Source organism: Amycolatopsis cynarae (assembly GCF_026802195.1).
In the GTDB taxonomy this organism is placed as follows: Bacteria; Actinomycetota; Actinomycetes; order Mycobacteriales; family Pseudonocardiaceae; genus Amycolatopsis_E; species Amycolatopsis_E rhizosphaerae.
Map to the genome: position 1 here is coordinate 5,485,306 of NZ_CP113836.1, position 113,916 is coordinate 5,599,221.

General features: G+C 69.6%; 113 protein-coding genes and 1 tRNA gene (2 of these 114 cut by a window edge). 44 read left to right on the plus strand and 70 right to left on the minus strand.

What is annotated here, in order from left to right:
• The 3 genes from ORV05_RS26270 to ORV05_RS26280 all read left to right on the plus strand — a co-directional run.
• On the plus strand, window positions 1-708 hold the 3' portion of the coding sequence (locus ORV05_RS26270) for a DUF2637 domain-containing protein (RefSeq protein ID WP_268754678.1). 228 nt of this gene lie to the left of the window's left edge; only the last 708 of its 936 coding nucleotides appear in the window; the start codon falls outside the window, past its left edge; the stop codon is at window positions 706-708.
• Window positions 705-2,807, plus strand: coding sequence for a cell division protein FtsK (locus ORV05_RS26275; RefSeq protein ID WP_268754679.1), 2,103 nt, complete (start codon window positions 705-707; stop codon window positions 2,805-2,807). Before ORV05_RS26270 ends, ORV05_RS26275 begins: the two co-directional genes overlap by 4 nt.
• A 261-nt stretch (window positions 2,808-3,068) precedes the next feature.
• Window positions 3,069-3,347, plus strand: a complete 279-nt coding sequence (locus ORV05_RS26280) for a hypothetical protein (RefSeq protein WP_268754680.1) — start codon at window positions 3,069-3,071, stop codon at window positions 3,345-3,347.
• Between the two features lie 55 nt (window positions 3,348-3,402).
• Here ORV05_RS26280 and ORV05_RS26285 read toward each other — a convergent pair whose 3' ends face one another.
• A complete protein-coding gene (locus ORV05_RS26285) occupies window positions 3,403-3,654 on the minus strand; it encodes a GntR family transcriptional regulator (RefSeq protein WP_268754681.1) in 252 nt (83 codons plus the stop codon).
• A 121-nt stretch (window positions 3,655-3,775) separates the two neighbouring features.
• On the opposite strand from ORV05_RS26285, the gene ORV05_RS26290 reads away from it, so the two are divergent.
• Window positions 3,776-3,997, plus strand: a complete 222-nt coding sequence (locus ORV05_RS26290; RefSeq protein ID WP_268754682.1) for a hypothetical protein — start codon at window positions 3,776-3,778, stop codon at window positions 3,995-3,997.
• 207 nt (window positions 3,998-4,204) lie between these two features.
• Here the strand turns inward: ORV05_RS26290 and ORV05_RS26295 are convergent, their stop codons facing one another.
• The 9 genes from ORV05_RS26295 to ORV05_RS26335 all read right to left on the minus strand — a co-directional run bounded on the left by ORV05_RS26295 (window position 4,205) and on the right by ORV05_RS26335 (window position 9,634).
• The gene (locus tag ORV05_RS26295; protein ID WP_268754683.1) at window positions 4,205-4,549 is read right to left on the minus strand and encodes a hypothetical protein; all 345 of its coding nucleotides are present in this window, start codon (window positions 4,547-4,549) and stop codon (window positions 4,205-4,207) included.
• Between the two features lie 13 nt (window positions 4,550-4,562).
• On the minus strand, window positions 4,563-5,270 hold the full coding sequence (locus tag ORV05_RS26300) for a hypothetical protein (protein WP_268754684.1): 708 nt from the start codon (window positions 5,268-5,270) through the stop codon (window positions 4,563-4,565).
• On the minus strand, window positions 5,267-5,887 hold the full coding sequence (locus ORV05_RS26305) for a hypothetical protein (RefSeq protein WP_268754685.1): 621 nt from the start codon (window positions 5,885-5,887) through the stop codon (window positions 5,267-5,269). The genes ORV05_RS26300 and ORV05_RS26305 overlap by 4 nt, the downstream gene beginning before the upstream one ends.
• Before the next feature lie 460 nt (window positions 5,888-6,347).
• Complete coding sequence (locus tag ORV05_RS26310) at window positions 6,348-6,599, minus strand: hypothetical protein (protein WP_268754686.1); 252 nt, start codon at window positions 6,597-6,599, stop codon at window positions 6,348-6,350.
• A 109-nt stretch (window positions 6,600-6,708) separates the two neighbouring features.
• Entirely contained in the window at window positions 6,709-8,511 is a 1,803-nt protein-coding gene (locus ORV05_RS26315; protein ID WP_268754687.1) for a DNA primase family protein, read from the minus strand.
• A gap of 160 nt (window positions 8,512-8,671) precedes the next feature.
• Window positions 8,672-9,019, minus strand: a complete 348-nt coding sequence (locus tag ORV05_RS26320) for a hypothetical protein (RefSeq protein ID WP_268754688.1) — start codon at window positions 9,017-9,019, stop codon at window positions 8,672-8,674.
• Window positions 9,016-9,231, minus strand: coding sequence for a hypothetical protein (locus ORV05_RS26325; RefSeq protein ID WP_268754689.1), 216 nt, complete (start codon window positions 9,229-9,231; stop codon window positions 9,016-9,018). The genes ORV05_RS26320 and ORV05_RS26325 overlap by 4 nt, the downstream gene beginning before the upstream one ends.
• Window positions 9,228-9,431, minus strand: a complete 204-nt coding sequence (locus ORV05_RS26330; RefSeq protein WP_268754690.1) for a helix-turn-helix transcriptional regulator — start codon at window positions 9,429-9,431, stop codon at window positions 9,228-9,230. Before ORV05_RS26330 ends, ORV05_RS26325 begins: the two co-directional genes overlap by 4 nt.
• Window positions 9,428-9,634, minus strand: a complete 207-nt coding sequence (locus tag ORV05_RS26335) for a helix-turn-helix transcriptional regulator (protein ID WP_268754691.1) — start codon at window positions 9,632-9,634, stop codon at window positions 9,428-9,430. Before ORV05_RS26335 ends, ORV05_RS26330 begins: the two co-directional genes overlap by 4 nt.
• Before the next feature lie 112 nt (window positions 9,635-9,746).
• On the opposite strand from ORV05_RS26335, the gene ORV05_RS26340 reads away from it, so the two are divergent.
• The gene (locus ORV05_RS26340; protein WP_268754692.1) at window positions 9,747-10,283 is read left to right on the plus strand and encodes a helix-turn-helix transcriptional regulator; all 537 of its coding nucleotides are present in this window, start codon (window positions 9,747-9,749) and stop codon (window positions 10,281-10,283) included.
• Window positions 10,270-11,604 carry a tyrosine-type recombinase/integrase gene (locus tag ORV05_RS26345; protein ID WP_268754693.1) on the plus strand — a complete coding sequence of 445 codons (1,335 nt, stop codon included), beginning with the start codon at window positions 10,270-10,272 and terminating at the stop codon, window positions 11,602-11,604. Before ORV05_RS26340 ends, ORV05_RS26345 begins: the two co-directional genes overlap by 14 nt.
• On the opposite strand, the gene nucS is transcribed toward ORV05_RS26345, so the two are convergent.
• Window positions 11,556-12,215: an endonuclease NucS gene (gene nucS / locus ORV05_RS26350; RefSeq protein ID WP_268754694.1), complete on the minus strand. Its 660-nt coding sequence runs from the start codon at window positions 12,213-12,215 to the stop codon at window positions 11,556-11,558. The two genes, ORV05_RS26345 and nucS, sit on opposite strands and share 49 nt — an antisense overlap.
• Before the next feature lie 74 nt (window positions 12,216-12,289).
• On the opposite strand from nucS, the gene ORV05_RS26355 reads away from it, so the two are divergent.
• Window positions 12,290-12,817, plus strand: a complete 528-nt coding sequence (locus ORV05_RS26355) for an NUDIX domain-containing protein (RefSeq protein WP_268759902.1) — start codon at window positions 12,290-12,292, stop codon at window positions 12,815-12,817.
• A gap of 104 nt (window positions 12,818-12,921) precedes the next feature.
• Here the strand turns inward: ORV05_RS26355 and ORV05_RS26360 are convergent, their stop codons facing one another.
• The 6 genes from ORV05_RS26360 to ORV05_RS26385 form a co-directional block, all read right to left on the minus strand.
• Window positions 12,922-13,692, minus strand: coding sequence for an enoyl-CoA hydratase-related protein (locus ORV05_RS26360; protein ID WP_268754695.1), 771 nt, complete (start codon window positions 13,690-13,692; stop codon window positions 12,922-12,924).
• A 54-nt stretch (window positions 13,693-13,746) separates the two neighbouring features.
• Window positions 13,747-14,511: an ectoine/hydroxyectoine ABC transporter ATP-binding protein EhuA gene (gene ehuA / locus ORV05_RS26365; RefSeq protein ID WP_268759904.1), complete on the minus strand. Its 765-nt coding sequence runs from the start codon at window positions 14,509-14,511 to the stop codon at window positions 13,747-13,749.
• Window position 14,512: 1 nt separating this feature from the next.
• A complete protein-coding gene (ehuD, locus tag ORV05_RS26370) occupies window positions 14,513-15,169 on the minus strand; it encodes an ectoine/hydroxyectoine ABC transporter permease subunit EhuD (protein WP_268754696.1) in 657 nt (218 codons plus the stop codon).
• Window positions 15,169-15,882, minus strand: coding sequence for an ectoine/hydroxyectoine ABC transporter permease subunit EhuC (gene ehuC, locus ORV05_RS26375; RefSeq protein WP_268754697.1), 714 nt, complete (start codon window positions 15,880-15,882; stop codon window positions 15,169-15,171). The genes ehuD and ehuC overlap by 1 nt, the downstream gene beginning before the upstream one ends.
• 15 nt (window positions 15,883-15,897) lie before the next feature.
• Window positions 15,898-16,791: an ectoine/hydroxyectoine ABC transporter substrate-binding protein EhuB gene (ehuB, locus tag ORV05_RS26380; protein WP_268754698.1), complete on the minus strand. Its 894-nt coding sequence runs from the start codon at window positions 16,789-16,791 to the stop codon at window positions 15,898-15,900.
• A 147-nt stretch (window positions 16,792-16,938) separates the two neighbouring features.
• Window positions 16,939-18,918 carry a protein meaA gene (locus tag ORV05_RS26385; RefSeq protein WP_268759905.1) on the minus strand — a complete coding sequence of 660 codons (1,980 nt, stop codon included), beginning with the start codon at window positions 18,916-18,918 and terminating at the stop codon, window positions 16,939-16,941.
• Between the two features lie 152 nt (window positions 18,919-19,070).
• Between ORV05_RS26385 and ORV05_RS26390 the strand changes: the two genes are divergently transcribed.
• A complete protein-coding gene (locus ORV05_RS26390) occupies window positions 19,071-19,694 on the plus strand; it encodes a LysE family translocator (protein WP_268754699.1) in 624 nt (207 codons plus the stop codon).
• Between the two features lie 22 nt (window positions 19,695-19,716).
• On the opposite strand, the gene murA is transcribed toward ORV05_RS26390, so the two are convergent.
• Window positions 19,717-20,991 carry a UDP-N-acetylglucosamine 1-carboxyvinyltransferase gene (gene murA, locus ORV05_RS26395; RefSeq protein WP_268754700.1) on the minus strand — a complete coding sequence of 425 codons (1,275 nt, stop codon included), beginning with the start codon at window positions 20,989-20,991 and terminating at the stop codon, window positions 19,717-19,719.
• A gap of 184 nt (window positions 20,992-21,175) precedes the next feature.
• Between murA and ORV05_RS26400 the strand changes: the two genes are divergently transcribed.
• The gene (locus ORV05_RS26400; RefSeq protein ID WP_268754701.1) at window positions 21,176-22,645 is read left to right on the plus strand and encodes an insulinase family protein; all 1,470 of its coding nucleotides are present in this window, start codon (window positions 21,176-21,178) and stop codon (window positions 22,643-22,645) included.
• 27 nt (window positions 22,646-22,672) lie between these two features.
• Window positions 22,673-23,242 carry a cob(I)yrinic acid a,c-diamide adenosyltransferase gene (locus ORV05_RS26405; RefSeq protein ID WP_268754702.1) on the plus strand — a complete coding sequence of 190 codons (570 nt, stop codon included), beginning with the start codon at window positions 22,673-22,675 and terminating at the stop codon, window positions 23,240-23,242.
• 67 nt (window positions 23,243-23,309) lie between these two features.
• Here the strand turns inward: ORV05_RS26405 and ORV05_RS26410 are convergent, their stop codons facing one another.
• From ORV05_RS26410 to rpmE, 16 genes are all read right to left on the minus strand, one after another.
• Window positions 23,310-23,753: a DUF2550 domain-containing protein gene (locus tag ORV05_RS26410; protein ID WP_268754703.1), complete on the minus strand. Its 444-nt coding sequence runs from the start codon at window positions 23,751-23,753 to the stop codon at window positions 23,310-23,312.
• Window positions 23,754-23,777: 24 nt separating this feature from the next.
• Window positions 23,778-24,143 (minus strand): F0F1 ATP synthase subunit epsilon, encoded by a 366-nt coding sequence (locus ORV05_RS26415; RefSeq protein ID WP_144586474.1) that lies wholly within the window; start codon window positions 24,141-24,143, stop codon window positions 23,778-23,780.
• Between the two features lie 166 nt (window positions 24,144-24,309).
• Window positions 24,310-25,734 (minus strand): F0F1 ATP synthase subunit beta, encoded by a 1,425-nt coding sequence (gene atpD, locus ORV05_RS26420; protein WP_268754704.1) that lies wholly within the window; start codon window positions 25,732-25,734, stop codon window positions 24,310-24,312.
• 3 nt (window positions 25,735-25,737) lie between these two features.
• Window positions 25,738-26,652 carry a F0F1 ATP synthase subunit gamma gene (locus ORV05_RS26425; protein ID WP_268759906.1) on the minus strand — a complete coding sequence of 305 codons (915 nt, stop codon included), beginning with the start codon at window positions 26,650-26,652 and terminating at the stop codon, window positions 25,738-25,740.
• Window positions 26,653-26,660: 8 nt separating this feature from the next.
• A complete protein-coding gene (gene atpA, locus ORV05_RS26430; protein WP_144586468.1) occupies window positions 26,661-28,304 on the minus strand; it encodes a F0F1 ATP synthase subunit alpha in 1,644 nt (547 codons plus the stop codon).
• A gap of 108 nt (window positions 28,305-28,412) precedes the next feature.
• A complete protein-coding gene (locus ORV05_RS26435) occupies window positions 28,413-29,258 on the minus strand; it encodes a F0F1 ATP synthase subunit delta (RefSeq protein WP_407652563.1) in 846 nt (281 codons plus the stop codon).
• Between the two features lie 6 nt (window positions 29,259-29,264).
• Window positions 29,265-29,816 (minus strand): F0F1 ATP synthase subunit B, encoded by a 552-nt coding sequence (locus ORV05_RS26440; protein WP_144586467.1) that lies wholly within the window; start codon window positions 29,814-29,816, stop codon window positions 29,265-29,267.
• 29 nt (window positions 29,817-29,845) lie between these two features.
• Window positions 29,846-30,100 carry an ATP synthase subunit c family protein gene (locus tag ORV05_RS26445; protein WP_144586465.1) on the minus strand — a complete coding sequence of 85 codons (255 nt, stop codon included), beginning with the start codon at window positions 30,098-30,100 and terminating at the stop codon, window positions 29,846-29,848.
• 64 nt (window positions 30,101-30,164) lie between these two features.
• Window positions 30,165-30,947 (minus strand): F0F1 ATP synthase subunit A, encoded by a 783-nt coding sequence (gene atpB, locus ORV05_RS26450; RefSeq protein ID WP_268754705.1) that lies wholly within the window; start codon window positions 30,945-30,947, stop codon window positions 30,165-30,167.
• Between the two features lie 451 nt (window positions 30,948-31,398).
• On the minus strand, window positions 31,399-31,890 hold the full coding sequence (locus ORV05_RS26455) for a hypothetical protein (RefSeq protein ID WP_407652564.1): 492 nt from the start codon (window positions 31,888-31,890) through the stop codon (window positions 31,399-31,401).
• Window positions 31,887-33,050 (minus strand): glycosyltransferase family 4 protein, encoded by a 1,164-nt coding sequence (locus ORV05_RS26460; RefSeq protein ID WP_268754706.1) that lies wholly within the window; start codon window positions 33,048-33,050, stop codon window positions 31,887-31,889. The genes ORV05_RS26455 and ORV05_RS26460 overlap by 4 nt, the downstream gene beginning before the upstream one ends.
• On the minus strand, window positions 33,050-33,700 hold the full coding sequence (locus ORV05_RS26465; protein WP_144586461.1) for an L-threonylcarbamoyladenylate synthase: 651 nt from the start codon (window positions 33,698-33,700) through the stop codon (window positions 33,050-33,052). Before ORV05_RS26465 ends, ORV05_RS26460 begins: the two co-directional genes overlap by 1 nt.
• A 54-nt stretch (window positions 33,701-33,754) precedes the next feature.
• Entirely contained in the window at window positions 33,755-34,618 is an 864-nt protein-coding gene (prmC, locus tag ORV05_RS26470; protein ID WP_268754707.1) for a peptide chain release factor N(5)-glutamine methyltransferase, read from the minus strand.
• 125 nt (window positions 34,619-34,743) lie between these two features.
• On the minus strand, window positions 34,744-35,511 hold the full coding sequence (locus tag ORV05_RS26475; protein ID WP_268754708.1) for a hypothetical protein: 768 nt from the start codon (window positions 35,509-35,511) through the stop codon (window positions 34,744-34,746).
• 60 nt (window positions 35,512-35,571) lie between these two features.
• Window positions 35,572-36,642: a peptide chain release factor 1 gene (prfA, locus tag ORV05_RS26480; RefSeq protein ID WP_268754709.1), complete on the minus strand. Its 1,071-nt coding sequence runs from the start codon at window positions 36,640-36,642 to the stop codon at window positions 35,572-35,574.
• Window positions 36,643-36,724: 82 nt separating this feature from the next.
• Window positions 36,725-36,952 (minus strand): 50S ribosomal protein L31, encoded by a 228-nt coding sequence (rpmE, locus tag ORV05_RS26485; RefSeq protein WP_144586456.1) that lies wholly within the window; start codon window positions 36,950-36,952, stop codon window positions 36,725-36,727.
• A 226-nt stretch (window positions 36,953-37,178) separates the two neighbouring features.
• Between rpmE and ORV05_RS26490 the strand changes: the two genes are divergently transcribed.
• Window positions 37,179-37,700: a CHAP domain-containing protein gene (locus ORV05_RS26490; protein ID WP_268754710.1), complete on the plus strand. Its 522-nt coding sequence runs from the start codon at window positions 37,179-37,181 to the stop codon at window positions 37,698-37,700.
• Between the two features lie 160 nt (window positions 37,701-37,860).
• On the opposite strand, the gene rho is transcribed toward ORV05_RS26490, so the two are convergent.
• The 6 genes from rho to argS form a co-directional block, all read right to left on the minus strand.
• Window positions 37,861-39,816, minus strand: coding sequence for a transcription termination factor Rho (gene rho / locus ORV05_RS26495; RefSeq protein WP_268754711.1), 1,956 nt, complete (start codon window positions 39,814-39,816; stop codon window positions 37,861-37,863).
• Window positions 39,817-40,206: 390 nt separating this feature from the next.
• Entirely contained in the window at window positions 40,207-41,088 is an 882-nt protein-coding gene (gene thrB / locus ORV05_RS26500) for a homoserine kinase (protein WP_268754712.1), read from the minus strand.
• The gene (gene thrC, locus ORV05_RS26505) at window positions 41,085-42,149 is read right to left on the minus strand and encodes a threonine synthase (protein WP_268754713.1); all 1,065 of its coding nucleotides are present in this window, start codon (window positions 42,147-42,149) and stop codon (window positions 41,085-41,087) included. The genes thrB and thrC overlap by 4 nt, the downstream gene beginning before the upstream one ends.
• A gap of 46 nt (window positions 42,150-42,195) precedes the next feature.
• Complete coding sequence (locus tag ORV05_RS26510; RefSeq protein WP_268759909.1) at window positions 42,196-43,509, minus strand: homoserine dehydrogenase; 1,314 nt, start codon at window positions 43,507-43,509, stop codon at window positions 42,196-42,198.
• Between the two features lie 5 nt (window positions 43,510-43,514).
• Window positions 43,515-44,948 (minus strand): diaminopimelate decarboxylase, encoded by a 1,434-nt coding sequence (gene lysA, locus ORV05_RS26515; protein ID WP_268754714.1) that lies wholly within the window; start codon window positions 44,946-44,948, stop codon window positions 43,515-43,517.
• A 6-nt stretch (window positions 44,949-44,954) separates the two neighbouring features.
• On the minus strand, window positions 44,955-46,610 hold the full coding sequence (gene argS, locus ORV05_RS26520) for an arginine--tRNA ligase (RefSeq protein WP_268754715.1): 1,656 nt from the start codon (window positions 46,608-46,610) through the stop codon (window positions 44,955-44,957).
• A gap of 105 nt (window positions 46,611-46,715) precedes the next feature.
• Between argS and ORV05_RS26525 the strand changes: the two genes are divergently transcribed.
• A complete protein-coding gene (locus tag ORV05_RS26525; RefSeq protein ID WP_268754716.1) occupies window positions 46,716-47,531 on the plus strand; it encodes a DUF3105 domain-containing protein in 816 nt (271 codons plus the stop codon).
• Between the two features lie 3 nt (window positions 47,532-47,534).
• A complete protein-coding gene (locus ORV05_RS26530; protein ID WP_268754717.1) occupies window positions 47,535-48,260 on the plus strand; it encodes a DUF305 domain-containing protein in 726 nt (241 codons plus the stop codon).
• A gap of 199 nt (window positions 48,261-48,459) precedes the next feature.
• Here the strand turns inward: ORV05_RS26530 and ORV05_RS26535 are convergent, their stop codons facing one another.
• Entirely contained in the window at window positions 48,460-49,368 is a 909-nt protein-coding gene (locus ORV05_RS26535; RefSeq protein ID WP_268754718.1) for a cation diffusion facilitator family transporter, read from the minus strand.
• Window positions 49,369-49,514: 146 nt separating this feature from the next.
• On the opposite strand from ORV05_RS26535, the gene ORV05_RS26540 reads away from it, so the two are divergent.
• A tRNA-Arg gene (locus tag ORV05_RS26540) sits at window positions 49,515-49,587 on the plus strand.
• An 81-nt stretch (window positions 49,588-49,668) separates the two neighbouring features.
• A complete protein-coding gene (locus tag ORV05_RS26545) occupies window positions 49,669-51,213 on the plus strand; it encodes a tyrosine-type recombinase/integrase (RefSeq protein WP_268754719.1) in 1,545 nt (514 codons plus the stop codon).
• Window positions 51,214-51,266: 53 nt separating this feature from the next.
• On the opposite strand, the gene ORV05_RS26550 is transcribed toward ORV05_RS26545, so the two are convergent.
• The 4 genes from ORV05_RS26550 to ORV05_RS26565 form a co-directional block, all read right to left on the minus strand.
• Entirely contained in the window at window positions 51,267-51,836 is a 570-nt protein-coding gene (locus ORV05_RS26550) for a hypothetical protein (protein WP_268754720.1), read from the minus strand.
• 74 nt (window positions 51,837-51,910) lie between these two features.
• Window positions 51,911-52,264, minus strand: coding sequence for a signal peptidase I (locus ORV05_RS26555; RefSeq protein WP_268754721.1), 354 nt, complete (start codon window positions 52,262-52,264; stop codon window positions 51,911-51,913).
• Complete coding sequence (locus ORV05_RS26560) at window positions 52,261-53,859, minus strand: transcriptional regulator (RefSeq protein ID WP_268754722.1); 1,599 nt, start codon at window positions 53,857-53,859, stop codon at window positions 52,261-52,263. The genes ORV05_RS26555 and ORV05_RS26560 overlap by 4 nt, the downstream gene beginning before the upstream one ends.
• Window positions 53,859-54,272 (minus strand): helix-turn-helix domain-containing protein, encoded by a 414-nt coding sequence (locus ORV05_RS26565; protein ID WP_268754723.1) that lies wholly within the window; start codon window positions 54,270-54,272, stop codon window positions 53,859-53,861. The genes ORV05_RS26560 and ORV05_RS26565 overlap by 1 nt, the downstream gene beginning before the upstream one ends.
• Before the next feature lie 286 nt (window positions 54,273-54,558).
• Between ORV05_RS26565 and ORV05_RS26570 the strand changes: the two genes are divergently transcribed.
• The 5 genes from ORV05_RS26570 to ORV05_RS26590 all read left to right on the plus strand — a co-directional run bounded on the left by ORV05_RS26570 (window position 54,559) and on the right by ORV05_RS26590 (window position 58,319).
• Window positions 54,559-54,867: a helix-turn-helix domain-containing protein gene (locus ORV05_RS26570; protein ID WP_268754724.1), complete on the plus strand. Its 309-nt coding sequence runs from the start codon at window positions 54,559-54,561 to the stop codon at window positions 54,865-54,867.
• Window positions 54,864-55,229 carry a WhiB family transcriptional regulator gene (locus tag ORV05_RS26575; protein ID WP_268754725.1) on the plus strand — a complete coding sequence of 122 codons (366 nt, stop codon included), beginning with the start codon at window positions 54,864-54,866 and terminating at the stop codon, window positions 55,227-55,229. The genes ORV05_RS26570 and ORV05_RS26575 overlap by 4 nt, the downstream gene beginning before the upstream one ends.
• Window positions 55,226-55,552 (plus strand): hypothetical protein, encoded by a 327-nt coding sequence (locus ORV05_RS26580; protein ID WP_268754726.1) that lies wholly within the window; start codon window positions 55,226-55,228, stop codon window positions 55,550-55,552. The genes ORV05_RS26575 and ORV05_RS26580 overlap by 4 nt, the downstream gene beginning before the upstream one ends.
• The gene (locus ORV05_RS26585; protein WP_268754727.1) at window positions 55,549-56,283 is read left to right on the plus strand and encodes a hypothetical protein; all 735 of its coding nucleotides are present in this window, start codon (window positions 55,549-55,551) and stop codon (window positions 56,281-56,283) included. The genes ORV05_RS26580 and ORV05_RS26585 overlap by 4 nt, the downstream gene beginning before the upstream one ends.
• Window positions 56,284-56,621: 338 nt before the next feature.
• The gene (locus ORV05_RS26590) at window positions 56,622-58,319 is read left to right on the plus strand and encodes a hypothetical protein (protein ID WP_268754728.1); all 1,698 of its coding nucleotides are present in this window, start codon (window positions 56,622-56,624) and stop codon (window positions 58,317-58,319) included.
• A gap of 81 nt (window positions 58,320-58,400) precedes the next feature.
• Here ORV05_RS26590 and ORV05_RS26595 read toward each other — a convergent pair whose 3' ends face one another.
• The gene (locus ORV05_RS26595) at window positions 58,401-58,772 is read right to left on the minus strand and encodes a winged helix-turn-helix domain-containing protein (RefSeq protein WP_268754729.1); all 372 of its coding nucleotides are present in this window, start codon (window positions 58,770-58,772) and stop codon (window positions 58,401-58,403) included.
• Between the two features lie 562 nt (window positions 58,773-59,334).
• On the opposite strand from ORV05_RS26595, the gene ORV05_RS26600 reads away from it, so the two are divergent.
• Both ORV05_RS26600 and ORV05_RS26605 read left to right on the plus strand, forming a co-directional pair.
• Complete coding sequence (locus ORV05_RS26600) at window positions 59,335-60,786, plus strand: helix-turn-helix transcriptional regulator (RefSeq protein WP_268754730.1); 1,452 nt, start codon at window positions 59,335-59,337, stop codon at window positions 60,784-60,786.
• Between the two features lie 240 nt (window positions 60,787-61,026).
• Window positions 61,027-61,896: a hypothetical protein gene (locus ORV05_RS26605; RefSeq protein ID WP_268754731.1), complete on the plus strand. Its 870-nt coding sequence runs from the start codon at window positions 61,027-61,029 to the stop codon at window positions 61,894-61,896.
• Here ORV05_RS26605 and ORV05_RS26610 read toward each other — a convergent pair.
• Entirely contained in the window at window positions 61,893-63,371 is a 1,479-nt protein-coding gene (locus tag ORV05_RS26610; RefSeq protein ID WP_268754732.1) for a hypothetical protein, read from the minus strand. The two genes, ORV05_RS26605 and ORV05_RS26610, sit on opposite strands and share 4 nt — an antisense overlap.
• Window positions 63,372-63,730: 359 nt before the next feature.
• Between ORV05_RS26610 and ORV05_RS26615 the strand changes: the two genes are divergently transcribed.
• Window positions 63,731-64,954 carry a GNAT family N-acetyltransferase gene (locus tag ORV05_RS26615; RefSeq protein WP_268754733.1) on the plus strand — a complete coding sequence of 408 codons (1,224 nt, stop codon included), beginning with the start codon at window positions 63,731-63,733 and terminating at the stop codon, window positions 64,952-64,954.
• Window positions 64,955-65,134: 180 nt separating this feature from the next.
• On the opposite strand, the gene ORV05_RS26620 is transcribed toward ORV05_RS26615, so the two are convergent.
• The 3 genes from ORV05_RS26620 to ORV05_RS26630 are packed head-to-tail and all read right to left on the minus strand — an operon-like array spanning window position 65,135 to window position 67,003.
• The gene (locus ORV05_RS26620; RefSeq protein ID WP_268754734.1) at window positions 65,135-65,902 is read right to left on the minus strand and encodes an alpha/beta fold hydrolase; all 768 of its coding nucleotides are present in this window, start codon (window positions 65,900-65,902) and stop codon (window positions 65,135-65,137) included.
• Between the two features lie 26 nt (window positions 65,903-65,928).
• A complete protein-coding gene (locus ORV05_RS26625; RefSeq protein WP_268754735.1) occupies window positions 65,929-66,501 on the minus strand; it encodes a YbhB/YbcL family Raf kinase inhibitor-like protein in 573 nt (190 codons plus the stop codon).
• 34 nt (window positions 66,502-66,535) lie between these two features.
• The gene (locus ORV05_RS26630) at window positions 66,536-67,003 is read right to left on the minus strand and encodes a MarR family winged helix-turn-helix transcriptional regulator (protein ID WP_268754736.1); all 468 of its coding nucleotides are present in this window, start codon (window positions 67,001-67,003) and stop codon (window positions 66,536-66,538) included.
• A 205-nt stretch (window positions 67,004-67,208) separates the two neighbouring features.
• Here ORV05_RS26630 and ORV05_RS26635 point away from each other — a divergent pair, with 205 nt between their 5' ends.
• From ORV05_RS26635 to ORV05_RS26645, 3 genes are read left to right on the plus strand one after another with little or no spacing between them, the layout of a single operon-like run.
• Window positions 67,209-68,156 carry an LLM class flavin-dependent oxidoreductase gene (locus tag ORV05_RS26635; RefSeq protein WP_268754737.1) on the plus strand — a complete coding sequence of 316 codons (948 nt, stop codon included), beginning with the start codon at window positions 67,209-67,211 and terminating at the stop codon, window positions 68,154-68,156.
• Entirely contained in the window at window positions 68,153-68,851 is a 699-nt protein-coding gene (locus tag ORV05_RS26640) for an alpha/beta fold hydrolase (RefSeq protein ID WP_268754738.1), read from the plus strand. The genes ORV05_RS26635 and ORV05_RS26640 overlap by 4 nt, the downstream gene beginning before the upstream one ends.
• Window positions 68,852-68,860: 9 nt before the next feature.
• On the plus strand, window positions 68,861-69,532 hold the full coding sequence (locus ORV05_RS26645) for a winged helix-turn-helix transcriptional regulator (RefSeq protein ID WP_268754739.1): 672 nt from the start codon (window positions 68,861-68,863) through the stop codon (window positions 69,530-69,532).
• 41 nt (window positions 69,533-69,573) lie between these two features.
• Here ORV05_RS26645 and ORV05_RS26650 read toward each other — a convergent pair whose 3' ends face one another.
• Window positions 69,574-70,074, minus strand: a complete 501-nt coding sequence (locus ORV05_RS26650; protein ID WP_268754740.1) for a MarR family winged helix-turn-helix transcriptional regulator — start codon at window positions 70,072-70,074, stop codon at window positions 69,574-69,576.
• An 89-nt stretch (window positions 70,075-70,163) separates the two neighbouring features.
• Here ORV05_RS26650 and ORV05_RS26655 point away from each other — a divergent pair, with 89 nt between their 5' ends.
• A complete protein-coding gene (locus ORV05_RS26655; protein ID WP_268754741.1) occupies window positions 70,164-70,967 on the plus strand; it encodes an SDR family oxidoreductase in 804 nt (267 codons plus the stop codon).
• A gap of 25 nt (window positions 70,968-70,992) precedes the next feature.
• Here the strand turns inward: ORV05_RS26655 and ORV05_RS26660 are convergent, their stop codons facing one another.
• The 7 genes from ORV05_RS26660 to ORV05_RS26690 all read right to left on the minus strand — a co-directional run bounded on the left by ORV05_RS26660 (window position 70,993) and on the right by ORV05_RS26690 (window position 78,713).
• Window positions 70,993-73,395: a glycoside hydrolase family 65 protein gene (locus tag ORV05_RS26660; RefSeq protein WP_268754742.1), complete on the minus strand. Its 2,403-nt coding sequence runs from the start codon at window positions 73,393-73,395 to the stop codon at window positions 70,993-70,995.
• On the minus strand, window positions 73,392-74,777 hold the full coding sequence (locus ORV05_RS26665; RefSeq protein ID WP_268754743.1) for a Ni/Fe hydrogenase subunit alpha: 1,386 nt from the start codon (window positions 74,775-74,777) through the stop codon (window positions 73,392-73,394). Before ORV05_RS26665 ends, ORV05_RS26660 begins: the two co-directional genes overlap by 4 nt.
• Window positions 74,774-75,556: an NADH-quinone oxidoreductase subunit B family protein gene (locus ORV05_RS26670; RefSeq protein ID WP_268754744.1), complete on the minus strand. Its 783-nt coding sequence runs from the start codon at window positions 75,554-75,556 to the stop codon at window positions 74,774-74,776. The genes ORV05_RS26665 and ORV05_RS26670 overlap by 4 nt, the downstream gene beginning before the upstream one ends.
• Window positions 75,556-76,365, minus strand: coding sequence for an FAD/NAD(P)-binding protein (locus ORV05_RS26675; protein ID WP_268754745.1), 810 nt, complete (start codon window positions 76,363-76,365; stop codon window positions 75,556-75,558). Before ORV05_RS26675 ends, ORV05_RS26670 begins: the two co-directional genes overlap by 1 nt.
• A complete protein-coding gene (locus ORV05_RS26680; protein WP_268754746.1) occupies window positions 76,362-76,838 on the minus strand; it encodes a Crp/Fnr family transcriptional regulator in 477 nt (158 codons plus the stop codon). Before ORV05_RS26680 ends, ORV05_RS26675 begins: the two co-directional genes overlap by 4 nt.
• Window positions 76,835-77,980, minus strand: coding sequence for a 4Fe-4S dicluster domain-containing protein (locus ORV05_RS26685; RefSeq protein ID WP_268754747.1), 1,146 nt, complete (start codon window positions 77,978-77,980; stop codon window positions 76,835-76,837). Before ORV05_RS26685 ends, ORV05_RS26680 begins: the two co-directional genes overlap by 4 nt.
• Window positions 77,981-78,149: 169 nt before the next feature.
• Window positions 78,150-78,713, minus strand: coding sequence for a hypothetical protein (locus ORV05_RS26690; protein WP_268754748.1), 564 nt, complete (start codon window positions 78,711-78,713; stop codon window positions 78,150-78,152).
• A 247-nt stretch (window positions 78,714-78,960) separates the two neighbouring features.
• On the opposite strand from ORV05_RS26690, the gene ORV05_RS26695 reads away from it, so the two are divergent.
• Entirely contained in the window at window positions 78,961-79,746 is a 786-nt protein-coding gene (locus ORV05_RS26695; protein WP_268754749.1) for an alpha/beta fold hydrolase, read from the plus strand.
• Here ORV05_RS26695 and ORV05_RS26700 read toward each other — a convergent pair.
• From ORV05_RS26700 to ORV05_RS26720, 5 genes are all read right to left on the minus strand, one after another.
• Entirely contained in the window at window positions 79,733-80,578 is an 846-nt protein-coding gene (locus ORV05_RS26700) for an NAD(P)H-binding protein (protein WP_268754750.1), read from the minus strand. The genes ORV05_RS26695 and ORV05_RS26700 overlap by 14 nt on opposite strands.
• 76 nt (window positions 80,579-80,654) lie before the next feature.
• Entirely contained in the window at window positions 80,655-81,023 is a 369-nt protein-coding gene (gene crcB, locus ORV05_RS26705) for a fluoride efflux transporter CrcB (RefSeq protein ID WP_268754751.1), read from the minus strand.
• Window positions 81,020-81,361: a DUF190 domain-containing protein gene (locus ORV05_RS26710; protein ID WP_268754752.1), complete on the minus strand. Its 342-nt coding sequence runs from the start codon at window positions 81,359-81,361 to the stop codon at window positions 81,020-81,022. Before ORV05_RS26710 ends, crcB (ORV05_RS26705) begins: the two co-directional genes overlap by 4 nt.
• A 1-nt stretch (window position 81,362) precedes the next feature.
• Window positions 81,363-81,860, minus strand: a complete 498-nt coding sequence (crcB, locus tag ORV05_RS26715) for a fluoride efflux transporter CrcB (RefSeq protein WP_326938088.1) — start codon at window positions 81,858-81,860, stop codon at window positions 81,363-81,365.
• 44 nt (window positions 81,861-81,904) lie between these two features.
• Window positions 81,905-82,561 (minus strand): ArsR/SmtB family transcription factor, encoded by a 657-nt coding sequence (locus ORV05_RS26720; protein WP_268754753.1) that lies wholly within the window; start codon window positions 82,559-82,561, stop codon window positions 81,905-81,907.
• 35 nt (window positions 82,562-82,596) lie between these two features.
• On the opposite strand from ORV05_RS26720, the gene ORV05_RS26725 reads away from it, so the two are divergent.
• From ORV05_RS26725 to glgX (ORV05_RS26750), 6 genes are read left to right on the plus strand one after another with little or no spacing between them, the layout of a single operon-like run.
• The gene (locus ORV05_RS26725; protein ID WP_268754754.1) at window positions 82,597-83,868 is read left to right on the plus strand and encodes an MFS transporter; all 1,272 of its coding nucleotides are present in this window, start codon (window positions 82,597-82,599) and stop codon (window positions 83,866-83,868) included.
• A 51-nt stretch (window positions 83,869-83,919) separates the two neighbouring features.
• On the plus strand, window positions 83,920-85,908 hold the full coding sequence (malQ, locus tag ORV05_RS26730) for a 4-alpha-glucanotransferase (protein WP_268754755.1): 1,989 nt from the start codon (window positions 83,920-83,922) through the stop codon (window positions 85,906-85,908).
• 10 nt (window positions 85,909-85,918) lie between these two features.
• The gene (gene glgX / locus ORV05_RS26735; RefSeq protein ID WP_268754756.1) at window positions 85,919-88,048 is read left to right on the plus strand and encodes a glycogen debranching protein GlgX; all 2,130 of its coding nucleotides are present in this window, start codon (window positions 85,919-85,921) and stop codon (window positions 88,046-88,048) included.
• Window positions 88,045-90,372 carry a malto-oligosyltrehalose synthase gene (gene treY / locus ORV05_RS26740; protein ID WP_268754757.1) on the plus strand — a complete coding sequence of 776 codons (2,328 nt, stop codon included), beginning with the start codon at window positions 88,045-88,047 and terminating at the stop codon, window positions 90,370-90,372. Before glgX (ORV05_RS26735) ends, treY begins: the two co-directional genes overlap by 4 nt.
• Complete coding sequence (gene treZ / locus ORV05_RS26745; RefSeq protein ID WP_268754758.1) at window positions 90,369-92,093, plus strand: malto-oligosyltrehalose trehalohydrolase; 1,725 nt, start codon at window positions 90,369-90,371, stop codon at window positions 92,091-92,093. The genes treY and treZ overlap by 4 nt, the downstream gene beginning before the upstream one ends.
• Before the next feature lie 46 nt (window positions 92,094-92,139).
• Window positions 92,140-94,278 carry a glycogen debranching protein GlgX gene (gene glgX / locus ORV05_RS26750; protein WP_268754759.1) on the plus strand — a complete coding sequence of 713 codons (2,139 nt, stop codon included), beginning with the start codon at window positions 92,140-92,142 and terminating at the stop codon, window positions 94,276-94,278.
• Between the two features lie 6 nt (window positions 94,279-94,284).
• Here glgX (ORV05_RS26750) and ORV05_RS26755 read toward each other — a convergent pair whose 3' ends face one another.
• Window positions 94,285-94,866, minus strand: a complete 582-nt coding sequence (locus ORV05_RS26755; RefSeq protein WP_268754760.1) for a TetR/AcrR family transcriptional regulator — start codon at window positions 94,864-94,866, stop codon at window positions 94,285-94,287.
• 91 nt (window positions 94,867-94,957) lie between these two features.
• On the opposite strand from ORV05_RS26755, the gene ORV05_RS26760 reads away from it, so the two are divergent.
• From ORV05_RS26760 to ORV05_RS26795, 8 genes are all read left to right on the plus strand, one after another.
• Entirely contained in the window at window positions 94,958-95,530 is a 573-nt protein-coding gene (locus tag ORV05_RS26760; RefSeq protein WP_268754761.1) for a dihydrofolate reductase family protein, read from the plus strand.
• 220 nt (window positions 95,531-95,750) lie between these two features.
• A complete protein-coding gene (locus ORV05_RS26765; RefSeq protein ID WP_268754762.1) occupies window positions 95,751-97,730 on the plus strand; it encodes a maltotransferase domain-containing protein in 1,980 nt (659 codons plus the stop codon).
• A gap of 73 nt (window positions 97,731-97,803) precedes the next feature.
• Window positions 97,804-99,636 (plus strand): maltose alpha-D-glucosyltransferase, encoded by a 1,833-nt coding sequence (gene treS / locus ORV05_RS26770; protein ID WP_268754763.1) that lies wholly within the window; start codon window positions 97,804-97,806, stop codon window positions 99,634-99,636.
• A 6-nt stretch (window positions 99,637-99,642) separates the two neighbouring features.
• A complete protein-coding gene (locus ORV05_RS26775; protein ID WP_268754764.1) occupies window positions 99,643-101,034 on the plus strand; it encodes a maltokinase N-terminal cap-like domain-containing protein in 1,392 nt (463 codons plus the stop codon).
• A 3-nt stretch (window positions 101,035-101,037) separates the two neighbouring features.
• Window positions 101,038-103,209, plus strand: a complete 2,172-nt coding sequence (gene glgB, locus ORV05_RS26780) for a 1,4-alpha-glucan branching protein GlgB (RefSeq protein WP_268754765.1) — start codon at window positions 101,038-101,040, stop codon at window positions 103,207-103,209.
• Window positions 103,210-103,344: 135 nt separating this feature from the next.
• A complete protein-coding gene (locus tag ORV05_RS26785; protein ID WP_268754766.1) occupies window positions 103,345-104,082 on the plus strand; it encodes a FadR/GntR family transcriptional regulator in 738 nt (245 codons plus the stop codon).
• Entirely contained in the window at window positions 104,079-105,374 is a 1,296-nt protein-coding gene (locus ORV05_RS26790) for a hypothetical protein (RefSeq protein WP_268754767.1), read from the plus strand. Before ORV05_RS26785 ends, ORV05_RS26790 begins: the two co-directional genes overlap by 4 nt.
• Entirely contained in the window at window positions 105,367-107,184 is a 1,818-nt protein-coding gene (locus ORV05_RS26795) for a GMC family oxidoreductase (protein ID WP_268754768.1), read from the plus strand. Before ORV05_RS26790 ends, ORV05_RS26795 begins: the two co-directional genes overlap by 8 nt.
• 38 nt (window positions 107,185-107,222) lie before the next feature.
• Here the strand turns inward: ORV05_RS26795 and ORV05_RS26800 are convergent, their stop codons facing one another.
• From ORV05_RS26800 to ORV05_RS26810, 3 genes are all read right to left on the minus strand, one after another.
• Window positions 107,223-108,551: a protein kinase domain-containing protein gene (locus tag ORV05_RS26800; RefSeq protein ID WP_268754769.1), complete on the minus strand. Its 1,329-nt coding sequence runs from the start codon at window positions 108,549-108,551 to the stop codon at window positions 107,223-107,225.
• A gap of 143 nt (window positions 108,552-108,694) precedes the next feature.
• Window positions 108,695-109,084, minus strand: a complete 390-nt coding sequence (locus ORV05_RS26805; RefSeq protein ID WP_268754770.1) for a pyridoxamine 5'-phosphate oxidase family protein — start codon at window positions 109,082-109,084, stop codon at window positions 108,695-108,697.
• An 80-nt stretch (window positions 109,085-109,164) separates the two neighbouring features.
• Window positions 109,165-109,323 (minus strand): hypothetical protein, encoded by a 159-nt coding sequence (locus ORV05_RS26810; RefSeq protein ID WP_268754771.1) that lies wholly within the window; start codon window positions 109,321-109,323, stop codon window positions 109,165-109,167.
• 71 nt (window positions 109,324-109,394) lie between these two features.
• Here ORV05_RS26810 and ORV05_RS26815 point away from each other — a divergent pair, with 71 nt between their 5' ends.
• Window positions 109,395-110,348, plus strand: a complete 954-nt coding sequence (locus ORV05_RS26815) for a helix-turn-helix domain-containing protein (protein ID WP_268754772.1) — start codon at window positions 109,395-109,397, stop codon at window positions 110,346-110,348.
• 3 nt (window positions 110,349-110,351) lie between these two features.
• Here ORV05_RS26815 and ORV05_RS26820 read toward each other — a convergent pair whose 3' ends face one another.
• The 3 genes from ORV05_RS26820 to ORV05_RS26835 form a co-directional block, all read right to left on the minus strand.
• Window positions 110,352-111,119, minus strand: coding sequence for a putative hydro-lyase (locus ORV05_RS26820; RefSeq protein WP_268759911.1), 768 nt, complete (start codon window positions 111,117-111,119; stop codon window positions 110,352-110,354).
• A gap of 81 nt (window positions 111,120-111,200) precedes the next feature.
• Window positions 111,201-111,638, minus strand: a complete 438-nt coding sequence (locus ORV05_RS36385; RefSeq protein WP_326938089.1) for a MarR family winged helix-turn-helix transcriptional regulator — start codon at window positions 111,636-111,638, stop codon at window positions 111,201-111,203.
• Entirely contained in the window at window positions 111,635-113,065 is a 1,431-nt protein-coding gene (locus tag ORV05_RS26835; protein ID WP_268754773.1) for an MFS transporter, read from the minus strand. The genes ORV05_RS36385 and ORV05_RS26835 overlap by 4 nt, the downstream gene beginning before the upstream one ends.
• 177 nt (window positions 113,066-113,242) lie before the next feature.
• Between ORV05_RS26835 and ORV05_RS26840 the strand changes: the two genes are divergently transcribed.
• A protein-coding gene (locus tag ORV05_RS26840) for an IlvD/Edd family dehydratase (protein WP_268759912.1) crosses the window boundary here: on the plus strand, window positions 113,243-113,916 show its 5' end (the start). 997 nt of this gene lie beyond the right edge of the window; the window shows 674 of its 1,671 coding nt (coding positions 1-674); its start codon is at window positions 113,243-113,245; its stop codon lies off the right edge, out of view.

Below are 113,916 nucleotides of genomic sequence, written 5' to 3' on the forward strand. Positions count from 1 at the left end.
GGCATGATCGCCCTGTCAGTGGCGGGCAACGCCGCCGATCACTTCCTGGCGGGAAACGACATCCGGCCACCGTGGTGGACGGTGGTGGCGGTGGCCAGCGTGCCGCCGCTGGTGCTGGGCGCGGTGGCGCACCTGGCGGCCCTGGCCGCGAAGGGTACTCAGGATCTGAGTACCCCTGGTTTCCGTCCAGAAGGCGGAACCCTGGACGCGGAACCGGTCGGGAGCCGACTCTCCCCTCTTGGGGAGGGCAGTGGTGGACACGATGTCCAGCAGTCGCCCACTGGGTTCCTCGCAGGAACTCAGTTCGAGACCGGCGCTGCGACTCTCCGCCCGGAAGGCGGAATGACGGCGCCTGGCGATGCTGGTGCCTCTGGCGTCGAGGAGGTTCCTACCCAGGCTGTGGGTACGGACCAGCCTGGCGCGGAACCGGTCGCGCTTGGCGAGGACTCAACCCCGCCAGCGGAAACGGTTACCGAGCACCAGGAGGAGCACCAGGCACGCCAGGAGGAGCACCAGGAGCCGTTCGAGCACCTGGTGTTGCGGGCGGCGCGTCTGGTGGCCGAGGGCGAGGCCGAGGGCCGCAAAGTGGGCCGGGGCACCATCGCCGCGGCGCTGGGCATCAACGAGCACCAGGCGCGCCAGGTGCTGCGCCAGGTCGCCGAGATGTCCCCGCCGACCCTGTACGCGGTCGGGGGTGAGCACCGATGAGCCTGGAACCGATCGAGCGCGCGGAGGTCGAGGGCGAGCTGGTTGACCTCGACCACGACGGGGAGCCGGACGTGTTCCGGCCCGGCCGTGACGTGGCCAAGGGCAGCGGCGGTGAGCTGGTCGAACACACCGGCCAGCAGGTCGACCAGCCCGCCGGACGGGCACCGATCGAGTTGCGGGTGCGGCGCATCGAACGCCGTCCGCTGGTGCCGGAATGGGCCACCTCCGCCGAGGGTGTGCGCGAGGTGGTGGTGTTCGCGGCCGGCCACGCCGGGCACGTCGTCGCCTTCCACATGATCCGGCTGCCCCTGTACGGGGGGAAGGTGCTGGCGTGGTGCCCGGTCGGGCTGGCGCGCCTGGTGGCCGCTGGCGCCCGGTGGGTCCTCGACGCCGAAGGGCACGCCATGCGCCGCCAGGTGGCGAAGGGCAGCGACCCGGACACGCACCTGCGGGTGCGGGCCGAGGGCCGGGCGCTGGTGCGCCGCCGCGCCACGATGGCGGCCGTCCTGGTGGGCCTGGTGGCTACTGGCGGGGTCCTGGCGGGGCTGCTGGTGCCCCTGGTGGCCTACCTGGCGGCTGCTGGCGCCGTGGTGGCCCTCGGGCTCGCCGGGGCGCCGAAGGACAAGCCGATCGCGTCCCGGGCGGTGGTGGTGGAGCGCTACGTGCGGCTCACCTCCGAGATGGTGGAGCGTGGTTTGCGGTCGCTCGGCCTGGCTGCGATGACCGCGAAGGGTGCGCGCATCGAGTTCCCCGCGCCGATCCAGCGGGACGGGCCCGGGTGGCGGGCCGAGGTCGACCTTCCCTTCGGGATGACCGCCACCGACGTGATCGAGCGCCGGGACCGGCTCGCCGCCGGTTTGCGCCGCCCGCTGGGGTGCGTGTGGCCCGAACCGGCCAGCGACGAGCACCCCGGGCGGCTGGTGGTGTGGGTCGGGGACGTGCCCATGAACAAGGCCAAGGCCCCGGAGTGGCCGCTGCTGCGCGCGGGCAAGGTCGACATCTTCAAGCCGGTGCCGTTCATGATCGACCAGCGGATGCGGCCCGTGGGCATTGACCTGGTGTTCTGGAACATGCTCATCGGCGCGATGCCCCGCATGGGCAAGACCTTCGCGCTGCGCCTGGTCGTGCTCGCCGCCGCGCTCGACCCCTACGTGCAACTGCGGTTGTTCGAGCTCAAGGGCACCGGCGATCTGGGCATGTGTGAGCCGGTGGCGCACCACTACGCCTCCGGGGCCGGGGTCGACGCCAAGGAAGCGACCATGGCCAGCCTGCGGGACCTCTACCAGCAGTTGGAGACCCGCGCCGCCACCATCACCCGCATCGCCAAGGAGAACCCCGCGGCCTGCCCCGAGAACAAGGTCACCCCCGACCTCTCCCGTGACCCGCGCCTCGGCCTGGGGATCGTGCTCGCGATGATCGACGAGTGCCAGGAGATCTACTCCGACAAGGAGTATCGGGAGGAGGCCGAGAAGCTCACCGAAGGGATCATCAAGCGCGGCCCCGCCCTGGGCATCATCCTCGTCCTGGCCACCCAGCGACCGGACGCGAAGTCCCTGCCCACCGGGGTGTCCGCGAACGTCGGTATCCGGTTCTGCCTGCGGGTGATGGGGCAGCTCGAAAACGACATGGTGCTCGGCACCTCCAGCTACAAAGCGGGGATCAGGGCGACCACGTTCACCGCCAGCGACAAGGGCATCGGCTACCTCGCGGGCGTCGTCGACGACCCGGTCATCGGGCGCACCTACGGGGTGGACGGGCCCGCGGCCGAGAAGGTGGTCAAGCGGGCGCGGCTGCTGCGCGAGCAGGCCGGCACCCTCACCGGCCACGCCATCGGCGAAGCGCAGATCGTCGTCAACGTCGCCGAGGACGTGGCCGCCGTGTTCGGCGACGAACCGAAGCTGTGGACCACGACGATCCTCGAACGCCTCACCGGCTACCGCCCGGAGGTCTACACCGGGTGGACCCCGGAGCAGCTCGCCGCGGCGCTCAAGCCCTACGGGATCACCTCCGGGCAGGTGTGGGGCACCACCGCCGAGGGCAAGGGCGCCAACCGTCAGGGCTACGTCCTGGACGCGATCACTAGGGCCACCCGGTCCTAGACCTAGGGGCAGCCCTAGGGCCCTCTCAGGCCCTCTGACCTGCGAACTAGGGCCTAGGGCTGCCCATTGACCCCTGCAACGTCAGCGCCCGAAAGGGGGTGATCGGGATGGGTATGGAGATCGACGGTGACGACGTGGTGGTGACCGTGGACAGCGACGAGGAGGCCGAGGAGCTTCTCCGCGCTGGCTGGATCGAGAAGAAGTAGCGGAATACCGACAACGAGCAACAAGCACCAAACACCGAGAGAAGGGAACGAGATCATGGGTTGGTTCAGCAAGAAGCCGGAGCCGGCGCAGGTGTGGGCGCAGGAGCAGGAGCAGAACCGGGCGCAGCGGAAGGCCGCGAACGACCGGGTGGTCGCGAAGCAGCGGCGGGACGCGGAGGCGTTCGTCGCCAAGCACGGCCCTGTCGAGGCCAAGAAGCTCTCCAAGTCCCTCGACGACACCATCAAGCCCAGTAACACGCCCTACAACCCGGACGCGCTGTGGGACGCAGCCAACCGGGCGGATGGCGGCAGCAGCGAATGGGTGTGTCGCTGACCGCGTGAACCGAAGGCCCTCGACCTCTCGCAGGTCGGGGGCCTTTCGCTGTCCGCTAGCGCTTGGTGACGAACGTGCCCTTGACCGGCACCGTCTGCACCACGCCCCGATCACGCAACTCGGCGACGGCACGGCGCACCGTCGCCACCGATACCCCGTACTCGGCGGCCATGTCCCGCTCGTTGGGCAGGCGCGCACCGGGCGGCAGCTCGCCCGCGGCGATCCTCGCGGCCACATGCTCCGCGACCTGGGCATAGACGTAGACCGGGCTGTCCGGGTCCGGCTCGAACGCTGCCACCTTGGTCACGGCGGGAACGTAACCGCCCCCTGACCTGCGCAAACCATCCGAAAGCGTCGCAGTGCTATGCAGTGCGTTGCAGTGCTCCGTATTCTGACCAGCTATGACGGCCATGCCGGAGCACCCAACGATGACGACGCGCGAAGAGTTCGAACTGCTCGGCCACCTGGCCACGGTCAACACCGGCCTCGGGCGAGCGGTGCAACGCATCCTCCAACACCAGCAGGACCACGGGCAGCTCCCCGCCGACGAGCTCCGCGAACTCGGGTCGATCCTCGCCGAACTCGGCACCCGGCTCACCACGGCCGCCGACCGGATCGACCGGCCCGTGAGCGACACCCCCACCCTCTGACTGGGGCGCGTTCAGGGATCTCAGAAGTACTCGTTCTGAGTGCCACCGCTGGTCAGGGCATGTTTTCCGCCTTCCTGGGGCACATGCGGGGCCACTCGCCACCGAAACGAGCCGAAAAACGACGTTCCGTGACCGGAATTGTGACCGTCCGCAAACAACGAAAAGGCCCCGCACCAGCACGGCGCGGGGCCTTCATCGTCTGCCGGGTTACGGCGCGACCTCGGTCATGCCGGGCGCCTTGAGTACCTCGGCCAGGGCGGCGGCGAGCCGTTCCTCATCGTGCGGCACGGTCGCGACCTTCGCGCCGTGGGCGTCGACGTGCACCAAGGCGCTGTCGGGATGGTGGGCGAGCAGTTCGATCCGGGCGATCTGCTCGGCGTCGAGGCTGTCGATGTAGCCGTTCACCGTGTCGAGGACGGCGAGCTGCCCGGCACGAGTGAGGGTGTGTGACTGCCCGGTGCGGGGATCACGGTCGAGGACCAGGCGGCCGGGCAGAGACTCGATGCGGAAACCGCGGCCGAGGGTGTGGGCGGTGTGGTGAATGCTGCTCATGACGTGTTGCTCCTCAGGTGAAGTGCAGGTGGTGGATGGTGGGCAGGTGTCGTTCAGCGGCCTCGGCGAGCGCCTGCAACGCTTCGGTCGGTCCCTTCCGGGACAACGCGAGCACCCGGGGCTCAGCGACGACCCGCTCCGGGATGCCGGTGCGGTAGCCGTCCTGTTCGAGGATCGGCTGACCGAACGAGTAGCCGGTGACGCGCGGCTCCGGGAGACGCTGCCGGGGCTGCTCCCCCACCTGCTCGGCGAGGGACTGTTCCAGGCCCAGCAGGCGGGCAACTTCCCGTTCGTCCTCGTCGACCTCGGCCACCGCCTCGACCGCGGCACGGGCCGCGTCGACCAGGGCCGCTACGAGCCCCTCCAGCCGTTCGCCGAGGGTCTCGGCCCGGGTGTGCGCTTGGGCGGTGTGCTCGTCGAGCTGGGCGCGGACCTCGGCCAGGCGGGCGCGGGTCTCCCGCTCGGTGATCTCGGCCTGCGCGGCGTCGAGGTGGCGGCGCACCTCGACCGTGGCCCGGTCCAGATCGGCGGCCTCGTCGAGCAGTTCCCGCCGCTGTCCCGACAGGTCGGTGGTGCTCTCCCCCGCCGCGATTGCCGCGGTGAAGTGCTCCTCCAGCGCGCCCAACGCCTGCGAGATCTCCTCACAGCGCGCGTCGATGCGGGCCAACTGTGCCGACCGCTGCTCGATCCGGGCCTCCGGGGTGGCTTCAGTGGTCGTCACCGGGCACCCCCTTCGGCCTTGTACAGCATCGTCGGCGCGTCCTTCTTCAGCACGGGCGCCGGTTCCTGCGCCGCCGCAGCAGCGATCTGGCGCCGCTTTGCGGTGATCTCCCGCTCAAGCTCCCGAGCTCTGGCGTCCAGCGGTGCCGTTGCGGCCTTGACGGCGCGAGTGATCTCGCGCTGGATCTCAGCCGCCTTCGGCGTGCGGGTCAACGCCCCCGCCCGCGCCGGCCGCGGGCGAACCACCGTTGTCTGCACCTGCTGGGCGGAGTACTGCGCCAGCACTCGCCGCGCTGCCTCGATGTCCTCGGCCGACGGCTCCGTTCGCTCCTGCGCCAGCTGGCTGTAGCCCGCCCGCAGCACGGGATCGGACGTCGCGGCGCTCTTCGCCCACAAGTCCTTCTTGGTCTCCACCGACGCGGTGAGCACACGGTCCTCCAGCGCCGCCGCTCCCCGCGCGCTGACCGGATCGGGGTTGCGCAGAAACACGCCGTGCCAGCGGTGCGCAGATACACACCGCGCTGTCGCATCCAGCGCCGACAGTTGCCCGAGCACGTCGCTCGGGATCCGCTCTGCGGTCTTTCGGTACTCCGGGGGGATCTCCCGCAACGCAACCATGTCCGCCTCCTTCAGGCGACTCGTTTCGGCACCCACGTCGCAGCGTCTGATGCTGCGATCTCCCACGCACCCGCACCTCTACCGACCCGCCGTGCAGTGATGCACCCCGTGCGAGCCAGTCTTCGCGCGTAGCCCGTAGAGATCCGCATCCTCTGCGCTGCCTCGGACAAGGGAAGCCACGTTTCCTCTGACGACGGCGAGTCTGACTCGAAACGCCCACCCCGGAACCGTGTCGTACCGGAACCGTCGTGTTTCCCCAGCTCAGCCAGCGCGCGCCGTCGTTCCGCCGCGTAGCCCTCCGCGGCGCGGAGCGCAGCCTCCGCCAGCGCCCGCCGCCGAGGGGACACGTAGCCGTGCGACCGTTCCTCCGCCCGGACCTGCGCGCACAGCACGCGAGCGACCCACACCGTGTCCTCGCCGGTGTAAAGGACCGCGCACTCCGCTCCCGTGACGAACACGCTCACCGCTCGACCTCCCGCAACGCCGCCAGCAGCAACCGGCGCCGCATCAACGTCACCGCCGCATCCGACACCGCCAACTCGGCCAGGAGATCCCGCGCCAGCGCCGTCACGGCATCGACGAAGTCCCAGATCTCCACCGCGTCCCGCAACTCGTGCAACGCCGTCAACTGCGCCGCCTGGTCGCCGAGGACGGCCGCGATCAGCGCCCTGGCCGCCAGGGCATCGCCCCGGGCGATCTCCTCCGGGGTCACCGTGGAACCCCGGTCGATGGGTCGAGGGCTTCGATGGGTCGAGGGTGATCGACTGACCGGACGGCCCATGAGGTCACCGGGCGCCGCCGGCCTTCCTTGCGGTCCTCGCTCATGACGCCGCCTTCCGCTTCTTCTCACACGCCGTGTGCAGGCGCCCGCCGACGGGGCTGAAGACGACTCCCCCGCACTCTTCGCACGGGTACGGGGGCCGCTGGGCGATGGGGACGACGGTGGTGTCGTGGTCGCGTGCGCAGTCCTGGCAGAGCCACGCCCCGTCCGCAGCTTGGGTGAGCGACATCGGCCGGGCGCAACTGTTGCAGCCGTTCGGCGGCTCGCTGTGGTCACGGTCATGTGTGGCCACGGTGGCGGTGTCGCCGGTCTCCTCTGAATGTGAGGACCACAATGGGTTGGGTCGCGACTCATCGCGACTCACGCCGCTCACGGCGGGGTCCCCGCGCTGCCCTGAGTCGCGTGAGTCGCACTGAGTCGCGACATTTCCATTGTGGGTCTTACCTTCATCACCGGTGCCACGCTTGAGTCGGATACCGCGATAAGTCGGGACCTGCTTCCCGCCGTCGCCGCGGGGCCGGGCGCGGCGCACCTGGGGTACCACGGCACCGAGGTTGCGGCCGAACGCCTGCTTGTTGCCCGGTCGCTCCCGGCCGCTGTCCTCGCACCAGTCCTTCCACTCCTGGTACAGCTCATCGACCGTGACCTCATGGCCCGCGCCGACCTCGCATCGCTCACGGACGAATGCGGACGTTGGGGAGGCGTTGTCCTGCATCGTCAGCACCGCGTCCTTGGACGACTCAGGTTCAGTGAAGCGGCCTTGAGCGCTGAGGCGTTCCAAGCCGTCCAAGGCCCAGTTCAAGATCCCCGGCATCTCCGCGGTGAGTTTCTGGGTCAGGCCGGGGTCCTCCTTGCCCAGCCACGACACCTGCATGGGGAGCACGATGAACCGGTGGGCGATGGCGCCGGAGGCGTCGCCAAAGTTGGGCAGCTCGTTCGACAGGATCACGATGCGGGTGGGCAGGCGCCCGGTCCAGGGCTGCCGGTACTTCAGGTCGATGTCGATCGTGTCTTCGCCGGAGATGGTCAGGAGCCGTTCGACAACCTGCTGAGTGTCCCGGCCGCCGAGGCGGGCATCCGAGATGATCGCCAGCGGCTTCCCGAGCAGGGGCTGCAACCCGAAGTTGCTGGCGAGGCTGGCCAGGGTGGGGCCGGCCATGTTGCCCTTGCCGACGAGTTCGCTGAGGACCCGCGCGATGGTGCCCTTGCCGGAGCGAGTGGGGCCGACGATGAGCAGGATCTTGTGCAGGTCGGTGCGCCCGGAGACGACGTAGCCGAAGAACTCCTGCAACGCCTCGACCGCGGCCTGATCGTCGGGCCACAGTTCGTCCAGGAAGCGCAGCCATCGCTCGGGGCGCGGGGCCGCGGGGTCGTAGTCGAAGGGCACCGACACCAGGTTGAAGAACGCCGGGGTCAGGTCGAGCAACTTCCGCTCCGCGACCTGCAACAGCCCGTTCAGGCACGCCACCAGCGTGCTGTCCCCGGCGGGGGCCTTGCGACGGTCGATCCATTCAGGGGCGTCGACCGTGTTGGGCAGCAGCATCACCGCACCCATGGCGTCGAGCACGTCAGCGATCTTGCGCTTGGTGGGCGACCAGGGCCGCTTGGTCGACTCGCCGTCCTTCTCGATGACGAAGAGGGCGTTCTCCAGACGGCGGTACAGCACGGCGCGCACCGCCAGGTCCTCGACCTCAGCCCAGTGCGTGCCTTGCCACCGCATCCACTGCCCGCGCCAGTGCCGGAGGGTCAGGACACCGTCCTCCTGCCATGCGTCGATCAGCCTGCGGGCCACCGTGAGTGGCTGCTGGGGCGACGGGAACACCTCGCCCTTGTTCTCGCTCACGCTGCCCTCCTGGTCGGTTCGGTGGTTTCGATGTGGCGTCGGCAGGCCGGGCCGAGGCCGCGCGCGACGGAGACCCGGGCCGGCGGCTGTCGGCGGCACCGCTCGCACCGGACGTCGAGGTCGGGGCCGGCGGCAAGGTGCGGGTGGATGGACAGGGCGGTCACGCTGCCGCTCCCCGATGCTGTTCGGCGATCTCGCGCTCCACCCGACGCCAGCTGTAGTCGGCGGCCGCCTTGATCTGCTCCGGCGTCCGGGCCGGGGTGCTGTAGGCGTTGCGGCGGCGCTCGAGCTCCCGGTAGCTGGGCACGCTGGCCTCGTGGCGCCAGTCGATGGCGGCGGAGATGGCGCTGGAGGTCTCCCGGAACTCGGCGCGGTCGAGCCACCCCAGGTACTCGCCGACCAGCATCATCAGCAGGTCCGCGACGTGCGGGGACGAGCACAGCGGGGCGGCCGAGATGTACAACTCGATGGCCTCAGCGCGCGTCAAGGGCTTGGTCGGCTCGTTCACTCCGCCTCCCGGAGGATGCGGCGCAGTTCGTCGCGCACTGTCTCGCTGGTCAGGCCGAGGGCACGGAAGTGCTGCCAGGTCTGGCCGCAGGCGCGCAGCGTGCGGGCACGGCGGGCGGTACGATCGGCGCTGGTCGCGGTTGGTGAGCTGTCGATCTTGGAGGCCGGAGCGTGTGGTGCGCTCCGGTCTCGCCTATTGCGGGGCATGCTCACGCGGCCTCGCCCCCGGTCTCCTGCTGGTGCAGCCACGACTCGACGTCTGACCAGCGGTACTTCGCGAACTTCCCGACCCGGATGTACTTCGGGCCACGGCCTTGATAGGCCCACTGCGCGAGCGTGGCGGGTGAGACGCCGATGTCCTCGGCGACTTCCTTGCGGCTCATGAGCCGAGCGGTGGGGGTGGTGTTCTTCATGCCGCACCCCCGGCTGACTGGCTCGCTTGCTGGTCAAGCCACGCATCAATGTCCTTCCAACGCCAGCGCAGGTGTTTCCCCACCTTGATGGCGAGAGCGCCGACGCCCGTGCCCCTATAGCGCTGGTCGTAGATCGTTGACGGCGGGATACCGAGATGTTCGGCGATCTCGGCGATACCCGCGAGAGGTCGTGCATCGACCATCTGAACCTCCATAGACCGTTTGGTCCTTGGTCGCCACGATAACCGCCCGGGTTCATATGGTCAATTACGGTCCCTCTGGTCTTTTTTAGACCAGTGAGCTACGGTGACTGACATGGATCAGGTAGAGGCCCCGACCGAGCACATCGCGAAACGGGTGCGTGCGCTGCGGGACGCTCGCGGATGGAATGCTCAACGGCTCGCCGACGAGATGACCAAGGTCGGTGTTGAGTGGAACCGCGGCACCGTCACCAAGTTGGAAAACGGGCGGCGGGCGTCCGTATCCGTGGCTGAGCTACTCGCGCTGGGCTGGGTGTTGGATGTTCCACCCCTGGTTCTGCTGCTGCCCGATGACCCAGATGCCAACTACCCCATTACGCCGAAGGTGTCGGCGCGGACTGAACGGGTGTACCGGTGGATCGTTGGCGTTACGCCGGTACCCGTCGAGACCAGCGAAGACGAGCACCCGGGAAAGTGGGGCACCCGAATCGCGACATACGCCGCCAAACGACCGGGGTACATGGCGCGCTCACCTGAGGAAAACCCCGAGTTGACCAAGCGCGTTGAGGCGCACGAAGAGACGCTCCGACGAGTCCTCGCCCAGCTCGAACAGATCAAGGCCCAGCAGGAGGGCGACGATGGCGAGCGTTGAGGACCGGTGGATGCGCACCGTCCGCGACGAGAACGGACACGTGGTGCTCACTGCGGCCGGCAAGCCGAAGAAGGAGCGCTCCGACCGGTACGGCAAGGGCCTGCGCTGGCTGGTCCGCTGGCGCGAGCCGGACGGCACGCCGCGGAAGATGTCGTTCCGGACGCAGGACCAGGCCGAGGCTCACAAGTCGATCGTTGAGGCCGACAAGCTGCGCGGGACCTACATCGATGTCCGGGCCGGGGAGGAGACCTTCGGGGCCTATGCCACGCGGTGGCTGGCGGACCAGACCACCGACCCACTGACGCGGCAGGAGATCGGCAACCGGCTGCGCCGCTACGTCGAGCCCTACGCGCTGTGGAAGACCCAACTGCGCGCTATCAAGCCGGGCGGGGTCCAGACCTGGTTGCGCCAGGTCGCCGATGTCAGGACCTCGGCCGGTACCCCGCTCGCCGCGTCGACTCGTGGAGTGGTGTTCGCCCACGTGTCCGCGATCCTCAACTCCGCCGTCCAGGACGAGTTGATCGGGAAGAACCCCGCACGCGCATCGAGCGTCAACGCCCCCAGCGCGCAGGGACGGAAGATCGTTCCGTGGTCGCGTGAGTGGGTCTCAGGGATGCATTCCGAGCTGCCCGAGCAGTACCGCGTGTTCGTCCCCCTGGCGGCCGGTCTCGGACTGCGACAAGGTGAACTGTTCGGCCTCTCCCCGGATGACGTGGACTGGCTCCGCGGCTGGGTGAAGGTGCGGCGTCAGGTGAAGATCGTCGGCGCCCGGCTGGTGTTCGCACCCCCGAAGGGCGGTAAGGAACGCGAGGTGCCGCTGCCCGCAACCGTGCGCGATGAACTGGCGGCCTACCTGGCGGCACATCCGGCGAAGGAAGTGACGTTGCCGTGGCGCGAGGCGGACGGCAAGCCCACCACAGTCAAGCTCGCTGTGACGACGCGCGAGTCTGCGGCGTGCAACCGCAACCACTTCAACCAAAACGTGTGGAAACCGGCTCAACAGCGGGTCGGCATGCCGTCCAGCCGGGAGAACGGGATGCACGCGCTACGGCACTACTACGCCTCGGTTCTGCTCGATGCGGGCGAGAACATCAAGGCGGTGTCCGAGTACCTGGGGCACCACTCGGCCACGGTGACGCTCAACTACTACGCGCACTTGTTGCCGACCTCCGAGACCCGTACCCGCGCCGCCATTGACGCGGTGTTGGGAGTCCCAGGTGCCCCGGGTGTGCCCCGGGCCATGGCGGAAGGGGGTGTGACCAGCATGGATGGTCAGAACAGCCGGAACTCGTCGGACTCGGCGCCGCGCAGCGCGTCGTAGTCCAGGGTGACGCAGCGGATGCCGCGATCCTCGGCGAGCGTGCGGGCCTGCGGTTTGATCAGCTGCGCGGCGAACACCCCCTGGACCGGGGACAGCAGCGGGTCGCGGTTGAGCAGCTCCAGATAGCGGGTCAGCTGCTCGACGCCGTCGATCTCGCCGCGCCGCTTGATCTCCACGGCCACCGTGGCCCCGTCGGCGTCCCGGCACAGGATGTCCACCGGGCCGATCGCCGTCGGGTACTCGCGGCGGACGAGCGTGTAGCCCTCCCCGAGGGTGGTGATGTGCTCGGCGAGCAACTTCTGCAGATGCGCCTCGACGCCGTCCTTGACCAGCCCGGGTTCGGCGCCCAGCTCGTGCTTCACCTCGTCGAGCCGCTCTTCGATGCTGATCACCAGCTTCTCGCCGGCCTTGTTCTGCACCGTCCAGATGTCGCCGTCCTCGATCAGCCAGCACGGCGGGCTCATCCAGTTCAGCGGCTTGTAGGCGCGGTCGTCGGAGTGGATGGACACCGAGCCGTCGGCCTTGATGAGCAGCAGCCGGGTGGCCATCGGCAGATGGGCGGTCAACCGGCCGGCGTAGTCGACCTGGCAGCGAGCGATCACGAGACGCACCCGCAGAGGGTAGAAGATGGCGCCACCGCCCGGGCAGCTGCCCGCCGGTTCGGCAGACTGTCGGGGTGGATCCCATACGTCAGCTGAGCTCGCGGCAGGTGTACGGCAACGCGTGGATGACCGTGCGCGAGGACGACATCCGCCGTCCCGACGGCTCCCGCGGCATCTACGGCGTGGTCGACAAACCCGACTACGCGCTGGTGATCCCGGCCGACGGCGACCGCCTGCACCTGGTCGAGCAGTACCGGTACCCGCTGGGCCTGCGCCGCTGGGAGTTCCCGCAGGGCACCGCGCCGGGGCCAGAGTCGCCGGAACCCGCCGAACTCGCCGCGCGCGAGCTCCGGGAGGAGACGGGACTGATCGCGGGCCGCCTCACCGACCTCGGGCAGCTCGACGTCGCGCCCGGCCTGTCCAGTCAGCGCGGACGGGTGTTCCTCGCGACCGAACTGGTGCCGGGCCCGCACGAGCGCGAGCACGAGGAGCAGGACATGCGCACCGGCTGGTTCACCCGAGCCGAGTTCGAAAAACTCGTCACACGCGGCGAAATCACCGACGCCCAGTCGATCGCGGCCTACCTGCTCCTCCTCTTCCACGAACGCTGAGGCGGTCCCGTGAGGGGACCCCTCACAGCGCCCGTTCCCGGCCTCACAGTGGGACTCACCCGCCTCAGTCCCATGAAGGGACCCTTCACGGCCGTCGCACGGCTTCAGGACCAGTGCGGCTTGCGCTTTTCGAGGAAGGCGGCCATCCCCTCCTTGGCGTCCGGGGTCTGCGAGGCGGCGGCCATCACCTCGACGGCGAGGGCGTAGGCGTCGGCCTCCGGGCGGTCGAGCTGGGCGTACAGCGTCTGCTTGCCCAGCGCCTTGCTCGCGCGGCTGCCCCGCGTGGCCCGGCCCAGCAGTTCGGCCACGGCGTCGTCGAGTTCGGCATCCGGCACCACGCGGTTGACCAGCCCCCAGTCCAGCGCGGTGGCGGCGTCGATCGGGTCGCCGGTGAGGGCCAGTTCCATCAGGCGCTTGCGCCCGACCGCCCGCGCCACCGGCACCGCCGGGGTGTGGCAGAACCAGCCGCCCTTCCCGCCGGGAAGCGCGAACCCGGCCGACTCGGCGGCCACCGCGAGGTCGCACGAGGCGACCAGCTGGCAGCCCGCCGCGGTGGCCAGCCCGTGCACCCGGGCGATCACCACCTGGGGCACGGCCTCGATGGTGCGCATCAGCTCGGTGCACAACCGCAGCAGTTCCCGGACGCCGTCGAAGTCCCGCGCGGCCACGTCGCCGAAGTCGTGCCCGGCCGAGAACACCGGCCCGGCACCGGCCAGCACGATGCCCGTCGCATCCGTCTCCCCCGCCTCGCGGAACGCCGCGAGCAGCTCCGCGAGGTGGTCCGCGGACAGGGAGTTGCGCCGCGAAGCCCGGTTCATGGTGATGGTGACCGTGTCACCCTCGCGCTTGAGGAGGATGTGTTCGTACTCGCCCATACCCCGAACCGTAGTTCGCCGGCCCGGTTGCCGGAAGGGCGGCGGCGGCCGCGCTCAGGCCCGGTCCACGACCGCGCGCAGGAACTCCCGGGTGCGCGGGTGGGACGGCGCGGTGAACAGCTCGTCCGGCGGCGCCTGCTCGATCACCCGGCCCTGGTCGAACATCATCACGCGGTCGGAGACGTCCCGGGCGAACTGCATCTCGTGCGTGACGCACAGGAACGTGATGTCGGTGGTGGCGGCGATGTCCTTGAGCAGCTTGAGCACGCCCGCCACCAGTTCCGGGTCCAGTGCCGAGGTCACCTCGTCCAGCAGCAGCACCTCCGGCCGCATCGCCAGCGCCCGCGCGATCGCCACGCGCTGCTGCTGCCCGCCGGAGAGTGTGCTCGGATGCGCGTTCGCCTTGTCGCTCAGGCCGACCATCTCCAGCAGGTCGACCGCGCGAGCCTCGGCCTCGCCCTTGGACAGGCCCAGTGCGCGGATCGGCGCCTCGGTGAGGTTGCGCAGCACGCTCATGTTCGGGAACAGGTTGAACTGCTGGAACACCATGCCGATCCGCTTGCGCTTCTGGCGCAGGTACTTCTCTCCGGCCGGCACCCACTTGCCGTCGTGGCGCACGTGGGTCAGGCATTCGCCGCCGACGTAGATCCGGCCCGCGTCGATCCTCTCCAGGGTCATCAGCAGGCGCAGGATGGTGGTCTTGCCCGAACCGCTGGGCCCGATCAGGGTGACGAACTCCCCCGGCGCGACGGTGAAGTCCAGGTCCCGCAACACGACGTGGTCGCCGTACTTCTTCACGACCGACTCGAAGCGGATCATTTCAGCGGTCACCGACACGGCGCTCCAACCTTCTCACCAGAATCGAAGCCGGGTAGCTGATGGCCAGGAACATCAGTCCGGCCAGGGTGTAGGGCTCGATCACCCGGAACGTCTCGGCCCCCTGCTCCTTCGCGCGGTTGAGCACGTCGAGCACGCCGATGGCCAGCAACAGGGGCGTTTCCTTGAACATCGAGATCATGTAGTTGCCCAGCGCGGGCAGCACCCTGGGCACGGCCTGCGGCAGGATGACCGCGGTCCAGACCCGGCCGCGCGGCAGGCTCAGCGCGGTCGCCGCCTCCCACTGCCCGCGCGGGACGGCGTCGATGCCCGCCCGGTACACCTCCGAGGTGTAGGTGGCGTAGTGGACGCCCAGGGCGAGCACGCCGGTGGCGAACGCCGAGGGCTTGATGTGCAGCGCGGGCCACAGCAGGTAGAAGATCATGAACACCTGGATGAGCAGCGGCGTGCTGCGCACCACCTCGACGAACAGGAACACGGCCTGGCTGAGCACCGGGATCCGCCACCGGCGGATCAGCGCGAGGACCAGGCCCAGCAAGTACGCCAGCACGGAACCCAGCACGGTCAGTTCGAGGGTGACCAGCAGCCCTTCGAGCAGCAGCGGAATCGACGCCCACGCGTTGGCCCAGTCCCATTGCATCAGCCCACCCCCGCGGTGCTGGTGCGGCCGAACACGCCGGTCCGTTCGACCGGTGCCCGGCCAAGGCGCCGCGCCGCCACCCGCTCGAGCCATCGCGTGATCACCGTGATGATCACCGCCAGGATCAGGTAGCAGACCAGTTCCACCCCGTAGATGAACACCAGCCGGTCACCGTAGACGGGCCGCAGCAGTTCCCCCTTCTCCGTGATTTCCCCGGCCGAAATGAAGAAGAGCAGCGCGGTGCTCTTCAGCAACTGGATGAAAAGGTTGTTGAACGGCGGGTACATCTCCACCAGCGCCTGCGGCAGGACGACGCGGACCATGCGCTGGGCGGGCGTCAGCGACAGGGCCGTCGCGCCTTCCCGCTGCGCCCGGGGCACCGACTGGATGGACCCGCGCACGATTTCCGCACCGTAGGCGCCGTGGTTGAGCCCGAGCACGAGCACCCCGGCGAACAACGGGATCAGTTGCAGCCCGACCAGCGCGGGCAGCACGAAATACAGCCAGAACAGCTGCACCACTTCGGAAGTCCCGCGGAAACCCTCCACGTAGACGCGGGAGAGGAACCGCACGGCGATCGACGGGGACAGCATTGCCAGTCCCGCGAGGAACGACAGGACGATGGTGAGCGCTATCCCGCCCACGGTCGCGATGACGGTCGGGCCGACCCCGTCGAGAATCGAAGAAAGGATGTACCGGGTCTCTTCGGACATGATCGGGCCCGCCGATCAGGCGGCGCACAGTTTCGCGGTGGTCAGTCCCGCCGGCGGCAGGTTGGCCTCGCCGAAACCGAACGGTGAGGCCAGCCGCAGCCACTCGCCGTTGGCGTGCAGGACCTGCAACTGCTGGTTGAAAGCGTCCCTCAGCGGGGTGTCGGCCTGCCGGAACACGAAACCGCCCGCGGAGGCGACCGGCTGACCGTTCTGGACCGGCTGGAAACCGGGTGTCACCTCCACCCCGGCCCCGGAATTCTGCTTCACCAGCCATTTCAGGGAAATGTCGGTCAGCGCGGCGCAGTACACCCGGCCCGCGGTCACCGCGCGGAGCAGATTGTCCTGGGTGTCCAGCGTTTCGATATTTCCTTCGGGCACCCCGGCCGCGGTCGCGTAACCCTTTTCCACGGCGGCGGAAAGCACCGCGACCTTCAGGTTCTTCGACGCGACATCGTTGAGGTTCCGCACGCCCTGCGGATTTCCGGACGGCACCAGCAGTGCGGTCAGCGCCGAATAGTCGGGGTCGGAGAACAGCGCGGCCTTGCAGCGGACCGGGGTGATGTTCATCCCGGCCGCCACCACGTCGAACTGCTTGGCGTTCAGGGCCGGGATGAGCTGGTCGAAGGGCACCACGCTGGCCTGCAGGGAAGGAATGCCCAGCGCCGCGAAAACGGCCTTCGCCACCGCGGGCGCCTCCCCCGTGGTGTTACCGGAACTGTCGGTGAACCCGTAGGGCGCCTCGTTCGCGATACCGATCTTGATCGTCTTCGCGTTCTTCGCCGCGCTGAGCGTGTCGCCACTGTTCGTGCTTTGGCAGGCGGTGAGAACGGCGGGCCCGGCGGCCGCAGCCAGGCCCACGACCGCCGAACGCCTGAAGAAATCCCGTCGCGTCCATTCGTTGCCTGCCATGGCAGCACCCCTTTTCGCTCGGATGCCTACCGAACGTAGGTGCTGCCCACAGGCAGGTCAAAAGGTCACCGAGCGGGGACCCATCCCGTTACCGGAAAGATGTCCACGTTCAGTGATGCCGTTCACACAATTCGTCACAAAACCGGGTCAGTCCTGCGGTAATCCGTGTGCCTGGCGGATCACCGTGACGATCTCGTCCATGATCTCGGTCAGCTCGTAGTCCTTCGGCGTGAACACCCGGGCGATCCCTCGATCGATCAGCAGCCGCTCGTCCTCGGCGGGGATGATGCCGCCCACGATGACGGGGATGTCCCCGGCCCCGGCCGCCCGCAGTCCGTCCACCACCTGCGGCACCACCTCCAGGTGCGAGCCGGACAGCACGGACAGCCCGACCACGTGCACGCCCTCCTGCACCGCGGCCGCCACGATCTGGTCCGGGGTCAGCCGGATGCCCTGGTAGATCACCTCGAAACCGACGTCGCGGGCCCGCACGGCGACCTGCTCGGCACCGTTGGAATGCCCGTCGAGCCCCGGCTTGCCGACCAGGATGCGCAGCCGCTCGCCCAGTTCCTCGCCGGTGGCCCGCACCCGGTCCCGCACGCGGACCACCTCGTCGGCGGTGCCGCCCGCGGCCGCGGCGGACACGCCCGTGGGTGCCCGGTACTCGCCGAACACCTCGCGCAGCGCACCGGCCCACTCGCCCGTGGTCACCCCGGCCCGCGCGCAGGCGATGGTGGCCTCGAAGAGGTTCTCCGAGGTCTTCGCGGTTTCCCGCAGGGTGGCGAGAGCCTGTTCGACGGCCTCGCCGTCCCGGTGCGCGCGCCATTCCTCGAGCGCGGCCACGGCCTGCTTCTCCACGGCCGGATCGACCGTCTCGATCGCCTTCGCCCCCTCCGCCTGCAGCGGGCTGGGCTCGGTGGTCTCGAACCGGTTGACACCGACGATGACCCGCTCGCCGGACTCCACCGCGCGGCGGTATTCGGCCAGCGACGAGACCAGTTGCGACTTCATGTAGCCGCTTTCGACGGCGGCCACGGCCCCACCGAGTCCGGCCACGCGCGCGATCTCCTCGCGGGCGCCCTCGACGATCTCGTCGACCTTGGCCTCGACGACGTGCGAACCGGCGAAGATGTCCTCGTACTCGAGCAGATCCGTCTCGAACGCGAGCACCTGCTGCATCCGCAGCGCCCACTGCTGGTCCCACGGGCGGGGCAGGCCCAGTGCCTCGTTCCAGGCCGGCAACTGGATCGCGCGGGCACGCGCGTCACGCGAGAGGGAGACGGCGAGCATCTCCAGCACGATGCGCTGCACGTTGTTCTCCGGCTGGGCTTCGGTCAGCCCCAGCGAGTTGACCTGGACGCCGTAGCGCAGGCGGCGGGCCTTGGCGTCGGTGACGCCGTAGCGCTCGCGCGTGATCTCGTCCCACAGCCTGGTGAACGCGCGCATCTTGCACATCTCTTCGACGAAACGCACCCCGGCGTTGACGAAGAAGGAGATGCGGCCGACGACCTTGCCCATGTCGGCCTCGTCGATCTGCCCGGAGTCGCGTACCGCGTCGAGCACCGCGATCGCGGTGGACAGCGCGTAGGCGACCTCCTGCGTCGGGGTCGCCCCGGCCTCCTGCAGGTGGTAGCTGCAGATGTTGATCGGGTTCCACTTCGGCACGTGGTGCACGGTCCAGGCGATCACGTCGGTGATCAGCCGCAGGCTCGGCGCGGGCGGGAAGATGTAGGTCCCGCGGGAGAGGTATTCCTTGATGATGTCGTTCTGCGTGGTGCCGGCGAGCTTGGCCAGCACCTCGTCGACATCGCGGCCCTCGGCCTTCGCCTGTTCCTCGGCGACCGTCACGTACAGCGCGAGCAGCCACATGGCCGGCGCGTTGATGGTCATCGAGGTGTTCGCCTCGGCGAGCGGGATGCCGTCGAAGAGCTTGCGCATGTCCCCGATGTGGGCGACCGGCACCCCGACCTTGCCGACCTCGCCCTTGGCGAGAGGGTGATCGGCGTCGTACCCGGTCTGCGTGGGCAGGTCGAAGGCGACCGACAGCCCGGTCTGGCCCTTGGCCAGGTTGCGCCGGTAGAGCTCGTTGGAGGCCGCGGCCGACGAATGTCCCGCGTACGTCCGCATCACCCAGGGTCGGTCCCGCTCACGGTCCGTCGGATAGGGCACGGTGCACCTCCATGGTGAAAATGACGCCCCTAGGGTACTTGCTGGTAACTTCCCCTGGCTGTGCAGCGCGTCATACTCGCTCCCCCGCGATCCACCGTAACGTCCGGTGGGTGACCTGGCACCTGTACGGGACCTACCTGATCTTCGTCGTGCTCGTGGTACTCGCCCCCGGGCCGGACACCGCGGTCACCCTCAAGAACGCCCTCTCCGGCGGGACCCGGGGCGGCCTGATGGCCGCGTTCGGCATCACCGTCGGCAACCTGCTCCAGGGCACGGCGGTCGCGCTCGGCCTGGGCGCCCTCATCATCCGTTCCCAGCCGGTGTTCACCACCTTGCGCTGGGCGGGCGTGGCCTACCTGTGCTACCTGGGCTTCCAGGCCCTGCGCGGTGCCTGGCGCGGGGACTACGCCGCGATGGACGCGATCGGTTCACGGGCGAGCGGATTCCGGCGCTGGCGGGAGGGTTTCCTGTCCAACGTCACCAACCCCAAGGTGCTCGCGCTCTACCTCTCGGTGCTGCCGCAGTTCCTCGACCCGCACCACACCGGCCCCGGGCAGGCCCTGCTGCTCGCCTACACGGTCACCGTGCTCGGCGGGTTGTGGCTGCTGGTGCTGATGTCGCTCGCCCACCGCGTCCGTGACTGGCTGTCGCGCCGGAAGGTGCGGCGCTCGCTCGACGGCATCACCGGCACCGCACTGATCGGCTTCGGCGTGGCCCTCGCGGCGGAGAGCTGACCACCCGCCGCGAGAGACGCGCTCAGGAACGCTCGGGGTCGCCCGCCACGCGCTCGATCCGCGCGCCCAGCCGGTTGAGGTTCTCCACGAAGTGCGGATAGCCACGGTCGATGTGGAACACGTCCCAGATCTCGGTGATCCCGTCGGCGCACAGCCCGGCCAGCACCAGGCCCGCACCGGCCCGGATGTCCGAGGCCCACACCGGCGCGCTCGACAGTTTCTCCACCCCGCGCACCACCGCGTGGTGCCCGTCGGTCCGTGCGTCCGCGCCGAGCCGCTGCATCTCCTCGATGAACCGGAAGCGGGCCTCGTAGACGTTTTCGGTGATCATCGAGGTGCCTTCGGAGATCGAGGACAGCGCGACGGCGAACGGCTGCAGGTCGGTGGCGAAACCCGGGTACGGCAGGGTGACGAAGTCGACCGACTTCGGCCGGTCCTCCTGCACGATCCGGAAACCGGTGCCGTCGAACGGGGTCACCTCGGCCCCGGCGAGCCGCAGCTTGTCCAGCACCAGGTCGAGGTGGTGCGGATCCACCCCGCGCACCGTGATGTCGCCCCGGGTCATCGCCGCGGCGAAGGCCCAGGTGGCGCCGACGATGCGGTCACCGATGACGCGGTGTTCGGTCGGGTGCAGCGAGTCCACGCCGTGGACGGTGAGGGTGGAGGTGCCCGCCCCCTCGATGTCGGCGCCCATCTGGACGAGCATCGTGCAGATGTCGACGATCTCGGGTTCCCGCGCCGCGTTGTCGATCACCGTCGTGCCGTTCGCGAGCACCGCGGCCATGAGGATGTTCTCGGTCGCGCCCACACTCGGGAAGTCGAGCCAGATCTGGGCGCCCTGCAGCGTGTCCGCCTTGGCCACCACGCAGCCGTGCTCGATGGTGCTGGTCGCGCCGAGGCTGCGCAGGCCGTTCTGGTGCATGTCCAGCGGCCGGGAGCCGATCGCGTCCCCGCCGGGCAGCGCCACCACGGCGCGCTTCAACCGGCCCACCAGGGGACCGAGCACGCACACCGAGGCGCGCAGCTTGCTCATCGCCGGGGAGTCGGCGCGGTGGGACAGCTCGGCGGGCGTGGTGATGCGGGCCGTGTCCCCGTCGAGGTCCACGGTGCAGCCCACGCTGCGCAGCACATCCGCCATCAGCGGGACGTCCAGGATCTGCGGGCAGTTGGTGATCGTCGTGGTGCCTTCGGCGAGCAGCGCCGCGGCCATCAGCTTCAGGACGCTGTTCTTCGCCCCGACGACCTCGACTTCGCCGGCCAGCCGGGCACCACCATGCACATCGAAGTGCTCGCTCATGGCCGCCATCATGCCTGCCGGGATACCCGTCACCTTCGTGGGGCGGGTGATAGCGGACCGCGGCCCCCCGGGTGGGGAAAATGTGAAACACTGCGCGCTTCCCAACGCCGATCGCCCGCGTGAGAACCCTGGGGGAACATTGAGCGAGACCGTGGCCTCACACTCCGCACCGGTCCTCCCGCCCGTGCACCGCACCGAAATCGACGGCGTACCGGTGTTCTGGAGCGGGCGCCCGTCGGGCAGGCTCAGCGCGACGCTCGTCTTCGGCGTCGGCACGGCCCACGAGGACTTCCTCGGCACGGGGCTCACCCATCTGGTCGAGCACCTCGCGATGTGGCCGGTCCGCACGAACCGCTACCAGAACAACGCGACCACCGAGGTGCTTCACACCGGCTTCGAGGTGACCAGCGCGCCCGAAACCGTCACCGAACACCTGCGGCGCGTGTGCGCGTCCCTGTCACGACTCGACACCCGGCCGCTGGAGGCCGAGCGAGGGGTGCTGCTCGCGGAGGAACGCAGCGGTGACGGGCCGGGCGTGACCGCGTGGCTGCCCGCTTCGATCTGGTACGGCAACCGGGCCTACGGCCTGATCGGCAACATCGGCGTGGCACCGGCACGGGCGGCCGAGGAAGAGGTGCGCCAGTGGTGCGCCCGCTGGTTCCACCGCGGCAACGCCGCGCTCGTGCTGTCCGGTCCGCCCCCCGCGGACCTGCGCCTGCCGCTGCCGGACGGTCCCGCCTCGCGCCCGCCCGCGGTGGCCCCGTTCGGTCTGGCCACCCCCGCGCAGACCGCGATCCCGAACGGGGTGGCCGGCTGCGCGCTCGTGGCCTGGACGCCCGAACTGGCCTGCGCGGTCCGGGTGCTGATCGAGCGGCTCACCGAACGGCTGCGCCATTCGGAAGGGCTCGTCTACGACATCGGATTCGACCACCAACTCGTCGGCCCCCGCCAGGCGGTGATCGGCTTCGGCACCGACGTGCCCGACAAGCAGGCGCGCCGGGTGGTCGACGCGATCCGGGCCGAACTGGACACGCTGGGCGCGCACGGCCCGGCCCCGGAAGAGCTGGGCATGGACCGCCAGAGCCTGCTCGAACAGGTCGCCGAGCCCGGATTCGCCGAATACCGGGCCTTCGACGCGGCCATGGCCCACCTGACCGGATGGCCGTCCGCACAGGCGCACCAGGAGGCCGTGCTGGCGGGACTGCGGCCCGGGGCGGTCGCGGCCGCGGCCCGCGATCTCGCCGCCCGCCTCGTGCTGTGCGGACCGCACGGGCAGCTTCCCCCGGACCTGCCGGAGTTGCCGACCGTCCTCGCCCCGGTGCCCGGGCGCGAACTCAAACGAGCGCTGATCGGCTCCACCGCGCCGCGGGGACTGCGGCTCGTGGTCGGCGAAGCGGGACTCACCACCTTCTACGGGGACAGCCCGGTGCCGGTGGCCGTGGCCCGTTACGACGACGTCGCCGGGGTCGCGGTCGAGGCGACCGACGGGGGCCTGCCGATCCTGCACGTGTTCTCCCTGCGCGGCGGGCAGATCACGGTGCGCCCCGGGGACTGGCGGGGCGGACGTTCGCTGGTGCGGGACCTCCGGTCGCGCTTCGACCCGGCACTGTACTTCGACGCCCCCGACTCCATGCGCCTGTTCGAACAGTCCTGACGCGAAGCACTCTCTAGACTTCCCGTTATGGCCGTAAGGATCAATCGCGTGTACACCAGGGTCGGCGACAACGGCACCACCGCATTGGGCGACGGCTCCCGGGTGCCGAAGACCGATCCGCGGCTGGGGGCCTACGCCGACGTCGACGAGGCGAACTCCGTGATCGGGCTGGCACTGGCGGTCGGCGCGCTCGACGAAGAGATCGGCGCGGTGCTCCGCCGCGTCCAGAACGACCTGTTCGACGTGGGCGCGGACCTGTGCGCCCCGATCGTGCCCGATCCGCCGTACCCGCCCCTGCGCATCACCGAGGACTACATCACGCGGCTCGAGGACTGGTGCGACCGGTTCAACGAGCGGCTCGGCAAGCTGACCTCGTTCATCCTGCCCGGCGGCACCCCCGGCGCCGCGTTCCTGCACCAGGCCCGCACGGTCGCCCGGCGCGCGGAGCGCAGCGCCTGGGCGCTGGTGGAGGCCGACCCCGAGCGGACGAACGCGATCGCGGTGAAGTACCTCAACCGCCTGTCCGACCTGCTGTTCATCCTGGCCCGCCTGGCCAATCCCGGCGGTGACGTCCTCTGGAAGCCCGGCGGCGAATGAACCGCCCCGGAAAGCCGAAACGCCGTGAGGGAACCCCTCACGGCGTTTCTTCGTCTCGTAAAGCCTTTCAGCTGGCGCGGGGAACGCGCCTTCCCGGCGGGGCCGATTCCAGCCACGACAGGAACCCGGTGAGCGCCCCCGGCCCCATCGCGATCTCGATGGGTTCACGGCCGTCCGACTCGCACCGCAGCACGGTGGCGTCGGTGGGGACGGCATAGGCTTCCGTGCCCGCCGGGTCACGGCGGTCCGCGATCACCAGCTTGTCACGGTCGAACACCCGGTCCGGCCCGGTCCGCAGGCTCCACACGCGGTACCAGGCGAACACCTCGCCCTCGTAGCGGCCTATCCCCAGATGCCAGCCGGCCCGCGCGTTGTCCGGCTTCCAGCGCAACGCGACACTCACGCCGCCGTTGCGCCGCATCCGGACCCAGCGCAGGCCGTACCACGCCGAAATGACCACAAGGCCGAGCAGGAGAACCAGGACAATCACGGCGATTTCGGTGATCTCCATGGCCGGCTCCCGCTCGCTGCCCGATCAGACCGACTGGCCGGCCGCCCGCAGGCGTGCGGTTGCCTTCGCCCGTTCCGCCTCGTCCTCGTGGCCCAGCGCGGCCCGCGCCTCCTCCACGTTGATCTCCTCGGCCAACTCCGCGGACTCCGCGAGCACGCTCACGCGCTCGTTGGTCACGGAGAGGAAACCGCCGTGGACCGCGGCGACCACCACGGAACCGTCGGTGGTGTTCACCTTGACCACGCCGCCCTCGACGAGCTGCCCGAGGACCGGCTCGTGACCAGGCATGATGCCGATTTCACCCTCGGTGGTCTGGGCGACCACGAACGTGGCCTGGCCCGACCAGAGTCGGCGCTCGACGGCGACAAGCTCGACGGAAATCTCAGCCACGTAGCTTCTCCTTCACAGCATTTCCTCCAGCCCCTCGGCAGCTTCGACTGCACTGGGCCCGCCCCGCCGCCGGGCACTCGCCACGAGTCTAATACGCCCGGATCGACTATCGAAAACGGCGGGGTGACGTCCACAAAGGACACCCACCCCGCCGCTCGTCGTCAACTCACTTCTTGGTGATCTCTTTGTACTTCTTCTCGAGGTCGTCCAGGCCACCGATACCCAGGAACGCCTGCTCCGGGTAGTGGTCGAACTCGCCCTTGGCGATCTTGTCGAAGGCCTCGACGGTCTCCGACCGCGGCACCGTCGAACCGGGCTGGCCGGTGAACGTCTCGGCGACCAGCATGTTCTGCGACAGGAACCGCTCGATGCGACGCGCCCGCTGCACGGTCAGCTTGTCCTCTTCGGACAGCTCGTCCATACCGAGGATCGCGATGATGTCCTGCAGCTCCTTGTACTTCTGCAGGATCCGGATGACCTCGGAGGCGACCCGGTAGTGCTCCTCGCCGACGATCGCCGGGTCGAGGATGGTCGAGGTGGAGGCCAGCGGGTCCACCGCCGGGAAGATGCCCTTCTGGAACACCGACCGGGAAAGCTCGGTGGTGGCGTCCAGGTGCGCGAACGTGGTCGCGGGCGCCGGGTCGGTGTAGTCGTCGGCGGGCACGTAGATCGCCTGCATCGAGGTGATCGACCGGCCCTTGGTCGAGGTGATCCGCTCCTGCAGCTCACCCATCTCGTCGGCCAGCGTCGGCTGGTAACCCACCGCGGAAGGCATCCGGCCCAGCAGGGTGGACACCTCCGAACCGGCCTGGGTGAACCGGAAGATGTTGTCGATGAACAGCAGCACGTCCTGGTTCTGCACATCGCGGAAGTACTCCGCCATGGTCAGCGCGGACAGCGCGACCCGCATACGGGTGCCCGGCGGCTCGTCCATCTGCCCGAACACGAGCGCGGTGTCGTTGATGACGCCGTCCTCGCTCATCTCCAGGAAGAGGTCCGTGCCCTCACGGGTGCGCTCGCCGACCCCGGCGAACACCGAGGTGCCACCGAAGTTCTTGGCGACACGGGTGATCATCTCCTTGATGAGCACCGTCTTGCCAACGCCAGCACCACCGAACAGGCCGATCTTGCCACCCTGCACGTACGGGGTGAGCAGGTCGATGACCTTGAGGCCGGTCTCCAGCATCTGGGTCTTGCCCTCGAGCTGGTCGAAGGCGGGCGGCTTGCGGTGGATCGCCCAGCGCTCCAGGTCGGCGCCGTAGCCCGGCTGGTCGAGGCAGTCGCCCAGCGCGTTGTAGACGTGGCCCTTGACCTTGTCGCCGACCGGCACCGAGATCGGCCCGCCGGTGTTGATGACCTCGGCGCCGCGGACGAGACCGTCCTGCGGGGCCAGGGAGATGGTGCGGACCAGGTTGTCGCCCAGGTGCTGGGCGACCTCCAGCGTCACCGTCTTGCGCAGTTCGGCGAACTCGATCTCCACCTTCAGCGCGTTGAACAGCTCGGGGACCGCGCCGCGCGGGAACTCGACGTCGACGACCGGACCGGTCACGGAGACGATGCGACCCTTGGCGGCTACTTCGGTAGTAGTCATTGCTCAGTCTTCACTTCCTACAGCGGCGAGTGCATCGGCCCCACCGACGATTTCGCTGATCTCCTGGGTGATCTGGGCCTGCCGGGCCTGGTTCGCCAACCTGGTGTAGGTGTTCACCAGTTCGTTGGCGTTGTCCGAGGCCGCCTTCATGGCGGTGCGCCGGGCGGCCAGTTCGGACGCCGCCGAGTCCAGCAACGCCGCGAAGATCCGCGTGTTGATGTACTTGGGCAGCAGGGCCGACAGCAGCCGGTCCGCGCTGGGCTCGAACTCGTAGGAGGGCAGCAGTTCGCCGGGCTTGGCCGACCCCTGCACCTCCTCCTCCGTGTACTCGACCTCCAGCGGCGCCATGCGCTTGGCGGTCGGCACCTGGCTGAGCATCGACTTGAACTCGGTGTACACGATGTGCACCTCGTCCACGCCGTCCTCGGCCAGGAACGCTTCGGTCAGTGCCTTGCCCGTCTCGGCCGCGTTCTCGTAGTGCGGCTGGTCGGAGAAGCCCGTCCAGTAGCCGGCCACCTCGCGGCCCCGGAACCGGTAGTAGTTCAGGCCCTTGCCGCCGATGACGTAGACCGACGGCTCCTTGCCCTGCTCACGCAGCAGGGCCAGCAGCTCCTCGGTCGCCCGCAGCACGTTGGCGTTGTACCCGCCGCACAGGCCCTTGTCGCTGGTCACGACCAGCACCGCCGCCCGCTTCGGGTTGGGCCGCTCCACCAGGAACGGGTCGTTCAGGTTGGATGCCGCACTGGCCAGTGCGGAGAGCACCTTGGTGATCTCCGTGGCGTACGGCCGCGAGGCGGCCACCCTGGCCTGGGCACGGCCGATACGCGAGGTGGCGATCAGTTCCATCGCCTTCGTGATCTTGCCGATCGATTTGGTCGCCCGGATCTTTCCCCGGAGCTCGCGAAGTTGTGCCATCAGCTATCGGGTCACTTCTTCGGGGCGGGCTTGTTGACCTTGACGGTCTCCTGCCCGACCTTGTCGGCATCCATCGCCTCGGCCTCGGCCTCGTTGACCAGGGTCTGGCCGCCCGAGGTGGTGAAGCCCTTCTTGAACTCGCCGGTGGCCCCGACCACACGCTCGGCCAGCTCGTCGGTCCAGCGGCCCTTGTCGCGGATCTCGGCGAGGATGTCGTCGTGCTTGTGGCGCAGGTTCTCCAGCAGTTCGTGGTTGAACCGCGCGACGTCCTCGACCGGCACGTCGTCGAAGTGCCCGTTGGTGCCGAGGTACACGGTGACGACCTGCTGCTCGACCGGGATCGGCGAGTACTGCGGCTGCTTGAGCACCTCGTACAGGCGGACACCGCGGTCCAGCTGGGCACGCGAGGTCGCGTCCAGGTCGGAGGCGAAGGCGGCGAACGCCTGCAGCTCCTGGTACTGGGACAGGTCGATCCGCAGCGAACCCGAGACCGTCTTCATCGCCTTGATCTGCGCGTCACCACCGACACGGGAGACCGAGGTGGTCACGTCGACCGCGGGGCGCTGGCCCGAGTTGAACAGGTCCGACTGGAAGAAGCACTGGCCGTCGGTGATCGAGATGACGTTCGTCGGGATGTACGCCGAGATGTCGTTGGCCTTCGTCTCGATGACCGGCAGCCCCGTCAGCGACCCGCCGCCGAGCTCGTCGGACAGCTTCGCGCACCGCTCGAGCAGACGGGAGTGCAAGTAGAAGACGTCGCCGGGGAACGCTTCGCGGCCCGGCGGGCGGCGCAGCAGCAGCGAGATCGCGCGGTAGGCGTCGGCCTGCTTGCTCAGGTCGTCGAACACGATCAGGACGTGCTTGCCCTGGTACATCCAGTGCTGGCCCAGTGCCGAACCGGTGTAGGGAGCGAGCCACTTGAAGCCGGCGGAGTCCGAGGCCGGGGCCGCGACGATGGTGGTGTACTCCATCGCGCCGTGGTCCTCGAGCGCCTTCTTCACACCCGCGATCGTCGAGCCCTTCTGGCCGACCGCGACGTAGATGCAGCGGACCTGCTTGGTCGGGTCGCCGCTCTCCCAGTTCGCCTTCTGGTTGATGATGGTGTCCACGCAGACCGCGGTCTTGCCGGTCTTGCGGTCACCGATGATCAGCTGGCGCTGGCCGCGGCCGATCGGGGTCATCGCGTCGATCGCGGTGATACCGGTCTGCAGCGGCTCCGACACCGGCTGGCGCTGCACCACCGAGGCGGCCTGCAGCTCCAGGGCCCGGCGCTCGGTGGACTCGATGTCGCCGAGGCCGTCGATCGGCTTGCCCAGCGGGTCGATGACCCGGCCGAGGAAGTTGTCGCCGACCGGGATCGACAGGATCTGCCCGGTCCGCTTGACCTCCTGGCCCTCTTCGATGGACTCGTAGTTACCCAGAATCACGACACCGATCTGGCGCGGTTCGAGGTTCTGGGCGACACCGAGGATGCCGCCGGGGAATTCCAGCAGCTCGTTGGCCATGGTCGAGGGCAGGCCCTCAACGTGCGCGACGCCGTCGCCGGTGTCCACGACGACGCCGACCTCTTCCCGGCTCACGTCCGGTGAGTAACTCGAGACGTAGTTCTCGATCGCGCTACGGATCTCGTCCGAGGAGATCGTCAGCTCCGCCATGTCGTTCCCGCTCTCGCTTCGTTCTTGCCAGTGTTCAAAGTCTGTGTTGTCGTCCGCGTTGTCGCCCGTCCCGCGGTGGGGGCTCCTCGGCCCCGCCCGCGGGCCCTCTCACGCGAGCTGCCTGCGCAGCGCCGCGATCCGGCCGGCCGCACTGCCGTCGATGACCTCGTCACCGACCCGGACGACCAGTCCGCCGCCGAGGCGGGGGTCGACCTCGACGTGCAGCGCGATCGGCCGCCCGTAGATGCCCTGCAGCTTCTCGGCCAGCTGCTCCCGCTGTTCGCCGGAGAGGGCGCTCGCGCTGACGATGTAGGCAACCGAACGAGCACGCCGCTCCGCGGCCAGCTTGACCAGCTGGTCGAGGCCGAAACCGACGCCGCGGCCCGACCTGCGGGCGACCACCTGCTCGACCAGGGTGAGCGTCACCGCCTGCACCTTGGCACCGAACAGGTCGCGCACCAGCTTGCGCTTGGCCTCGGCCGGCGCAGCCTGGTCGGACAGCGCCTGCTCCAGTTCCGGCTTACCTACCACGATACGGGCAATCCGGAACAGCTCGTCCTCGACGGTGTCCAGGTTCCCGGCCTTCTCCGCGCTGGTCAACAGCGCCGAGCGGCCCAGCGACTCCAGGCCGTCCACCAGCTCCCGCGGGCTCGACCACCGCTGGCCGACCGCGGTCTCGAGCACGCTCAGCGCGGGCGCCGAGATCTTGCCGGTCAGCAGGGAGGTGGCCAGGCGGCGGCGGGCACCGGGGTCGGACGAGCCGTCCCCGAGGGCCCGGCGCAGGCCGATCTCCCCGGTCAGCAGCTCGACCACGGCGAACAGGTCGCCACCGAGCGCGGCCGGGTCGGTCCCCGCCTCGCCGAGCACCTCGGCGAGGCGGCTTTCCGCCGCGGCCAGCGCCTCACGGCTGGCGGCGTGCAGTGACGTCTGCGTCGTCTGCGTCATTACAGCCATCGGCCCTTAGTTCCCTGCTCCGTTACCGGTGCCGAGCTCGGCCAGGAACCGGTCCACGGTGCCGCGCCGCCGGACGTCGTCCTCGAGGGACTCCCCGACGATGCGGCTGGCCAGCTCGATCGAGTTCCGGCCCAGTTCGGCCCGCAGCTCGGCCACGATCTGCGCCTTCTGCGCCTGCAGCGCGGCGTGGCCCTGCGCGATGATGCGCGCGGCCTCGTCCTGCGCCTCGGCCCGCAGCTCTTCCTTGATCCGCTCGGCCTCGAGCCGGGCGTCGTCACGGATCTTGGCCGCTTCCGCGTACGCGTCGGCGAGCTGCGCCTTGTACTTGGCCAGTGCCTCTTCTGCCTCGGCCTGCGCCTTTTCGGCCTTGTCGATCCCGCCCTCGATCGCGGCGGTCCGCTCCTCGTACAGCTTCTCGAAGCGCGGCACGGCGAACTTCTTGAGCAGCCAAACCAGGATCAGGAAGGCGACCAGGCCGACGATGATCTCGGGGATGTTCGGCAGAACCGGATTGGGCGGCGCGGACTCGGCGGCGAGCACGAGTTGGGTCTTCACCACAACGACTCCTTAAGCGGTGAGCGGTGAACTCAGGCGGCGGAGGCGATGAAGTAGACGACCAGGCCGATCAGGGCGAGCACCTCGGTCAGCACGAAGGTGGTCCAGGCGATGCCCATCAGCTTGCCCTGGGCCTCCGGCTGCCGGGCGGTGCCGTTGATGACCGCGGCCCAGATCAGACCCACACCGATACCGGGGCCGATCGCGCCCAGGCCGTAGCCGATGGCGGCGAGGCCGGGGTTGAGGTTGGTGGTGGACGCGGCGGCCTCAGCAAGAACGTTGCTCACTTGCATTTCCCTTTCACTCGGTCCGCTACTACGCGGATCGGGGGCTTGTGGTTGCGGTTTCTTCTCAGTGGTCTTCGGCCAGCGCGGCACCGATGTAGTTGGCCGACAGCACGGCGAACACATAGGCCTGGATGACCTGGATCAGGGCCTCGACGAACGTCATGAGGATCGCGAAGGCGAACGAGACCACCGAAATGGGCTTGAAGGCGGGAGCCGCATTCACCAGCAGGAACTCGCCGGCGGCGGTGAACACGAGCAGGATGAGGTGGCCTGCGAACATCGCGGCGAAGACCCGGATCGCCAGCGTGATCGGGTTCAGCACGAACTTCTGCAGGAACTCGATCGGCGTCAGCAGGAAGTAGATCGCCAGCGGGGCACCCGGGGGCACGGTCGCGTGCTTGAGGTAGCCGACGAAGCCGTGCCGCTTGAACCCGACGAAGTGGTAGACCGGGTAGACCACCAGTACCGACAGCGCGAGCGGGAAGCCGATGTGCGCCATGGTCGGGAACTGGAAGAAGGGGATCAGCCCGAAGATGTTGTTGACCAGCACGAAGCTGAACAGCGCGAGGACCAGCGGGATGAAGGGCTGGAAGTCCTTCGAGCCGATCTGCTCGCGGGCCATGCCGTTGCGCGCGAAGTTGTACACATACTCGGCGGCGAACTGGCCCCGACTCGGGACGATCTTCAGCTTGCGTGAGCTGATGAGGAAGTACGCGGCGACGATGATCACCGACAGCACGACCAGGAGCATCGGCTTCGTGACCTGGCCGAAGATCGACGGCAGGTTGAAGTCTCCGGCACCGGGGGGAGTAAAAGTGTCACCCGCGGCTAGTACCAGCGCGCCCAACTGGGCTCCTTCCGGTTCTCCCGGCCGGCGTTCACTCCGCCGGGGGAATCGTCACGATCAGGACTTAACGTACCCGATACGTTTCGGGTAGCGGGAAGCGGCTCCCCTGAGTGAACAGCGGGTGAACAGAGCGAACACACCGGCCGACCAGGAGAATCGGCGTGACGATCACCGAGAGCAAACCCTGTGTCGACCGCAGGACCCATGGCTCATCACGATCGCCACGGTGCTGGTCGGGGTTCCACCTTCGGGAGCGCGGCCGATTTCCGCCTCCGCAATGCGGACGATACCAGCCGGTATTCCGACACCGTACGCCCGTACTCCTTAACGAACGCGAGTACTGATCAGCTTTGCCGCCCAGATGGGTGCCCGAAACCAAGAAATCCGCCCTTTTCCCTGCTCAGAGGGGCAAGAGCGGATCTTGGGGCGCGTTAGCCGGTACTGCCGGCCGCTAGTCCGAGGCCGGAATGATCGTCGGAATCCGAGTCCTGCGGAAGGCCACGAACTCGGCGGCCGCCCACACCAGAATCACCGCCAGCATGGTGAAGGCCAACGCTTTCGGATGCAGGAAGCCCACATTCCGGAGCAGCATCATCACACCCAGTAGCACCAGCACCTTGAAGATATAACCACCGAGAGCGACGGCCATCACGGCCATCGGCTCCATCGCGGCGGTCTTGCGCATCATCCACAGGGTCGCGAGCGAGGAGGCGAAGGCGACCACGCCCCCCACCACGGCGCCGAACAGACCCGGCAGCCCGACCACGATCGTGGCGACGACGGCGCCCACGACCACGGTCGCGACACCCGGCCAGAGCGCACCGCGGTACATCGCGTCGGCCAGCTTCAGCACGCTCTGGGCGTGGGGATTCTCGGTTTGGGCAGTCGTCACGGCGGTCTTCTCGGTGGTCGTCTCGGCGGTCGTTTCGGTGGACTCGGTCATGGCACTCCCTGCTGGTTCCTCGACCTCAGTCTAGGGATCATTGAAACGATCACCGCGAGCAGCAGGCCGAGACCGACCACCCAGACTACCGCCGTGGTATCGAACAACGTCAGCGAAACGGCGCCGAAACCGAGCAAACCGGCCCACAGGTAAATGAGCAACACCGCCCGACGCTGGGAGTGGCCGATTTCCAGCAACCGGTGGTGGAGGTGCATTTTGTCCGCCGCGAACGGGCTTTCGCCGCGGCGGGTGCGGCGGATCACCGCCATCAGCAGGTCGAGCACCGGCAGGAACAGCACCGCGACCACGACCAGCAGCGGGGACAGCAGCGCCAGCGCGTCCGAGCCGCCGAAGCGGGTGTAGTTGATCTTCCCGGAGGCCGAGGTGGTGGCGCCCGCCAGCATCAGGCCGATCATCATCGACCCCGAGTCGCCCATGAAGATCTTCGCGGGCTGGAAGTTGTGCGGCAGGAAGCCGAGGCAGGCGCCGGCCAGGGTGGCGGCGATCAGGGCGGGCGGGTAGACGCCCACATCCCCGCCCGAGGAGTTGAGCAGACCGAGCGAGAAGGAACAGGTGGCCGTCGCCGCGATGAATCCCAGCCCCGCGGCCAGCCCGTCGAGCCCGTCGACGAAGTTCATCGCGTTGACCAGCAGCACCACCAGCACCACCATGAGCAGGCCGCCCTGGTTGCTGTCGAGGGTCACCACCGAACCGACCGAGTCGCCGTTGCCTCCCCACGGCACCCAGAACACGTTCCACTGCACGCCGAAGATGACCAGGATGCCCGCGCACAGCACCTGGCCCGCCAGTTTGGTCCAGGCATCGATTTCGAACCGGTCGTCGACCGCGCCGATCAGCACGATCACCCCGCCGCCGATGAGCACACCGACCGGGTCGAGCGAGTATTCGAAGGCCCGCCGCAACACGGGCAGCTGGTGCGCCATGGCCATCGCCCCGGCCACGCCGAGGTACATGGCGAGCCCGCCCATACGCGGGATCGGGATGACGTGGACGTCGCGGGCGCGTGGATTGGCGATCGCGCCGGCGCGGATGGCGAACCGGCGAACGAGACCGGTGAGCAGGTAGGTCAGCGTCGCCGCGATGAGCCCGACGAGGATGTATTCCCGGATGGGGAGTCCGGCGGTGGCGATGGGAGTCATCAGGACGGGTCGGTCACCGGCATGCCGAGCGCTTCCGACACCGCTTCCGCGCTGACCGCCCCCACCCGGAGCAGAACGGGTTCTCCCCCGGTGAGGTCCACGATGGTGGACGGGACCGGGTCTCCGCTCGGCCCGCCGTCGAGGTAGACCGACACCGACTCGCCGAGTTGTTCCTGCGCCTGTTGGGCGGTGGACGCGGGAGGCTGCCCCGACACGTTCGCACTGGAGACGGCCATGGGCCCGACCTCGCGCAGCAGTTCGAGCGCGACCGGGTGCAGCGGCATCCGCAGCATAACGGTGCCCCGGGTGGTGCCGAGGTCCCACTGCAGGCTCGGCGCATGCGGCAGCACAATGGACAGATCCCCCGGCCAGAACGCCTCGATCAGTGCTCTGGCCTGCGGCGGCATCCCCAGCACGAGACCATCCACAGTGGACCAGGAGCCGACCAGCACCCCGACCGGCATGTCCGGGCCGCGATGTTTCGCCCGCAGCAGGGCGCGCACCGCGCCCGCGTCGAAGGCGTCCGCTCCGATGCCGTAAACCGTGTCGGTCGGCAGCACGACCAGGCGGCTGGACCGGACCGCGTTCGCGGCCGCCGCCAGTCCGTCCGCACGGGATTCCGGCCGACTGCAGTCGTACACCGCACTCATGCCCTAGAGACTATCGGGTCGCCGAACGCCCCTCCTGAGGGCCGCGCGAGTGGGTCAGGTGCGGCGGGCGGTGACGAAGCGGGGCCGTCCCGCGAGATCGCGGTGGTCCTCCACGTCGGTGAGCACCTTGCGGGCCGAAACGATCGCGGGGGCGGCGGAGGCATGGGTGTCGTCGTGCTCGATCGCCACGCCGCCACCGGGCTTGAGCAGGCGGGCCGCGGTGGCCACCACCTGCCGGATCACGGCCAGGCCCCCGTCGGCGGCGAACACGGCCTGCGCCGGGTCGTAGTCGATCACCTCGGGCGAAAGCTCCGCGCCCGGCGGCACGTAGGGCGGGTTGGACAGCACGAGGTCCACCAGGCCGTCCAGCTCCGCGAAGATGGTGCTGTCCCCCACGTCGCCGGAGTACAGCCGGATCGGCGTGTCACCGGCCTCGGCCCGTGCGTCGGCGTTGTGGCGGGCCCAGGCCAGTGCGGTGGGGTCGATGTCCACCGCGTAGACCACGGCGTCCGGGCGGGCGTGCGCCACCGCCAGCGCGAGCGCCCCGGAACCGGTGCACAGGTCCACCACGACCGGGTACTCACGCCCGTTGAGCAGGTTGAGCCCCCATTCGAGGAGCAGTTCGGTCTCGGGCCGGGGGATGAAGACGCCGGGGCCCACGCTGACGGTGATGTCGCCGAGCGCGGCCCACCCGGTGAGGTGCTGCAGCGGCACCCGCTTGGCCCGCTGGGCCACCAGCTGCCCGATGGCCTCGATCACCGGCGGGTCCACCAGCGGGATCATCGGCAGCCTGCCGCGGTCGACCCCCAGCACATGCGCGGCCAGCAGCTCGGCATCGGTCCGGGGGGAGGCGACGCCGGCCGCTTCGAGGATCCTGGTCGCCTCGAGGATGGCCAGGCGTAACGGTTGCCGCTTCACGGCACTAACTTTGACACAGCCCGCTCCACCTCACGGGGACCTATGCCGCGAACCTGGCTCGCGGACATCCGCACTCCTCCACCATAGGTCGCCCACCGGGGCGTCCGGATGCCGGAACCTCCCGGTCAGCCCGGGAGCGGGGGAAGCCGGTGGCGGTCCAGCGCCACCCGGCGGGGATCCCCTGGGTCGATCCGCACCGGCACCGTCGCCCCGGCGAAACCGATCTGCGCGCGCCTGGCGGCGGTGCGGAAGCCGAACCGCGCGATGGCCGCGTAGGCCGTGCCGTCCGCACGCCGGATGTCGAGCGCGACATCGGCCAGGCTCGCCTCCCGCGAGGGCAGGATTTTCTTCGGCACGCGCAGGAAACTGATCGCGCTGATCACCGCCGTCGCCGCCTCACCGGTCCGCAGCAGCCGATCCGCCTCAGCCACCGACACCGGGGTGCTCCCGTCCGGCAGCCGGCCGAGATCGCCCGTCGCCTCCCGCACCGCGCGCTCGAGTGCGTCCCGGAATCCTTGCGGCGGCTCGTCCTCGGGCAGGGCGGACGGGTCGAGCCCGAGCCGGATCGCCCGCTCCTCCCGCGCGTCCCGGGCCCGCTGCGCCATGAGTTCGGTCATCGACCTGCCCGGCCACCGCACCACGAACACCGAGGTGCGGGCCCGGTCGATGACGGCGGGGTACTCGGTGCCGGGTTCCGGCAGTTCGGCCTCGGCGGCGAACACCTCGGTGACGGTGACCGGTTCCGGCGGCATTCCGGGGCCCCGCAGCACGCCGGACAGGCGGAGGGTGTGGTGGCCGTCGGAAATGTCGAGGGTGGCCGTGCGGCGCACGGTGAACGTGCCCTCGACCGGGTCACGCATGTGCCGCTTCCGGTACCACTGGCGCAGGCCCATGGCGCCAAAACTACCGCGGGCGGTCACCGTGAGGGGGCCCCTCACGGTGACCGGCGGGGCTCAGGCGCCCGCGCTGGCGAGGCGTTCCTCACGGTCGGCGCTGGCCAGTGCGTCGAGCACGGCGTCCAGGTCGCCGTCGAGCACCTGGTCGAGGTTGTACGCCTTGTAGTTGACCCGGTGGTCGGAGATCCGGTTCTCCGGGAAGTTGTAGGTCCGCACGCGCTCGGACCGGTCCACGGTCCGCACCTGCGAACGCCGCGCGTCGGCCGCCTTGCTGGCGGCCTCCTCCTCGGCCAGCGCCTGCAGGCGGGCCTGCAGCACCTGGATGGCCCGCGCCCGGTTCTGGATCTGCGACTTCTCGTTCTGGCAGGAGACCACGATCCCGGTCGGCAGGTGGGTGACCCGCACCGCGGAGTCGGTGGTGTTCACGCTCTGCCCGCCCGGCCCCGACGAACGGAACACGTCGATGCGCAGGTCGTTCGGGTCGATCTCGACCTCGACCTCCTCGGGCTCGGGGTAGATCAGCACGCCCGCCGCGGAGGTGTGGATACGGCCCTGCGACTCGGTGGCCGGGACCCGCTGCACGCGGTGCACGCCGCCTTCGAACTTGAGCCGCGCCCACACCCCGTCGACGGCGCCGCCCTTGCTCTTCAAGGAGACCGTGACGTCCTTGTACCCGCCGAGATCGGATTCCACCGAGTCGAGCACCTCGGCCTTCCAGCCGTGGCGCTCGGCGTAACGCAGGTACATGCGCAGCAGGTCCCCGGCGAACAGCGCCGATTCCTCGCCGCCCTCACCGGACTTGATCTCCATGACCACGTCCGAGGAGTCGTACGGGTCGCGCGGCAGCAGCAGCTCGGTGAGCCGGGACTCCAGCGCGGGGATGCGCGCGGCGATCTCCTGGGCTTCGGCCGCGAAGCCCGCGTCCTCGCCGGCGAGCTCCTGCGCGGCGGCGAGGTCGTCGCGGGCGCTGTCGAGCTCACCGATCGCCTTGACCACGGGCGTCAGTTCGGCGTAGCGCCGCCCCAGCTTGCGTGCGCGCGACTGGTCGGCGTGCACCGCCGGGTCCGCGAGCTGCTTTTCCAGCTCGGCGTACTCGGCGAGCAACCCGTGCAGGGAAGACGAATCCACTTGGTGACCTCACTTCGGCGAAACCAGAACAAAAAAGCGGCGCCCGCCCCCGGTGGCCGGGTGGCGGGCGCCGTCGGTGAAGCTACTTGGCGGCGTTGTTCTTCTGCCGCTTGCCGTAGCGCGCCTCGAAGCGCGCGACCCGGCCACCGGTGTCCAGAATCTTCTGCTTGCCGGTGTAGAACGGGTGGCAGTTGGAGCAGATTTCCACGTGGATGGCACCGGAAGTCTTGGTGCTCCGCGTCTGGAAGGTGTTGCCGCAGCCACAGGTCACCGTCGTGACCACGTAGTCGGGGTGAATACCGCTCTTCATGGGGTCCTCTCATCGTGGCCGCCGGGTCCTCGCCTGAGGTGAACCGGAGCCGGACTTCAGCGGATCGATTCTGCCAGACGGGCTGGCATCGGTGCCAACGCGCCCTGTGGCGCACCTATTCCCCGTACTTCGTTGACAGTTCACCTTCTTGACCGATTGTACGTTTCGTGTACACGTCCCCGGCAGCCTCGGGCCATCCGAGCTCCCAACAGGAGGAAGGGGACCGATGTCCACAACCGTGAAGCGGCTGCTGTCCCGGACGGTCAAACCCGCGGCGGTGGCCGCACTGGCGGTGGCCGCACTGGCGGTGGCTCCCGCCACCAGCGAGGCCGCGGTGACCGCCGCACCGGAGAACGTCAGCAGTGACGTCTCGATCCTCGCCGCGGGCGACGGCACCCCCGCCGGCGCCGTCAAGTGGTACTCCAACCACAACGGCAGCACCGCCTACCAGGGTTACTGCGAGAAGGCCGCGGAGAACGCCTACGGCACCACCGGGGTGTGGGCCTCGGCCAACGCGCACTGGAACGGCGCCAGCCCGAAGCACGCCGGTAACTACAGCCCGCCGCTGGGTGCCTTCGTGTACTGGAACATCAGTGCCTACGGCCACGTCGGCATCTCCGATGGTGCGGGCGGCTTCTGGGCGACCAGCGTCAACGGCCACATCGGCCACGTGACCAAGGCCATGGGCGGCTACAACTACTTCAGCAACTACCGGGGCTGGACCCCGGCCGCCGTCCCCCACCAGTGACGGACACCCCGGCACGTCCGCGCGAGCACGTACTGGGGGTCGCGCGGAAGGCCCGGGCCCGGAACTGAAGCAAGGGATGTTTGCTACGGATCGCGATCCGTAGCAAACATCCCTTGCTGTCGTTTTCCGGCCCGGTGCCCTGGCGGGCACCCTGTCCGGATCAGTCGTCGTCGGAACCGAGGGCGGTCTTCGACACCTGCATCAGGAACTCGATGTTGGTCTTGGTCTTGCGCAGGCGGGACAGCAGCAGGTCGATGGCCTGCTGGGAGTCCAGCGCGTGCAGGACCCGGTGCAGCTTGTGGTGCACCGCCAGCTCGTCCGGCGAGAGCAGCAGCTCTTCCTTACGAGTACCGGACGGGTTGATGTCGACGGCCGGGAACACCCGGCGCTCGGCGATCTTGCGGTCCAGCTTGAGTTCCGCGTTACCCGTGCCCTTGAACTCCTCGAAGATCACCGTGTCACCGGTGGACCCGGTCTCCACCATCGCGGTGGCGAAGATGGTCAGCGAACCACCGTTTTCGATGTTGCGCGCCGCGCCGAGGAAACGCTTCGGCGGGAACAGCGCCGTCGAGTCGACACCACCGGAGAGGATCCGGCCCGAGGCCGGGGCCGCCAGGTTGTAGGCGCGGCCGAGACGGGTGATCGAGTCGAGCAGGACCACCACGTCCATGCCCATCTCCACCAGGCGCTTGGCCCGCTCGATGGACAGTTCGGCGACCGAGGTGTGGTCTGACGGCGGGCGGTCGAAGGTGGAGGCGATGACCTCGCCCTTCACCGACCGCTGCATGTCGGTGACCTCTTCCGGCCGCTCGTCCACGAGCACGACCATCAGGTGGCATTCGGGGTTGTTCGTGGTGATCGCGTTCGCGATGTCCTGCATGATCGTGGTCTTACCGGCCTTCGGCGGCGACACGATCAGCGCACGCTGTCCCTTGCCGACCGGCATCACCAGGTCGATCACCCGGGTGGTCAGCCTGTGCGATTCGGTCTCCAGGCGGAGCCGCTCGTTCGGGTAGAGCGGGGTCAGCTTGGTGAACTCGGGCCGCCGCTTGGCCTGCTCCGGGTCCAGCCCGTTGACGGAGTCCACCCGCACCAGCGGGTTGAACTTCTGCCGCTGCTGCTCACCCTCGCGCGGCTGCTTCACCACACCGGTGATGGCGTCACCGCGGCGCAGCCCGTACTTGCGGACCAGCGACAGCGAGACGTACACGTCGTTGGGACCGGGCAGGTAGCCCGAGGTCCGCACGAACGCGTAGTTGTCCAGCACGTCGAGGATGCCGGCCACCGGGAGCAGGACGTCGTCCTCGCGGATCTCGGTCTCGGTGCCCCCGGCGCCCTCGCCGCGGCCACCGCCACGACGGCGGCGGTCCCGGAAGCGACGGCCGCGACGGCCGCCGTCCTCGTCCTCGGCATTGCCACCGGCGTTGCTGCCGCCGCGCTCACGCTGCTGGCCGCCCTGGTTCTGGGCCTGCGCGTTCTGCCTGCGCTGCTCGCCGTCACGCGGACCACCGTCACGGGAACCACCATCACGGGAACCACCGTCGCGGGAACCACCGTCGCGCTGCTGGTCGCCGCCGCGCTCACGCTGCTGGCCACCGGCGTCGGGGCTGCCGCTCGCACGGCTCGAACCGCGACGCCGCCGGCTGCCGCCCTCGCGGCGGGTACCGTCCTCGCCCTGCTGGCTGTCCTCGCCGGCCTTCTCGTTCTGCGGCGCCTTCTCCGCGGACGGCCTCTCGGCCGTCTTCGCAGCAGCCCTGTCGGCCTTGTCCATCGGCTTCTCCTGCTTCTCGGCAGGCACGGTCACGGACGCCGCCGGCTTCTCCGCCGCGGCGATGCCGTCGAAGGGGAGCGTTTCGCCCGTCGTGGCCGCCGCGCGCTTGCGCGGGCTCTTGCCCTGGCGCTCGCGGATGGCGGCGATCAGGTCGCCCTTACGCATGCCCTTGGTATCCCCGACACCCAGTTCCGCCGCGAGTTCCCGCAGGTCAGCGATCACCATGCCGGACAGGCCGCCACTGCGGCGCTTGGGCGTACTGCCGTTCGACTGGTCCACTGACCCCGACGCGACCGGTGTGGCCTGGGCTGCCAGGTCACCGCTCAAAAGATCGGTGTTGCTCACACATGTCCTTCCTGACCGATCCACGCCTCCAGGTGGATCAGCGGACTACCGCTCGCGTCTGATCGCGAAACGGTTTTCTCCTGCCCCGGTGCGGCTTCTCCAGCCAAGACCGCAGGTCACAGCGGCGGAACCGCCACACGAGGGTGTTGCCTGCTCCATGAGGAGCACGCTGAATTCGTCACCGTTGCCACCGGATACCCGCCTGAGGTCTATCCCTGCTTCAGCTCTGCGGAATTATCGGTTCAACTGAGGATGCAACCCGGGAAGGAACCCCCGGGACCGACGCCGGGTGCGGACTGCACGCGGTGATCGAACGCCCCCGAGGGTAGACCGAGCAGGCAACGGGTGCAACAACCACCCCCGGTGTGGCGTAAATCCGCCGCACCGCCGCTACCCGGCCGTGATCTGAACCCCGGCCAGATCGACCGGCAGTTCGGTGACTTCGAATCCTTCAACCACGACCGATGCCGGAATTATTCCGTCCGTGGTGAGCGCCAGCACAGTGGGCCCGGCTCCGGAGACGGTGGCGGCGATCCCGGCGGCCCGCAGATCGGCGACCAGCCGGGCCGTCTCGGGGTAGGCCGGCGCGCGATAGTGCTGGTGGAGGCGGTCCTCGGTGGCCGGGAGCAGCAGGCTCGGATCGCTGGTCAGCGCATGCACGGCGAGCGCGGCGCGGCTCGCGGTGAACGCGGCGTCGGCGTGGGGCACCTGGGCGGGCAGCAGCCCGCGGGTCGCCTCGGTTTCCGACCGCGAGGCGGGCACGGCCAGCACGGGCCGGAGCGACGGATGCGGGGTCACCCGCTCCGCGTGGAAGCGGCCCTTGTCACACCACGCGATGACCAGGCCGCCGAGCAGGCTCGCCGCCGCGTTGTCGGCGTGGCCCTCGAACTCCGACGCGAGTTGCACCGCCTCGGCGTCGAGCGGCCGTCCGGCCAGCCCGTAGGCCGCCGCGACCCCCGACACCACGGCCGCCGCGGACGAGCCGAGACCGCGCGCGTGCGGGATCGCGTTGAAACAGCGCAGGTGCACACCGGGCAGAGACACCCCGAGCCGATCGCAGGCCGCCCGCAGTGCACGCACCACCAGGTGCCGCTCGTCGGTGGGCACCTCGGCCACTCCCCCGGCGCCCGCGTCGAGCACCTCGATCTTCAGGCCCGAGTCGATGACCTGCACCTCGATCACGTCGTGCAGGCCCAGCGCCAGCCCCAGGGTGTCGAAACCGGGGCCGAGGTTGGCCGAAGAGGCGGGCACCGAGACCCTGACCGAGGTCATGACAGCTCCAGCGCCGCCGCCACCGCCGAAGGGTCGACGGCGAGCGGCTCGACCTCCACATTGCCCTCGAGCGCGGTGGCGGGGTCCTTGAGCCCGTGGCCGGTCACCGTGCAGACCACGGTGGCGCCCTTGCCGAGCCTGCCGTCCTCGGCGGTGAGCAGCAGGCCGGCCACGCTGGTGGCGGACGAGGGCTCGACGAACACGCCCTCCTTCGAAGCCAGCAGCCGGTAGGCGGCCAGGATCTGCTCGTCGGTCACCTTGTCGAACAGGCCGCCCGAGGCGTTGCGGGCGTTGACCGCGCCGTCCCACGAGGCGGGGCTGCCGATCCGGATCGCGGTGGCGATGGTCTCCGGGTCCTTGACCGGTTCACCCAGCACGAGCGGCGCCGCGCCCGCGGCCTGGAAACCGAACATCCGCGGTGAGGTCTCCACCACACCATCGGCGGCGTAGTCGGTGTAGCCCGCCCAGTAGGCGGTGATGTTGCCCGCGTTGCCGACCGGCAGGCAGTGGATGTCCGGCGCCCGGCCGAGCACGTCGCACACCTCGTAGGCGGCGGTCTTCTGCCCGACGATCCGCACCGGGTTGACCGAGTTGACCAGGGTCACCGGGTGGTCCATCGCCGTCTTGCGGGCGAGTTCGAGGCAGTCGTCGAAGTTGCCGTCGACCTGCAGGATGCGGGCGCCGTGGCGCACCGCCTGGGCCAGTTTGCCCATCGCGATCTTGCCCTGGGGCACGAGCACGGCGCAGGTCAGCCCGGCGCGCGCGGCGTAGGCCGCGGCCGAGGCCGAGGTGTTGCCGGTGGACGCGCAGATGACCGCCCGCAGCCCGCTGGCCAGTGCGTGCGTGATGGCCACCGTCATCCCGCGGTCCTTGAACGACCCGGTCGGGTTGGCGCCTTCGACCTTGAGGTAGACCGTGCAGCCGGTCAGCTCGGACAGGTGGGGCGCGGGCAGCAGCGGGGTGTTGCCCTCGCCGAGGGTGACCACCTTCGCACCGGCCGGGATCGGCACCCGATCGGCGTAGGCTTCGATGATTCCGGGCCAGCCGGGCCTGGCGTTCATGAGAGTGTCCTGTTCGAGAGCAGCACGCGGCCTTCGCGCATGGTCGTCAGTCCTCGCCTTCCACGCGCATCACACTGACCACTTCGTGTACGACGTCCATTTTCCCAATCGCTTCGACGGTGGCCTGCAGGGCCGCGTCAGGTGCGAGGTGGGTCACGATGACCAGGCTCGCGGTGGCGTGCCGGTCGCGCTGGCGCACCGCGGCGATGCTCACGTCGTGCGCCGCGAACACCTGCGCGACCTGGGCGAGCACGCCGGGCCGGTCGGCCACGTCGAGGCTGACGTGGTAGCGGGTCGGGGTCTGCCCCATCGGGCGCACCGGCAGCGCGGCGTGCGCGGACTCGCGCGGGCCGCGCCCGCCGACCACCAGGTTCCGCGCGACCGCGACCAGATCACCGAGCACCGCGCTGGCGGTGGGGGCACCCCCGGCGCCCTGCCCGTAGAACATCAGTTCCCCGGCCGCGTCGGCCTCGACGAACACCGCGTTGAAGGCGCCGTTGACCCCGGCCAGCGGATGGCTGCGCGGGATCATCACCGGATGCACCCGGGCCGAGACCGACTCGGTGCCGTCGTCTGCGGTCACGCGCTCGCAGATGGCCAGCAGCTTCACCGTGCGCCCCAGCGCCTTCGCCGCGGCGATGTCGGAGGCGGTGACCCCGGCGATGCCCTCGCGGTGCACGTCCGAGGCCGTCACGCGGCTGTGGAAGGCCAGTGACGCCAGGATCGCCGCCTTCGCCGCCGCGTCGTACCCGTCGACGTCGGCCGTCGGGTCGGCCTCGGCGTAACCGAGCCGGCTCGCCTCCTCCAGCGTCTCCGCGTACCCGGCACCCGTGGAGTCCATTGCGGACAGGATGAAGTTGGTGGTGCCGTTGACGATGCCCATCACCTTGGTGATGCGGTCACCGGCGAGCGACTCGCGCAACGGGCGCAGCAACGGGATCGCACCGGCGACCGCGGCCTCGAAGTAGAGGTCGGCGCCGCTGGCGTCGGCCGCCTCGAACAGCTCCGCCGAATGCTCCGACAGCAGGGCCTTGTTCGCGGTGACGACGGATTTTCCCTTGCGCAGCGCGGTCAGCAGCCAGGTCTGGACCGGTTCGATTCCGCCGATCAGCTCGACGACGACGTCCACATCGGACTCGACGAGCGCGGCAGCGTCGGAGGTCAGCAGGTGTTGCGGGAGTTCGGGATGCTTGTCCGGGCGGCGCACCGCGATCCCGGCCAGCTCGACCGGCGCCCCTGCCCTCGCCGCGAGCTCGCCGGCCTGCTCGGTGAGCAGCCGGGCGACCTCGGAGCCCACCGTGCCGCAGCCCAGCAGGGCCACCCGTATCGTTTTTCCGTCTGCAGTGGACAGTCCAGCCATCGAGGTCAAGACACCTCCAGGTGCAGCATGTCGTCGATGGTCTCGCGGCGCAGCAGCAACCGAGCGCTGCCGTTGCGCACCGCCACGACCGCCGGACGCGGCTGCCGGTTGTAGTTACTGGCCATCGAATAGCAGTACGCCCCGGTCGCGGCCAGCGCGAGCAGGTCGCCGGGGGCGAGGGAGTCGGGCAGCCAGCAGTCACGGACCACGATGTCGCCGGACTCGCAGTGCTTGCCCACCACGCGCGAGAGCGCGGCGCTCGCGTGCCCGTCGCCCTCGTCGGCGGAACGGGACACCAGACGGCAGTCGTAGACGGCGTCGTAGAGCGCGGTCCGGATGTTGTCGCTCATCCCGCCGTCGACGCTGACGTAGCGGCGGCTGGCGTCGTCGCCGAGCGAGACGTCCTTGATGGTGCCGACCTCGTACACCGTGACCGTGCCGGGACCGGCGATCGCGCGGCCCGGCTCGCCCGCGATCCGCGGCACCGGCAGCCCGGCGAACTCGCATTCCTTGCGCACGATCTCGCGGATCTGGGTGACCATCTGCGCAGGCGGGGGCGGGTTGTCCCGGTCGGTGTAGGCGATGCCGAAACCGCCGCCCAGGTCCACCAGGGACAGCTGCTCGAGCAGGCTCTCCCCGTGCTCCTTGGCCAGTTCGGCGAGCAGGCCCACCACGCGCCGGGCGGCCACCTCGAACCCGTCGGCGTCGAAGATCTGGGACCCGATGTGGCTGTGCAGGCCGACCAGGCGCAGCGACGGGGCGTTGAGCACCCGGCGCACCGCCTCGGCCGCGTCCCCGGCGGCGAGGGAGAAACCGAACTTCTGGTCCTCGTGGGCGGTCGCGATGAACTCGTGCGTGTGCGCCTCGACGCCGACGGTGACCCGCACCAGCACGTCCTGGACGACCTCGCGGCGGGCGGCGACTTCGGCCAGCCGGGCGATCTCGTAGTACGAGTCGAGCACCACGGTGCCCACGCCCGCGTCGAGCGCGGCCTCCAGCTCGGCCACCGACTTGTTGTTGCCGTGGAAGGTGATCCGCTGCGGCGGGAAACCGGCGCGCAGCGCGACGGCCAGCTCTCCCCCGCTGGCCACGTCCATGCTCAGGCCCTGCGCCTGCACCCAGCGCGCGATCTCGGTGCACAGGAACGCCTTGGCCGCGTAGTGCACCAGTGCCGGATCGTCGAAGGCCTCGGCGTACTCCGCGCAGCGCGACTTGAAGTCCGCCTCGTCCACCACGAACAGCGGGGTGCCGTAGGTCTCGGCGAGCTCGCGGACGTCCACCCCGGCGATGCGCACCACCCCGTCCGGGGCGCGGAAGGCGTTACGGGGCCACACCTTCGGGTAGAGGCGGTCGAGCTCGTCGGCGGTGGTGGGCGGGAACCCGGCCGTGTCGGCGTGCGGGTAGACGTCGGCGTGCCGAGGTCCTGCGGGGTGAGCCATGATCCCTTACATCCGTTCCGGGGCGGAGACACCGAGCAGCGCCAGGCCGTTCGCCAGCACCTGGCGCGCGGCCTCGCACAGCGCGAGCCGCGCGAAGGTCAGCGGGGTGGCCTCGGCATCGCCCTCCGGCAGCACCCGCGCCACGTCGTAGAACTTGTGGAAGGCGCTGGCCAGGCCCTCCAGGTAGCGGGCGACCCGGTGCGGCTCGCGCAGTTCGGCGGCCTTTTCCACCACCTTGCCGTACTCGCCGATGGTGCGGATCAGCTCGCCCTCGCGCTGGTGCGTGAGCAGGCTCAGGTCCGCCTCGGGGTCCAGCTTGAGGCCCAGTTCGGCGGCGTTGCGCTGCACCGAGGCGAGCCGCGCGTGCGCGTACTGCACGTAGTAGACCGGGTTGTCGTTGCTGTGCTTGCGCAGCAGGTCCAGGTCGACGTCCAGGCTCGAATCCACCGAGTACCGGGTCAGCTCGTAGCGGGCCGCGTCCACGCCGACCGCCTCGACCAGGTCCTCCATGGTGATCACGGTGCCCGCGCGCTTGCTCATCCGGACCGGTTTGCCGTCGCTGACCAGGTTCACCAGCTGGCCGATGAGCACCTCGACCACCGCGGGGTCGTAGCCCATCGCGGCGGCCGCCGCCTTGAGCCGGGCGATGTAGCCGTGATGGTCGGCGCCCAGCATGTAGATGCACAGGTCGAAGCCGCGGCCGACCTTGTCCTTGAGGTAGGCGATGTCACCGGCGATGTAGGCCGGGGCACCGTCGCTCTTGATGACCACGCGGTCCTTGTCGTCGCCGAACTCGGTCGACCGCAGCCACCAGGCACCGTCGGCCTCGTACAGGTTGCCGGACTTCTTCAGCTCCTCGACCGCGCGCTCGACGGCGCCGCTGTCGTGCAGCGAGCCCTCGTGGAAGTAGACGTCGAAATCGGTGCCGAACTCGTGCAGCGACTTCTTGATCTCGGCGAACATCAGCTCGATGCCGATGCCGCGGAAGGCCTCGCGCCGCTCGTCCTCGGGCAGCGAAAGCGCGTCGGGGCGCTGGCGCAGCACTTCGGCGGCGATGTCGGAGATGTAGGCACCGGCGTAACCGTCCTCGGGCGCGGGCTCGCCCTTGGCGGACGCGATCAGCGAGTTGACGAACCGGTCGATCTGGGCGCCCGCGTCGTTGAAGTAGTACTCGCGCGTGACCTCGGCCCCCTGGGCGGCCAGGATGCGGCCGAGCGCGTCGCCGACCGCGGCCCACCGGGTGCCGCCCAGGTGCACGGGGCCGGTCGGGTTCGCGGACACGAACTCGAGGTTGATCCTGCGGCCCGCGAGCGCGTCGCCCCGGCCGTAGCGCTCACCGGCGGCGAGCACCTGGCGCACCGGCTCGGCCTGCGCGGCCGCGGCGAGCCGGAAGTTGAGGAAACCGGGACCGGCGACCTCGGCACTGGCCACCCCGCTGTCCTGGGCGACCTCGTCGGCCAGCGCCTGCGCGAACTCGCGCGGGGAAAGACCGGCCTTCTTCGCCACCTGGAGCGCCAGGTTGGTGGCGTAATCACCGTGCTCCGGATTGCGCGGACGCTCGATCGTCACTCGTTCGGGCAGCTCGACGTGGCCGAGGCCACGGTCGGAAAGTACCTTCACGGCGGACGAACGGACGAGGTCGGCGAGCACGGCGGGAGTCACCAGGCGAGTGTATGTGGCAGCGCCTCAGGCGTTGACGCCGACCAGACACCCACTCCTTACACTTCGTCCTGGACAAATCGATCCTGACCGGGAATTGCGGGGGCCATGGCGAACGGCACGAAGAAAAAGGGCACTTCCGTCAAGGGCCTGAAGGCGGCCCGCAACTCCGTGGTCTCCCAGCGGGGAGTCCCGTGGGGAACCATCGTCGCCGTGGTCGCCGTCGTGGCGCTGGCGGCCGCGGTGATCACCTACTACATGGTGCAGTCCGCCCCCAAGCGCGCGGCGGCGGCCTGGGCACCCACCGCGGACAACCCCGACCCCTCGCTCAAGATCCCCGGAATCGTGACCACCCAGTACAAGGGCAGTGTGCACATCCTGCCCACCGAACGGGTCGCCTACGACAAGACCCCGCCCTACGGCGGGCCGCACGACGGGTACTGGGCCGCCTGCAACGGCATCGTCTACCCCAAGGCCGTGCGCACCGAGAACATGGTGCACGCGCTCGAACACGGCGCGGTGTGGATCGCCTACAACCCCGCGCAGGTCACCGGGGACGGACTGGACAAGCTGAAGAAGCGGGTCGAGGGCAAGCAGTACACGATGATGTCGCCCTACCCTGGGCTCGACAAGCCGATCTCGCTGCAGTCCTGGGGCCACCAGCTCAAGGTCGACAACGCCGACGACCAGCGGATCGACGAGTTCATCACGGCCCTGCGGACCAACCAGAACACCTACCCCGAGGTCGGCGCCTCCTGCGACGCGCTCGGTGCCGGCATGTTCGACCCCGACAACCCGCCCGCCTTCGACCCGGCCCCGCCCGGGCCCGACGCCAAGCCGATGAACTACCAGGGCTCCACCGGGACCCAGCAGGACATGGGCAACGGCGTCACCGCCACGCCCGCGACCCCGACCTCCCGCTGACCCATGAGTGAAGTCGAAAACGAGCCGACCCCGGACCGTCCGGTCTCGCGTTCCTCGCGACCCTTCGTGATCGCCGCGTCGGCGCTGGCCGTGCTGCTGCTGGGCGCCGCGTTCGGCATGTTCCTCACCCAGCGCGCGATGAACTCGTCCGCGCAGGCCACCCCCGCGGCGGGCTCGGTCGAAGTCGGTTTCGCGCAGGACATGTCGGTGCACCACCTGCAGGCGGTGACCATGGCGAACTGGGCGCGCGACCACACCACCGATCCGGAGATCCGGCAGCTCGCGTTCGACATCCAGAGCACGCAACTGGAACAGGTCGGCCGGATGAAGGGCTGGCTGATGCTGTGGGGCCAGCCCGAACAGTCCAGCGGCCCGTACATGAGCTGGATGACCGGCTCCTCGGGGCACGAGATGGCCGGTATGCCCGGGATGGCCGCGGCGTCGTCCACCGCCGCGGCCGGGTCCGGTGACGCCGCGATGCCCGGCATGGCGACCAACGCGGAGCTGGCGAAGCTGCGCTCGCTGTCGGGGAAGGACCTCGACGTGTACTTCCTGCAGTTGATGCTGCGGCACCACCAAGGCGGCACCCCGATGGCGGAGTACGCGCACGACCACACGTCGCTGTCCGCGCTGAAGGCACTCACGAAGAGCATCCTCGACTCGCAGGGCGCCGAAATGGACCTGATGAAGCAGATGCTCACCGCGCGGGGCGCCCAGCCCCTGCCCTGACACGCGGTGATCGGCAGATACGACCGTGAGGGAGGCCCTCACGGTCGTATCTGCTGTGAGGGGTCCCGGCAGGGTCGGCAGGGCCGTGCCCTCAAGGTGGCCTTGAGGGCGTTTATGACCCTGAAGGCGACCTTCAGGGCGCCCAGCACCGGCCCCAGCGTGGGACACAGGCGCACGAGCGGACCGGACTTTGCCGGGGTTACCAGGTGAGTTCTTCGCAGCGCCGCGCCGACTCGTAGGGCTCGACCTGGAGGGTGGCGTGGCTGATGTGGTGGCGGTGCGCGAGCAGGTTCTGGGCCTCGGCGAGCACCCGCGCCGGCTCGGCGTGCGGTTCGACCGCCAGGTGCGCCGAGGCGACCTCCATGCCGGACGTGAGCGTCCAGACGTGCAGGTCGTGCACGTCGCGTACCCCGTCCAGCGCACCCAGTTCGGACGCGATCCGCTCGACGTCGACCTCGACGGGCGCGTGCTGGAACAGGATGCGCAGGGCCCGGCGGGCCAGCCCGGCCGTGCGGGGCAGGACGAACAGCCCGATCGCGACACCGATGATCGGGTCGGCGTAGCGCCAGCCCGTGGTGAGGGTGATCGCGCCGCTGGCGAGCACTCCCAGTGAGCCGATCAGGTCGGCGAGGACTTCGAGATAGGCGCCGCGGATGTTGAGGCTCTCCTGTGCCCCTGAGCGCAGCAACGCGAACGCCGTGACGTTGGCGATCAGCCCGCCGACGGCGGTCAGCAGCACCGGGAGTCCGGGCACCGCGGGCGGGTTCGACAGCCGCCCGATCGCCTCGGCGAGGACGTAGGCCGCCACCCCGAACAGCAGCAGCGCGTTGGCCAGCGCCGCGAGCACTTCGGCGCGGTACATCCCGTAGGTGCGGCGATAGGTCGGCCCGCTCCGGCGCGCCAGCAGGATCGCGGTGACCGCCATGGCCAGCCCGAAGACGTCGGTGACCATGTGCGCGGCATCGGAGATCAGCGCGAGGGAACCGGTGAGCACCCCGACCACGACTTCGGCCACCAGGAACGCGAACCCGATGCCCAGCGCCGCGACCAGTCGGGGCAGGTGCCGCCCGGAGGCGCTGCCCGCTCCGTGCCCGTGGCCGTGTCCCATTGACGTCTCCTCACTCGCACGGCAAACATATAGCGACATGCGCATATGTGCAATGCGGGCGGGCTCACGCCGGGCCTGTTTAGGGGTGGCCGCCTGATCGGCACACCGCAGCATGCGCTAGTCTTTGCTCAGTCGCCCAGCGATGGGCCCTCGTAGCTCAGGGGATAGAGCACTGCCCTCCGGAGGCAGGTGTCGCAGGTTCGAATCCTGCCGAGGGCACCCAGGTCAGAGCCGTATTCGACCCGTCTTGGGTCTCTTTCGTGGTGCCGTACGTGGTGCGAGTTCGGTTACTCTCGCACCATGCCAAGCACTGGGGGACGGCGCCAGGGGCGCCAACGAGGCGAGATCGAGCAACTCCCGAGCGGCGCGCTGCGCGTCAAGCTCTATGCCGGTGTCGACCCGCTGAGCGGCAAACGGCACTATCTCCGCGAAACCATCCCTCCCGGCCCGAAGGCCGAGGAGGAAGCCGAGAAGGTTCTCGTTCGGTTCTTGAACCAGGTGAACGAGCGTCGCAACCCTCGGACTCGCGCCACGGTCAACCAACTCTTGGACCGGTACCTGGAGTACCTGGACGTCGATGTCACCACGCGCACCCGCTACAAGATCGCGATCGAGAAGCACATCAAGCCACTCCTTGGCAACGTCGCTCTCGCGAAGCTGAATGGCGAGACGTTCGACTCGTTCTACAAGACGCTCCGAACCTGCCGGAGCCACTGCGGTGGCCGCTCGTTCGTGGAGCATCGGACGAAGGGCGAACACAAGTGCACTAACAGGTGCCGAGCACACACGTGCAAGCCGCTTTCGCTGGCCTCCGTCCGAAAGATCCACACCTGCCTCAGCGGAGCTCTGAAAGCCGCCGTCCGCTGGCAGTGGATCACGGTAAACCCCCTCGACCAGGCCCACCCGCCGAAGCGCCCGACCCCCGATCCGAAGCCGCCCACACCCGAAGAGGCGACCGTGATCGTTAACAAGGCGTTCAAGGATCTCGCCTGGGGAATGCTGGTCTGGCTCGCTATGACGACCGGGGCACGCCGAGGCGAACTCTGCGCGCTTCGGTGGGACTGGCTCGACCTGGACAACGCCACCCTTCGGATTCGCACAAACATCGCTCAGGACGGACCGCGAACCTGGGAGAAGGACACCAAGAGTCACCAGCAGCGCCGCATCACACTGGACCCGGAAACCGTTGGCCTACTCCGCGCCTACCGGCTGCATTGCGAGGCCCAAGCCCGCTCGCTCGGCGCCACGATAGCCAAGGACGGCCGCCTGTTTTCCCCTTCGGCCGATCACTCGACCTGGCACAAGCCGAGTTCCGTCACACAGCGGTATCGCCGTATGTGCCGGTCGCTTGGCTTGGACATGAACATCCACCAACTGCGCCACTATTCGGCAACCGAACTGATCGCGGCCGGAGTGGACGTCCGCACCGTCGCAGGCCGCCTTGGGCACTCCGATGGCGGGACGACGACGCTCAAGGTTTACTCGGCGTGGGTTGCCGAGGCCGACCAGAAGGCAGCAGGCAGGATCACCGGTCGCATGCCACAGGCGCCTATCACGATTGACGTGCAGGGCAACCCTCAGTCGACGCTGGAGCCTGAGGCGACGAACCCATACCAGAAGATCGCCGCCGATCTGCGAGGCGCGATCACCGCTGGCATCCTCCGGATTGGCGACCCTTTGCCGCCGGTCGCGGAGCTGGCCAACCGTTATCACGTCGGTATCGGGACCGCACACCGGGCGATTACCCAGTTGAAAGACGAGGGGTTGGTAACCGCCAGCCGCGGTAAACGAGCAATCGTTGCCAGCCCTACGACAGCGACCGTGATCGACATCCATTCAGCGTGACGGCGGGGAAGGTAGGGCCCTGGTAGGCATTGGCGGCATGCCTACCAAGGCCCTTACCACTCGAAAGTCTTCCACTCCTGCCAGGGGATGCTGCCCTCTGTTGCGTCCCAGCAACGATCGGCCCATGCTCCGGCCACCATTACCGGGCGACTCAGTACGAGGTCGCCAGCCCGCTGGACCCGAAGCACGAGGCCAAGCTGCGCCGAACACGGGTCGGCGCACTGCGAGTACCGAAGTTCCTTGTCATGCGTCTCGAGGTAGTCGGCGAACCGATCCTCCAGACGTGACGGCACCTGCCCCACGAGTCCTATCCCGTCCAGGGCCACCTGGGGGCCACGCAGCGCGTTGACCGCAATGCCCGCCAGGCCGATCGACTGGTCGTAGTACACAGTTACCGCCGGTCCGGAAAACCCCGCATGAGATCGCTGCTCAAGCCAGAAGTCAGCCCGCCCCTCGGCCCCGGCGGAACCCTCCCGAAGAGCGGTCCGCAGGACGCCATCAAGTGCCGCCTGCGCCTGCTCATGCGTCATCCCAAACTTCAGCGGCCCGACGCATTCGAAGGGCGTGAACGTCCACGAGAGACGCTGCTTCTCCTCCAAGACGCCCCAGACGTCCGTTGCCATGATCATCCTCCAGCCGGTAGATCTGCACTTCAGCCTGGGGCCCGGCCAGCCGCCCCGACATCACACCTTCAAGTTCAATAGCGGGATGAAGGCCAGCGAACGGTCAACACGACGGAATCTTCGAGAGCTTCCCAGGAGTGGTCCACTCCTGGGCCCCACATGGCATAGTCGCCCTGCCTCGCGAAAGTCGCTTCACCATCAGTCGACTCAACACGAAAAAGACCACTAATAAGCATGACCAGGGTCGTTCGCTGGTCATCCGAAGTCCAGTCGGGACGACAATCGCCCTTAGGATGCGTTGCCCACTTTACTTCAACATCCTTTGTCGAAAGGACACCTTTCGATGGGTCGATGAAGTGACCAACAAACCAGCCGCGGGTGTCCGCGCCGTCCTCCGCTGCGTTCCCGGTGTGCCAGCGTTCGGTCACTTCAACTCCCACTCGACGGACGGCAGGTTCACTCGCTGTCCGCCGATCTCCGCGAGGGTACGGATTCCTTGCAGGATGGCGAACAGCCCTTCGTTGCTCCAGGTTACATCGTCGAGAAGTTCGGTCAGTAGCTCGGGATCGAGGGTGGAGTAGCGGCGCAGGTTGGATGATTCCCAGTTGGCTTCGATCTGGCCGCCGTAACGGTCCCAGAATTCCTCGTCCTGGATGACGATGAGGCTGGCGAATTCGTAGTTGCCGCTTACCAGGTTGAGACCGAATCCGGTACATTCCAGCCACAATCGCTGGCCGAACGGGCGCGTCATGAGCCATTGCATCGGTTCGGACAACCGGCTGGGGTGCATCGGGTCGGCGCTGCGCTGATCACCGATGGTGTTGTCGATGTCGTCTCGGCCGAACAGTTCTTCTTCCATCTCGCGCAGCAGGGTCGCTCCGACGGGGGTGTCTGCGCGGAGGTCGGTGACCGGCTGATGGAAGCCCTTCGGGATGACGGCAAGCTGGCGGTTCGCGTTGAGGACGTTCCCGGAGCGCTGTTGCACGAGAAGGACGTAATCGGCGGGACCGTGCCAGCCGGACGGCCGAGCGATCGCACAGAGCGCGAGGGCGCCTCCCGCGCAGAGCCGGTCGTCTAGAGCCGTGACCGCAGCAAGGTCCGGAAGGTACTGGTCTCGTAGGGGTAGCTGTCCGGGAGTCGTCGGGGCGCCGGAGGCGAGCGCGTCCAGCAGCTCGCCTTCGAGGAGGTCCATGGTGAGCGCGTAGTGCACGAACGGGGCAATGCCGAGCGTGCCGCCCAGGTTCGGCCGTTCGATGTCGAGCGTGCGGAGCCGATACAGCGGCATATTGACGAGTCTCGTGCCGAGTTCGAGCGTCTCGGCGAGCCTCCGAACGGCCGCATCGGTCGCGTGTCCGTCGAGCCGTGTCGGTGCGTCGGTCGCGCCTTGCCCGAGCTTGAGCCGGTCGGCCTCGGTTCTGAGATGGCTTCCGAGATCGAGCCATTCTGGCCGGGTGAGGATGCTCGTCAGTGCTTGACCGCTCTCGCCGTATCTGGCGGAGTAGAGGCCATGTCCGGCCAGGTCGGTGCCGTAGTAGTCAGTCAGTGCCTGCGTGACCTGACGCTGGCTCACCTTCCCGCGCAGGACTCCGCGGTCACGCAGCGCCTGGGCATCGACGGTGGCGAGCCGGGCCGCGACCTTGCGACGGCTTATGCCAGGCTCCCACCCGGCGTGCTCGTCCAGCCATTCGAGCGCGGCGCCCAGGTGCGGGTCAGCGCTGAGGCGTTGCTCGGCGGCGGCCCTGGCCTGCTCGGCTGCAGCGCTGTCGAGTGCTGGTTCGGCCGGCGCGCTTGGTTGCTCACCGACAACTTCGGCGAAGCGTGCCCGCACAGCAGCCGAGGCTTGCTCGTAGGCGGTGTCGAGAAGTTGTTGCATCTCGGACTTGGGCGTGAGGCTCGGCTTCTGGTGCCAGCCTGCGACCGTGCGGACTCCGATGCCGAGACGTTCGGCGAAGAGTTCGTTGCTGAGCCGCATCGCCTTCTGGAGAGCGCACGCGGTGCGCCCGGTCCACGGTTCCACCGCCATCAGGAACGCCTCCGCTCAGTGGCACGGGCCTGGACTTCGGAACGGATGTAGTCGACCACCATCGCGAGGTCGGCCTTCATGTCGTCCAATCGATCTGTAATGGAATCCAGTCGACGTTCCAGAGCATCCAACCGCGCCGAGAATTCCATCTCTTGCTTGCTTGGACCGTCTTCTGGCTTCGGTGGCTTGCGGCCGTTCAGCACGGCTTCGAGGTGCTGCGGATGCCATCCAAGGGCAACGGATAGGGATTCCAGCGTGCGAGGGCTTCGCTTGCGATTGACCGTGTTGCGCTGGATCTCGCGAACTATCGCGGACGAGACGTGTGAACGTTCCGCGAGTTCTCGCTGACGCCAGCCGAGCTCTTTCACGCGCTCATTAATGGCCCTTGCGACCGCAGCCCAGTCCTCTGCCACCCAGCTCCTCCACCACCGTTCCGGGCCGACGTTAGCGGATTCGCCTGACCTTGGGTGGCGACACCAGCTCGACCGGACGGAAGATCACTTACAATCGATGATTTCATTGCAGAATCGATGAAATTGTCGACAGTCGCAACCGGCCGAGAAGACGCTCCAAGCCAGGTGCCGGCCTCGAGAATAGCGCCGAGAATCAACGAACCGCGCTGGTTCTGCACTAGTTTTGCATTTGATCTGCACTGGACGTGCATGGTTGACAGCTTCGATTTTTCCTTGAATCGAAGGCATGGAAAACAACCACCGAACGCCTCACAACGAGGCAACTTCGAAAATCAGTTCTCGCCCGGCTTTCTACACAGTTCGAGAGGCAGCAGAATTGCTGCGAGTGGGAGCTTCAACGCTCTACCGAATCATTCGCGAGGGTGACTTCCCGGCGATTCGGCTCCGCTCTCGCTACGTAGTTCCCGCCGCCGCACTCGATCGGCTGCTGGCCGAGGCGGAGGCGACCGGGAGCGTCGTGGACCCGGCCCGCATCGCGGCGGCTCGGCGGACCGCTCGCGAGGCTGCTCGGATCGGCGGGGGTGACCTGTGGTGACCCCGGAGGACTTCGAGAGCTTCGAGGACTACCTGAAGTCGCTCGCTACAGAGCTTGACCGCTACGAGCAGGTTCCGGACGACGTCCTGACCGACATCGTCAACCGCGACGGCGCCTGCATGTGGCTCTACACGAACGGCACGGTGCCGGAATGGTCGTGCGACGACCGCACTGACCGGCAACTGGCCGCGGGGATCTGCGCGGACTGCCCGGTACGGCTGCCCTGCCTGGAACTGGAGTTGCGAACGGCCGGGCTGTTCACGCTGGGGGTGTGGGGTGCGCTGTCCGAAGAGGACCGTCGGGCTCTGTACCCGGTGTGGCTGGCTCGCCGCGAGGACCGAGAAGGAGGTGAGCAGGAATGAACATCGCTCTGACTCCGGCGCAACTGTTGCTCGGCATGGGGTGCCTGCTCCTGCCGTTGGTGCTCTGGCGTGGCCGTGTTCGTCGGAATCGGCGGAGGGCGGAAGCGGCTGTCGGCGGTGCTCGGCTGCTGTCGCTGTTCGGCCGGGTGGTGTTCACGGCGGCGCTGATCGTTGGCGTGCAATGGATCGTGGTCACGAAGGCTGTCGACAACCATGGGCTGATGCTCGGGGTGCTGGGCCTTCCGGCGCTGTTCGCGGCGCACGCCCTGACGAGGGCGCTGACCGTGACGGCGTTCGTCCCTCCCCGGGGTGGTCGGCGATGAGCGGGAGCGTTGGGAAAGGGGTGGCCGCCTTCGGGCGGCCACCCGCCGTCCCCGCCAACGGTCCGGATGCGGTCGCCCTGCGAGTGGAGCAGGTGCGCAAGCAGGTCGACCGGTTGTGCTGGACCGGGATCACGCTGGGGCTGGCGTTCACGATGACCAACGTGCAGCACTTCGCCGCTGCTGGGGCGGCCGTGTGGTCGCTGCCGTGGCTGGCGGCGTGGCTGCTCGATCCCACGGTGTCGCTCGTGCTGGTGGCGATCCTGCGGGCCGAGCAGTTGACCGCGCGCTACCGCATCCGGACCGGACCGTGGGTGCGGCGGGCGAAGTGGTTCACGCTCGGCGCCACCTACGTCATGAACACCTGGGCGTCGTTCGCTGCCGGTTCGTGGTCGGGCATCGTGCTGCACTCGGTTCCCCCGCTGTTGGTGTTCACGGCCGCCGAAGCGGTCACCGATCTCCGGGACAAGCTCGCCGAAGCGGCCGCCGCTGCGTTCACGGAGACGACGGAGGAACAGCCCAAGGCTGTGGAAGCGGCCAAGCCTCGCCCCCGTGTGGCCCGTGGTCGCCGTCTCTTCAGTGACTTCCTGGCAGATGCACGGGAGGCGTGGGCGCCGGGCATCGAGGTCACCCCGGCGTGGGTGCGAGAGGCCACGGGGTGTTCGCGCGGCCTGTCGTCGCGGCTGGCCGCCGCCCTCGCCGCTGAGATCGCCGAGAGTGGGGGCAGGCCATGAACGCTTCCATGAACGGCCGGGAGCTGGAACGGAAGGTGTTCGACGCGGAGTTCGTGAACGACGAACCCAGCCAGGACCGTGCCAGGGTCCGCAGGGCTTGGGTGGCACGAGCCCGGTTGGTGGCCGCGTACCGAGTGCGGAAGCTACCTCGTGACCTCGCTCGGCTCGTGTGGTTCGTGATCCGGGGTCACGGGCGCTGGGCGGCCAAGGCGTGGACGTGGGCGACCTATGGAGACCTGCGGGCGGATGCCCGCGCGGCGCGCCTGGCGGGCGACGCGGAGGCTCGGCGTAGGGCTCAGGAGTTGATCCGCTCGGACGCGAAGGCCCGGTGGGGTCGGGTGGCGATCGTGCTCCACCGTTGCGTGGTCACGGCCGCGTTCGTGGGTCCTGTGGCGCTCGTGCTGTGGTGCGTGGATTCATGGATGGCGCGGGCGGACATGTGGCCGTGGCTCGCCGGACTGCTGCATGCCATCGAGGTGACCGGGCAGGTGCTACTGACGCTCGCTTGGATTCTCTTGGCCGTCGCGCCGATCGGCTGGTTCGTTGCGGCCGCGTGGGAAGGGCGGAACAAGGATTCCGGCGCGGGTTGGCTGACTCGGCCGGACCGCGATGACGCGGACTCGTGGGTCGATGAGCGGATGGTGTCCAAGGCGCTGGCTCACCTGGGTATCGCTCCGCTGAACGCCTTCTTCAAGAACGGGGGCGAGCTGCACTACAGCGTTCCGGCACGCCGTGACGGCAAGGGCACCTTTGTGCAGGTTCGGTTGCCGCTCGGCACGACGGCCGACATGGTGGCCGACCGGCGGGACAAGCTTGCGGCCAACCTTGGCCGGGCGAAGCTGGAAACCTGGCCCACCGAGGGTGACGAGGCCGGCGTGCTGGACCTGTGGGTGGCGGACAAGGGTGTCCTGGCCAGCAAGGCCGGAGTGTGGCCGTTGCAGCATGACGGTCAGGTCGATGTGTTCGACGGCGTGCCGTTCGGGCTCACCCAGCGCGGCGTGATCGTCAACGCGCCACTGATCGAGGCGAACTGGCTCGTCGGTGGCAGGCCGGGACAGGGCAAGTCGTCCGCCCTGCGAACGCTGCTGCTGGGCGCGACGCTCGACCCCACTGCCGAACTGTGGGTGTTCGTGATGGGCGAGTCTCCGGACTTCGAACCGTTCCGGCCACGGCTTGCCCGCTACCGGATGGGCATGGACGATGCCGTGGCAGAGGCGGCCGTCAAAGCGCTGGAAGAGCTACTGGCCGAGATGGAGCGTCGGGGCAAGGTGCTCGGCTCCCAACCCGGTCAACCACCGAAGGTGTCTCGCAAGCTGGCCGATCGGCCCGAGCTTGGCTTGCACCCCTTGGTGTGTGCCATCGACGAGTGCCACGAACTGTTCCAGCACCCCAAGTTCGGCAAGCGGGCCGCGGAACTCGCGGTGCGGCTGATCAAGCGCGGCCGGAAGTACGGCATCGTCCTGCTGCTGGCCACACAGTCCCCAACCAAGGATTCGATCCCACGTGAGGTCACTCGGAACGTCTCGTGCGGCGTGGCGTTCTCCGTGGCCGACCAAATCGCCAACGACGGGCTACTGGGTTCGGGCAAGTACCGGGCCGGTATCCGAGCGACCGACCTGCGGATGAAGACCGACCGGGGCACCTGTGTGGCTGTGGGCGTCACCGACGCGAGCTTCGAGCTGATACGCACGTTCTACGTCCCGTTCGAAGATGGAGTCGACATGGTGACACCGGTCATCGAACGCGCTGTCGCGCTCGTCAATGAGGCCGGGCGGGCGATCGCACCGGCGGAGATCGAACCCGCACCGGTCGATCACCTCGCGGACGTCGCGCGGGTCATGCGGGGCGAACACCGGGTGCCGACTCGGGTGGTACTCGCGCGGCTGGCCGAGCTGAACCCGGGCGAGTACGAGCGCTGGACCTTCTCGGATCTCAAGGGGATGCTGGCCGCCCACAGCTTCGGCCCGCGCAAGTCGGGCGGATTCCAGGTCGTCCGCGCCGAAGACGTCGCAGCGGCCCTCGCGAGCCGAGGGTGATCCGGAGGGAAGCACGAAGGGCGTGGGGAGTTCTCCCCACGCCCTTCTCTTATGCGCTTCCCCGCGATGACCTGCGCAAAGTCAGGTCAGGGAAGCGGTTTCGAGGTCTGCGGACATCGACAAAACGGCCTCCTGGACGGGTTTGGCAGCCCCCTCGCCCGTTCCCTCCCCATCCAGGGGCGGCGCAATGTAGGTGCCCTTCGAGCGCACTGTGACCAGCAAGCCACGCTCGCGCAGCAGCTTCGTCGCGTGCCGCGCCGTCCCGAGCGACACCCCGTACTCCTCCGCAAGCCGCCGCTCGGAGGGCAAAGCCGTATACGGACGAAGGACGCCCCGCGCGATCAGGTCGGCAAGGTGATCGGCCAACTGCTCGTAGACATAGCCGCCGATCGGGTTGCTACCCGGATCGAAGACCGGCCCACGCTCGCCGCCCTTGTGAATGTCAACGGACATCAGAACTCCCCTTCTCTGTTTCGCTCGCGTTCAGGACTCGGAGGGCACGGGACAGTTGCCCGCTCAGCGCCTCGACTTCCGCGGCCAGCCGCTCCACGGCTGCCTCAGCAGCCGCCAACCTGGCGAGGACGTCTTGCGCTGGCAGGCGCGGCGCAGGCGGCTCGGGCGTCGGCGCCTGCCGTAGGCACGACTCGCACGGCATCCCGGTCACCTGGCCAAGCAACTCCACCTCGCCCGGCGCGAACTCCGCTCCGCAGCAAGCCTTCAATCGCCCCGCCTCTGCCGCTGCAGTCACGACGTGCACCACCCGCGCACGCTCGCCAACCGTTCCGGCCGCTGGACGTACCAGCAGCACCCGGACTGCCATCGCTAACCACCCCGCCCTACCGAGTCCAACCGCACATCTCTCGGGACAAGACCCAAACGGAAACGGCTCACCTGGCACAGAGCAGGAACGTCGGACTTTCGTCGGAGAAATGTTGCAGTCCCGCCTTTTACCTGGGCAAACAGTGCGGCCGCCCGCTACAGTGGCGGACACTGAGCCAGACTGGGGAGACAACACATGGCTATCAGGCGCACCGGCCTCGCAGCCGCCCGGAAAGCGGCTGGCTACACCCAGGAGAACCTTGCCGCCGCCCTGAACATCGACCGCTCGACCGTCATCCGCTGGGAGGCTGGCGAGTACGCACCCCTCCCCTACCTCCGGCCGAAGCTCGCCCGACTACTACAGCAGACACCAGCTCGGCTCGCCGAACTCCTCGACGGCCCTGACACGTCCCGACGTGAACTTAGCCCGGACATCGACGCGGCCTGCATCTGGCTTGACGACAGGCTCGGCAGGAAGTTCGGGACCGCCCGGCGGGAAGTCATCGCCGTGCTGGACAGGGCGGGCGACGAGTTCCAGGCCCGGCAGGCGCGGCGCGCCCGGGTCAAGCGGAGCGACATGGCCCGCGCGCTGAAGGTCTACTACGACGTCGACAACTCGCCGTACGAGACCTATACGGCCCGCTTGGACGGCCAGGAATTCGAGACAAGCATCCTCACTCGCCCGGAGTGGCTCAACCTCGACATCCCTCTGGCTCCGGACCGGGACCGGCTTCGACTGACGACCACGAGCACGCTCCCGCCGATCGAGATCGATGAGGCGCGGGCGGTTCGACGTCTCGCCGAAGCGGAAGCGCTCGGCATCCGCCTCACAGACCAGCCGGTCTACCGTCTGCTGAACATCGGGCTACGAGAAGGCTCGATCAGTGGCACCGTCGCACTGACCCCGTTTCTTGAGTACGCACTGACGATGGACCTCCTCGAAGGGGAACTCCTCGATGCCCTGGCCAAGGGCCGAGCAATCCAACCCGGCTCCCTTCCGCTGCGCGACCAGTACCTTCCTACACTCGATTCCGTCGTCGCTCTCGACGAGCGTCTTTGTGTCGGCGGCGTACTCGCCCTATTCATCATCACAAACACAGCTAATTCATCTAGCGATGTCGATCAACGGTTTGTAATTCAACAGCGATCACGCCAGGTTGTGAACGGCGGAGAACAGCTTTCGGTGGTTCCCAAAGGTTTCCATCAGCCCTTGAATGACTATCATTCGGACACTTCCATTCTCAGCTCACTTCTGCGCGAACTAGAAGAAGAATTGTTCGGTCGCGATGATCTCGATACCACAATTAAGTTGTCGCGGACGGCATTGCCCATGCACCCCAGTCGAATGTCGGCTCCTATGAAATGGCTGACTTCCAAAGAAGACCGCTTGCGGACCACGTGCAGCGGATTAGGTTTGAACCTGGTCAACGGAAACTACGAGATTTCCTGCGCGATAACGGTAAGCGAACCAGAATTCTGGCCCAGGTTCGGCGGAAACCTTGAAGCCAACTGGGAAACAAAGGGGTTAAGAATTATAACCAACACAGATGTAAAATTCTTACATTCGCTGGCCTCAGCCTCGAATTGGTGCAACGAAGGAATTTTCGGGTTAATGCGAGGCTTGCAGAGCCAGATATACCAGTATTGACTTTATGCAGAAATGGAGTGACATCATTTCCATCATCGTTTTTTGGAGAGAGTGGATCCGGGGTTGGGGGCAGCTATGTTATTGAACTTACTGCCCGCCCTGCGAGATCTCCGCACCCCGCTCGCATCCGGCTACATTCTCCTATTGAGCCTATACTTGGCGCTAGCCAGCCAGCTCAGCAGGCTTGCCGCCGAATCGGACGTCGGCCGTAGGGTGACGTCACTACTCTCGTATTTTGGCATGAGTGCGACCGTTGCAACCGTAACATTCATCGCCTTTATCGCTGGAGCGCTCTGGTCTGAGATAATTCCAGCCGTAGTTCGATTTTCAGTGTGGTACTCATGGGTTCGACCACTGCAAATTATTAGAACTCGACAACTTGTCAAGCAATATAATCTCGACAAGGCGATCGAGTTCGAGAACAGCTTGCCCACCCGGGAAGAGTCGAGGTTCTTTAGTGGTCCATTTCTAGGGCGGATAGAGAAGTTGGTTCGCCTTAAAGTCTATCAAAAAGTCAACCAAAATCCAGAATTTAGAAGCGAAGTTGAGAAACGGTTATACAAAACCGAACTATCAGGATCTCATGCTGACGAATTAGACGAAGAACTCGCGTGTCGAACTGTCGATATCCGCCGTCACACAACTGATGTCGTAAGTGGCGCACGAAGGATCCCAACGAGACTTCTTGGAAAAGAGATGGAGATCTGGAACTTATGGGATCGACTCCGCGCTGAAGGAGATTTCCGATGCGCGGTCGCTAGTTCTACAGCAGTCCTTATTTTGGTGACAGCTGTCAAGCTCAGTCCTATCCTTCTATCCTTGCTTCCTCTCGTGATAATACTCTGGATTCAAGGAGAAGGAAAATACCGAGAAGCATTCGGCGCACTCTACGAATCGTTAATCTCTGGAAGAGTAGCAATAAGTGAACTGGAACGAATAGGGGAACCCGGGCAAACATTCTGGTTTCGCGCAGTGAGAGAACCTCTCAGTGAAGAGGGTATGCGGAAGTTGGAGGCCACAACACGGGCGCGAGAAAAAGCCGAGCGTGATCGCCAAGAGAAAGGCAAACTGAAAGAAGAGCTGTCGATTGAAGAATGGACACTTGACTAACCTTCTTTCGACAGGCAGCGGATCATCCAGGACGACAGTGCCCACTCGTCACCGCCTTCCATTTCAGGCGTTTCTACCGTCACGTAGTACGGCGGCTCGACATATATTCCGTCGCTGCCACCCACCCAGGCGCCGTCGTCATGCTGACAGGAGATTCGCGCTTCTTCGTCGCCGATTTTCAGCACGAAACCGCCGTGGTCGCCATGGTCCCAGGAAAGGTTGACAACCACATTAATCCCATCAACAATCAACTCTCGATCACCCTTGGTCTGCCAACCTCCCCAGCCTTCGGGCAAAGCTAACCCGGGAATACTAGTTAACGCGTCTTCCACTCCCTCCATTGCATCCCAGTTGTCTTCATAACGCGACTCGGGAAAAACAATGGTCTCGGAGTCGGGTCGCACACTGATGATCTCCTCTCCGCGTACCTGCAGGACGAGGGTGGTGCGGGCCGTTAATCCGATGTGGGATGCAGTGGTCTCATTCACCGGATCTTCGCCGCCCAACGGGAACACGTGGATGGTCTCAGCGTCGGCAAGTAGGACTGCAGTGGCTCGAATGGTGCGTGTGTCCGGAGACCGTCCAGGGTCGTGAACTTCCGGAGCCTCGCACATCACGTCAAACAGGCCAGCGAGCCCTGTGAGCCTAGTCAGGCTACCTCCAGTCCAGCCATGCTCCTCCCAATCTATGTCCAGGGCTTGAAGCAAATTAGGAGTGCTACCTACCAGTTGCCCTTCAGAGGTGGAAGCATTCCCATCTAGATCCATTGGCAACCGTGCTGACAAATACCGTGCCACCAACCATTGATCGACCACGCTAGCCGGCACGTCCTCAAAAAGGCTTGCTCGAATGGTGGCCGCAGTGCGCGTTAGCGGTTGCCCATGACCCCACTCCTGGAATGCTCGCTTGATATCGTTGTCCTCGGTTAAGAACAGTAATGTCTCCGGCGCGTTAGCCTGCGCGAGGACGTCGCGGAGCCACGCAGAGTCGCTACCGCCGGTCTTCACTGCCTCGGCAGACTTCCTTTTGGCAGGGGGCCGTTGAAGGATTTGGTCTTTAAGCCCCTGAATAGCGCTCTCGCCTGTCAACGTGATGATCTCGATATGAGGCGACCCAGTCAAAGTGCTCAAGAAGGCATCGACGACTGCGGAAGCATCCTTATAACCAGGTGTGATGGACATAGCGGACAACCCAGACCTAGTGAGCCGCCCCAGCGCCTTCCTCGCAACGTTACGAGTGGTAGCCCACTCGGCGGAGAGATGCTCGGCCCACTCCCACGCAACTGGCTCAGGTATCCACGTCTCAATCCCCAGCTTGGCGAGGTCTGCTGCAAGACTGGTTAGCCGACCGATGTCTGGCCCGACAGGGCCATAGGCGTTGGCGTCCACCACCACGGCCGCCAGCTTCTGTCGAATCTCCCGATCCAGGAGCCGGGCCGAATCTGCCGCACCGGCTTTGCCTACGCTCATGCTCACGTCAAGAGTATCCAGCACCGAAACGAACGTGGTGCGGGTCGTGGTGCGAACTCGCGGCAAGACCGGCACTCCCGACCCGTGGTGCGAGCACAACGAGAGCAAAACCGCAGGTAGAGACCACTGAACCGCCCGTTCAGTTCCCTCCGGAGGCAGGTGTCGCAGGTTCGAATCCTGCCGAGGGCACCCCCATTTGAACATGAAGAACCGGCCCTGACAGCGAGAACGCCAGTCAGGGCCGTACTTGTTTTTCCCTGACCCCACTGCGGGTAATTCGCTTGCTCCGGCCACTTGATCGACGCTGCACTAGGACGGGACACCACGAGTCGTGGTGCCGTTATCCCGGGGAGGCAGTGGCAGCAATGGAGATCCGTTCCACGACCGACGAGGACTTCGACGTCTTCGTCGACACACTCCATGCCGCATTCGGGCGCTTCCCGGAAACCCCGGCCGAGAGCGGCGGGGTCTGGTGGGCGGCGCTCGAAATGGACCGCAACCTGCTCGCCGTGACGGCGGAAGGGCGGCCCGTCGGCACCGCCGCTGCTTACTCCTTCGAGCTCACCCTGCCCGGCGAGATCCTCGTTCCGGCCGCCGGGGTGAGCGCCGTCGGTGTCCTGCCCTCGCATAGGCGCCGGGGCGTGCTCAGCGCGATGATGCGGCATCAGTTCACGCAACTGCGCGCGCAAGGGGAGTTTCTTTCCGTACTGCTGGCCTCCGAGGCCCTGATCTACGGCAGGTTCGGCTACGGACCGGCGACCTACACGCAGCGGCTCACGGTCCCGCGCCACCAGGCTGCCCTCGCCCTCCCCAGGGCGCGCGAAACGGTCGGCGACGCCCCGGCGACTGGCTCGGTCGAACTGCTGCGGCGTGCCGAGTGCGGCGACATCCTGGAAGAGGTCTACGACCGGTACCGCCGCACACAGCCCGGCGCGCTGTCCCGGCCGCACCGCTGGTGGACCTTGCGCGCGGGGCAGCCCCCGGTCTCTCCGGCGCCGCGCTACGTCGCCGTGCACCGGGACGCCGACGGCGTTCCGGACGGGTACGCCAGCTACTCGATCAGTGAGCCCGCCACCCTGACCGTCGACGAGACCATCGCCACCGACGACGCCGTTTCCACGGCCCTGGCCCGGTTCGTGCTCGGACACGACCTGGTCACTCAGGTCGTGTTCAAGCACTTCCCGCCCGGGCACCCGCTGCGCTGGCAGCTTGCGGACTTCCGCGCCGCCCAGGTGAACGAGGACACCGACTGGCTCTGGGTGCGACTGCTGGACGTCCCGCGCGCGCTGACCGCGCGCGGCTGGTTCACCGACGGTGAGCTCGTCCTCGACGTCGACGACCCGTTCCTCGGCGAGCACGGCCGCTACCTGCTGACCGTCCGGGACGGCAAGGCCGACTGCGTCCCGACGGACCGGGAGCCCGACCTGTCCCTGGACGTGCGCGACCTCGGCTCGGTCTACCTCGGCGGCACCGCCCCGAGCGCGCTCGTGCGTGCCGGGCACATCCGGGCCCACCACGCGGGCGCGGCCACCCTCGCGGATGTCCTCTTCCGCGCCGAGCGCACCCCGCACTGCCTGAACTGGTTCTGACCCGCGCGCTCGCGTGCCAACGACCGCAACCCCCTCGTCGCCCACTTCCGGGAATCCGCGAAGAACTGTCTCGCCCGGGAGACCACACGCGCCCGCTCACGGTGAACCGGCCGAGGGCACCCGTTCAGCGCGTTCGACCGTCCACAGGTGGCGTGGAACCGTACTCGGATCAATCGGCTGTCAGCCGGACTGCCCGGCAAGGAACGCGCGGATCACGCGCGCGAACTCCGGTCCGGTGAGCGCACTCCAGTGATCGCCCGGCACCCGGGTGAACCGCGCGCGGGGCAGGACGGCGGCGAGCGCTTCGGCGGAGGCGTGGTCGTGATCCCGATCGCCGACCACCACGAGAGTGGCGGTTTCGATGCGTCTCAACGCCCCGACGGGCGTTGCGACGAGCGAGTCCAGGACCTGAAGTAGCGCGCGGGGATCGCCGCCGAGGTGGGTGATCCAGTGCGCGGCTTCCGCCTCCGCAGACCCGGGTTCGATGGCGTCCCCGTTGGCGAGAGCGGTCAGCGCGCGGCGGTTCGTGCCGTTGGCCGCCATGCTGCGCACCGCGGCGAGTCCCTGGCCCGCCACGATCGCGCGGGCGGGCCGGGCGCCGCGCACCAGCATTCGGAGCACCGCCCTGGCACCCAGCGAGTAGCCGCCGAGGTCGTAGTCGTCGAGCCCGAGCCGATCGATCAGGGTCAGGCCGTCATCGGCCAGCACATCGGGCGGATAGGAGGCCGGATCGTGCGGCCGGGCGCTGTCACCGTGGCCGCGGAAATCCGGCAGGATGACGCGGTAGCCGTCCGCGGCGAGGACGGCGGCGGGACCGTGATCGAGCCATTGCCGTCCCGAGGCGGTGAAGCCGTGGAGCAGGACCAGGGGACGGCCGTGCCCCGTCTCACGGAATGCCAGTTCCACGCCATCGCGGGCGGCGAATCGATGGACGCGTGAGTCGCTCATGCCGCGATCTCCTCGGCTCGAAGCGGTCAGGTGCGTCCGTAGAAGCCGTCGAGACGCCCTCGGGCGAGGACGTCCCCGGCGGCGGCGAGCACCTCGCGCGGTTTGGCGGAGTCCAGGGCGGTGCCGCGCGGGCCCGCGGTGAGCGGCTTGGCCAGTGCGAAGAGCTGGAACACGTATCGGTGCGCACCGTGACTTTTCGGCGGCGCCGGGCCGAAGTAGCCACTGCCTATACCCGAGCGCAGGACGTGCACGCCGTCGGCGGGATCCCCGGCATCCAGCGCCCCGTGCGCGAGGCCGGTCATCGAGGCGTTCAGCAAGGCCACGCAGTGGAGGAAGGGCAGGGGTGTGGGGGCATCGGGATCCTCGACGACCAGCAGCAGTTGCGCCGTGTCCGCCGGGACCGGGGACCACGTCAAGGCCGGTGACAGATCCTCGCCGCCGACCCGCTTCGAGGCGTGCACGGTCGGGATGGTGCCCTCGTGGTCGAAGTCCGGACTGCCCAGTACCAGCGTTCTGGCGGCGGCGAGATCCGGAGAATTCCAGGCGAGGCCCGCCATCCCGGCCCGCCGTTTCTTGGGCGAGTCGTCGCGTACGGTCATGTTTTCCCCTCAGAGATCGGAACCGCCGGTGCGGTCAGCGGGCGTGCTGGTCGTGGCGCAGACGCGAGAGTTCGTCGAGGGCGCTGTCCTGGGAGCGCTCGACGAACTGCAGCAGCGCGTCGAGCTCCTCCTTGCGGAAGACCGCGAGGTCGTCGTGGGCGCGGGCGGTGAGCCCGTCGTAGTAGGCCGCGATGCGGGCCAGGCCGTCGCTGGTCGGTTCGATCAGCACGCGGCGCCGGTCCCGGGGATCGTTGGTCCGCTTGATACAGCCCGCGGCGTCCAGGCGGTCGATCATCCGCGACACCGACCCGGGTGTCAGACCGACGCGGCGGGCCAGTTCTGCCGCCGTGGCGGGCCCCTGCTGGTTCAGCACGTGCAGGCAGTCCAGATCGCTGGCGGTGACCCCCATCCGTTCGGCGATCAGCCGGTTCAGCTGAGAGATGGCGTTGACCCAGCCCGGCAGCGCGGCCAGAACACGTTCCTCGGCTTCGCGACGCGACATGCGCCCCATCCCGACCTCCCTTCCTCGCAACGATCACCCTACCAATGATGTTGTGTGATGCAATCATTGCGTCACGCACTTAGTGCGTGACGCAACTGATGCGCGCCTGCGCCGCGGAAGTCCCCATTGCTGTCCCAGCCTCCCTCTTGCTACCGTAACAAGAACTTGGTACTTCAAAAACAAGAAGCGACAGCGGGAGGCGGAGATGGCGGGGCTGGAGATCGGCTACCTGCTGCCGACGCGCGATCAGACCGTGCTGGGCGAGCACGAACCGGCGCGGCTCGTGGCCCAGGCACGCCGGGCCGAGGAACTGGGCCTGGACTCGGTCTGGGCGGGCGACAGCCCGGTGACCAGGCCGCGCGCGGATCCGCTGCTACTGCTGTCGGCCGTGGCCCAGGCCACCCGACGGGTCGCGCTCGGCACGGCGGTGCTGCTGCCCGCGCTGCGCCATCCGATCCTGCTGGCGCACCAACTCGCCACCCTCGACCGACTGTCGGGAGGACGGGTGATCGCGGGCGTGGGCGGCGGGTTCCCGAACCCGAACACCCGGGCCCAGTTCGCGGCGATCGGCGTCGATTTCGACCGCCGAATCAGCCGGATGGAGGAGTCGATCGACGCGATGCGGCTGCTCTGGTCGGGAGAGGCGGTTTCCTACCAGGGCAAGCACTTCGCCTTCGAAGACGTGCGGATCGCGCCCCCGCCACTCCGCCCGGGAGGGCCGCCGATCTGGCTGGCCGGAAGCAACGACCCGGCGTTGCGCCGCGTCGCCCGCCTCGCCGACGGCTGGCTCCCCTATCCGTCCAAGGCGGCGACGTACGCGGAGGAACACCGGGTCATCGAGCAGGCGGCGACAGCCCGTCCCATCACTCCGGCCCTGTACGCGACGGTCTGCCTGGACGAGGACCCCGAAAGGGCACGCAGGCGCCTGCGCAACAGCATCGAGCGCTACTACAACGCGCCTCTCGAAGTCGTCGAGTCGATCCAGGCCATGTTCGCCGGTACCGCCCGGCAGGCCGCCGACTGGCTGACCGGCTACACCGCCGCCGGCGCGCGCCACCTCGTGATCCGCCTGGCCACCGAGGACCACCACACCGGCCTGGAGGAGTTCGCCGACAAGGTTTTGCCCTTGCTACGCAAGGAGAATCACCGATGACCACGTTCGTTCTCGTCCACGGCGCCTGGCACGGCCCCTGGGCCTGGGAGCGGGTCGTCCCGCTGCTGCACGCCGCCGGGGCGCGCACGCTCACCCCGGACCTCAGCGCCGACGGGGACTTCGGGCTCCACGACCACGCCGAGGCGGTCGTCGCCGCCCTCGACACCGTTGCGGCGCAGGACGACATCGTGCTCGTCGGGCACAGTTACGCGGGCCTGGTCGTGCGCGAAGCGGCCGACGCGCGGCCGGATGCCGTCGGCCACCTCGTCCTCGTGGACGGATGGGCGGGGGCCGATGGCGACGGCATGGTCAGCCTGGCCCCCGGCTCCTTCGTGCAGGCCGTCCGCGCGGCGGCCGAAACACGCGGGGGCGGACGGCGCATTCCGGCCCCGCCCCCGGCGGCGTTCGGCATCACCGACACCGAAAACGCCGCCTGGCTGGCCCCGCGCCTGCTCCCCCAGCCGCTGCGCACGTTCACCGAATCCACTCGCCTGACCGGGGCGGTCGACGGGATTCCCGGCACCGCCCTCTACTGCAGGCCGCAGACCTACCCGTTCGACCGGTTCGGCGAGGCACTCGGATACCGGACGCTGCCGCTGGACGGTCCGCACGACGTGATGCTGACCCACCCCGAGCCGCTCGCCCGCCTGCTCCTGGAGGTTCGCTCGTTCAAGAACGGGAAGCGCGAAGTCTAGAGTGGTGAAGTGGAGCAGCGAACGTACAACCAGTACTGCGCGACCGCCCGCACTCTCGACCTGGTCGGCGAGCGCTGGACGCTGCTGCTGATCCGCGAACTGCTGACCGGGCCCAAGCGGTTCGGCGATCTGCAGGCCGCCCTGCGCGGTCTCGGCACCGGACTGCTGGCCGCCCGGCTGAAGCATCTGGAACGCGAGGGACTGGCGCGCAAGATCATCCTCCCGCCGCCCGCCCGAACCCCCGCGTACGCCCTCACCGAGGCCGGTGAGGAGCTCGGGCCCGCGGTACTGGCGCTGGCCCGATGGGGCCTGAAATGGGCAATGGGTGAGCGGCGCGCGGACGAGACGTTCCATCCGGGCTGGGCCGTGCTCGGCCTGCGCGCCTACTTCGACGCCGAGGCCGCCGCCGGGCTGCGCGCGGTGTACGAGTTCCGCGTCGACGACGAGGTGTTCCACGCCCGGATCGACGACGGAACGATCGAGACGCTGCACGGACCGGCCCAGCACCCGGACGCGGCCATCACGATCGGCGAAGCGGCATTCCTCCGCCTGACCAGCCAGGACCTCACGTTGGCCGAAGCGATCGACACCGGGGCCGCGTCGGTGTCCGGCGACGGCGAAGCCCTGCGCAGGCTGCCGGACCTCTTCCGCCTGCCGCCCTCGCGGTCCCGCACGGCCTGATCGCGCCCGCACCGCAACACCGGCCGCCCCGCAGGATTACCTCACCGCTTTCCCCGCGGTTGCTGCACCTCGTGGGCCCACGCGGCCAGCCCGGCCACGAATCCGGCGCGGTCGGAGGCTGAGAGCCGATCGAGCACCCGCAGCAGCGGCGCCGACCTGATCGCCACGTAGTTCTCCACCGCCTGACGGCGGGTGGAGGCCAGCGAGACGAGGGTGCGGCGGCGGTTGTCCGGGTCCTCGCGCCGTTCGACGAGCCCGGCCCGGCTCAGTTCTCCGACCAGTTCGCTGGTGGTGGACAGCGACAGGCCCATCCGCGCGGCCAGTTCGCTGACGCTGACCGCCGGCGCGACCACCAGTTGCGGCAGCACCGCACCGTGGCGCGCGGTCAGCCCGTGTTCCTGGAAGACGCGGTTCAGTTCGGCGGGCATCTCGCCCCGTGCCCGGCGGAAGTAGGCCTCCACCAAGGGGACGAAACCGATCGCCTCGATCACGTCGTCGGCCCTGGGCAGCCTGGGGCTGGGTTCGGTGGAGCTGTCGGTCACCGCCCCAGTGTATAGTTTCGGATACCCGAACGGTTCGGGTAAACGAAGCGTCACTGATGTATCCGCTGAGTACGGGAAACGGAGTAGGCATGATCCTCGTCACCGGGGCCACCGGGAACGTCGGCCGTGTGGTGCTCGACAAGCTGAGCGCGGCGGGCCAAGACGTCCGCGCGCTGATCAGGAACCCCGCCCGCGCATCGATGCCACCCGGCGTGGAGGCGGTGCCCGGCGACCTCGCCGACCCCGCATCCCTTTCGGCCGCACTGTCCGGCGTCGACAGGATGTTCCTGCTGCTGCCGCCGGGAACCCACCCCGCGCCGGTCGTCGAAACCGCCCTCCGCAGCGGGGTCGCCCACATCACGATGCTCGGATCGCTGACCGCGCAAACCCATCCGGACTCGCCCGTCGGCCGCGGCACCCTGCACGCCGAACAGGCACTCCGCGACAGCGGTCTGGGCTGGACGGCCCTTCGCGCCTGGGAGTTCGCGTCCAACACCCTCGCCTGGGCACCGTCCATCCGGGACACCGGAGTGGTCGAGGTTCCGCACGGCGGCCTGCCTTCACCGGTCATCGACCCGGCCGACATCGCTTCCGTCGCCGCCACCGTCCTCGCCCAGGCGGACCGCGGCGGGCACGACGGGAAGATCTACCCGCTCACCGGGCCCGAGGACCTCACGGTCGCGGACAAGGTGGGGATGATCGCCGCCGCCCTCGGACGCGAACTGAAACTCGAGGACCACAACGACGCACAGGCCGCCGCCGAGGCCATGTGGCTCCCCGGCGTCTGTACCATCGAAGGCCCCGGCGTCTTGCCGACGGTGGAGGACATCACCGGCACTCCGGCCCGGTCGTTCCGGCAGTGGGCCAACGACCACGTGCACGCCTTCCGCTGATCCCTTCCCGGCGGAAATCGCTGTCCTACAACGGGAAACGCACCGTGGCCCCCGGTTCGAGCAGGCACTCCTGGCCACGGCAGGTCACCCTGATCGGACGGTGCATACCGGCCCCGGCGGCCACGTCCACCCGGTGCCCGCTGATCCGCAGTTTCAGCGGGTGTTCCCGGTAGCGCAGGGAAATCTCCAGCATCCCCAGCGGTTCGGGCCAGTACGGGTTGAGTACCAGTTGGTCGCCGCGGGTCTCCAGCCCGGAGAAGCACCGTTGCAGCAGATCGACGGTTCCGGCCATCGCGGCCAGGTGGATGCCCTCGCGGGTGGTGCCGCCCTGGATGTCGGCCACGTCGGCTTCCAGTGCCTGCACGAAGAACTCCAGCGCACGCTGCCGGTGGGCCCTGGCCAGCACCCAGGCGTGGACCACCGCGCTGAGGGTGGACCCGTGCGAGGTCCTGGCCAGGTAGTAGTCGATGGTGCGGGGGATCGCGCCGGGATCCAGTTCGTAGCCGAGACGTCCGAACAGTTCCCGGAGTTCGTCGGCCGAGAGCAGGTAGAACAGCATCAGCACATCGGCCTGTTTGGACGCCTTGTAGCGGTTCACGCTGTCGCCCTCGGCTTCCAGGATGCGGTCGAGGCGCTGGATGTTGCCGTAGCGCTCGCCATAGGCGTCCCAGTCCAGTTCCTCGAGTTTTTCGTACCCCTCGAACTGGCTGATCACGCCGTCGTGGAAGGGCACGAACATCCTGGCGCTGATCTCTTCCCAGCGCCGCACCTCATCGGGACGCACCCGCAGGGTGTCGGTGAGTTCGCGGCGGGCCTGCCGCGGCAGGGATTCCAGCGCCTCGGCCGTGCGCAGCAGTACCCACACGGCCATCACGTTGGTGTAGGCGTTGTTGTCGATTCCGCCGCTCTCCGCGCCCGGATAGCCGGAATGGAACTCGTCGGGGCCCATCACGCCGCGGATGACATACCGGTCCCGGACGGCATCGTAGGTGGCGAGGCTGGCCCAGAACCGGCTCAGCTCCACCAGCATTTCGGTGCCGTAGTGCGTGAGGAACTGCCGGTCGCCCGTGGCCTGGTAGTACTGCCAGGTGTTGTAGGCGACGGCGATGCCGATATGGCGCTCGCGCCAGGTGGGATCGGGGAGCCAGTGGCCGGAGCGGGGATTGAGGTGCACCCGCTGGCTTTCCTCCCGGCCGTCACTGCCCGACTGCCACGGGTACATCGCCCCGTCGTAACCGGCTTCGCGTGCGGCCTGCCGCGCCTCGGGCAGGCGGCGGTACCGGTAGCGCAGCAGCGAACGCGTCACGCCCGGGATCCGGAGGTTCAGCACCGGGAAGACGAACAACTCGTCCCACAGGACGTGTCCCCGGTAGGCCTCGCCGTGCAACCCCCGCGAGGGCACCCCGACGTCGAGGTCCACCGTGTTGGACGAGACGGTCTGCACCAGGTGCAGGATGTGCAGCCGCACGACCCGCTGCGCCTCCTCCTGGTCTTCCATGGCCACGTGGAACCGCCGCCACAACCCGGCCCACGCCAGGACGTGCTCGTCGAGAAGGGCTTCGAAACAGCCCATCCTGGGCAGCCAGCGCGCCGCTTCGACGGCGGGTTCGGAGATCGCCCGGTCGCGGCCGGTGAACACGGTGACGACCTTCTCCACCGTCACCGCCCGGCCGGGGACGAGTTCGGCGGTGATGTCCTGGCCGATCCACGCGTCGCGTTCGACGAGGCGCCGCTCGCGGCCCGCGGGCGTGTCACCGCACCACACCCGGGTGCGGGCGGCCATCGCGACCTCGATCCCCGACTGGTTCGTGCGGACCTCCAGCAGCACCGAATCCTCGCCCAGTGCCGCGGTGCGCACGAGGTCCAGATGCTGCCCGCCCAGTTCCCGGTACCGTTCGACGAGGCTGTTGCTCACCGCACCGTCGATGCCCGATCGGATCTCCAGCGATCCCGAATAGTCCTCGGCCGTGATCGTGGTCTCCAGCGCGCAGGCGTGTTCGAACCGCATGTCCACGAAGCGCCGCTGGCTCACGGCCGTGGTGCGGCCCCGTTCGTCGCGGAAGCGGAACCGGCGCGTGAGCACGGCGCGGCGCAGATCGAGGCACTGCTCGTAGTCCACCAGATCGGCGGCATCCACGTCGAACCACGCGCCGCCGTCGATCCGGAAGGTCAGCACGAGCCAGTTCGGCAGGTTGACCAGGCTTTCGTTCTCCACGACCGCCCCGGCGATCGCGCGGCTGAGCCGGTTGTAGATCCCGGCGGCATAGGTGCCCGGGTAGTGCACCGCACCGGCGGGACATTCCGGCGCCGCGCCGCGGGTGGCCAGGTAGCCGTTGCCGACCGTGCACAGCGCCTCACGACGGCCTTCCTCGTCCGGGTCGTAGCCCTGGTACCGGACCGTCCAGGCGTCGTCCGGTTCGACGGTCACGCCGGCCGCCGCGCGTCCGAATCGACGGTGAGGTCGAGGAAGTGGGCCCCGCAGGAAATGCAGGGGTCGTGGTTGCGGATCGCGCGTTCGCACAGCGCGGTCAGTTCCGCGTCGGTGGGCTCGCCCGCGCGCAGCCGTTCCCCGGCCAGGCGGCGGAGGTCCTCCTGGATGGCGCCCTGGTTCTGCGCGGTCGGCGGCACCAGCCGGGCGTCGGTCACCGTTCCGCCGGGATCGAGGCGGTAGCGGTGGTACAGCAGGCCGCGCGGCGCTTCGGTCGCGCCGTAACCGGTCGCGGCCCGGGGAGCGGCGTCGACGAAGGGGCGTGGCGGGACCCGGTAGTCCTCGATGAGCCGCAGGGCCTCGTCGACGGCGTAGAGCACCTCGACCGCCCGGACCACGATGCTGCGGAAGGGATTGCGGCAGACCACGCCGTCCGCCGGATCGCCGAGCCCGGCCTCCCGCGCCGCCTGCCGGGCGACGGGCGAAAGGTGGCGGCCGCTGATCGCGTAGCGGGCCAGCGAACCCGTCAGATGCCTGCGACCGTCCAAAACGGAGTACAGGGCGGTCGAATGGGGCAACTGGGTCTCGGTCACGTGGTCGTCGAACTCGGCTACGGGGAAGGTACGGGTGGGCAGGGCGCGATCGGAGTCCGCGGCGAGGCCCGCACTGCCTGGCGCCGGCATCGCGGTGGGGGTCCCGGAGTCGATGGCGTAGGTGCCGGGTTCGGCCAGCGCGAGCAGGTCGTGGTCGGCTCCGGCGTCGGGGAAGTCGAAACCGGCGACCCAGCGCACGGTGTCCCAGGCGTCGTCCCGCGCACGGCGCAGCCGTTCGGCCAGCGGGCGCAGATCCGCGCGGGACGGGACGCTGTAGAAGCCGCCGATCCGCACGTTGACCGGATGGATGGCACGGCCGCCGAGCAGTTCCATCACGGCGTTCCCGGTCTGCTTCAACCGCAGGCCCCGCTCGACGTCGGCACGGTGGGTGCCCGCGAGCTCGGTGACGCTGTCGTACCCCAGGAAATCGGGGGCGTGCAGCAGGTAGATGTGCAGCGTCTGGCTCTGGATCCACTCCCCGCAGTACAGCAGCCTGCGCAACGCGGCCAGCTCGCCGTCCACGGTCACGCCACAGGCGTCTTCGACCGCGCGGCAGGCGCTCATCTGGTAGGCGACCGGGCAGATCCCGCAGATCCGGGAGGAGATGTCGGGCGGCTCGGTGTAGCCGCGCCCCCGCAGGAACGCCTCGAAGAAGCGCGGCGGTTCGTAGATCGTCAGCCGGGCCTCGGCCACGTCCCCGCCGCGCACGACCAGGTGCAGGGCGCCCTGCCCTTCGACGCGGGCGAGCGAACCGATGCGCAGCACGCGGGATTCCCCGTCGCCGGTCACTGGGGCAGCTCCTTCCGTACTGCCGCGTCGAACTCCGGCGCGGCGGCGTTGAACGTGCGCAGCACGCGCGTGATACCGAGGGTGTCCCTGCCGTCGCGGCGCTGCAGGGGGATGAACGCGGGGAAGTTCGTCGAATCGGACGGGCCGAAGCAGCCGTAGCAGCCGCGCCCGTAGGCCGGGCACAGCGCGCCGCATCCGGCGTGGGTGACCGGGCCGAGGCACGGCGTGCCGTGCGCCACCGTCACGCACACCGTGCCGCGGCGCTTGCATTCGAAGCAGACGCTGTGCGCGGGCACGTCCGGCCGTCGCCCGGACAGGTAGGCGCTGATCACCTCGACCAGCTGGCCGCGGTCGATGGGGCAGCCGCGCAGTTCGAAATCCACCGGCACGTGCGCGCTGATCGGGGTGGAGGTCGCGAGGGTGGCGATGTAGTCGGGACGCGCGTAGACCACGGCGAGGTACTCGGCCACGTCGGCGTAGTTGCGCAACGCCTGGATGCCCCCGGCGGTCGCGCAGGCCCCGATGGTGACCAGGCGGCGGGAAACCGCCCGGACGTGCCGGATCCGTTCGGCGTCGGCGGGGGTGGTGACCGAGCCTTCGACCAGTGACAGGTCGTAGGGGCCCGGTCCGGGGGCGCTGGAGGCCTCCAGGAAGTGGGCGATCTCGTACTCCTCGGCGATGCCGAGCAACTCGTCCTCGCAGTCGAGGAGGGTGAGCTGGCAGCCGTCGCAGGAGGCGAACTTCCAGACCGCGAGCTTCGGCCGGGTGCGCGGGCTCATCACAGCTCCCGCACCGCGAGCAGGGGCCCGGCTTCGCTCCACGGGACCACCGGACCGTCCCGGCACAGCAGCAGCGGCCCGAGCTGGCAGTGTCCACAGTGGCCGGTTCCGCAGTGCATGGTGCGTTCGAGGGAGACCTGGATCCGCTCCGGCCCGAGACCGCGGGCGAGCAGTTCCCGCGCGATGGCGCGGATCATCACCTCGGGACCGCAGACGAACGCCGCCGCCTGACGGGGCTCGAACGCGACCCGGTCCAGCAGGCCGGTGACGACGCCGACCTCACCCGTCCACCGCGGCTCCGGGCGGTCCACCGTGACCAGCACCCGGGCACCGCCCGCCCGCCACTCCCCCGACTCCTCGGCGTAGAGCAGGTCGCGGGGCGAACGGGAGCCGATGAGCACGTTCAACCGCCGGTGGCGCCCGGGCACGGCGAGCGCGGCGCGGACGACGGGCCGCAGCGGGGCGAGCCCGAGGCCGCCCGCGACCACCAGCACGTCGCCCCCGGCGGGCAGCCGCCAGCCGGTGCCGAACGGGCCGCGGACGCCGACCCCGTCGCCGGGCCGCAGCGCGTGCACGGCGCGGGAAATCGCCCCGACCGCCCGGACCGTGTGCGTGAGCCGGGGCCCGTCGATCGCGGACACCGACACCGGGATGTCGCCGACGCCGAACGCGTACACCATCGCGAACTGGCCCGGCTCGAACGGTGGCAGCGCCTCCCCCTCCGGCTCCAGCACGAGCGTCGCGGTGTCGGCCGTGTCGGCGGCGCGGCCGATCACGCGGTACGGCAGGGGAACCAGGGCACTGCTCATTCCGGCCACCCGGCGGCCGGGTCGCTCTCCGCGCCGTACGGTGCGTAGAGGTCGAGCAGGCGGGTGCGGCAGGCACGCAACCGGCGTCCGATCGCGACGGCGGCCACGCACCGGGTCAGCGGCAGGCCGAAGGCGGGATCTCCGTCGATCTCGGCCCGCACCCGGCCCGCGTCGAACTCGTAGGCCCGCACGGCTTCCAGCGTCCGCGCACCCAGATGCCATTGGTACGGCTCGAACAGCCAGGACCAGCCGAGCAGTTCCCCCGGGCCGACGGTTTCCAGCACCACCGAGCCCCGGCCGGGGACGTGCACGTCCAGCGCGACCAGACCGGAACGCAGGATCCAGAACACCTCGGCCGCCTCGCCCTCGTCGAAGAGGCGGACCCCCGCCGGAAAGGAGACCTCGCGGGCGAGACCCAGCAGCCGGTCCCGCGACGCGGGAGGCAGGGCGGTGAGCAGGGCGGCCTCGTTCACGTCCCCGTCTCCGGTGTCTCGGCGCGCTCCCGGTACAGCGCGTGCGCTTCCTCCGTGATGTCGATCCCGACCGGGCACCACACGATGCACCGCCCGCAGCCGACACAGCCGGAACTGCCGAACTGGTCGTGCCAGGTGCCCAGCTTGTGGGTGGCCCACTGGCGGTAGCGGCTGCGGCCGCTGGTGCGCACCGAGCCGCCGGGCAGGTGCGTGAAGTCCAGATCGAAACAGGATTCCCAGCGCCGCCACCGCTCGGCGTGGTTCCCGGTGAGATCGGTGACGTCCTCGGCGTTGGTGCAGAAGCAGGTCGGGCAGACCATCGTGCAGTTACCGCAGGTCAGGCACCGTGAGGCGACGTCGTCCCAGCGCCGTGCCTCCAGCGTCTCGCGCATCAGGTCCCGCAGGTCGGCCGGGGGCATCGTCCGCCCCATCCGGTCCGCGGCCCCGGCCACCCCGTCCCGGGCGGCGGCGCGGGTTTGCGGGCTCGCGGGACGGCAAGGCAGCCCGGCCAGCACCGCCCGTCCCTCGTCGCTCCCCGCCCGCACCAGGAAACGGTGGCCCCGCTCGTCCACGATCTCGGTGAGCGCGAGGTCGTACCCCTCCCCGGCGGCGGGCCCGGTGCCCATGGACGCGCAGAAGCAGGTGGCCCCCGGCTCGGTGCACTCCACGACCACGAGGAAGGCCCGGCGGCGCCGTCCGCGATAGGCGGCATCGGCATGGGGTCCGCCGGTCAGCACCCGGTCCTGCACGGCGATGGCGCGCAGATCGCACGGACGCACCCCGAGGAAGGCGTACGAGGGGGGCTCGGGCTTCTCCGCGCTGATCGTCCACCGGCCGTCGGCTCCGCGATCGGCGCTCCACTGCCGTTCCCGCGGCGGGTGCAGGAAGTTCTTCCACGACTGGGGACCGGCGCTGTGGGCGAACGCGGCCCCGTCGCCGCGGGGTCGGAGCCGGTAGTGGCCTGCTTCCAGTTCCACCCCCCAGCCGTAGGGGAGTTCGTCACCGCCGGTGATCTCGGCGAGCACGATCGCCCCGTTTCGCACGGTCGGGCCGATCACTACGCGGCCGGCCTCGCGCAGGGCGGTGACCAGCGCTTCGAGGCCGTCCGTACCCATCTGCAGGGCCGCGTCGCGGTCGGTCATCGCACCCTCCGGCCGGGATACCGATGACCTCAGCGTAGGTCTCCCGCGGCCCTCCGGCCGCGGTTCGCCTACCCCGTTCGGGTAGCACCGGAGTGTTCGAGCGGGGGCTGTCTGCTCCGAATCATTCGGAGCAAACAGCCCCCGCTGCACACCCGGAGGGAGCCCGGGCTCAGGACGGGGGGTCGAAGGAGACGGTCCGGGTCCGGTAGCGGCCCGGCTCGCCCTGTTCCGGGTTGATCAGGGCGACGAAGTCGGGCAGGGCGTGGGAAGCGGGGCGCCCGTTGCGGTCGCGGCTCCCCGGCTCGGCCTCCCAGTCGATGAGGTGCAGCGTCACCGCGTACCGGCCGGGCGGCACCAGGAGTTCGATCTCCTCCCCCGCCCCGGCCGCGTCGATGTGCTCCAGACCGCTGAGTGCCACCCGGCCGGTGGTCGCCAGCAGGTACGGCTCCGAGGTGGCGAGCACGAAGGAGGCCTCTCGTTCGGTGAGCCGCACCCGCTCCCCGGGCCGCCCGGCCCGCACCAGCACCTGCCAGGCGCCGTCGGCGCCGATGTTGATCGGGACCAGGCCCCCGGCCCGGATGTGCCGGTGCAACTCCCGTTCGCCGGAAAGTTCCAGCTCCCAGCTGTCGTAGTCGACGATGCTCCGAAAGCGGGCCACGTCCCAGAGCGCGAGCATCCCCGCGCCCGTGACGACCCTTGCCGAGGTCTCCATCACGAACAGTGCCCTGCTCACCGCCGCCGCCCCGCCCCGGATTCGCCCGCGGCCACTGCTGGCATGATCATCGCCGCCCCTCCCACAATCGGAGGAAAGTAAAGGGCGGCACCGCGCGTTCCGCATCCCGAAAGCACGCCACCGGCGCAACAACCACCTGACCGGGTGTTTCAAAACGGAGAAACCGCTCTCCAGGAAGCACTCCTTCCGCGCGGCGGCGGCGAAGACGCCCCGCACCGAACGATGCCGCCGGGTTCTAGGATCAGGTGTGCCCTATGCGCGAACGGCCGATGGTGTTTCCCTGTACTACGAAGTGCACGGCGAGGGCGAGGACACGCTCCTGCTGCTGGCCGGGCAGGCGAACACCCACCACTGGTGGGAGTCGGTGCGGGCGGACTTCGACGCGCACTTCCGCACCGTCACCTTCGACTACCGGGGCACCGGCCTCAGCGGCAAACCGGACACCGATTCCTACAGCACCAGGGGTTTCGCCGAGGACGTGCGCGTGATCCTGGACGAAATCGGCTGTGCCCGCACGCACGTGTACGGCACGTCCATGGGCGGGCGGGTGGCGCAGTGGCTCGCCGCCGCGCATCCGGACCGGGTGGGCAGGCTCGTCCTGGGCTGCACGTCACCCGGTGCCCCGCACGGCGTCGAGCGCAGCGCCGAAGTGCGCCGGTCGCTGGCGCAGCGGGACGTCGCGGCCGCGCGACGGGCGTTACTGGAGCTGATGTACTCGCCTGCCTGGCTCGAAACCCATCCCGGCCCCTATCGGACGCTGGGCGATCCGGAAATGCCGCCGTACGCGCGGCGGCGGCATCTGGCGGCCAGCGCCGGGCACGACGGCTGGGACGTGCTGCCGGAGATCACTGCGCCCACCCTCGTCGTGCACGGCACGGACGACGTCTTCAACCCCGCGGCGAACGCGCCGCTGCTCGCCGGGCGCATCCCGGGCGCCCGGCTCGAACTCATCCCCGGCGCCCGGCACGCCTACTTCGAGGAGTACCGCGAGGTGGCCGGGCCGCTGGTGCTCGATTTCCTCACCGCGAACTGAAATCGGCGCGGTGCTCCCGGGCCCACTCCCGGAAGGTGCGGGCCGGGTGCCCGGTGACGCGCTCGACCCCGTTGGTCACGGTCGCGGGCGGCCCGACCGCCGCCTCGGTCGCGTCGAGCAGCGCGTCGAGGGTCGCCGCCGGCATCCAGGGTTCACGCTGTTCGTGCGCCTGTTCCCGCGTCAGTTCGTCGACGGGTAACGAACGCCCGAGGACCTCGCCGAGGACCGCGACGATGTCGCGCAGGCGCAGCGATTCCGGTCCGGTGATCACCTGCATTCTCGCCCGGTGGGTCTCGCGGGTGAGCAGGTCGGCGGCGACGGCGGCGACGTCCGCCGGGTGGATCGGCGCGAACCGCGCGTCCGGGAAGGCGATCCGCACGCGGCCCTCGGCACGGATCCCGGCCGCCCAGTCCCGTTTCGCGTTGGTGGCGAGCCAGCTCGGATACAGGACGGTGTGGGGCAGGCCGGAGGCTTCCAGCGTCCGCTCCGCCTCGCGGTGCAACAGGCCGATCCGGCCCCGGTACTCGCTCGCCTCGTACGAAGCCGGTGACGAGAGCAGCACGACGTAGCGCACCCCCGCGGCCACCGCGGCATCGACGAACGGCTTGATGCCTTCCCTTGTCGGGTAAAGGAAAACGCGATCCACCCCGCGCAGGGCGTCCTCCGCGCCGAGCCCGCTGGCGAGGTCGAGCCCGGCGGGCTCGGCACCTTCCGGCAGCGCGAGCGCCTCCGGGTTCCGCGCCGAACCTCGGACGCGGTGCCCGGCCTCGGCGAGTTTCGCCACGACCAGGCTGCCGATGCCGCCACGGGCCCCGGTGACCAGAATCGTCATCCCCCAAGCTCCTTTGCTTTGCAAGCAAACAGTATTTGCGAGCAAAGCTACCCCCGGGCGGGAGGGACGGCAAGGATCAGCCCAGCAGCGACGAGGTCACGGTGTAGCCCAGCAGGGCGGCACCGAGCCCGGCGACCACGCTGACCAGGACGTTCATCACCGCGTAGAAGTACGCCTTCTGCTCGGCCAGCCGGAGGGTTTCGTAGCTGAACGTGCTGTACGTGGTCAGCGCCCCGCAGAAGCCCGTGCCCAGCAGGGCCGCGAGGGACGGCGGGAGCGCCGACCCGGCCCCGGCGAGCCCGCCGAGGATCAGGCTGCCCGCCAGGTTGACGCTGAACGTGCCCCACGGGAAGAGGCTGTCGTGGCGCGCCTGCACCGCGCGGTCGGTGAGGTACCGCAGCGGGGCGCCGACCACCGCCCCCAGGAACACCAGTGCCGGTATCACGCCCCGGTCCTCCCCGCGTGGCGCACGACCTCGACCTCCTCGAGGATCATCAGCCCCTCGATCGCCAGTTCGTCCAGCCGCGGCAGGAACTCGCGGATGCGCTCCTCCGCGTCCACGATGATCACCACGAGCGGGAGGTCTTCGCTGAGGCTGAGCAGCCGGGTGGTGTGGATCATCGAGGAGGCTCCGTAGCCCTCACAGCCGCGCAGCACCGTCGCACCGGCGAGACCCGCCTCGTGGGCGCGCCGGACGATCTCGTGGTAGAGCGGCTTGTGGTGCCACAGGTCGTCCTCGCCGAGGAACACCGTCAAGCGCAGGGCACGTCCGGAAAGAGCCATCTCAGACCGCCTTCTCACGTCGATGACCGGTACGGCGCACGGCCGCCCGGGTCACCCAGACCCCGGCGACGACGGCGCACAGCGCGGCAAGGAGGGTCCCGGCCCAATAGGCGAAGGCGAGCGGCACCGTTCCCGGCCGCAGCAACCCCCTGGTCTCCACCGCGTAGGTGGAGAACGTGGTGAACCCGCCGAGGATTCCGACCCCGAGGAACGGCCGCACGAGCCGGTGCGCGGTCCACACCTCGGTGATGAGCACCATCAGCACGCCGATGAGCAGGCAGCCGAGCACGTTGGTGACGAAGGTGGCCCAGGGGAACTGGCCGGGCAGGGCAGGCAGCGCCTGGGCGAGCCCGTAGCGCGCGAGCGCGCCGAAGCCGCCGCCGAGCGCGATCACGCCGAGGACGGGGCCGTGCTGCCCGATCAGCTCACGGCGCTGCGACGGGGCCCGGAGACCGACGTCCGGGTCGAGCGAATCGTCCAGTTCCACCTCGCCACGCACCTCTCCAGTGTCCGTGACCGGCCCCGGGGGACGTCAACGAGGGCTCAGGAGGCGACGGGGAGTTCGGCGAGCCGCCACTCCAGCATGCCGTCGGCGAGACGGCGGGCGGTGCGGCCCCGGCCGGTGAGCAGCCGGACCGCGTCGTGCGCGAGCACGCAGTACGCGCCACGGCAGTAGGCCACGATCTCCTGGTCCGGCGGCAGTTCCTCCAGCCGTGCGGCCAGTTCCTCCAGGGGGATCGACACCGCGGAGGGGATGTGTCCAGCCTCGTACTCCTCGCGGGGCCGGACGTCGATCACGACGGTCGCGCCGGCCTCGATCCGGTGCAGCAGTTCCTCGCGGGTGACCTCCTCCCCCGCGGCCGGGCCGAGGTAGCCGTCGCGGGCCGCGGCCACGTCGGGAAGGCGGCGCCCGGCGACCGTGCGGGCCAGCGCGTACAGCGCCGCGACGTCGGGACCGGCGAGCCGGTAGTGGATCTTCGTGCCCTCGCGCCGGGTGGTCACCAGTCCGGCCTGCTTGAGCGACTGCAGGTGCGCCGACGCGGTGCTCAGCCCCAGGTCCGCGGCACTGGCCAGCGCCTCCACCGTGCGCTCGCCCTGGGCCAGCAGGTCCAGCAGTTCGAGCCGCTTGCCACTGCCCAGCGCCTTGCCCACCCGGGCCAGCTGGTCGAACAACGCGGTCTTCGCGGCACGGTCACCCATCGTTCTCCAATCTTCCTTGGAATAGTATAGAAGCCATGCCCCGGGACACCACCGCCACGATCGGGCTCGGCATCCGCGCCAACCTGGCCCAGTTCAGCCTGCTCGTCGCGGTCAACGCGCTGGTCGGCGGCATGCTCGGCCAGGAGCGCACCGTCCTGCCCCTGCTCGCCGGACAGGTCTTCCACCTGACCGGGTACACCTTCCTGCTGACCTACGTGCTCGCCTTCGGCCTCACCAAGGCGGCCACCAACTACTTCGCGGGCACCCTCTCCGACCGCTTCGGCCGCCGACCGGTGCTGCTCGCGGGCTGGCTGATCGCGGTACCGGTGCCGCTGCTGCTGATCTGGGCACCGTCCTGGGGCTGGATCGTGGCGGCCAACGTGCTGCTGGGCGTCAACCAGGGCCTGACCTGGTCCACCACGGTCATCATGAAGATCGATCTGGCGGGCCCGGCCCGGCGCGGGCTGGCGATGGGCCTCAACGAGGCCGCCGGATACCTCGCCGTCGCGGTCACCGCGCTGGTCACCGGCTACCTCGCGGCCTACTACGGCCTGCGTCCCGCCCCGTTCCTGCTCGGCCTGTCCTATGCCGCGCTCGGCCTCGGCCTGACCACCTTCGCGGTGCGGGAGACCCACGCGCACGCACGGCTGGAGGCCAAGGACCACACCGGCCCCGCGGACAGCGGGCTGACCACCAGGCAGGTTCTGGGCTACACGAGCCTGCGCGAGCCGAGCCTGTCCGCGGCCAGCCAGGCCGGACTGGTCAACAACCTCAACGACGGCCTCGCCTGGGGCCTGTTCCCCCTCCTGTTCGCCACGGCCGGGCTTTCGGTGTCCCGCATCGGCGTCCTCGCCGCGGTCTACCCGGCCGTCTGGGGGATGGGGCAGCTGATCACCGGCCCGCTGTCGGACCACTGGGGCCGCAAGCGCCTGATCACCGGCGGAATGCTGACGCAGGCGGTGGCACTGGCCCTCGTCGCGGTGTCGCACTCCTACTCCGGATGGCTCGTGGCCGCGGTGCTGCTCGGCGCGGGGACCGCCATGGTCTACCCCACCCTGCTCGCCGTGATCGGCGACGTGGCGCACCCGGCATGGCGGGCCCGCGCCGTCGGCGTCTACCGGCTGTGGCGGGACGGCGGATTCGCCGTCGGAGCCGTCCTTTCCGGGGTGGCGGCCGACCTGTGGGGGCTGCGCGCCGCGGTCTGGGTGGTGGCCGCGCTCACCGCGGCCTCCGGCGTCGTGGTGGCCGTCCGGATGGCGGAAACCCATGTCCCGGTCGGGAAGCGGACCGCGGCCCGGACGCACTGATCTTCCTCGTCCTGGGTAGCGCCGCCCGCCGGGGGCGGCGATGCTGAACAGGTGACCCCGGACCCCGCCCCAGTCACCGCCCCCGCCGAACCCGACCTCGCCGCCCTCGCCGACGCCTACGGAGTGGCCACCCGGTACGAAAACGCCGAGCGGCGTGAGGTCGTGGTCGACCGCGGCGTCGTGATCGCGATCCTCGCCCAGTTCGGGGTCGACGCCACCACCCCCGAGTCCCTGCAGCGCGAGCTGGAAGCGGTGCGGAAGCGCCGGGCGGAAACGGCCCTGCCGCCCACCCTGGTGCTGCGGGAGGGCACCGGAGGAGACGCGGGCGGGCCCGCGGTGATCCACCTGGAGAACGGCACCCGGCGGGAAACCGACCGGCTCATCCCCGCCGACCTGCCGCTGGGCTGGCACCGCGTGGTCACCGAACGGCAGGCGGTGACCCTCGCCGTCGTCCCCCCTCGCCTGCCCGAGGTGCCGCCGGCCTGGGGCTGGATGCTCCAGCTGTACTCGCTGCGTTCCGAGGGGTCGTGGGGTGCGGGCGACTACGGCGATCTGGCCGTGCTGGCCCGCCGGTCGGCCACCGAACTGGGCGCGGGAGTGGTCCTGGTCAACCCGGTGCAGGCGATCAGCCCGACCCATCCCCTGGAACGTTCGCCGTACTCGCCGTCGAGCCGCCGTTTCGCCAACCCGTTCTACCTGCGCGTGACGGAGACCGGGGCGTTCGAACGCGCGGACGAGCAGACGCGGCGGAAGGTGCTGGACCTGCGGCCCGAGCCCACCGAGCCCACCGAGGAGATCGACTACGACGCGGTGTGGTCGGCGAAGCTCGCCGCGCTCGAACTGCTGTGGCAGGCCGAGGCCGCGCACCAACCGGCGCTGGAACCGGATCTGGCCGACTTCGCGGCCTTCTGCGCCCTGGCGGAACGGCACGGACCGGACTGGCGGGACTGGCCGGAAGGACTGCGTGACCCGCACGGCCCGGAAGTGGCCGGGGCGCGGGAAGAACTGGCCGGCCGCATCGCTTTCCACGGCTGGCTGCAGCGGCTGTGCCGCGAGCAGCTCGACAAGGCCCGCGCGGCCGCCCGCGACGCGGGCATGCCCGTGGGCATCGTGCACGACCTGCCGGTCGGGGTGCACCCGGGCGGGGCCGACACCTGGGCGCTCGGCGACCTGTTCGCCTCGCGGGTCACCGTGGGCGCCCCGCCCGACGCGTTCAGCCAGCAGGGCCAGGACTGGAACCTGCCGCCGTGGCGCCCGGACCGGCTGGCCGAGCTGGGCTACGAGCCGTTCCGCGACGTGCTGCGCGGCGTGCTGCTGCACGCCGACGGGATCCGGATCGACCACGTCGCCGGGCTGTGGCGGCTGTGGTGGATCCCGCCGGGTGAACCGCCCTGGCGCGGAACCTACGTCCGCTACGACGCCGACGCCATGCTCGGCGTGCTCCTGCTGGAGGCGCACCGCGCCGGGGCGGTGGTGGTCGGCGAGGACCTCGGCACGGTGGAGCCGGAGGTCACCGACACCCTGCACGAACGCGGGATCCTCAGCTCCGCGGTGCTGTGGTTCCAGCGCGACTACGACCGCGACGGGCACCCGTTCCTGCGGCCCGGCGAGTGGGACACCGAGGCCATGGCGAGCATCACCACCCACGACCTGCCCACCGTGGCGGGCTGGCTCGCGGCCGAACACGTGCGGGTGCGCGCCGAACTGGGCCTGCTCGACGGCCCGCCGGAGAAGGAGTACGCCGCGGCGGCCAGGGAGCGGGACGAGCTGCTCGATTTTCTGGCACAGCAGGGAATTTCCGGCGAGGATGTCGGCGAGGGACTGCACCGGCTGCTCGCGTCGGCCGCCTCGCGCCTGCTGCTGACCACCCCCGCGGACATCCTCGGCGAACGGAGGCAACCGAACCTGCCCGGCACCATCGACGAATACCCCAACTGGCGGATCCCGCTGCCGGTGCCCCTCGAAGAGTTCTTCGCGGACCCCCGGATCGCCCGCGTGATCCCTACACTGCGGGCGGCACGCCCGCTGCCCGACCGGTGAGGAGATCGAGTTGCCGCCCTGGCCAGGAACCCCCTACCCGCTGGGTGCCACCTACGACGGCGTCGGCACCAACTTCGCCCTGTTCTCCGAGGTCGCCGAGTACGTCGAACTGTGCCTGATCGACGAGCACGGCGAGGAGGAACGCGTCCGCCTGCCCGAGGTGGACGGCTTCGTGCACCACGGCTACCTGCTCGGAGTGGGCCCCGGCCAGCGCTACGGCTACCGCGTGCACGGACCCTACGATCCCGCCCGCGGCCTGCGCTGCAATCCGAACAAGCTGCTGATCGATCCCTACGCCAAGGCGATCACCGGTGACATCGACTGGGACGAGTCGTTGTTCGGCTACCCGTTCGGCTCCCCGGACGAGCGCAACGACGCCGACTCCGCGGCGCACGTGCCGCGCTCGCTGGTGGTCAGCCCGTTCTTCGACTGGGCCGACGACCGGCCGCCGCGCACGCCCTACCACGAGACGGTGATCTACGAGGCGCACCTGCGCGGCCTGACCATGCGCCATCCCGCGGTGCCGCCCCGGCTGCGCGGCACCTACGCGGGCCTGGCCCACCCGGCGGTGGTCGAGCACCTGAAACAGCTCGGGGTGACCGCGATCGAGCTGATGCCGGTGCACCAGTTCATCACCGACCACGGCCTCGCCCAGAAAGGCCTGCGCAACTACTGGGGCTACAACACCATCGGCTTCTTCGCCCCGCACGAGGCCTACGCCGCGTTTCCCGAGGCGGCGGGCCAGGTGCAGGAGTTCAAGGGCATGGTCCGCTCCCTGCACGAGGCCGACATCGAGGTGATCCTCGACGTGGTCTACAACCACACGGCGGAGGGCAACCACCTCGGCCCGACGCTGTCCCTGCGCGGGATCGACAACCAGGCCTACTACCGGCTGGCGGACGACGAACCGAAGTACTACCTGGACTACACCGGCACCGGGAACTCGCTGAACGTGCGCAACCCGCACACCCTGCAGCTGATCATGGACTCGCTGCGGTACTGGGTGACCGAGATGCACGTCGACGGGTTCCGGTTCGACCTCGCCGCCACCCTGGCGCGCGAGTTCTACGACGTGGACCGGCTGTCCACCTTCTTCGACCTGGTGCAGCAGGACCCGACGGTGAGCCGCGTCAAGCTGATCGCCGAGCCGTGGGACGTCGGGCCCGGCGGCTACCAGGTCGGCAACTTCCCTCCTCTGTGGACGGAGTGGAACGGGAAGTTCCGTGACACCGCCCGAGATTTCTGGCGCGGCGAGTCGGCCACGCTGGGCGAGTTCGCCTCGCGGATCACCGGATCCTCCGATCTCTACCAGGACGACGGCCGCCGCCCGTTCGCCTCGATCAACTTCGTCACCGCCCACGACGGGTTCACCCTCACCGACCTGGTGTCCTACAACGAAAAGCACAACGAGGCCAACGGGGAGGGCGGCCGGGACGGCGCGGACGACAACCGGTCGTGGAACTGCGGGGCCGAGGGGCCGACCGAAGACCCGGAGATCCTGGCGCTGCGGGAACGGCAGCGGCGCAACCTGATCGGCACGCTGCTGCTGTCGCAGGGCGTGCCGATGCTCCTGCACGGCGACGAAATGGGCCGCACCCAGCTGGGCAACAACAACGCCTACTGCCAGGACAACGAACTGTCCTGGGTGGACTGGTCGATGGTGGACGGCAACGCGGAGCTGGTGGACTTCGTCGGCCGGGTCGCCGACTTCCGCCGCAGGCACCCGGTGTTCCGGCGGCGCCGGTTCTTCGCCGGGAAGCCGATCAGGAAGAGCGACGAGTTGCGCGACATCGCCTGGCTGACCCCGTCCGGCGAGGAGATGAAGGAACAGAACTGGGACGACGGTTTCGGCAAGTCGATCGTGGTGTTCCTCAACGGCGAGGGCATCCCGGACCTCGACCAGCGGGGCATGCGGGTGGTCGACGACTCGTTCCTGATGGCGTTCAACGCGCACTACGAGGACATCGAGCTGATCCTGCCCTCCGCCGACTACGGTCCACGGTGGACGGTGATGATCGACACCGCGACCGGTGAGGTCGCCGACGAGCCGGACGGCCCGGGCCTTCACGCGGGGGACAGCATGAATTTGCCCGCGAGGTCCCTGGTCGTGCTGCAGAGGACACGGGAGACTGCCGCATGAGCGACACTGGCGAAGCCCCCGCTCAGGCGAGCCGACCGGGCGCGGGTGTCCCGCGGGACACCCGCGTAACGCCGCCGGGCTCGACCTACCGGGTCCAGCTGCGCCCGGGTTTCACCTTCGCCGACGCCGCCCAGCAGGCCGGTTACCTGCGCGCGCTGGGGATCGGGGCGCTCTACGCCTCTCCGGTGCTGGACGCGGTGCCCGGTTCCACGCACGGCTACGACGTGGTCGATCCGACGCGGGCCCGGCCCGAGCTGGGCGGGGAGGAGGGCCGTCGCGCGCTGGCGCGGCGGCTGCGCGGGTCGGGGCTCGGCCTGGTGGTGGACATCGTGCCCAACCACATGGCGGTCGGGGCGGCCCACGCCAACCCCTGGTGGTGGGACGTGCTGCGGCGGGGCCGGGATTCCCCGTACGCCGGGTACTTCGACATCGACTGGAGCCGGGGGCGGCTGCTGCTGCCCGTGCTCCCCGAGGACAGCGCCGAGTCCGAACTGCGCCTCGAGGACGGAGAACTCCGTTACTACGAGCACCGCTTCCCGATCGCCCCGGGCACGAACGGCGGCAGCCCGCAGGAGGTGCACGCCCGCCAGCACTACGAGCTGGTGGGCTGGCGGCGCGGGAACACGGAACTGAACTACCGCCGGTTCTTCGACATCACGGGACTGGCCGCGGTCCGGGTCGAGCGGCCCGGGGTCTTCGAGGCCACCCACCGCGAGGTGCTGCGCTGGGTCGCCGAAGGCGAGGTCACCGGCCTGCGCGTGGACCATCCCGACGGACTCGCCGATCCCGGTGGTTATCTGCGGTCGGTGCGGGAGGCGGCCCCCGGGGCGTGGCTGGTGGCGGAGAAGATCCTGCATCCCGGCGAAGACCTGCCGCAGAGCTGGCCGGTGGACGGCACCACCGGCTACGACGCGCTGCGGGAGATCGGCGGCCTGTTCGTCGATCCCGCGGCCGAGCAGTTCTTCACCGATCTGGCGGGCTCCCCCGACTACCCCGAAATCGAGTTGGCGGCCCGGCGCCTGGTCACCGACGGCATCCTGGCCGCCGAGGTGCGGCGGATCGCCGCACTGGTCACCGGCACCGATCCCGGGGCGGCCCGCGCCGCCATCGCCGAGGTGATGATCGCCTTCCCGGTCTACCGCTCGTACCTGCCCGAAGGCGCGGCGCACTGGGCCGCCGCGGTGGAGCTGGCACGGGACCGGCGGGGGGATCTCGCCGACGCGCTGGACGCGCTGGACCGGCAGGTCCGCGCGGACCCGCACGGCGAGCTCGCCACGCGCCTGCAGCAGACCTCGGGCATGGTGGTCGCGAAGGGCACCGAGGACACCACGTTCTACCGCTACACCCGGTTCGTCGCGCTCAACGAGGTCGGCGGCACCCCCACCGAGTTCGGCACCACGGTCGAGGAGTTCCACGACGCGGCGGCACGGCGCGAGGCCGCGTATCCGGCCGCGATGACCACGCTCACCACGCACGACACCAAGCGTTCCGAGGACGTCCGGGCCCGGCTGGCCGTGCTGTCGGAACTGCCGGAGGAGTTCGCCGAGGCGGTGCACGCCTGGACCGCGCGGTATCCGATCGACGAGCCCTCGCTGAACCTCCTCGCCTGGCAGACCCTGGTCGGCGCCTGGCCCATCGAGCCCGGCCGCCTGCGCCGATACCTGGTGAAGGCGGCCAGGGAGGCCAAGATCCGCACCACCTGGACCGAACAGAACGAAGAGTTCGAACATGCCATCGCGACCTGGGCGGAGCGGGTGGTGCTCGACGGCGAACTCGGGGTCGCGGAGTTCGTGGACCGGATCAAGGGCCCCGGCTGGTCCAACGCGCTGGGCCAGAAGCTGATCCAGCTCACCGCCCCCGGGGTTCCCGACGTCTACCAGGGCACCGAACTGTGGGACCTGTCGCTGGTGGACCCGGACAACCGGCGCCCGGTGGACTTCGCGCTGCGGCGCGACATTCTCGACCGCCTCGTCGCGGGCGAGCGGCCGGCGATCGACGACAGCGGCGCGGCGAAGCTGCACGTGGTGCGGGGCGCGCTGACCCTGCGGCGGGACCGGCCGGAACTGTTCCGCGGGTACCGGCGCCTGCTGGCGGAAGGACCCGCCGCCCACCACCTGGTCGCCTTCGCCCGGAACGGCCTGGTCACGGTGGCGACCCGGCTCCCGGTCGGCCTGGCGGCCGCGGGCGGGTGGCACGAGACCGCGCTGCCCCTGCCCCCGGGCACCTGGACCGACGTGCTCACCGGCGAGCCCGCCCACGGCAACATCGCCGCGATGCTCGGCCGGTACCCGGTGGCCCTGCTGCTCCGGGGAGGTGCCCGGTGACCTTCCGTGTGTGGGCACCGGTTCCCGGCCGGGTCCGCGTCCGGATCGACGGCACCGACCACGAGATGACGCGCGACGGGGACTGGTGGTCCTGCGAGACCGAAACCGGCCACGGCACCGACTACGCCTTCCTCCTGGACGACGACGAAACCCCCCTGCCCGACCCGCGTTCGCGGTGGCAGCCCCACGGGGTGCACGGCTCGTCGCGGGTCTACGACCACGACGCCTTCGCCTGGACGGACCGGTCGTGGACGGGCCGCAGGCTTGCCGGGGGCGTGGTCTACGAACTGCACATCGGCACCTTCACGCCGGGCGGCACCTTCGACGCGGCCCTCGAGCGGCTCGACCACCTCGTCGATCTGGGCGTGACGTTCGTCGAGGTGATGCCGGTCAACTCCTTCGACGGCACCACCGGGTGGGGCTACGACGGCGTGCTGTGGGGTGCGGTGCACGAGCCCTACGGCGGGCCCGACGCCTTCAAGCGGTTCGTCGACGCGTGCCACCGCCGGGGCCTGGCCGTGCTGCTCGACGTCGTCTACAACCACCTCGGCCCCTCGGGGGCCTCTCTCGACCGGTTCGGCCCGTATTTCGCCGGGGAAAGCGACTGGGGCCCGGGGCTCAACCTCGACGGCGAGGGCTCCGACGAGGTCCGCCGCTACGTCATCGACAACGCGCTCGGCTGGCTCCGGGACTTCCACCTGGACGGTCTGCGGCTGGACGCGGTGCACGCCCTCAACGACCGCCGAGCCACCCACCTGCTGGAGGAGCTGGCCGTGGCCGTGGACGCGCTGTCCGCGTCGGTGCGGCGCCCGCTGACGCTGATCGCCGAATCCGACCTCAACGATCCGAAGCTCGTCACCGCCCGGGAGGCCGGCGGCTACGGCCTGCACGCGCAGTGGTGCGACGACCTGCACCACGCGTTGCACGTCGCCCTGACGGGCGAGACGCGCGGCTACTACGCGGACTTCGCCGCGCCTTCCGCACTGGTCCGCACGCTGCGGCAGGCCTACTTCCACGCGGGGACCTGGTCGTCGTTCCGGGAGCGGACGCACGGCAGGCCGGTGGACACCGCGACCCTGCCCGGCTACCGGTTCCTCGCCTACCTGCAGAACCACGACCAGATCGGCAACCGCGCGGCCGGGGACCGGCTGTCCGCGTACGTCCCGCCCGGGCGGCTGGCCTGCGGCGCGGCCATCCTGTTCTGCTCGCCCTACACCCCGATGATCTTCATGGGCGAGGAGTGGGGCGCGCACACCCCGTGGCAGTTCTTCGCCTCCTTCCCCGATCCGATGCTCGCCGAGGCGGTGCGGACCGGCCGCCGCCGCGAGTTCGCGCGGCACGGCTGGGACGAGGAGGAGGTGCCGGACCCGCTCGACCCCGCTACCGTCGCCCGCTCGCGGCTGGACTGGGCGGAACCGGGCGAACCGGGGCACCGGGAGCTGCTCGCGCTGTACCGGTCGCTGATCGACCTTCGCCGGAGCAGGGCGGAGCTGACAGACCCGGCGCTGGACACCTTCGACGTGCGCGGCGCGCCGGACGGCTCGTGGCTCGTGCTGCACCGCGGTGCCCTGCGGCTGGCCTGCCGTCTCGGCGGGCAGGCGGGCGAACTGCCCGTCGGCGGCGAGGTGCGGCGGGTGCTGCTGAGCTGGGGCGAGGCCGCCGCCAGCGGCTCCTCGGTGCGGCTCGGCCCGGACTCGTTCGCCCTGGTCGAGGCGTCCTGACCAGGACTTTTACCCAAACGTGGCGGATGGCTGAGAGTATCGACGGGTGGCCACGCGATCCGCAGCCGATGCCACCGGCGAGACCGTCACCCCGGTCCTCGCCGGCAGGCCGTTCCCCCTGGGCGCTCACCCCGAGGGCGGAGGCGTCCGGTTCGCCGTCACGTCGGCGATCGCCGAAGCGGTCGAGGTGTGCCTGATCGGTGAGGACGGTTCGCAGCGCTGCGTCGAGCTGACCGAGCGGACCTTCGGGGTCTGGCACGGGCTGGTGCCGGGGGTGACCTCGGGGCAGCGCTACGGCTACCGCGTGCACGGGCCGTACCACCCGTCCCGGGGCCAGCGGTGCAACCCGTCGAAACTGCTCGTGGATCCCTACGCCCGGCGGATCACCGGCGCGCTCACCGACCTCGAGGCCGCGCTCGGCTACGAGGGCGACCCGATGCACGGACCGAGGTCCACAGTGGACTCGCTGGGCAGCGTGCCGCTGTCGGTGGTCGGTTCGCACGGCGGTCCCGACACCGGCGCCAAACCGGAGGTGCCCTTCGAGGAGTCGGTGCTCTACGAGCTGCACGTGAAGGGCTTCACGCAGCGGCACCCGTTCGTCCCCGAGCACCTCCGCGGTACCTACCTCGGCTTGGCCCACCCCGTGGTCATCGAGCACCTGGTGCGGCTCGGGATCACCGCGGTCGAACTGCTGCCGGTGCACTGGTTCACCGAAGAACCCCATCTTCTCCAGGCGGGACGGCGCAACTACTGGGGCTATTCGCCGCTGGGCTACTTCGCCCCGCACGCGGCCTACGCCAGCGAGCCGGGGCGCGAGGTCGAGGAGTTCCGGACCATGGTGGCCGCGCTGCACGCGGTCGGGATCGAGGTGATCCTCGACGTGGTCTTCAACCACACCTGCGAGGGCGGTTTCGAGGGCCCGACACTGAGCTTCCGGGGCCTGGACGCGCCCGCCTACTACCTGCACGGATCACGCGGCCGCGGCCTGGACCTCACCGGCTGCGGCAACACGCTCGACGCCGGCTCCCCCACCGTCATCCGGCTGGTGACCGATTCGCTGCGGTACTGGGCCACCGAGATGGGCGTGGACGGTTTCCGCTTCGACCTGGCGAGCACGCTCGGCCGCCCGGGCGGGGGTGCGTTCGACCGCAACTCCGCCATGCTCACCGCGATCACCACCGACCCGGAACTGTCGCGCTGCAAGCTGATCGCCGAACCGTGGGACGTGACCGGCCACGGCTACCGCGTCGGGGATTTCGGCGCGCAGTGGGCCGAGTGGAACGGCCGCTACCGCGACACCGTGCGCGACTTCTGGCGGGGCGTGACCGGCGTGGACGACCTCGCCTACCGGCTGTCCGGCTCGTCCGATCTCTACGACCACAACCTGCGCCGCCCCTGGCAGTCGATCAACTTCGTCACCGCGCACGACGGGTTCACGCTGCGGGATCTGGTGTCCTACAACCACAAGCACAACGAGGCCAACGGCGAGCACAACCGCGACGGCACCGACGACAACCGCTCGTGGAACCACGGCGCGGAGGGCCCCACCGACGACGAGGCGATCCTCGCCCTGCGCGCCCGCCAGGCCCGCAACCTGCTCGCCACCCTGCTGCTGTCCACCGGCACCCCGATGATGGTCGCGGGCGACGAGCTGTGGCGCACCCAGCACGGCAACAACAACGCCTACTGCCTCGACGACGAGACCTCCTGGGTGGACTGGGTCCTCGGGCCGGAATCGGAGCCGATGCTCGCGTTCACCCGGCGGCTGATCCACCTGCGCGCGGCGAGTCCCGCGCTGCGCCAGCCCGAGTTCTTCGAGGGCCGCACCACGCCCACCGGCAAACCCGACCTGGTGTGGTTCCGGCCCGACGCCCGCGAGATGACCGAGCAGGACTGGTTCGACACCGGCCGCCGCACGCTGGGCATGTGGATCGACGGTTCGAACAGCCAGTCCCGCAACCGGGAGGGTGTCCTGGTCCACGACCACTCGTGGCTGCTGGTGGTGCACTCCGGCGCCGAACCGGTCCGGATCACCCTGCCCGGCCCGGAATACGGCGCCACCTTCAAACCGGTGCTGGACACCAGCACGGGCGACGGCGCCCCGGTCAAGGCGCGCCACCTCAAGGCGGGCAGCCACCTGGAACTGCCCGCGCGCTCGCTGGTTCTCCTGCGCGCACCCCGGTAGGGGCCGTCAGTCGCCGTCCGCCGGGAGGAGGCGCGCCACCATGGTGTCGATGAGGACCTCGGCCCGGTGCGGGGTGAGCAGTTCCGGGACGGTCAGCTCGTCGACGATCAGTCCCTGCATGGCCAGGTAGAGCAGGATCAGCCCGGTGCGGTCGCCGGGCAGGCCGCTGCCGACGTGGAAGCCGATGTTGGCGTCGAACTCTTCGCCGAAGAACCGCGCCAGCTCCGTGTGGAGTTCGGGCCGCCGGGTGGCCTCCAGACGCAGTTCGAGCAGGGCCAGGTGGCTGCTGCGATCGCGGCGCATGCGGTCGACGACCTGGCGCATCAGGGTCCTGACCAGCTCGTGTGAGGGTTCGGCCGTCATCGTGCCCGCCAGCTCGGCCGGATCGGGGGCCAGGCGCTCGCGGGTGCGGGCCATGACCTGGCGCAGCATGTCGGCGCGGTGGGCGAAGTAGTTGGAAGCCGTGCCGGTGGGGACGCCCGCCTCCTTGTCGACGGCGCGCAACGTCAGGCCCCGGGAGCCCTCGCGGGCGAGGACCTCGATGGCGGCGTCGAGCAGGGCGGTGCGGCGGGCCGGGTTCTGGCGCATCGGATCTCCTTGAAAGCTCGTTGACACCACTGCAAGTGCAGTACTACATTCAAACCACTTCATTCACAGTACAGGCATCAGGGAGACCGGTTTGCGAGAGCTGACCTACTACGTCGCCGCCAGCCTCGACGGCTACATCGCCGGCCCGGACGGCAGTTACGACTTCTTCGTCTTCGAGGGCGAGCTCCAGAAGACGGTCCTCGCCGAATACCCCGAGACCATGCCGACGCCTGCCCGCGGCCCGTTCGGCCTGACCACCACCCCGAATCGCCGCTTCGACACCGTGATCATGGGCCGCGGCACCTACGAGCCCGGGCTGCGGATGGGGCTGACCAGCCCCTACGCCCACCTGGAGCAGTACGTCGTGTCCCGCACCCTGACCGCCACCGATCCGGCGGTGAAGATCGTCGACGGCGACCCGGCCGCGCTGGTGCGCGAACTGAAGGAACGGGACGGCAAGGGCATCTGGCTCTGCGGGGGCGGCAAGCTGGCCGGCGCGCTCCGCGACGAGATCGACGAGCTCGTCATCAAACACAACCCGGTCGTCCTCGGCAGCGGCACCCCGCTGTTCGACGGCCCGTTCACCCCCACCGGCTTCCTGCCCGTCGCGCGCCGCGACTTCGGCGACAGCGGCGTAAGCATGGTCACCTACCGGCGGAAATGACGGGAAACGTTTCGCGGGCGTCCGCCCGGTGACACCTGCGTTACCAGTGCCCGGGTGCCCTGGACAGCCGGTCCCGCCGGGGCGGAAAGTGACTCCCGGCAGGTTTGCCCTCCTCCGTTGTGGGGTACCGCGTTCACGCCAACCCGTCCGGTTCGGGTTTCTCGCCGACCACACCGCGACTTTGGCGCTTTGACCCGCTGAACGAGAGGGGCACCTGGGGATGACGGGCCGGCTCGGCATCGACGACGTGAGCCCGATCGTGGACTGCGGGCAGTACCCCGCCAAGGCGGTCGCGGGTGAGCACGTCCCGATCTCGGCCACGGTGTGGCGTGACGGGCACGACGCGGTGGCGGCCACCGTCACCTGGCGGGGCCCCGGCGACCGGGTGGCGCGCCGGACCAGGATGAGCGAGCAGGGCACGGGGCTCGACCGGTTCGCCGCGGTCATCGTGCCCGACTCGCCCGGGCTGTGGACCTTCCGGGTGGACGCCTGGGGCGATCCGTGGACCACCTGGCGGCGCGATCTGAAGATCAAGGTGGCCGCGGGCCAGGAGGCCGCGGAACTGGCCAACGACCTGGAAACCGGGGCGCAGCTGCTGGACCGGGTCTCCCGCCGTCCCGATCGCCGCCGGGAACGGGCGCTACTGGTGGCGGCCTCGGCGGCACTGCGCGACACGAGCCGCCTGCTGCCCGAGCGGATCGGCCCGGCGCTGTCGGCCGACGTCGAGCACATCATGCACGAACACCCGGTGCGCGAACTGGTCACCAAGGGCAGGCCGCTGCGGCTGCAAGTGGACCGCGAGCGCGCCGCGTTCGGCGCCTGGTACGAGCTCTTCCCGCGCTCCACCGGCGGGGTGGACGCCGAGGGCACCCCCGTGCACGGCACGTTCGCCACCGCGGCACGGGAACTGGCGCGGATCGCGCGGATGGGCTTCGACGTGGTCTACCTCCCGCCGATTCATCCGATCGGGCGAGTAAACCGCAAGGGCCGCAACGGTTCCGTGGTCTCCGACGAGCACGACGTGGGTTCGCCGTGGGCCATTGGCGCCGACGAGGGCGGGCACGACGCGGTGCACCCGGCACTCGGCACGCTCGACGACTTCGACGACTTCGTCGCCCGCGCCCACGAACTGGGGCTGGAGGTCGCGCTCGACCTGGCGCTGCAGGCCGCGCCCGACCACCCGTGGGTGGTCAAGAACCCGGAGTTCTTCACCACCCGTCCGGACGGCACGATCGCCTACGCGGAGAACCCGCCGAAGAAGTACCAGGACATCTACCCGCTGAACTTCGACAACGACCCCCCGGCCATCTACGCCGAGGTCCTGCGGGTGGTGCTGCACTGGGTGGCGCACGGGGTGCGGGTCTTCCGGGTGGACAACCCGCACACCAAACCGCCGGACTTCTGGGAATGGCTGATCTCCTCGGTCAAGGACGCCCATCCGGACGTGCTGTTCCTGTCCGAGGCGTTCACCCGGCCCGCCCGCCTGTGGGGACTGGCCAAGCTCGGATTCACCCAGAGCTACACGTATTTCACCTGGCGGACCACGAAGGAGGAGCTCACCGAGTTCGCCGTCGATCTGCTCGAACACTGGGACCACGGCCGCCCCAACCTGTTCGTCAACACCCCGGACATCCTGCACGAGTCGCTGCAGAAGGGCGGGCCGGGCATGTTCGCGCTGCGGGCCGCGCTCGCCGCGACCCTGTCGCCGAGCTGGGGGATGTACTCGGGGTTCGAACTGTTCGAGCACGAACCGCTGCGCGAAGGCAGCGAGGAGTACCTCCACTCGGAGAAGTACGAGCTGCGGCCCCGTGACTACGCCGCCGCACTCGCCGAGGGCCGTTCCCTGGAACCGTGGCTGACCCGGCTCAACGCCATCCGCCGCGCCCACCCGGCGCTGCAGCAGATGCGCACGCTGCGGTTCCACCACGTCGACAACGGCGGCCTGATCGCTTACTCCAAAAAGGATCCGGCCAGCGGCGACACCGTGCTCGCCGTGATCACGCTCAACCCGTTCGGCGCCGAGGAGGGCACGCTCTGGCTGGACCTGCCCGCACTCGGCTTCGACTGGTCCGACCGGCTGATCGCCCACGACGAGGTGACCGGCGAAACCTGGGACTGGGGGCAGGCCAACTACGTCCGCCTCGAACCCTGGCGGGCCGTGGCGCACATCGTCAGCCTGCAACCGCGTCTGGCGGGCTGACCACAACCCGATTCCCGCTCCCCGCCGCACCGGCCGATCCCGATGCCGCGGGGGACGAGGCGAACCTATCCGGATGAGGTGGGACGAGGTGGAGTTGACGGACCGTGATCCCCGGCCCGACGCGGCACTCGGGCTGGAGGGCGTGCCCCACACCGGTGAGGCCGTGACCGCCGAAGGCAAGCTCGTCGAACCGCAGGCCGAGGACTTCCAGCACGCGGAGGAAGCACCCACGAACCCGACGTGGTTCAAGGGCGCCGTGTTCTACGAGGTGCTGGTGCGGGCCTTCACCGACTCCGACGGCGACGGCCTCGGCGACCTCCGCGGCCTGGCGAGCAGGCTCGACTACCTCGAATGGCTGGGCGTCGACTGCCTGTGGCTGCCGCCGTTCTACGCCTCCCCCCTGCGGGACGGCGGCTACGACATCAGCGACTTCCGCGCCGTACTGCCCGAGTTCGGCACCGTCGAAGACTTCGTCTACCTCCTCGACGAGGCGCACCGGCGCGGCATCCGCGTGATCACCGACCTGGTACTCAACCACACCTCCGACCTCCACCCGTGGTTCCAGCAGTCCCGCACCGATCCCGACGGCCCGTACGGCGACTTCTACGTCTGGAGCGACGACGACTCCCGCTACGCCGACGCCCGGATCATCTTCGTGGACACCGAAACCTCGAACTGGACCTACGATCCGGTGCGCGGCCAGTTCTACTGGCACCGCTTCTTCTCCCACCAGCCGGACCTGAACTACGAGAACCCGGCCGTGCAGGAGGCGATGATCGACGTCCTGCGGTTCTGGCTGGACCTCGGCATCGACGGGTTCCGGCTGGACGCGGTGCCCTACCTGTTCGAACAGGAGGGCACCAACTGCGAAAACCTGCCGCGCACCCACGAGTTCCTCAAGCGCTGCCGCAAGGTCGTCGACGACGAGTACCCCGGCCGGGTCCTGCTCGCCGAGGCCAACCAGTGGCCCTCGGACGTGGTGGAGTACTTCGGCGATCCCGCCACCGGCGGGGACGAATGCCACATGGCCTTCCACTTCCCGCTGATGCCCCGGATCTTCATGGCGGTGCGGCGCGAATCCCGGTTCCCGATCTCGGAAATCCTCGCGCAGACACCGAAGATCCCCGACGGCTGCCAGTGGGGCATCTTCCTGCGCAACCACGACGAGCTCACCCTCGAAATGGTCAGCGACGAAGAACGCGACTACATGTACTCCGAATACGCCAAGGATCCGCGGATGAAGGCCAACATCGGCATCCGCCGCCGCCTGGCGCCGCTGCTGGAAAACGACCGCAACCAGCAGGAACTGTTCACCGCGCTGCTGCTGTCCCTGCCCGGCTCGCCGGTGCTGTACTACGGCGACGAGATCGGGATGGGCGACAACATCTGGCTCGGTGACCGCGACGCGGTGCGCACGCCGATGCAGTGGACCCCGGACCGCAACGCCGGGTTCTCCCGCTGCGATCCCGGGCGCATCTACCTGCCGGTGATCATGGACCCGATCTACGGCTACCAGGCGATCAACGTCGAAGCGCAGCGCGACGCCGCCGCCTCGCTGCTCACCTGGACACGCCGCATGATCGAGGTGCGCAAGCAGCACCACGCCTTCGCCGAAGGCGCCTTCATCGAACTCGGCGGCTCCAACCCGAGCGTGCTGGCCTTCAAGCGGAGCTGGATGCGCCCCGACGGGGAACTCGACGTGGTGCTCTGCGTCAACAACCTGTCCCGCTTCCCGCAGCCGGTCGAACTGGACCTGTCCGACCACGAAGGGTGCACGCCGATGGAACTCACCGGCGGAGTGCTGTTCCCTGACGTCGGGGAACTGCCGTACCTGCTCACACTGCCCGGGCACGGCTTCTACTGGTTCCAGCTGCTGCAGCGGCGGGGCGACGGCGAGACGAGGTGATGGACGGTGACCGATCCCCGTGAACTGATCGGTGCGCTGGTCGGCGAACTCCCGGAGTGGCTGCCCACGCAGCGGTGGTTCGCCGGGAAGGACCAGCCGGTCCTCGAGGTGGTGGTGCTCGGCAGCACCGTGCTGCTCGAGGGCGACCCGCTGCTGTTGCACCTGGTGGTCGAGGTGCGGCAGGACGGGCGCCGCGCGCCGTACCAGCTTCTCGTCGGCAGCCGCGGACAGCTCCCGGAGTACCTCGGGACCAGCTGGCTGGGCACCGAACGCGGGCGGCCCTGCTACGAGGCGGTCAACGACCCGGATCTCACCGGGGTGCTGCTGGGCCTCATCGACGACGGCGCCCGGATCGGCTCACTGCGGTTCGACCACGAGCCGGGGGTGACGCTGACGCGCGGCCTGCGCGCCCGCCCGATCACCTCCGAGCAGAGCAACACCTCGCTTGTCTACAGTGGACAGTACATTCTCAAGCTCTTCCGGAAGCTCTCGCCCGGCGAGAACCCGGACGTCCGGCTGCACCGGGCACTGCAGCGCGTGGGCTGTGAACACATCGCCCCGCTGCTGGGCAGCATCAGCGGGGACCTGGCGGGCAAGGAGGTCACGCTCGGCATGCTGCAGCGGTTCATCCCGGACGCGGTCGACGGCTGGGCGATGGCCACCACGAGCGTGCGCGACCTGATGGCCGATCCGGAATCCCCGCCCGACCAGGTGGGCGGCGACTTCGCCGGTGAGGCGCAGCGGCTCGGCCAGGCCGTCGCCTCGGTGCACAACGACCTGCGGCGGGCACTGGGCGAGCAGGTGGCCGACCCCGGCGAGTTCGAGCGCGCAACCGGGGCCATGCACGCGCGGCTCGACCGGGTGGCCGAGGCCGTGCCGGAACTGGCCGGATACGCGCCCGCGCTGCACGCCGCGTTCGACGCCATGAAGGAGCGCGACGGCGCGATCAGGATGCAGTTCATCCACGGCGACCTGCACCTCGGCCAGGTGCTGCGGACCGTCACCGGCTGGCTGCTGATCGACTTCGAGGGCGAACCCGCCGCCCCGGTGGTCGAACGGTCCGCCCTGCGCTCCCCGCTCCGCGACGTCGCGGGCATGCTGCGGTCCTTCGACTACGCGGCCCAGCAGATGCTGGTCTCGGGACCGGAAGATCCGATCCTCACCGAACGGGCCTGGGAGTGGGCGCGCCGCAACCGGTCCGCCTTCCTCGACGGTTACGCCGAACAGGCCCCGGAGGACATCGGCGACCCCCGCGCGCACGAAGATCTGCTGCGCGCCTTCGAACTGGACAAGGCGGTGTACGAGGTTTCGTACGAGCACGCGAACCGGCCGGAATGGCTGAGCGTGCCCCTGTCCTCGATCGCCCGCATCAGCGAGGAAAGCTCAGGAGGCGAGTAAGCAGTGGAGACACTGCCCGAGGCGGCCCCGCCGCCCGGCGACATCGACCGGTTGCTGGCCGGTGCGCACCACGACCCGCATGCCGTCCTCGGCGTGCACACCGCCGGGGACAGCCTCGTGCTGCGGGCCCTGCGGCCCGGCGCCCACTCGGTCACGGTGCGCACCGAGCACGGCAAGGTCGACCTCGACCGGGTGGTCGACGGCCTGTTCGCCGGCCGCCTGCCGGAACATCCCGGCGACTACCGGCTGGAGATCGGCTATCCCGGCGGCACGGTCACCGTGGACGATCCGTACCGGTGGCTGCCCACGGTCGGCGAACTGGACCTGCACCTGATCGGGGAGGGCAGGCACGAACGCCTGTGGGAGGTGCTCGGCGCGCACGTGCGCTGGTACGACACCCCCTCCGGCGAGGTGCGCGGCGTGTCGTTCGCGGTGTGGGCCCCGACGGCCCGCGGGGTGCGCGTGGTCGGCGACTTCAACGACTGGGACGGCCGCGAGCACGCGATGCGCTCCCTCGGCTCCTCGGGTGTGTGGGAGATCTTCATCCCCGGGGTGGAGGCGGGCGCGCGGTACAAGTACCGGATCCTGGGCGCCGACGGCGTTTGGCACGAAAAGGCCGACCCGCTCGCCTTCGGCACGGAAAAACCGCCGCAGACCGCGTCGGTGGTGACCGAGGCCCGGCACGAATGGGCCGACCAGGAATGGATCGCCACCCGCGAGGCGACCGACTGGGCGCGCGCGCCGATGAGCATCTACGAGGTACACCTCGGCTCGTGGCGGCCGGGGCTGGATTACCGGGAACTGGCCGACGCGCTGGCCGACTACGTGGTGGAAACCGGTTTCACGCACGTGGAACTGCTGCCCGTCGCCGAACACCCGTTCGGCGGTTCCTGGGGCTACCAGGTCACCTCGTACTACGCGCCCACCTCCCGCTTCGGCTCCCCCGACGACTTCCGGTACTTCGTGGACCGGCTGCACCAGCGCGGAATCGGGGTGCTGGCCGACTGGGTGCCCGCGCATTTCCCGAAGGACGCCTGGGCGCTGGCGCGTTTCGACGGGACGGCGCTGTACGAACACGCCGACCCCCGGCGCGGCGAGCATCCCGACTGGGGGACCTACGTCTTCGACTTCGGCCGCAACGAGGTCCGCAACTTCCTGGTCGCGAACGCGCTGTTCTGGCTCGAAGAGTTCCACCTCGACGGGCTGCGGGTGGACGCGGTCGCGTCGATGCTGTACCTGGACTACTCGCGGCCGGACGGCCAGTGGCTGCCCAACCCCTACGGCGGGCGGGAAAACCTCGACGCGGTCCGGTTCCTGCAGGAGCTCAACGCGACCGTCTACAAGCGACACCCGGGTGTGGTGATGGTGGCCGAGGAGTCCACGTCCTGGCCCGGCGTCAGCAGGCCGACGCATCTGGGCGGGCTCGGGTTCGGCTTCAAGTGGAACATGGGCTGGATGCACGACACGCTGCACTACCTGGCGCACGACCCGGTGTACCGCTCCTACCACCACAACGAGCTGACCTTCTCACTCGTCTACGCGTGGAGCGAGAACTTCGTGCTGCCCCTGTCGCACGACGAAGTGGTGCACGGCAAGGGATCGCTGTGGGGCCGGATGCCCGGCGACGACTGGAACAAGGCGGCGGGAGTCCGCTCGCTGCTGGCCTACATGTGGGCGCACCCGGGCAAGCAACTGCTGTTCATGGGGGGCGAATTCGCGCAGGAAGGGGAATGGTCGGCCGAACGGTCCCTGGACTGGCACCTGCTCGACCAGCCGCTGCACGCCGGGGTGCGCGCGCTGCTGTGCGAGCTCAACGCGGTGTACCGGTCCACCCCGGCGCTCTACAGCCAGGACACCCACCCCGACGGTTTCCAGTGGATCGACGCCCACGACGCGAACGGCAACGTGGTCAGCTTCCTGCGCCTCGGCACGGACGGCTCACGGCTGGCGTGCGTGGCGAACTTCGCCGGGACGCCGCACCACGACTACCGGGTCGGGCTGCCCTCGGCGGGGCCCTGGCTCGAGGTGGTCAACACCGACGCCGAGGGGTACGGCGGCTCGGGCGTGGGCAACTTCGGCCGCGTGGAGGCCGAAGACGTCCCGTGGCACGGACAGCCCGCCTCGGCCGTCCTCCAGCTCCCCCCGTGCGGCGTCCTCTGGCTCCGCCCCGCCTGACCGGGGCTGACCGGGGTGCCCGGGACTTGCGGTGAGCCGTGAAGGGTCCCTTCACAGCCGTGACAACTGCAAATACGCCTGTGAAGGGTCCCCTCACGGTCAAACGCAGGAAGGGTGTCGTGGTAGCGTGGCTGAGTGAGTGAGCCACTGAGCCAGCGGCCGAGCCAGGCGGGCAGCGGGGTTGTCCGGACGAACGTGGTGGACGCCGTCGCGGACAGCTTGCGCCGCGAGATCCTCTCCGGCCGGTACGCGCCCGGGCAGTACCTGCCCTCGGCGCGGGAACTGGCGGAGCGCTACGACGTCACCCGCACCTCCCTCAAACACGCGCTGATGCGCCTGGTCGAGTCGGGGCTGCTGGAGATCCGGCACGGCGTCGGCACGCTGGTCCTGGACTACGAGCGCCAGGGCGGGCTGGACCTGCTGCCGATGCTGGTGGCCGCGAACGCCCCCGCCTGGGCGCGGTCGATCTTCGAGGTCCGCGCCGAGGTCGGCGCGCTGATCGCGGTCCGTGCCGCGCGCAACGCCACCGACGCGCAGCGGCAGCGGCTCGCCGCCCTCGCGGCCCGGCTGCGCGACGCCACCGACGCGGACGCCGCGCAGCTCGCCGAATGCGACTGGCATCGCGAACTGGCCCGCGCCACTGGCAACCGCGTGTACCCGCTGCTGATGAACGTCGTCCTCGACACCTACCTGCGCCAGCGTCACGCGCTGCGCGGCCCCTTCCTCGACCCGGTGGCCGCGGCGGACCGGCTCGAACCGCTGGCGAAGGCCGTCGAAGAGGGCGCGGCCGCGGAGGTCGTGCACGCGCGGGCGGCGAAGTACCTGGAGGAGACCGGCCGCATGATGATCGAGAGCATGGGGGGCGCGCGATGAGGACGGCCTTCCGCGAGGTCATGGCCGGCGACGGCGCCCGGCTGGAACTCGAAGTGGACTGCCCGGGAGTGCTCAATCCGCTGGCCGATGTGGAGGCAGGGCTGAGCGGGAGGGTGGTGCTGCCCGGGCTGGCCGACGACCGGCACGCCACCGGAACCCTCCACATCGCCCCCGTGGCCCGCAAACGCATTCGCTACCGCCTCGACTTCACCGCCTCCGACGGGCGCCGCCTGCACCTGGACGGCTGGAAGTCGATCCGCTACCTCCGTCCCGTCCACTCGATGACCACGCTGCCCGCCACGGTGACCGACGAGTCCGGGCGCGTCGTCCGGGAAGTGCTGCTGCGCTTCGACCTCCGCCGCGAGCTGGGGCCGATGCTGCGCAGTTTCCGCCTCACCGGCGACGCGCTTCGCCCGCGCTGGAACGGAAAACCGGGGCGGCTGGAGGTCTGGTACACCACGCTCACCGATCCGGCCACCGGCACCGGCTTCTGGGTGCACCACGAACTCGTCGCCCCCACCGGCGGCGCGGACCCGTACCTGCACGGCTGGGCGGCGGTGTTCCCGCCGGACTCCCCGCCGCGGCTGGCCCGGTTCGGTCCGCGTCCGTGGCCCGCCCCGCTGGAGCTGAACGCGGGTGAAGCCGGGCCGCTGTCCTGGGAGCTCGAACCGCGCGGCGCGTCCCGCACGCTGTTCACCTTCCCGCGCTGGGCCTGGCTGACCGGCCTGCTCCCGGCGGCGCAGGTGGTGCCGAGGCCGTCGCTGCGCTTCCACGGCCGGATCCGTTGCGACGAAAGGGAATTCCCCCTGGCCGGGGCGCCCGGCGCGACCGCGCACATCTACGGTCACGGCAACGCGCAGCGCTGGGCCTGGCTGCACGCGGACCTCGGGAACGGCGACGTGGCCGAGGTCGTGGCCGCCGTGTCCACCCGGCCCGGGATGCGCCGGCTGCCGCCGCTGCCGTTCGTGCGCCTGCGCGTGGACGGCCGGGACCTGCCCGGCGGGGATCCCCTGCTCACCGCGGCCCGGCTGCGGGCGGAACTCGGGTTGCCCACCTGGCGCGTGCGGGGCCGCGCGGGCGGTTACCGGCTCGCCATCGAGGTGACGCAGCCACCGGAAGCGACCGTGGCCGTGGACTACCAGGACCCGGACGGTAGCCCCGCCGTATGCCGCAACAGCGAGCGGGCGAGCGCCCGCATCACGGTCGAAAAACGCGACCGCGGCCGGTGGTTGCCGTATCGCGAGTGGACACTCGACGGCACCGCGCACGCCGAAGTGGGCGGCCGTGCCTGAGCCGGGCCGGGCGCTCGCCGGGACCGTCGCCACGCTGCTCGGCACGGAGGTCGGGCAGGCAAGGGAAATCGCGGCCCGGGTCGACACGCTGTGCGCCGCCTTCCCCGCCCCGGCACGGCTCGGTGTCCACATGGGAGCCGGGATGCTCGACGCCGCCGCGCTCATGCTCACCGGCCGTCGTCTCGACCGGCTCACCACGAGCCGTCGCGACGCGCTGTGCGAGCTGCTGACCGCGCGGCCGGGCATGGCGGCGCTGGCGGAGTTGCTGAAGGTTCCCGCCCTGCTGGCCGGGGGCGGCGCTCCGCCCCGTCCGCTGCCCGAGCCCGCCCGTCCCGATCCCGTGCTCGACTGCACCCCGGCCGCGCACTGGCCCGCGCGCGCGACGGCCGACGCGGTCGTGATCGGCTCCGGGGCGGGCGGCGCGATGGCCGCCAGGGAACTGGCCCGCGCCGGGCTTTCGGTGGTGGTCGTGGAGGAAGGCACCCGGTACCGGGTCGAGGATTTCCGCACCCGCGACCCGCTCGATCGGTTCGCCGGGCTCTACCGCGACGGCGGTGCGACCGTCGCCTGGGGCAGGCCGCCGGTGCTGCTGCCGCTCGGGCGCGCCGTCGGCGGCACCACCGTGGTCAACTCCGGCACCTGCTACCGGCCGCCCGCCCCGGTGCTGGCGCGGTGGCGGAAGGAAGCCGGTGACCGGATCGTCGACCGCATCGAAACTGCCGTTCCGGAAGTGGAACGCACCCTGCTGGTCGCCCAACAACCCCTGGATGTGCTGGGGCGCAACGGTCTGCTGGCACTGGAAGGGGCTCGGCGGCTGGGCTGGCGCGGCGGACCCCTGCACCGCAACGCCCCGGGCTGCGCCGGAAGCTGCCAGTGCGCCGTGGGCTGCCCGCGCAACGCGAAGAACGGCGTGCACCTCAACGCCCTGCCGCAGGCCTGCGCGGCCGGTGCCCGCATCGTCTCCGAACTGCGCGTGGACCGGATCCTGGTGGAGCGGGGGCGGGCCGCGGGCATCGCCGGACGGCGCGGGGACGGCAGTTCCGCCGAGATCCTCGCGCCCCTCGTGGTGGTCGCCGCGGGCGCGACCGAAACCCCGCCGCTGCTGCGCCGGTCCGGGCTGGGCGGGCATCCCTGGCTCGGGCGGAACCTCGCCCTGCACCCGGCGATCAGCCTGGCCGGCCGGTTCGCCGACCCGGTGGAACCGGGGCGCGGGGTGCTGCAGAGCGCCGGGATCGAACAGTGGCACGACGAGGGCATCCTGATCGAGGCGACCGCCGCCCCGCGCGGGATGGGCACCTTCGTCCTGCCCGGACTCGGCAGCCGGTTGCGGGCCGAACTCGACGGCGCGGACCACCTGGCCACCCTCGGCGCCATGATCGCCGACGAACCGTCCGGCCGCGTGCTCGGCGGCCGGAGCACGCTGCTGCGGTACCAGTTGGCTCCGGCCGACGAACGGAAGCTGCGCACGGCACTGGGGGTAATGGGCGACGTGCTGTTCGCGGCGGGCGCCACCGAAGTGCTCACCGGGATCGCCCGGCAGCCGCGGGCGAAGAATCCCGCGCAGCTCAGGGACATCGTCGCTCGCGTACCCGCCGCCCAGTTGCATGTGGCCGCCTTCCACCCCACCGGAACGGCACGCCTCGGCACCGATCCCCGGACCAGTCCGCTGGACCCGCGGGGCAGGCTGCGCGGAGTGCGCGGCGTGTACGTTGCGGACGCGTCGGTGCTGCCGAGCTGCCCCACGGTGAACCCGCAGATCACCATCATGGCGGCGGCACTGGCCATCTCCGGCGGCATCGTGGCGGACTGACCCGTCCCGCAACCTCGGCGACTTCGCCGGGACCGGTGTCAGAGGGCCGGGGCGCAGTGCGCGGTGAGCGTTTCCGGCCTGCCACCGGACGTGCTGCCGAGAAAGCCGAAGGTCGTCGACCCGTTCACCGGCACGACGGCGTTGTAGCCCGCGTTCTCCACCGAAACCGACGAACCGCGCTGGGAAAGCCTGCCGTTCCACAGGTTTCCGATCGTCTCCCCGGAGGGCAGGTCCCAGCTCACCACCCAGCCGGTGAGGTCGCGGCCGCCGTCGTTGCGCACGGTCACCTGCACCTGGTAGCCGTTGGGCCAGGAGTTCGTCACCTGGTAGTCGGCCACGCAGCCGGGAGCGGGAGTGGCCGAGGTGGTGGGCAGGCTCGACGCGGGCGGCTGTGCGACCGGGGTGGCGGGGGCACCACCGCCGTCGCCGCCTCCGGCGAGCAGGCCGCCCAGCAACGCTCCCACCGCGACCAGGCTCACCGCCGCAGCGCCCACCAGGACCGTCCGCCGTGAGGGGCCCCGCCGCATCGGCAGCAGCAGCGTCGGATTGCGCGGGGGCCGTCCTTCGGCCACCGCCGCCAGCGCTCGCCGGGCCTCCTCCATGGACGGCCGCTGGGCCGGGTCGCGCCGCAGCATCCACGCCAGCACCTCGGCCAGCGGACCGCTTCGCTGTGGCGGGATGATGTCACCCGAGGCCACGCGCCGCAGGAGCGCGTAAGGGTTTTCCTCGTCGCCGAACGGCGGCTTGCCCTCCACGGCGGCATACAGGGTGGCGCCAAGGGAAAAGACGTCGGAGGCGGGACTCGCCTCCTTCCCGGCGGCCACCTCGGGCGCGAGATAAGCGGGAGTGCCGGCGAGAACGCCGCCGTCGGTGACGGTGTTTTCCCCGTAGGCGCGGGAAATCCCGAAGTCGGCGATCTTCGCCGTGCCGTCCTCGCCGATCAGCACGTTGGCCGGGGTCACGTCCCGGTGCACGATGCCCTCGGCGTGCGCCGCCGCGAGCGCGGCCGCCGCCTGCGCCCCGATCGCGGCCGCCTCGCCCGGCGGCAGCGGGCCCTCGGCAACCCGGGCGCCGAGGCTGCGCGACGGGAAGTACTCCATGACCAGGCAGGGTTTCCCGTCGTGCTCGACCACGTCGTGCACGCTGATGGCGTGGGGATGGCGCAGGCGCGCGGCGATCCGGCCCTCCCGGATGGCGCGGCGAACCGCCCGTTCCTCGTCGGCGGTGGCCCCGAGCACCAGCTGTTTGACCGCGACCATCCGGTCCAGCCGCTCGTCGTCGGCCTGCCAGACCACCCCCATCGAACCGCGCCCGATCTCGGACACCCGGCGGTAGCGTCCCGCGATCAGCCCGTCATCCTCCGCCACACCGGCGATTCTAGATACCGGCGGCGGGCCCGGCGTGTGCCGTGAGGGGTCTCCCCTCACGGTCGTATTTGCTGTGAGGGGACCCCTCACGGCAAGAGTCCGGTGTCCTGACGGGTGGAACCCGCGCGGCTGCGATACAGGCTCTAGGCGGCTCCGGCCAGGAGCCAGCGGGTTACGGGCACCTCGTACAACACGCCGAAACCGCCGATTTCGAGCGGTTTCCGGATGTCCCAGTCGTATTTCCCGAGAAACGCGGCCACGATCTCCTCCGGGGAGTCCCCGGTGTGCCGCCGCGCGGAGCCCTCCGCGACCGCCGGGGCGAGTCCGTCCTCCAGTGCCAGGGAAACGCGAGGGTCGCGGGCGAGGTTGCGGACTTTCACGGTCCGCTCCCCCACGCAGAACCACAGGCTGTCCGGCCGGTACACGAACCAGACGGGGGTGAGATGGGGCGAGCCGTCCGCGCGGAGGGTGCACAGCCACACGTTCTGCTCACGGTCAAGGCGGGACAGCAGGTCGCCGTCGGGTCGTCGCATGGCGCGATTCTTCGACCTCCACCGCACTCGAGGTCAAGGACCGAGAAGGCGCTTACTTCGCCGTCATCGCAGGGAAATGATCAGTGGCCGTGGTGGAGCTCCGACCGCACCCGGATCTCGTCCCGGTCTTCGGGGGCGGAGCTGCCGCTCACCAGTGGTGGCCGCACCCGGCGGTGGTTCCGCTCCAGGCCGTAGGCGAGAAGTCCCAGCAGGATCAGGAAGAGCATCAGGTTCGTCATGGCATCAATTTTGCGTGCGTCTACTTCCTGCCAAAAGTGGCAGATCTGACCGACTTCGCTAAAATCCTGCCATGCTGAAGACGGTCGCCGCCCTGCTCATCGATCAGCTCGCCCCGTTCGAATTCGGCGTGGTCTGCGAGGTGTTCGGCATCGACCGGTCCGACGACGGGGTGCCCGTCTTCGACTTCCGCGTCTGCGGCGAGCAGGCGGGCAAACCGCTGCGCACCTCGATCCCCGGCGTGCTCGTCACGCCGTCCCACGGGCTTGAGGGGCTCGAAGGCGCCGATCTCGTCGCGCTGCCCGCGGCGCTCCTGCGCGAGGAGTACCCACCCGCCGTACTCGAAGCGATCCGGGCCGCCCACGCGCGGGGCGCGACGGTGCTGTCCGTGTGCAGCGGCGCCTTCCTGCTCGGGGCGTCCGGACTGCTCGACGGCAGGCGCTGCACCACGCACTGGCACCACATCGCGGAATTCCAGCGGCGCTTCCCCGAGGCGAAGGCCGACCCCGACGTGCTGTTCGTCGACGAGGGCGACATCATCACCAGTGCCGGGACCGCCGCCGGGATCGACGCCTGCCTGCACCTCGTGCGGCGGGAACTCGGTTCCTCCGTGGCCACCCTGATCGCGCGGCGCATGGTCGTCCCGCCGCAGCGCGACGGCGGGCAGCGCCAGTTCGTCGAACTGCCGGTGCCCGAATGCTCCGGGGACAGCCTGCAACCCGTGCTCGCCTGGATGCTGGACCACCTCGCGGAAGAGCACACCGTCGCCGGCCTCGCCCGCCGCGCCGCCCTGTCCGAGCGGACCTTCGCGCGACGGTTCGTCGCCGAAACGGGCACCACCCCGCACAAATGGCTTTCGACCCAGCGGGTCCTGCACGCGCGGAGCCTGCTCGAGGACACCAGGCTCGGCATCGAGGAGATCGCGCGCGAGTGCGGTTTCGGCACCGCGGCCCTGCTGCGGCACCACTTCCACCGCCTCGTCGGTGTCTCACCCCACGACTACCGCCGCTCCTTCGCCGCCTCCTGATGATCAGTCGATGCGGTACTCCGTGTGGCGAACGTCGGTGACGAACATGTGGCCAGGGGCGTGGGTGACGGCGAACGGCGGCCGGGAGGCCATCAGCGCGGCCTGAGGGGTGACCCCGCAGGCCCAGAACACGGGGACGTCGCCGGGCCCGGCCACCACCGGATCGCCGAAGTCCGGAATCGCCAGGTCGCCGATGCCCAGCTCCGCGGGGTCCCCGGCGTGCACCGGCGCGCCGTGCACGGCGGGCATCCGGCCGCTGATCCCGGCCGCCTGCCCCACCAGGTTTTCCGGGACCGGACGCATCGACACGACCATGGGGCCGTGCAGCCGCCCGGCGGGGCGGCACGCCCGGTTGGTGACGTACATCGGCACGTTGCGGCCCTGCTCGACGTGCCGCAGCGGGATGCCCGCCTTCGCCAGTTCCGCCTCGAAGGTGAAACTGCAGCCGATGAGGAAGGCGACCAGATCCTCACGCCACCACGGTGTCGCGTCGGTGGTCTCCTCGACGAGCTCGCCGTCCCGCCACACGCGGTATCCAGGGAGGTCGGTGCGCAGGTCTGCACCGGGCGCGAGCACGGTGGTGGTCCGCCCCGGGTCGGTGACGTCGAGCACCGGGCACGGTTTCGGGTTGCGCTGGCAGAACACCAGCAGGTCGTAGGCCCAGTCACGCGGTACCGCGACGAGGTTCGCCTGCGTGTACCCGTCGGCCCACCCCGCCGTGGGCGCGACCGTACCGCCGCGGAAGAGCGCACGGGCCTCCGCGGGGGACAGGGCCGCCGGTTCGTCCACCGTCGTCATCCCTCCACTTCACCAGACCCGATGGGGAGATGCCATGGACCAACCGGCGGGAGTTCACGCGGTCGCGGAATCCCTGAGCCCGGACAGGATGCGGTCCAGCGCGGCGAGGTCCTCGGCGGGCAGTGAGCGCAGCGATTCGGGCGGGGTGGACAGGATCCGGTTCGCGGTCGCGGCGACCTCGCGGCCCGCTTCGGTGACCGTGACGAGCTTGCACCGCCGGTCGTCCGGGTGCACCGTGCGCTCGACGAGGCCGCGCCGTTCCAGATCGTCCACCAGCACCGTCGCGTACGGCCGGTCGGTGAGCAGTTCGGCCGCCAGCTCGCGCAGCGTCATCGGCCGGGCCGCGACCCGCCGCAGGGCCTTGGTCTTGACGAAGCTCATGCCGAGGGTGTCCACGACCTGCTTGCGGGTGTCGTGGTGCTCCAGCACCAGCTCGCGCATCCGCTCCCAGACCCGCGCCGAGACTCCAGTGGTGTCACCGGCCTCGCTCATCGTGCGCTCACCACCCGTTCTTCCGTTTCCACGAACCGCTCCGCGGTGCGGCGCGCCCAGGTCCCCGTCGTCGCGAAGCCGAGGATCACCGCCGTCACCCCGCATCCCACCATGATCCACCACGCGTAGTGGCTCGCCGGGGCGAACCCGGTGGCCAGCGGGCCGGTGATGTGCGAGGTGACCACGGCGCCGAGGACCGCCACCCCCAGTGTGGAGCCGACCATCCGGCTGGTCGAGGCGACGGCCGCGGCCACCCCGGCCTGTGCCCGCGGCATCCCGGACACCGCCGTGTTCGTGATGGGCGGGTTGAGCAGGCCGAAACCGATGCCGAACACCAGGTAGGCGGCGATCAGCAGGGGCAGGGGCGCGGTGGCGGTCACGCGGGTGAGCAGCAGGCCCGCCACGATGAGCGCGGTGGCGCCGAGGACCAGCGGGCGCCGTGCCCCGCGCCGGGCGACGATCCGGCCCGAAACCGGCGCCAGGGCGAGGATCATCGCCGCGGTCGGCAGGGTCAGCAGTCCGGCGTGCAGTGGCGTGAGACCGCGCACGTTCTGCAGGTAGATCGCGTTCAGGAACAGGAAGCCGCCCATCGAGGCGAAGGCGCACACCGCTATGACGGTGGCCCCGGAAAACGGGGCACTCGCGAAGAACCGCGGGTCGATGAGCGGTTCGGCCCGCCGCTTCTCGTACGGCACCAGGACGGCCAGCGCGAGCACGGTGATCGCGAAGACGCCCAGGGTCCGCGCGGACAGCCAGCCCGCGTGCGGCGCTTCGATGATCGCGTAGGTGAGGCTGCCCAGGATCACGATGACCAGCGCCTGCCCCACCGGGTCGACGCGCCGCGCCCGCGGTGCCTTCGACTCGGGCACGAACAGCGCGGCCAGCGTGAACGCGGCGATGCCGATCGGCACGTTGATCCAGAAGATGGACCGCCAGCCGACGGCGCCCACCAGCGCGCCGCCGGTCACCGGGCCGAGCGCCATGCTGACCCCGAACACCGCGCCCCAGACCCCGATCGCGCGGGCGCGTTCCCTCGGCTCGGTGAAGGTGTTGGTGACGATGGACATGGCCACCGGATTGAGCATCGAACCGCCCACGGCCTGCAGCATCCGGAATGCGATCAGCGGCGCGATGCCGGGGGCGAGGCTGCACAGCAGGGACCCGAGGGTGAACAGCGCGAGCCCGGTCTGGAAGGTCCGGCGCCGTCCCACCCGGTCGCCGGTGGAGCCGGACAGCATCAGCAGCGCGGCCATCACCACGGTGTAGGCGTCGATCGTCCATTGCAGGCTGGAGACCCCGGCACCGAAGGTGCGCTGGATCGACGGCAGCGCGAGGTTGACGATCGTGCTGTCCATCGAGACGAGGAACAGGCTCAGGCAGCAGATGGCCAGGACCAGCAGCTTGCGCCGCGGGGTCGGTTCCGGCACGGATCCCTCCGATTCGTTGTAGGCATCTAACGATTATAAGCCTACAACTAATCGACGCTGGACACCTAATCATCTAATGATTTAACGTTTCCTCGCGGGATCCTCGGAGCGGAGGGAGTCATCGTGACGGGCGAGCGGCGCAGTGCGGCCTGGTTTTCGGCCACCGGACGGCCAGGCATGATCTACCGGTCGTGGATGCGGAACCAGGGTTTCGGTGCCGAGGTCTTCGACGGCAGGCCGGTGATCGGCATCGCCACCAGCGCTTCGGAACTCGCGCCGTGCAACGCCCACCTGCACCGGGTGGCCGAGGCGGTCAAACGGGGCGTGTGGCAGGCCGGAGGATTCCCACTGGAGTTCCCCACCATGGCCACCGGCGAGACGCTCATGCGGCCCACCGCCATGCTCTACCGCAACCTCATGGCCATGGAGGTCGAGGAACTGATCCGCGCCAACCCGCTCGACGGCGTGGTCCTGCTCTCCGGCTGCGACAAGACCACGCCCGCGATGCTGATGGCGGCCGCCAGCGTGGACCTGCCGTCGATCATGGTCACCGGCGGCCCCATGCTCAACGGCAAGTACCGGGGCACCGACGTCGGCTCCGGAACCCACGTGTGGCGCTTCGAAGAAGAACTCAAGGCCGGGCGGATGACCCAGGAGGAATGCTTCTTCGCCGAAGGATGCATGGCCCGGTCCAACGGGCACTGCATGACCATGGGCACCGCCTCCACCATGGCCTGCCTGGCCGAGGCGCTCGGCATGCAGCTGCCCGGTTCGGCCACCTGGCCCGCGGTGGACGCGCGCCGCTTCGAAACCGCGCAGGAGGCGGGCCGCCGCATCGTGGCGATGGTGGA

Coding starts and splice junctions, on each gene's coding strand:
- ORV05_RS26510 (WP_268759909.1), bottom strand. CDS start 43,509: ATGGCTGGACTGTCCACTGCAGACGGAAAAACGATACGGGTGGCCCTG.
- treY (WP_268754757.1), top strand. CDS start 88,045: ATGAGCGACACTGGCGAAGCCCCCGCTCAGGCGAGCCGACCGGGCGCG.
- atpD (WP_268754704.1), bottom strand. CDS start 25,734: ATGACTACTACCGAAGTAGCCGCCAAGGGTCGCATCGTCTCCGTGACC.
- ORV05_RS26765 (WP_268754762.1), top strand. CDS start 95,751: ATGACGGGCCGGCTCGGCATCGACGACGTGAGCCCGATCGTGGACTGC.
- ORV05_RS26580 (WP_268754726.1), top strand. CDS start 55,226: ATGAACATCGCTCTGACTCCGGCGCAACTGTTGCTCGGCATGGGGTGC.
- ORV05_RS26460 (WP_268754706.1), bottom strand. CDS start 33,050: ATGACTCCCATCGCCACCGCCGGACTCCCCATCCGGGAATACATCCTC.
- ORV05_RS26615 (WP_268754733.1), top strand. CDS start 63,731: ATGGAGATCCGTTCCACGACCGACGAGGACTTCGACGTCTTCGTCGAC.
- ORV05_RS26810 (WP_268754771.1), bottom strand. CDS start 109,323: ATGACGAACCTGATGCTCTTCCTGATCCTGCTGGGACTTCTCGCCTAC.
- ORV05_RS26560 (WP_268754722.1), bottom strand. CDS start 53,859: ATGGCGGTGGAACCGTGGACCGGGCGCACCGCGTGCGCTCTCCAGAAG.
- ORV05_RS26585 (WP_268754727.1), top strand. CDS start 55,549: ATGAGCGGGAGCGTTGGGAAAGGGGTGGCCGCCTTCGGGCGGCCACCC.
- ORV05_RS26340 (WP_268754692.1), top strand. CDS start 9,747: ATGGATCAGGTAGAGGCCCCGACCGAGCACATCGCGAAACGGGTGCGT.
- ORV05_RS26620 (WP_268754734.1), bottom strand. CDS start 65,902: ATGAGCGACTCACGCGTCCATCGATTCGCCGCCCGCGATGGCGTGGAA.
- ORV05_RS26295 (WP_268754683.1), bottom strand. CDS start 4,549: ATGAGCAGCATTCACCACACCGCCCACACCCTCGGCCGCGGTTTCCGC.
- ORV05_RS26305 (WP_268754685.1), bottom strand. CDS start 5,887: ATGGTTGCGTTGCGGGAGATCCCCCCGGAGTACCGAAAGACCGCAGAG.
- ORV05_RS26535 (WP_268754718.1), bottom strand. CDS start 49,368: ATGGGACACGGCCACGGGCACGGAGCGGGCAGCGCCTCCGGGCGGCAC.
- ORV05_RS26600 (WP_268754730.1), top strand. CDS start 59,335: ATGGCTATCAGGCGCACCGGCCTCGCAGCCGCCCGGAAAGCGGCTGGC.
- ORV05_RS26725 (WP_268754754.1), top strand. CDS start 82,597: ATGCCCCGGGACACCACCGCCACGATCGGGCTCGGCATCCGCGCCAAC.
- ORV05_RS26280 (WP_268754680.1), top strand. CDS start 3,069: ATGGGTTGGTTCAGCAAGAAGCCGGAGCCGGCGCAGGTGTGGGCGCAG.
- ORV05_RS26630 (WP_268754736.1), bottom strand. CDS start 67,003: ATGTCGCGTCGCGAAGCCGAGGAACGTGTTCTGGCCGCGCTGCCGGGC.
- ORV05_RS26605 (WP_268754731.1), top strand. CDS start 61,027: ATGAGTGCGACCGTTGCAACCGTAACATTCATCGCCTTTATCGCTGGA.
- ORV05_RS26720 (WP_268754753.1), bottom strand. CDS start 82,561: ATGGGTGACCGTGCCGCGAAGACCGCGTTGTTCGACCAGCTGGCCCGG.
- ORV05_RS26490 (WP_268754710.1), top strand. CDS start 37,179: ATGTCCACAACCGTGAAGCGGCTGCTGTCCCGGACGGTCAAACCCGCG.
- ORV05_RS26640 (WP_268754738.1), top strand. CDS start 68,153: ATGACCACGTTCGTTCTCGTCCACGGCGCCTGGCACGGCCCCTGGGCC.
- ORV05_RS26815 (WP_268754772.1), top strand. CDS start 109,395: ATGCTGAAGACGGTCGCCGCCCTGCTCATCGATCAGCTCGCCCCGTTC.
- ehuC (WP_268754697.1), bottom strand. CDS start 15,882: ATGTCCGAAGAGACCCGGTACATCCTTTCTTCGATTCTCGACGGGGTC.
- ORV05_RS26670 (WP_268754744.1), bottom strand. CDS start 75,556: ATGAGCCCGCGCACCCGGCCGAAGCTCGCGGTCTGGAAGTTCGCCTCC.
- ORV05_RS26465 (WP_144586461.1), bottom strand. CDS start 33,700: ATGAGTGCGGTGTACGACTGCAGTCGGCCGGAATCCCGTGCGGACGGA.
- ORV05_RS26530 (WP_268754717.1), top strand. CDS start 47,535: ATGAGTGAAGTCGAAAACGAGCCGACCCCGGACCGTCCGGTCTCGCGT.
- murA (WP_268754700.1), bottom strand. CDS start 20,991: ATGAGCGAGCACTTCGATGTGCATGGTGGTGCCCGGCTGGCCGGCGAA.
- ORV05_RS26475 (WP_268754708.1), bottom strand. CDS start 35,511: ATGGGCCTGCGCCAGTGGTACCGGAAGCGGCACATGCGTGACCCGGTC.
- ORV05_RS26275 (WP_268754679.1), top strand. CDS start 705: ATGAGCCTGGAACCGATCGAGCGCGCGGAGGTCGAGGGCGAGCTGGTT.
- ORV05_RS26710 (WP_268754752.1), bottom strand. CDS start 81,361: ATGGCTCTTTCCGGACGTGCCCTGCGCTTGACGGTGTTCCTCGGCGAG.
- lysA (WP_268754714.1), bottom strand. CDS start 44,948: ATGGCTCACCCCGCAGGACCTCGGCACGCCGACGTCTACCCGCACGCC.
- ORV05_RS26545 (WP_268754719.1), top strand. CDS start 49,669: ATGCCAAGCACTGGGGGACGGCGCCAGGGGCGCCAACGAGGCGAGATC.
- atpA (WP_144586468.1), bottom strand. CDS start 28,304: ATGGCGGAGCTGACGATCTCCTCGGACGAGATCCGTAGCGCGATCGAG.
- ORV05_RS26435 (WP_407652563.1), bottom strand. CDS start 29,258: ATGGCTGTAATGACGCAGACGACGCAGACGTCACTGCACGCCGCCAGC.
- ORV05_RS26595 (WP_268754729.1), bottom strand. CDS start 58,772: ATGTCCGTTGACATTCACAAGGGCGGCGAGCGTGGGCCGGTCTTCGAT.
- ORV05_RS26755 (WP_268754760.1), bottom strand. CDS start 94,866: ATGCGCCAGAACCCGGCCCGCCGCACCGCCCTGCTCGACGCCGCCATC.
- ORV05_RS26290 (WP_268754682.1), top strand. CDS start 3,776: ATGACGACGCGCGAAGAGTTCGAACTGCTCGGCCACCTGGCCACGGTC.
- ORV05_RS26455 (WP_407652564.1), bottom strand. CDS start 31,890: ATGACCGAGTCCACCGAAACGACCGCCGAGACGACCACCGAGAAGACC.
- ORV05_RS26525 (WP_268754716.1), top strand. CDS start 46,716: ATGGCGAACGGCACGAAGAAAAAGGGCACTTCCGTCAAGGGCCTGAAG.
- ORV05_RS26700 (WP_268754750.1), bottom strand. CDS start 80,578: ATGACGATTCTGGTCACCGGGGCCCGTGGCGGCATCGGCAGCCTGGTC.
- ORV05_RS26360 (WP_268754695.1), bottom strand. CDS start 13,692: ATGGGCGAGTACGAACACATCCTCCTCAAGCGCGAGGGTGACACGGTC.
- ORV05_RS26685 (WP_268754747.1), bottom strand. CDS start 77,980: ATGACCGACCGCGACGCGGCCCTGCAGATGGGTACGGACGGCCTCGAA.
- ORV05_RS26410 (WP_268754703.1), bottom strand. CDS start 23,753: ATGGAGATCACCGAAATCGCCGTGATTGTCCTGGTTCTCCTGCTCGGC.
- thrC (WP_268754713.1), bottom strand. CDS start 42,149: ATGAACGCCAGGCCCGGCTGGCCCGGAATCATCGAAGCCTACGCCGAT.
- ehuB (WP_268754698.1), bottom strand. CDS start 16,791: ATGGCAGGCAACGAATGGACGCGACGGGATTTCTTCAGGCGTTCGGCG.
- ORV05_RS26405 (WP_268754702.1), top strand. CDS start 22,673: ATGGCCGTAAGGATCAATCGCGTGTACACCAGGGTCGGCGACAACGGC.
- ORV05_RS26345 (WP_268754693.1), top strand. CDS start 10,270: ATGGCGAGCGTTGAGGACCGGTGGATGCGCACCGTCCGCGACGAGAAC.
- ORV05_RS26805 (WP_268754770.1), bottom strand. CDS start 109,084: ATGCGACGACCCGACGGCGACCTGCTGTCCCGCCTTGACCGTGAGCAG.
- treS (WP_268754763.1), top strand. CDS start 97,804: ATGAGGTGGGACGAGGTGGAGTTGACGGACCGTGATCCCCGGCCCGAC.
- ehuA (WP_268759904.1), bottom strand. CDS start 14,511: ATGATCCGCTTCGAGTCGGTCGTGAAGAAGTACGGCGACCACGTCGTG.
- ehuD (WP_268754696.1), bottom strand. CDS start 15,169: ATGCAATGGGACTGGGCCAACGCGTGGGCGTCGATTCCGCTGCTGCTC.
- ORV05_RS26335 (WP_268754691.1), bottom strand. CDS start 9,634: ATGGTCGATGCACGACCTCTCGCGGGTATCGCCGAGATCGCCGAACAT.
- ORV05_RS26550 (WP_268754720.1), bottom strand. CDS start 51,836: ATGGCAACGGACGTCTGGGGCGTCTTGGAGGAGAAGCAGCGTCTCTCG.
- ORV05_RS26570 (WP_268754724.1), top strand. CDS start 54,559: ATGGAAAACAACCACCGAACGCCTCACAACGAGGCAACTTCGAAAATC.
- thrB (WP_268754712.1), bottom strand. CDS start 41,088: ATGACCTCGGTCAGGGTCTCGGTGCCCGCCTCTTCGGCCAACCTCGGC.
- ORV05_RS36385 (WP_326938089.1), bottom strand. CDS start 111,638: ATGAGCGAGGCCGGTGACACCACTGGAGTCTCGGCGCGGGTCTGGGAG.
- ORV05_RS26675 (WP_268754745.1), bottom strand. CDS start 76,365: ATGAGCAGTGCCCTGGTTCCCCTGCCGTACCGCGTGATCGGCCGCGCC.
- ORV05_RS26330 (WP_268754690.1), bottom strand. CDS start 9,431: ATGAAGAACACCACCCCCACCGCTCGGCTCATGAGCCGCAAGGAAGTC.
- rpmE (WP_144586456.1), bottom strand. CDS start 36,952: ATGAAGAGCGGTATTCACCCCGACTACGTGGTCACGACGGTGACCTGT.
- ORV05_RS26625 (WP_268754735.1), bottom strand. CDS start 66,501: ATGACCGTACGCGACGACTCGCCCAAGAAACGGCGGGCCGGGATGGCG.
- ORV05_RS26635 (WP_268754737.1), top strand. CDS start 67,209: ATGGCGGGGCTGGAGATCGGCTACCTGCTGCCGACGCGCGATCAGACC.
- ORV05_RS26655 (WP_268754741.1), top strand. CDS start 70,164: ATGATCCTCGTCACCGGGGCCACCGGGAACGTCGGCCGTGTGGTGCTC.
- ORV05_RS26385 (WP_268759905.1), bottom strand. CDS start 18,918: ATGCGGACGTACGCGGGACATTCGTCGGCCGCGGCCTCCAACGAGCTC.
- ORV05_RS26790 (WP_268754767.1), top strand. CDS start 104,079: ATGAGGACGGCCTTCCGCGAGGTCATGGCCGGCGACGGCGCCCGGCTG.